Source organism: Enterococcus viikkiensis (assembly GCF_005405345.1).
In the GTDB taxonomy this organism is placed as follows: domain Bacteria; phylum Bacillota; class Bacilli; order Lactobacillales; family Enterococcaceae; genus Enterococcus_A; species Enterococcus_A viikkiensis.
The window spans coordinates 115,343-224,366 of the sequence record NZ_BJDW01000002.1 but is presented as its reverse complement, the minus strand read 5'-3'; the positions used below and the strand labels follow the sequence as shown (position 1 = coordinate 224,366).

Sequence of the window (109,024 nt, the reverse complement as noted above, 5' to 3'; positions counted from 1 at the left end):
TCCGGCATAGCTCAGTTGGTAGTAGCGCATGACTGTTAATCATGATGTCGTAGGTTCGAGTCCTACTGCCGGAGTTTCTCGAAAGAGAAAAAAGAGTATTGGGCCTTTGTGCTCCTATCTTGGAGAGTTGTCCGAGTGGCCGAAGGAGCATGATTGGAAATCATGTAGGCGGGTATTCCTGTCTCAAGGGTTCGAATCCCTTACTCTCCGTTACAATGTTTTTACTGGCCCGTTGGTCAAGCGGTTAAGACACCGCCCTTTCACGGCGGTAACACGGGTTCGAGTCCCGTACGGGTCATTTAATTAAATATATGGGGGTTTAGCTCAGCTGGGAGAGCATCTGCCTTACAAGCAGAGGGTCAGCGGTTCGAACCCGTTAACCCCCATTCGGTTCCGTGGTGTAGGGGTTAACATGCCTGCCTGTCACGCAGGAGATCGCGGGTTCAAATCCCGTCGGGACCGCCATTTGATTAAAAACTTTAAACTATTATATATGGCGCGGTAGCTCAGTTGGTAGAGCAACGGATTGAAGCTCCGTGTGTCGGCAGTTCGATTCTGTCCCGCGCCACCATGGAGGAGTAGCGAAGTGGCTAAACGCGACGGACTGTAAATCCGTTCCTTAGGGTTCAGTGGTTCGAATCCACTCTCCTCCATTTGTTTCAGGGGCATAGTTTAAAGGTAGAACAGCGGTCTCCAAAACCGTTAGTGTGGGTTCAATTCCTGCTGCCCCTGTTTTTTATTGATATGGCGATCGTGGCGAAGTGGTTAACGCACCGGATTGTGGCTCCGGCACTCGTGGGTTCGATTCCCATCGTTCGCCCTTTTTATTATTGGGGTATAGCCAAGCGGTAAGGCAAGGGACTTTGACTCCCTCATGCGTTGGTTCGAATCCAGCTACCCCAGTTTCTCAGAAAATATCAAGAAAACTTCTTGTAAAACTTGTTCTGAGATTAAAACAATAGTATAATGGCGGTATAGCCAAGTGGTAAGGCAGAGGTCTGCAAAACCTTCATCACCGGTTCAAATCCGGTTACCGCCTTAGTACTAAAATTATTATTATTGACATGCCGGCGTGGCGGAATTGGCAGACGCGCTGGACTCAAAATCCAGTGCCCTCACGGGCGTGCCGGTTCGACCCCGGCCGCCGGTATAAAGAGCTAAGATGTTATTTCATCTTAGTTTTTTGTTTGAAATTAAATAGTAACATGGCGATCGTGGCGAAGTGGTTAACGCACCGGATTGTGGCTCCGGCACTCGTGGGTTCGATTCCCATCGTTCGCCCTAACTAAGACTCAACAGAAATGTTGAGTCTTTTTTTGAATATAAATATAGGTTTAGGATAAGTTATCTGAACCCATCATTCAGATGAGGTACATGAACAGCGTACGAGCAGGTGTTATGTCAGATTTGCATTTTATTAATGATTGGGAACAGTACCCACTACCTTTAAAAAATATTCACCAGGTAGATTTTAATAAAGAGTGGTCAGAGAATCAGCCAGCATTTTATCACTATAACTTTGAAGTCGATGTCTTAAAGGATACGTACCTTGATACATCCGGTTTTGGGAAAGGCGTAGTCTTTGTTAATGGTTTCAATGTAGGACGATTTTGGGAGAAGGGGCCTACATTGTCACTTTTCATCCCCCGCGGAGTATTTAATGTAGGGTTAAGTGAAATAATTATTTTCGAAACAGAAGGGACGTATCAATCTAAAATTAGTTTAAGAGAACATCCTGTTCACATGGACATAGAGAGCTTAGAAGAAAAATGAGGTTTAGGGAGGATGTCAGAGAGAAAAGCGCTGGATTAGTTTCATCCTAACTATTTTAAAAAAGCTACTCTGTAATGTTTCTTAGAGGATGAATGGTTGCCTAAAAGCAGTCCCCCATTGAAATTGAAAAAAATGAGAGGTATGGGTTCGAGTACTCATATTCATTTAGAAAGAGAGGCTAAATAAATGTTTAGTCTCTCTTTTTGTGTTTCACGGGAATTAATACTTCAAACACTTGGTCTTCGGGCTGTTCAGAAGTTGCTTCATCTTGCCACAGTAGTTCCCAAATATCGCCATTTAACTCTAAGTCATTTTCCTTTAGATAATTTCTAAACCGGTTATTGAACGTATTAATGTGATGAATTTCGTCTTTCATAAACCCTGAGACATAATAGCCGGCAGGTCGTTGGACAACCCGCTGTTCATCATAAATCTGTAAGCGGTCCGCGGGAATTTTCACTAAGGCTCGGTAAGGTGCGGCATGGAAATTTTCTTCATAAAATGCGGTGCCATCAACTAAAAAGCCGATTGGATAACCACTGAATAAATCATTGCTTTCGACAGATGAGTAAAAGCGTCCATAAATTTGTACAGAGTCGATATCATCAAAATGCTCGATTGTTTCTGAGATGACAAAAGATTCTGCTTCGCGATACGAATAGGTGATGGACTCTAAATCAAAGTCCTTTAGGGTCGAGTATCGTTCAATGTAGCTGTCAAGGGAATGACGAATGGTGTTCAACGTAGCAATCTGCTCGTCTACTTTCTGTTTTTGTCGTATAAAACCAGAAAGTACATAATCCACATTTCGATTCTTCAGAAATATATGGATATCTTCTAAGGCAACATCGAGATTTTTCAATAAAAGAATGACATCCAACTCGAAATATTGATCGATTCCATAATAGCGATAACCATTATCGCCAATTTTTGCAGGTTTAAATAAGTCTATTTGATCGTAGTAAATCAAGGTACGACGACTGATTCCAGCGTATTTTGCCATCTCACTAATGGTTAAATATTTTTTCATAAAAAGTTCTCTCTTTCTGCTTGACTGTGACGTTACGTTACAGTTTATCCTATCATAAGAGAAGGAGGGAAAAAAGATGAAATTATTCAAAATCTTTTTCAAAGAATACCAGAAGATGTTCTTCATCACCTTCATCTTAATGATTGTACAGGCTGTTGGGACGTTGATGATTCCATTCTATGTCGCTGAAATTATTGATGAAGGTATTTTAACGCAGGACCAAGGAGCAATTTGGCGAAACGGGGCATTCATGCTTGGGATTGCTATTTTAACGGGAGTTGTTTCAATTATCGCTAGCTATTTTTCTGCCATTCTAGCCGGACGTTTTGGCTATTTTTTGCGGAAACGATTAGTGAACAAGACCCAGCAATTATCGATTGCCGATATGGATGAGTTTGGCACGCCGACTTTGCTAGCTCGGACAACGAGTGATATTACGAATATTCAGCAAATTATGATGATGGTCTTTCAAATGATTATTCCCGCACCACTGATTTGTCTTGCTTCCATTATTTTGACTGGAGTCATATCCTGGCGCTTTATTTGGATCCCGATCGCATCGATCGTCTTATTTTCAGTGGTCTCGTTCTTAGTAATCAAAAAAGCGATTCCTTTGGCTGACGTGATGCAACAACGGATGGATAAAATGATGCAGATCTTGAGAGAATTTTACACTGGCGTACGGGTGATCCGTGCGTTTAATAAAACGAACTTTGAAAAAGAACGGACGGATCAAACGTTTTCTAGCTATGCGGATGTCATGATTCGGGTAAATAAATTATTTGCTGTCTTAAACCCAACTGTCAATTTAGTAATGGGAATTGGAATGACAGCTGTGTTAGCTTTTGGTGGCGTGTTAGTGCTTCAAGGAAACGTGCCAATTGGTAGTTTAACAGCCATTAGCGAGTATACTATTTTAAGTTTATGGTTTTTGACGATGGCTGCAATGGTGATCGTGATGATCCCCAAAGCGTTGGCTTCACTAGAACGGGTTGGTGAAGTGCTAGCTAAGGAGGAAGAAATTGTTGATGGTCAGAAGGTCTCTTTTGAACCAAAAGCAGATTCACCAATCGCTGTCTTTGATCATGTTGATTTTGCCTATAGTGGTGCTGAAGAGGCTGTATTATCAGATATTACTTTTGAAATTCCGAAAGGGGTGACGGCGATCGTCGGTGGAACAGGTTCGGGTAAAAGTACGATTGCCAAAGCATTGTTGCGTTTGAAGGATACTACAAAAGGTGAAATTCGCTTCTTAGGTGACTCAATCCAAGACGTTACGCAAGAGGCGCTGAGAGCAAGGATCAGCTATGTTCCACAAAAAGCCTTTCTATTTAGTGGAACGGTCAAGGATAATTTTCTTTTTGGCAATCGGCAAGCGACAAAAGAAGAAATGAAACAAGCTGCTAGAATCGCTCAAGCCGAAGACTTTATCAATCATTTAGATGGACAATATGATGCTTTCGTGGCACAAAAAGGAAATAATTTTTCGGGCGGTCAGAAGCAACGACTAAGTATTGCTCGTGCATTAATCAAACCAGCTGATCTGTACTTTTTTGATGACAGTTTTTCGGCTTTAGATTATCAAACAGATGCAAAATTACGGAAAGCCTTAGAACAAGAACTAACGGAGGCCGCAATCGTGATCGTTGCTCAACGGCTCTCTACTATTAAGGATGCGGATCAGATTATTGTTTTAGATGAGGGCAGGATCGCAGGTAAAGGAACACATGAGGAATTACTGAAGACTTGTCAAGTGTATCAGGAGTTTGCGAAGTCTCAAGGAATGGAGGGGAAGAAGCATGAGCATCAAGCAAGTTGAGGAAAAACAACAAGCAACGGAAACGCCAAAAGAATTCAAAAAAACGGGCGTTCGTTTGTTGAAGTTATTATTTGAACAAAAAGGTCGTTTTTTGGTGATTATCACATCGGCTGTGTGTTTTGCGACTTTGATGGCCATCACGCCGTTAATTTTAGGTTGGGGGCTAGATGCGATCATTGCACTAGTTCGTAACAACCAAGTGAATTTAGAAAATTTATTTGCTTCACTTTTTCGCCCCGTTCTCCTTCTATTTCTAACTTGGGGTGGGGTGGCAGTATTCTCACTTTTGCAAGAATACACCATGGCTAGTGTCGCTGAAACGTTGACCTTGCGTTTGAGAAAATTATTGACGGATAAATTGAATCGTTTACCAATGAAATTTTTTGATCAATACAAGACGGGCGATGTTTTAACACGAGCCACACTGGATTTAGATAAAGTGTCCGAAGTATTACAAGTAGGGTTGATGCAACTGATTTCAGCCGTTTTATCAATTGTGATTGGGTTAGGATTGATGTTCTATTTGAGTCCCTTATTAACACTTTCAATCATCGCTATTTTGATTATTAGCCTTACGTTGACGAATTATCTCGCGCACAAGAATCAAGCTTATTTTTCTCAGAATCAAGCGGCTTTAGGGGCTGTTGGAACCAAAGCTGAGGAAAACTATTCTGGGAATCTTTTGATCAAAGCCTACAATCGTCAACAGCAAACAATGGCAGAATTGGATGAATTAAATGAAGCTCAGTTTCAAGCGTTCAAAAAAGCGCAGTTTGTCAGTTTCGCTATCAATCCTTTGATTCGCTTAATCAACCAACTAGGTTTTGTGACTAGCGCGGTTGTGGGAGGAATCATGGTGATTAACGGTCAATTATCGATTGGTCTAGTACAAGCCTATCTCCAATATGTGAATCAAGTCTCTGAACCGATCACTCAGGTTTCATACGTGATCAATAGTCTGCAAAGTGCCTTTGCAGCTTTAGAACGCATCTTTGAAATATTGGATCAAGAAGAAGAAGTAGCAGATGGCTTGAATCTTTCGGTTCCAGAAAAATTACGTGGCGAAGTTCATTTTAAGCAAGTTGCCTTTGGTTATACACCTGAGCGGTTATTGATGGAAGAGGTCAATTTCAAAGTGAAGCCTAAACAAATGGTAGCAATCGTTGGTCCCACCGGTGCTGGAAAAACGACGATGATCAATTTACTGATGCGTTTTTATGAATTAACTAATGGTCAAATCGAAGTGGATGGTAAGAATATTACGCATTTTTCACGAGCAGCGATTCGTCAGAAATTTGGGATGGTTTTGCAAGATACTTGGTTGTTTGAAGGAACGGTGGCAGAAAATATTGCTTATAGCCGACCTGATGCGACACGACAAGAGATCATCCAAGCAGCCAAAGACGCTCAGTGTCATCATTTCATTCGAACCTTGCCAAATGGGTATGACACAGTCATTTCGTCAGATGGTACTCAGATCTCGCAAGGTCAGCAGCAGCTATTAACAATTGCTCGGGCGATTTTAGCTGATCCGCAATTGTTAATCTTAGATGAAGCGACATCAAGCGTCGACACACGGACGGAAGGGATGATCCAACAAGCAATGGATCAATTAACTTCGGAACGGACAAGTTTTGTAATCGCCCACCGGCTGTCTACCATTAAGAATGCAGACTTGATTCTGGTTATGAAAGATGGAGCGATCATTGAACAAGGAAGTCACCGGAGTTTAATGAAGAGAGGCGACTTTTACGCGAATCTTTATAATAGCCAGTTTGCTAGTTAATAGCCTGTGACAGAACTGTTTGGTTTATTTCCGAAGAGAGGCTACTATTGGAACACCGTTTATTCGTAAAAAGGACCTGTGACAAGAATTTTGTCACAGGTTCTTTTTTTCTTTGGAAAAAAAATAGTGAGAAAACATTCTGAAAATTCATTGACTTTTAATCTTATCAACTGTATAGTATAAAAAAATGATTAAGATATTATTAGAAGATTAAGGAGCCGATTTTCATGCGCAAGAGTAAATACACTAATTTTGATGGCATCGTCTTATTAATTATTGAGTTCAGGACTTAGAACGCGGAAACGTACAATCCGTTAGTTTGAGTCCTGTTTGCGTTAGAAATGGGATTCTTGCAAGAGCATCCCATTAATTAATGGGGTGCTCTTTTTTATGAAACACTGAAAAATCTGATACTACTATTTTGGCTTTTTGACAATCAATTGAAAGCCTCTATTACAAGCAGGGAGATGTGACTATGAGAAGTGATCAAATTAAAAAAGGGATTGAAGCGGCACCCGCCAGAAGCCTATTGTATGCGACTGGCCAAGTTAAAAATATTCACGATATGGACAAGCCCTTTATTGCAATCTGCAATTCTTATATCGATATTGTACCAGGGCATGTTCATTTGCGGGAGTTGGCAGATGTAGCGAAGGAAGCGATTCGTGAAGCTGGTGGAATTCCCTTTGAATTTAACACAATCGGGGTAGACGACGGAATCGCGATGGGGCATATCGGCATGCGTTATTCTCTCCCAAGTCGTGAGTTAATTGCAGACGCAGCAGAGACGGTAATTAATGCTCATTGGTTTGACGGCGTTTTTTACATTCCTAATTGTGACAAAATCACACCGGGAATGATCATGGCAGCTGTTCGGACAAATGTTCCTTCAATTTTTTGTTCAGGCGGACCGATGAAGGCTGGGACGGATCCTCACGGCCATCAAACCACACTTTCCTCGATGTTTGAAGCAGTGGGGGCTTTTAAGGAGGGGCAAATGTCGAAAGAAGATTTTCTCTTTATGGAACAAAATGCTTGTCCAACCTGTGGGTCTTGTGCCGGGATGTTTACCGCTAATTCAATGAACTGCTTGCTCGAAATTTTAGGGCTGGCTTTACCTGGTAACGGCACCGTCTTAGCGGTCTCTGATGAACGGCGGGAGCTGGTCCGTGAATCTGCGAAGCATTTAATGAATCTTGTGAAAAAGCAAATTAAGCCGCGAGACATTGTGACTAAAGAAGCGATTGACGATGCTTTTGCTTTAGACATGGCGATGGGGGGCTCAACCAACACTGTGCTTCATACGTTAGCAATCGCTAATGAGGCGGCAATCGATTACGATCAAGCAGACATCAATCAGATCGCCAAACGAGTTCCCTATCTTTCTAAAATCGCTCCTTCTTCTAGTTATTCGATGCACGATGTACATGAAGCGGGTGGTGTACCGGCGATTATTAATGAATTAGTCTCAATCGACGGTGCGATCCATTCTGATCGAATCACCGTCACTGGGAAGACGTTACGTGAAAATGTCGCCTCGGCCAAAATCATGAACGAGGAAGTGATTCATCCGAAAAGCGCGCCTTATAGTCCGGTCGGTGGTCTTTCGATTCTTTATGGCAATATCGCACCAGAAGGCAGTGTTATCAAAGTCGGCGGAGTTGATCCAAGTATCAAAGTCTTTAAGGGCAGAGCCATCTGTTTTGCTTCTCACGATGAGGCAGTTGAAGCAATTGATAATCATACTGTCACGAAAGGCCATGTTGTGGTGATTCGTTATGAAGGACCAAAAGGCGGACCGGGAATGCCGGAGATGCTGGCACCGACCTCTAGTATCGTTGGACGAGGCTTAGGAAAAGATGTGGCGTTGATTACCGATGGGCGTTTTTCTGGGGCAACGCGCGGTATCGCAGTGGGGCACGTTTCTCCGGAAGCCGCTGCAGGCGGACCGATTGCTTTGGTTCAAGACGGCGATGAAATTACGATCGATTTGACCAATCGAACATTAGATGTGGCTGTAACTCCAGAAGAATTAGCGAAGCGACTAGAAACATTGACGAAATTTCAGCCAAAAGTCAAAAAAGGCTGGTTGGCACGTTACTCAGCCTTAGTTACGTCAGCACATACCGGTGGGGTCATGAAATTACCGGAAGAATAAGTGGTATAGTCAGATCGCTATCATGGGAACAACAAGCATTTCTTTAAAAAATACATCATATACGGAGTTAGGGGGAATAGGGGTGAAAGAAATGAAGCAAGAAATCGCAGACGAAGAGCTGCAATCTGGAGCCGATCTATTGATCAAATGTTTAGAAAATCAAGGAGTCGAATTAATTTTCGGCTATCCTGGCGGGTCTGTCCTACCGTTGTATGACGCACTCTATGATGAGCCGATTCCTAACATTTTGACACGCCATGAACAAGGAGCCGTACATGCGGCTGAAGGCTATGCGAAAGCGACTGGCAATCCCGGCGTCGTCATCGTAACAAGCGGACCTGGAGCCACTAATGTTGTAACGGGAATCGCTGATGCGATGATCGATTCTGTACCATTGGTAGTTATTACGGGGCAAGTTACCACACTGGGAATTGGCAAGGATGCCTTTCAAGAAGCGGATATGTTAGGAATCACTGTACCGATCACGAAAAACAATTATCAAGTTCGGGATATTGAGGAATTGCCACGGATTATCAATGAAGCTTTCCACATTGCAACGACTGGCAGAAAAGGTCCGGTGTTGATTGATTTGCCAAAGGATATCACAGTATTGAGGGCCAATCCTAAGATGGATCAAGCCGTTCATTTAGAAAGCTACCAGCCGACCAAAAATCCTTCTGTCTTACAAATCGAACGGTTAATGAACTTATTGAAAAAGGCGAAGAAACCACTAGTTTTAGCAGGTGGCGGTGTCGTGGCCGCAAATGGCGGAAACGAATTACGGCAATTTGTTGAAAAATATCAATTGCCGACGGTGACCACCTTGCTAGGTTTAGGCTTACTGCCGCATGAACATCCGAGTTTTCTTGGCATGGGAGGAATGCACGGAACCTATGCCGCCAATATTGCCATGATGGAAACCGATCTATTGATCAATATCGGTAGTCGCTTCGATGATCGCTTAGCTTGTTCACCGGAAGCCTTCGCCCCCCATGCCAAGGTCGCTCATATCGATGTCGATCCGGTAGAAATCGGTAAGATCATCAAGACGGATATTCCAATCGTAGGCGATGCGAAAATCGCTTTGCAACAAATGCTTGAAATCAAGTTGGATTCACCTGATTACGCAGAATGGCGAATCGAGTGTCAAGCCCGCAAAGAGAAATATCCCTTGAAATACAAACGGGATGAACAAAAAATCAAACCGCAAGAAGTGGTAGAAATCGTTGGTCGGATTACTAAAGGGAAGGCATATGTCGTAACTGATGTTGGGCAGCATCAAATGTGGGCGGCGCAATTTTATCCCTTCCAATTTCCTAGACAGCTGATTACTAGTGGCGGCTTAGGAACGATGGGCTATGGAATACCCGCGGGCATCGGCGTGAAATTTGCCAAGAAAAAGGAAACGGTTGTGGTTTTTGTTGGCGATGGAGGCTTCCAAATGACCAATCAAGAATTGGCGATTTTAAACCAAAATGATTTAGACATCAAATTTATTCTATTGAATAATCGTTCCCTGGGAATGGTTCGCCAATGGCAAGAAACCTTCTTTAATGAACGACGCTCTCAATCGGTTTTCAATGAACAACCGGACTTTATGAAAATGGCGGAAGCTTATGGCATTGCCGGTAGAAAAATCTCGAACCCGACCACTTTGGAAAAAGAGTTGAGAGAAGCCTTTACCACAGACGGGCCGATGCTGATCGAAGTGATGATCTGTAACCGAGAACACGTGCTGCCAATGATTCCTGCAGGGATGCCAAATGATCAGATGTTGGGGGTTGATTAAATGAGACGGATGATTACAGCGATGGTTCACGACCAAGTAGGGGTACTTAGTCGGATCACCAGTGTGTTAAATCGGCGGCAGGTAAATATGGATAGTGTTTCAGTTGGGCGAACGGAGAAAGATGGCGAATCTCGGATGACGATCATTATCCAAGCCGAGACCTTAGCTGATGTAGAACAAGTAACCAAACAACTGAACAAGCAGATCGATGTAGTGAAGGTATCGGATGTGACGGATGAACCACATTTGGAAAGAGAATTGGCTTTGATTAAAGTCAATGCGCCAGCCGTGGCTCGTTCAGAAATTCAAGCGATGATTGAACCTTTTCGTGCAGATGTAGTGGATGTCGGGTTGAAAACAATCGTCGTCCAAGTGGCTGGATCGAGTGAAAAAGTCCATGCCTGTATCGATGTTTTAAGACCTTACGGCATTAAACAGTTAGCACGAACCGGTGTGACCGGATTTAACAGAGGTTAAACGCAAATTCTTTTTTGATTTTGCTCTATTAATATAGTTTAAAAAATTGGAGGAAAAATTATGGTTAAAGTTTATTATGATGATGCAGTAGCGAAGGATGCTTTAGAAGGAAAAACAATCGCGGTTGTGGGTTACGGCTCACAAGGCCACGCCCACGCTCAAAATCTTAGAGACACAGGTCACCAAGTCGTGATCGGGATTCGCGAAGGGAAATCTGCTGCAGCGGCGCGAGAAGATGGATTCGACGTGTTGCCAGTCGCCGAAGCAGCCAAGAAAGCCGAAGTAGTCATGATTTTAGCTCCAGATGAAATCCAAGGAACATTATACGAAAACGAAATCGCACCGAATTTAGATGAAGGCGATGCGTTGGTCTTTGCCCACGGCTTTAATATTCATTTTGATGTTATCACTCCACCTAAAAATGTGGATGTTTTCTTAGTAGCGCCCAAAGGTCCCGGACACTTGGTTCGTCGCACCTTTACAGAAGGCTTTGCGGTACCAGCCTTATTCGCTGTTTATCAAGATGCAACAGGAACGGCTCAAGAGTTGGCGCTGTCTTATGCTAAAGGCATTGGCGCGACACGAGTAGGTGTTTTGGAAACAACTTTTAAGGAAGAAACGGAAACCGATCTATTCGGTGAACAAGCAGTGCTTTGTGGTGGTTTAACAAGTATGATTGAGGCGGGCTTTGAGACCCTAGTCGAAGCAGGCTACCAACCTGAATTGGCTTATTTCGAAGTATGTCATGAAATGAAGTTAATCGTTGATTTGATCTATGAAGGTGGTTTTGCAAAAATGCGTAACTCTATCTCAAATACTGCTGAATACGGTGACTATGTCTCTGGTCCACGAGTAATCACAGAGACGGCCAAAGCGGGGATGAAGGATATTTTAACAGATATCCAAAATGGTCAATTTGCTAAAGGGTTTATCGATGACAATAAGGCCGGTTTCCCTGAATTCAATCAGATGCGTAAAGAAAGTGCCGGTCATCAAATTGAAGAAGTCGGTAGCGAATTAAGAAAAATGATGCCATTTGTGAGTCGCAAAGATTAATAGGGGGTGCAACGATGGAATTGATCAATGATACAGAGGTTCGTAGTGCCTATCAATTATTGAAGAACGCTGTGAATCATACGCCGTTGCAATATGATCGCCATTTATCTGAAAAGTACCAGGCAACTGTTCTGCTGAAACGGGAAGATCTGCAAAAGGTTCGTTCATTTAAATTACGCGGGGCCTATTATGCGATTAAGAAGCTTCCTGAGTCAGAACTAAAAAAAGGGGTCGTTTGCGCCAGTGCGGGCAATCACGCACAAGGGATCGCGTATACTTGCCATGAATTACAAGCAAAAGCCGCCATCTTTATGCCGACCACCACGCCGCAGCAAAAGGTGTCGCAAGTAAAATTTTTTGGTGGCGAGTTTGCGGACATTCATTTGGTAGGTGATACCTTTGATGCTTCTGCTACGGCTGCAAGAGCGTTTTGTAAAGAAAAGAATATGACTTTTATCGATCCCTTTAATGACAAAAATATTATTGCTGGTCAAGGAACGTTAGCATTGGAAATGATGGCAGATGCTGAAAGTGAAGGCTATAAACCTGATTACGTGATCACAGCGATCGGTGGTGGGGGATTGATCAGTGGTGTTTCCGCTTATGTGAAAAGTACTTCGCCCTTCACTAAGGTGATCGGGGTAGAACCAAAAGGCGCGGCTTCCATGCAAGCGGCGCTTGAAGAAGACCAACCCGTCAAGTTAGCTGAAATCGACAAATTCGTTGATGGTGCAGCGGTTCAGCAGGTCGGGGATATTACCTACGCACACAGTAAAAAGTATGTTGATGACTTAAAGTTAGTAGATGAAGGACTGATCTGTTCAACGATTTTAGATTTATATGGTAAACAAGCGATCGTGGTTGAACCGGCCGGGGCGCTGAGTGTGGCGGCTTTAGAATTAATGAAGGATCAGCTTAAAGGAAAAACGGTGGTTTGTGTTATCAGCGGCGGCAACAACGATATCAACCGCATGGCAGAGATCGAAGAACGGTCATTAATCTATGAAGGTTTGAAGCATTATTTTGTAGTGAATTTTCCGCAACGTCCCGGAGCACTGAAAGAATTCGTCTCGGATATTTTAGGGGAGGGCGACGATATTACTCGTTTTGAGTATACAAAAAAGGGCAATCGGGGAACTGGACCAGTGGTTATCGGAGTGTTGTTGGAAAAACCAGAAACGTTGCCGGAGTTACTGAATCGATTGAAAGAATTTGATTCAACGTATATTGAATTAAGTCAGAACAAAACACTCTACAATTTGTTAGTCTAAACACTGGCCCCCAAATATTCTTTTGGGGGCCAGTGTTATTTTACAAGGTTAATTGATGATCGGAGTTGAAATAGTTTTTATATGCAAAATAGCCGGCAATGATCGAACCAAGACTCGTTGCAGATAGTAGCATAAAGGTGACCATAATCTGATATTTTATAGCATGAACAGGATCGAGACCCGCAAAAATCAAGCCCGACATCATGCCAGGCAAACTGACTAATCCAACTGTTTTTGCGGAATCAATCGTTGGCTGCATCGCAGTCTTAATACTTTGTTGAAGAAGTGGCTTCGACGCGAGTTTGATCGATGCTCCCAATGCTAACTTTTCTAACGTTTGTTGGCGGAGATCATGAAACTGTGTATTTAATCCACGATAACATAACCCGATAGCGATCATCGAATTGCTGGCAATCATCCCAGTAATGGGTACGATTTGAGAAGGTACAAATTTGATAGCTCCTGATAAAATCAACACTCCAAGTGTGATCGAGGTGCTAATAAAAATCGCTGCTAATGAGTGGATATATTTTTTGTTGCGAGCAGGGTTTCTTTTATGAGCGTTCCAAGCGGCATTTAGCACAATGAAAAGGCTCATTCCCAACGTCAATAAGTTGTTGTTGACTTGAAAAATGTATTTTAACAGATATCCTACGATAATTAATTGGACAATCGCTCGTAAAATGCTAAAAAAAATATCTTTCGATAAATTTAATTTTTCTTTAGCACTTATAACTACTGCGATTAGAACCAGTGCAAAGGCTAGAAACAAGGAAAGATTATTAACTGTTAATGGATTCATTGATCTAAACTCCCCCCTTTAATAACTAATAATTGTTCAGCCGTTTTTATTTCTGATTCATCATGAGTTACTTGTATTATCGTACAGCCCTTTTGCTGAAGTTGTTTAATCAGACGATGAATAATAGTTTTTGTCTGTTCATCCAAACCAGCGGTTACTTCATCTAATAACAAAACTTGCGGTAAAAATAAAATATTACGGAGTAGAGCTACTCGCTGTCGCTCACCACCAGAAAGTTCGGTTATTTGTTTAGTTAGATACTCTTTTGGCAAGTCAACCAGTTGAAGGTGAGTGAGCATGTTCTCTGTATCAGGTTCTTTGTCGCGAATTACATAAGGAAATGCAAGATTGTCTAACACGGTTTCACCGAATAAAGAAGGTTGCTGAAAACAATAGGATACTTGTTGTCGGTATTCGGTGTAATCATAATTGCTTTGTTCTTTGTCGTGAAAAAGAATAACACCGCTAGTCGGGGTTAGTAATGACGCTATGAGACGGAGTAAGGTGCTTTTCCCTCCTCCAGAGGGTCCGGTTAACGTTAAAATTTCTCCTTTAACAATTGATAGAGTAATTTGATCTAAAATTAGACGTGGTCCCGTTTGGTAACTAACAGCATTTAAATCTAGTAAAGTCATATTAATCATTATCCTCTCTCGGAGTATAGGGAATGACAATAAAAAGATCGGGTTGTTCCTCAATCACGAAATGTTTTAATTTTTGCTCAGGATAGAAAACGAAATGTCCTTCTTGAGCAAAGCGCTCAAAAAAATAATTCTTCACTTGGCTGTCGGTCCATTGCCTAGCAGGAAAGTGCCAGAAATGGCCGTTTTCCAACACAAAAACGAAACCAGGACTAAAAGCTTTTTTTATTTCATTCGGAAACCGAGTTAATTGTTTTTGAAAATCATTCATCTATTATTTTCCTCCATTCTCCATGTTTTCATTCGTGTTGCAATGTCTGATATTCCTAGTATTTACTAAGTATACCTCATTTGACCAGGAGTGCCAGTATTGGAATTTTCATAAGTTATGAAAATGAAAGCAAAATAGTTGGAGTTTGACCAATTCTGATGTATTATACTGTCAGACGGTTACTTACAAAAAGTAAAAGTGTAAATCTTTTTCATTTTGTTAAAAATGTTTTACACTATATCCGTAAGAATTTTTACACTTTCTAGGAGGTTTGTTTATTATGGCAAAAGAACATTATGATAGAAGTAAACCACACGTTAATATCGGTACCATCGGTCACGTCGATCATGGTAAAACGACATTAACGGCAGCAATCACTACGGTATTAGGTAAAAAAGGTCTAGCAAACCCTCAAGACTACGCTAGTATCGATGCTGCACCAGAAGAACGTGAACGTGGTATCACTATCAATACCGCACACGTAGAATACGAAACAGAAAAACGTCACTATGCTCACATCGACGCTCCAGGACACGCGGACTATGTTAAAAACATGATCACCGGTGCTGCTCAAATGGACGGCGCAATCTTAGTTGTATCAGCTACAGATGGCCCAATGCCACAAACACGTGAACATATTTTGTTATCACGTCAAGTAGGTGTTAAATACTTGATCGTCTTCTTAAACAAAGTTGACTTAGTAGATGACGAAGAATTGATCGATTTAGTTGAGATGGAAGTTCGTGAATTGCTTTCTGAATATGGTTTCCCAGGCGATGATATTCCTGTTCTTAAAGGATCTGCTTTGAAAGCTTTAGAAGGCGATCCAGAACAAGAACAAGTTATCCTTGACTTAATGGATACGGTTGATGAATATATCCCAACTCCAGAACGTGACAACGACAAACCATTCTTGTTACCAGTGGAAGATGTCTTCTCAATTACAGGTCGTGGTACCGTTGCATCTGGTCGTATTGATCGTGGTGAAGTCAAAGTCGGCGACGAAATTGAAATCATCGGGATCAAACCTGAAGTTCAAAAAGCGGTCGTTACTGGACTTGAAATGTTCCGTAAAACATTGGATTATGGTGAAGCCGGCGATAACGTTGGGGTTCTATTACGTGGTATCACTCGTGATGAAATCGAACGTGGCCAAGTTCTTGCTAAACCAGGTTCAATCACACCACATACAAAATTCAAAGCTGAAGTTTACGTATTGACCAAAGAAGAAGGCGGACGTCATACACCATTCTTTAACAACTATCGTCCACAATTCTACTTCCGTACAACCGACGTTACCGGTAATATTTTATTGCCAGAAGGTACTGAAATGGTAATGCCTGGCGATAACGTAACCATCGACGTTGATTTGATCCATCCAATCGCAGTAGAACAAGGTACAACCTTCTCTATTCGTGAAGGTGGTCGGACTGTTGGTTCAGGTATCGTAACTGAAATCGAAAAATGATACGATTTATTGAACACGTGGCCTTTTGGTCGCGTGTTTTTTTCGCAGCTCTTTTTGCTAAAGTAAAAGCAATGTGACCTGCTATGATTGTTTCAACAAATTGATTGAAGGATAGAGTGTCGGGTACGGAGCAAGTCTTCGCAAGCCCTACGACCTATCATCAAGGAAAGAATATTGTATGGAGTTTTGGGGAGTTGTCACTTTTTTCATCAGCTGAGGGTTAAAAAGAATGACTGATCTGGCTTTTTCACTTGAGGAGGGAGTCATTCGCTGTCAGTCATCCGTGACGAAGGAAAGGATTTATCGAATCTTATTAGAGTATAGAAAAACCCGAGAAATCTAAAGTTGATTTCTCGGGTTTCTTTTTATACGTTTAAGACTTTATTCAAGAAGTCTTGCGTTCTTGGGTTGTGAGGATTGTTGAAGACTTGTTCTGGTGTACCGTCTTCTAAAATCTTGCCGCCGTCAGTAAAGATTACACGGTCGGCCACTTCTTTGGCGAAGCCCATTTCGTGGGTTACGATAACCATCGTCATTCCTTGTAGCGCCAGATCCTTCATTACTTGAAGGACATCGCCAACCATCTCGGGATCGAGCGCGGAAGTCGGTTCGTCAAACAGCATCACGTCGGGGTTCATCGCTAACGCACGAGCGATCGCCACCCGCTGTTTTTGTCCACCGGAAAGACTACCAGGGTAATCGTCCTTTTTCTCTGCAAGCCCAACTTGAGTCAATAATTCAACAGCTCGCTTCTCCGCTGCATCTTTTGCTTCGCCTTTTAAATCTAATGGGGCTAAGGTGATATTTTGCAGCACAGTTAGGTGAGGGAATAGGTTAAAATGCTGGAACACCATACCAATATGCTGACGAACTAAGTTGATATCCGTATGGGGATCCGTCAAGTCTTGCCCATCAATAATAATTTCACCCGAAGTTGGATCTTCCAGACGGTTCATACAACGTAGGAAGGTACTTTTTCCTGAACCAGATGGGCCGATAATACAAACAACTTCACCTTCGCTGATACTAATATTCAAGTCATTCAATACCGTGTTATCACCGAATTTTTTTACTAAATGATTAACTACTATTTTTTTATCCATCTTATTTCACCTTCTTATCTAAACGGTTCGCTAACTTCGTTAAGATCGTAATTAAAATTAAGTACATAATCGCGATGATTAAATATACATACGAACTTTGTGTGGTCCGTGCCACGATGATTTTCCCAGTTTGCAATAGTTCCACAACACCGATAGCAGAAATAATCGTGGTATCCTTCAGACTAATAACGAATTGATTGATGAAAGAAGGGATCATAATCTTCACGGCTTGCGGTAAAATAATTTTTTGCATTGTTCTGTTGTAGGAAAGCCCTAAGCTTCGTGAGGCTTCCATTTGGCCAACTGGTACAGCGTTGATCCCGCCCCGGACGATCTCAGCGATATAGGCGCTAGCATTCAAGGTTAAGGTAATAATCCCAGCGGCAAAGTCAGGAATTTTTATCCCCGTAATCCCCGGTAGACCGAAGAAAATGAAGAAGGCCAATACCATCATTGGGATTCCGCGGATAATATCAATGTAAATGCCTGCGATGGTCCGCAATGCTCTTGAAGGAGAAACTCGGAACAATCCGAAAATGACACCTAAGATCAAGGCTAAAGCAAAGGAAACTAACGCTAAGACGATGGTTTTCCACAAACCTTCTAAAAGGGATTTGTAGTTATTTTTAATCAGACCAGTAATGGTGGATTCATCGACTGTTTCTTTCTTTTCTTCGCTACTTGAACCGATATACTGATTCACGATCTTGTCATATTCGCCAGTTCGTTTTAATTCTTTCAAGCCTTCAGTGAACATTTCTCTTAGTTCAGGATTTTGACCTTTTTTCACTGCAAAGCCATATTCGCCGCCGACCTCGCGTTTAATTGGTGTTTTTAAGTCTTGCCCTTGTTTGACTGCATAACCGATAACCGGGTAGTCATCCATCATGGCATCGATCGAGCCGATTTTCAAGGCATCATATAATTGATCAGCTGCATCAAAACTTTTAATTGTGTAACCATATTCGTCTTTGTGGGCTTCCAAAAAGTCCGCGCTTTCTGTTCCAACTTTCGCACCAACTGTTTTGCCATTTAAATCTTTGTAAGCTTTAATATCTTTGTTGTCTTTTGCGACCGCTAATTGAATACCACTTTGGAAGTAGGGGTCAGAAAAGTCGTAGTTGGCTTTTCGTTCATCGGTGATTGTCATGCCGGCGATCATGCCGTCTGCTTGGCCGGATTCCAACGCTTGCATCGCAGAGGAGAAGCCGATGAATTTGAAATCGAGCTTGAAGCCTTGCAGCTCGGCAATCCGTTTCATTAAATCAACGTCAATTCCTTTGTATTCACCGTCACTGTCTTGATATTCAAACGGCGCGAAGGCTGAATCGCTAGCAATCGTGTATACGTCTTTCTTTGGTTCGATTTTTTTCATTTCCGAAGAGGCGGCTGCTTGATCACCGGAACCACTGGAAATATATTCACTGACGATCTTGTCATAACCGCCGTTTTTCTTTAAATTTTTTAATCCTTTGTTGAATTTTTCTAACAATTCTTTATTTTCACCTTTTTTTACAGCAAAACCATAAGAACTACCTTCTTCAGGGTCCCCGACCAATTTGAAAGGCTGGCCATTGGTTACCGCGTAACCAATGACGGGATAATCATCAAAAATTGCTTCGACGTTTCCGTTTTTCAACGCGTTGTACATCGCGTCAGCAGCTTCATATTGTTTTACTTCATAGCCATATTTTTCTTTATTATCATTCAAGAAGGTCGCGCTTTCTGTTCCAATTTTAGCAGAGACCGTCTTACCCTTTAGATCATTGTAATCTTTGATATCTGTAGTATCATTTTTGACGGCCATTTGAATCCCACTATCAAAGTAAGGATCAGAAAAGTCAAAAGTCTTTTTCCGCTCATCCGTAATACTCATACCGGCGATCATGCCATCAAGCTGATCCGATTGAACGCCTTGAATCGAACTGTCAAAGCCTAATGGGCGCAGATCAACTTTGAAGTTTTGATCTTTGGCGATTTGGTTTAGTAAATCCACATCGATTCCAACATATTCACCGTCAGAGTTTTGAAATTCAAAAGGGGCGAAGGTTAAGTCGGTCCCGATTTTATATGTTTTTTCCGCGGCGTGTGTTTTGCTGGCAAAACCAATTGTAAAAAGACTTGCCATTAAGCAAACAACGAAAGGAATTAATTTGTTTTTTCTCATAATAATCCTCCTAATTACTTATCATTCATTTATTATATGTTAGTTTAATGTCAAAACACAAGTAGGTTCCTTGTTGGAATGAAAAAAAGCTGAATATTCTTCACACGATGTGTAAGAAAATCTGACATAAGATTTTTTGACATCTTTTTAGTTAAGAACAAAAAATAGCGAAAATATGTTCGGTATGCTATAATTTTAAAATGAGAAAAGCACAGATTATTAATTGAAAAAGGGGGATTTTTGTATGATTGAAAGAGTCACGGACAACACGTTTGACCTTCATTCAAAATATCAGCCTGCTGGCGATCAGCCTGAAGCAATTGCGCAATTATCAGAAGGCATCGTCAATGGAAAGAAAGCACAAATACTTTTAGGAGCAACAGGTACAGGGAAGACATATACCATTTCAAATGTCATCAAGGAAGTCAACAAACCGACCTTGATTATCGCTCACAATAAAACATTAGCAGGTCAGTTATACGGAGAATTCAAAGAGTTTTTTCCTAACAACGCGGTGGAATACTTTGTCAGCTATTATGACTACTACCAGCCTGAGGCATATGTACCTTCCAGTGATACATATATTGAAAAAGATTCTAGTATTAATGATGAAATCGATAAACTACGTCATTCCGCTACCAGCTCATTGCTAGAAAGAAATGATGTAATCGTTGTTGCTTCTGTTTCTTGTATTTTTGGTTTGGGTTCGCCCAAGGAATACATGGAGCAGGTAGTTTCTTTGCGTGTCGGAATGGAAATGGATCGTAATCAATTGTTGCGTAATTTAATCGATATTCAATTTGAGCGCAACGACATTGATTTTCAGCGGGGGCGTTTTCGTGTACGCGGAGATGTTGTCGAAATTTTCCCGGCTTCTCGTGACGAGCGTGCACTGAGAGTTGAATTTTTCGGCGATGAAATCGAACGAATTCGCGAAGTCGATGCCTTGACAGGCGAAATAACCGGAGAGACCGAGCACGTAGCGATTTTCCCAGCCACTCACTTTTTGACAAATGAAGACCATATGGAAGTTGCCATCAGCAACATTCAAGCTGAGTTGGCCGATCGTTTAGAGGTTTTACGCAGTGAGAACAAGCTGTTAGAAGCGCAACGTTTGGAACAGCGGACAAACTATGATATTGAGATGCTGCGAGAGATGGGGTATACCTCAGGAATCGAAAATTATTCCCGTCATATGGATGGCCGTAAAGAAGGCGAACCACCTTACACGTTGATCGACTTTTTCCCAGACGATTTTCTAATGGTGATCGACGAATCTCACGTGACGATGCCACAAGTTCGCGGCATGTATAACGGTGACCGCGCTCGTAAACAAATGTTAGTAGATTATGGTTTCCGTTTGCCCTCTGCTCTAGACAATCGGCCGTTACGGTTGGAAGAATTTGAAGAACGGGTCAATCAGATTACTTATGTTTCTGCCACGCCGGGACCTTATGAACATGAGCAGACCGATACGGTAGTAGAGCAGATCATCCGTCCAACAGGACTATTAGACCCTGTGATTGACGTTCGACCGATTATGGGGCAAATAGATGATCTGGTCGGAGAAATCAACGAACGAGCGGAACGAAACGAACGAGTCTTCGTTACGACCTTGACGAAAAAAATGTCAGAAGACTTGACCGATTACTTCAAAGAACTAGGAATCAAAGTCAAATATCTCCATAGTGACATCAAAACATTGGAACGAACGGAAATTATCCGTGACTTACGTCTAGGAAAATTTGATGTCTTGATCGGGATCAATTTGCTTCGTGAAGGAATCGACGTACCGGAAGTATCGTTAGTAGCGATCCTAGATGCCGATAAAGAAGGGTTCTTGCGGAGCGAACGCTCCCTTGTCCAAACTATTGGACGCGCTGCCCGAAATTCTTCTGGTAAAGTCATCATGTACGCTGATAAAATGACTGATTCGATGCAACGGGCGATTGACGAAACCGCTCGGAGACGTGGAATCCAAAATGAATACAATAAAGAGCACGGTATCGTGCCAACGACGATCATTAAGGAAATTCGGGATCTGATTTCTATCAGCAAAGTGGCTGAAGATAAGGGAACGTATGAAACGACTTCATATGAAGACTTAACGAAAGCGGAACGAAAAGAATTAATCGCGAAAATGGAAGATGAGATGCGTGAGGCCGCGAAGACGTTGGACTTTGAAACAGCCGCAACTTTGCGGGATACGATATTGGAGCTAAAAGCAGCAGAGTAAAATGGATGAATGTCCGTGATAAAAACGAATACAATGAAATTGAGGTTATTAAATGGCAAATGATAAGATTGTAATTCATGGAGCGCGTGCTCATAATTTGAAAAATGTTGATGTTACGATTCCTCGTGACAAGATGGTCGTTGTTACAGGGTTGTCTGGATCTGGGAAAAGCTCGTTGGCGTTTGATACCTTATACGCCGAAGGACAACGGCGTTATGTTGAAAGTTTGTCTGCTTACGCTCGTCAATTTTTAGGTCAAATGGATAAGCCAGATGTAGATAGCATCGATGGGCTGAGTCCAGCGATTTCGATTGACCAAAAGACGACTAGCAAAAACCCGCGTTCAACCGTGGGAACGGTGACCGAGATCAATGATTATTTACGGTTATTATATGCGCGTGTTGGGCATCCAATTTGTCCCAACGACCATATCGAGATTACTTCTCAATCGGTTGAACAAATGGTAGATAAGGTGCTGGAATTACCAGAACGAACCAAGATTCAAATTCTTGCGCCAGTTGTCGCTAAGAAAAAAGGACAACACAAAAAGGTTTTTGAAATGATCCAAAGAGAAGGTTACGTTCGTATGCGTGTGGATGGAGAAATGTATGATGTGACCGAAGCACCAGAGTTAACGAAAAACAAAAAACATGATATTGAAATCATCGTTGACCGAATCGTGGTTAAAGAAGGCATTCGTTCACGTTTGTTTGATTCTTTTGAAGCTGCTTTGCGACTAGCTGATGGGTATGCGATAGTTGACGTAATCGGAGAAAAGGAAATGCTCTTTAGTGAACATTATGCCTGCCCTTATTGCGGCTTCACTGTCGGTGAACTTGAACCGCGACTGTTTTCGTTCAACGCTCCTTTTGGTGCCTGCCCAGATTGTGATGGCTTGGGGATGAAGTTGGAAGTTGACGTAGATTTAGTGATTCCTGATCAAAGTAAGACATTACGTGAAGGAGCCCTGATTCCATGGAACCCGATTAGTTCGCAATATTATCCGCAAATGCTGGAGCAAGCTTCGTTAAGCTTTGGGATTGATATGGATACACCCTTTGAAGACTTGCCAAAAGAACATCAAGAGATTATCTTGAACGGCTCGAATGGTGAAAACTTCCATTTCCATTATGAAAATGATTTTGGTGGCGTTCGAGATGTTGAGGTTCCCTTCGAAGGAATCATTAACAATATTAACCGTCGTTATACAGAAACCAACAGTGACTTCACGCGAGATCAAATGCGTCTGTATATGACGGAGTTAACCTGTCAAACGTGTCACGGCTATCGTTTGAATCCACAAGCGTTATCGGTTCAGATTAATGGACAAAATATTGGGAATATTAGTGAAGATTCAATCAACGAGACGTTGGATTTCTTCGGTACGGTTGTTTTAAGTGAACAAGAAAAAGTTATTGCTAAACCTATTTTAAAAGAAATCAAGGATCGTTTGAGCTTTTTGCAAAATGTCGGATTAGATTATTTAACATTGAGTCGAGCATCAGGCACCTTATCAGGTGGTGAAGCACAACGAATCCGTTTAGCGACCCAGATTGGTTCAAATTTGTCGGGAGTTCTTTATATCTTGGATGAACCATCGATTGGGTTGCATCAGCGAGACAATGATCGATTGATCCAATCATTAAAGAAAATGCGTGATTTAGGCAATACCTTGATTGTCGTGGAGCATGATGAAGATACGATGCGAGCAGCTGATTACTTAATCGATGTCGGTCCTGGCGCTGGAGATCAAGGGGGAGAAATCGTTGCGGCAGGGACACCACAAGAAGTAGAAAACAATCCAGCTTCTTTAACCGGTCAATATTTGTCAGGAAAACGCGAAATCGCCGTGCCGACTGAACGCCGTAAAGGCAATGGAAAGAAACTCAAAGTGACCGGTGCCGCGGAAAACAACTTGAAAAATATCGATGTTGAGTTTCCTTTAGGGAAGTTCGTCGCTGTGACAGGTGTTTCCGGCTCAGGAAAATCTACCTTAGTGAATCAAATTTTGAAAAAAGCCTTGGCTCAAAAATTAAATCGTAATTCTAATAAGCCTGGGAAGTTCAAAAAAATTACCGGCTACAACAATATTGAAAAGTTAGTCGATATTGATCAAAGCCCAATTGGCCGAACCCCACGAAGCAATCCCGCCACTTATACCAGTGTGTTTGATAATATTCGTGATTTGTTTGCGCAAACCAATGAAGCGAAAATTCGCGGGTACAAGAAGGGGCGTTTCAGCTTTAATGTGAAGGGCGGACGTTGTGAAGCTTGTCGTGGAGACGGGATTATTAAGATTGAGATGCACTTCTTACCGGATGTTTATGTGCCTTGCGAAGTTTGTCATGGCAAACGTTATAATTCTGAAACGTTGGAGGTTCATTACAAAGGAAAGAACATCGCGGATATTTTAGAAATGACTGTGGAAGATGCGGTAGAATTCTTCAAACATATTCCTAAGATTCATCGGAAGTTGCAAACAATCGTTGATGTTGGACTCGGCTATGTTACGATGGGGCAACCGGCGACGACGTTATCCGGTGGAGAAGCTCAGCGGATGAAGCTAGCCAGCGAATTGCATAAGAGTTCTAACGGTAAAAATTTCTATATTTTAGATGAACCAACAACGGGACTTCATACGGATGATATCGCTCGTTTGCTAAAAGTTCTTGAACGATTCGTTGATGCTGGAAACACGGTGCTAGTAATCGAACATAATTTAGACGTGATTAAATCGGCTGATTATGTGATTGATCTTGGACCAGAAGGCGGTGAAGGCGGCGGTACGATTCTAGCGACTGGGACGCCTGAAGAAATCGCTGAAGTACCAGAAAGCTACACCGGTCATTATTTGAAACGAGTCCTAAAAAAATAAATTACTACTAAGGCTTGATGCAAGTGAAGGATTCTCCTTTGCTTGCATTTTTCTTTATGGTATGATTATCAAGGATTTAGAATGAGAAGGTGTAAGAAAATATGAATGAAAATCAAAAATTTGTACCGATTCTACTGGGAAGCGATATCAACGTCTACGGCATGGCTCGTTCGTTTCACGAAGCCTACGGAATCGTTTCTGAAGCTTATGCTGGCTTACAGCTAGCACCAACAAAATATAGCAAAATCGTGAATGTTCATGTAGTTCCGGGATTCGATAAAGATCCGGCATTTATGGAGCAAATGCGTGAACTTGGTAAGAATACGTATAACGATCCTGCGACGAAGTATTTATTGATCGCTTGTGGCGATGGGTACGCAGAATTGGTTTCGCAACACAAAGAAGAACTTTCTGAATGGTTTATCTGCCCTTATATTGAGTTTGATTTATTGCAACGTTTAATCAGTAAAGTCAGCTTCTATGAAATTTGTGAAAAATATGAACTGCCTTATCCAAATACCTTCATTATTCGTGAAGAAATGCTGGAAGCCGGCAAATTGAAACAAAATTTACCATTTGATTTTCCAGTGGCCTTGAAACCAGCCAATAGTGTAGAGTGGCTATCCGTTGATTTTGAAGGACGGAAGAAAGCCTTTATCTTGGATACACGAGATGAGTTTGATGTGATCATCGAACGGATTTATCAAGCGGGTTACACCAGTGAAATGATCGCCCAAGATTTTATTCCAGGTGACGACAGCAATATGCGCGTACTAAATGCGTATGTTGATCAAAACCATCAAGTTCGCATGATGTGTCTAGGTCATCCCTTGTTAGAAGATCCTTCCCCAGAAGCGATCGGCAACTATGTAGCAATCATGCCTGAATACAATGAAAAAATCTATCAAACTATCAAAGGCTTTTTAGAAAGAATCAATTACACTGGCTTCGCTAACTTTGATATGAAATATGATCCTCGAGATGGAGAGTATAAATTATTTGAGATTAACTTGCGTCAAGGCCGCAGCAGTTTCTTTGTGACGTTAAATGGCTTCAATCTAGCCCAATACGTAACGGAAGATCGTGTCTTTGAAAAACCATTTGAGGCAACAATCTATGGGAAAGCTGAACCAGCAACCTCAATGTTGTGGATGGGTGTACCTAAGGGCGTTTTCGAAAAATTTGCTCGAAATAACGACGATAAGGAAAAAGCCTTAGCTTTAATCAAAAATAAACAATGGGGGACAACGGTCTTTTATAAAAAAGATATGTCCTTCATGCGTTGGGTCTTAATGAAATACATGTTTAGTAAATACAAAGGACGTTTTGACCTATTCTTTAAAGAGAAAGAAGGGTAATTATGGAAAATTTCTTTAGTATCTTGGGGGGAATGGGGACCATGGCTACGGAAAGTTTCGTTAGAATCCTAAATCAGCGAACTCATGCCCATAACGACCAAGAATATTTAAATTACGTCATGTTTAATCATGCGACTGTCCCAGATCGGACAGCTTATATCTTAGATCATCACGCGGATAGTCCGTTGCCGTTTTTATTAGATGATATTGAAAAGCAAAATTTATTGCAGCCAGATTTTATTGTCTTGACGTGCAATACCGCCCATTACTTTTTTGAGGAATTACAAGCGGCAACGAAGATTCCGATCCTACACATGCCTCGGGAAGCCGTCAGTGAAGTGGTGAAACATCATCAACCAGGAGAAAAAATCGCCGTACTGGCGACCGCTGGAACGATGAGTGCTAAAGTTTATCAAAATGAGCTGGAAGCAAAGGGCTTTGAAGTTTTGGCTCCTGACCAAGAATTACAAGCGAAAGTAAATCATTTGATTTATCACGATGTGAAAGAAAATGATTTCATCAATAGCGAGTTGTATTTAGAAATCCTTTCCGATGTTTTCGAAAAATATGGCTGTCAAAATGCGATTTTAGGCTGTACTGAGCTGTCTTTAGTGCATGAGTTGACTAAAAACGATCCGTACCCTGTAATTGATGCGCAATCTATTTTGGCGGACCGCACCATTGAAATAGCTTTAACCAACAGATCTTCTAAATAGAAGGTCTGTTTTTTTGATTTCAGATTATAGAAATTGCTCTATGGGTAGTTATGATTCTATAAAGAATGATAAAAAAGTGGCCAAGACACGCCAGGAATGTTATAATTATTTAGATAGCGAAAGAAGCTACAGTTAGTTTCTTTGGCGTCTTTTTATTTGAAAAAATATGACTATCCTCGTAATCATGTGGTGAAGGTCAATATATGTAACGAAAACAAACATTTATTTTTTTAAAATAAATTACTTTAAATTTGAGAGAGGAGTGACACGAATGACTGAGAGTTTGCATTTAGTTGTCATTACTGGGATGAGTGGCGCAGGGAAAACTGTCGCGATTCAAAGTTTTGAAGATATGGGCTATTTTTGTGTGGATAATATGCCGCCAGGATTGATTCCGAAGTTTTGGGAGTTGATTCGCGAGTCTGGCAAAGTAACCAAAATTGCATTAGTAGTTGATTTACGTTCGCGTTCATTTTTTGAAGACATTCAGAATATGTTGGTAGAAATCGAGAATACCGGATTTATCGATACAAGCATTTTATTTTTAGACTGTTCTGATGAAGAACTAGTTTCTCGTTATAAAGAAACACGACGGGCCCATCCATTGGCGATGGACGGTATGATTACCGAGGGGATTCGCAAAGAGCGAGCGATCTTGGAGGATTTAAAGGCTCGGGCGACGTTGATGATCGATACGACGGATTTGACTCCTCGCCAACTGCGGGAAAAAATCAATCAATCTTACAAAGGAAATGATGATGCTGGATTTCATATTGAAGTGGTTTCATTTGGTTTCAAATATGGCTTGCCAATTGATGCAGATATCGTCATGGATGTTCGTTTCTTACCAAATCCCCATTATATTCCTGAATTACGACCACAGACAGGGTTAGATAAACCGGTCTACGATTACGTGATGTCTTTTCCTGAAACAGAAAGCTTTTATACGACCTTCGTGAAATTATTGATGGACATTATGCCTGGCTACGTTAAAGAAGGGAAGAGTTCGTTAACGGTGGCGATTGGATGTACCGGGGGCCAACACCGCTCGGTCGCGTTGTCTGAACGAGTGGGCAAAGCGTTGAAGGACGCGGATTACAAAGTCAATATTACTCACCGTGACAAAGATAAACGGAAAGAGACGGTGAATCGATCATGAAAATGAAAACGTATCGTATCCGCAAACCTAAGATCGTCGTGATTGGTGGTGGTACTGGCTTGCCGGTTATTTTAAAAAGTTTACGCAATCAAAGTGCGGATATCACAGCGGTGGTGACAGTGGCTGATGATGGTGGTAGCAGTGGCGAATTGCGGGATTCGATCGATATGGCACCGCCAGGAGATTTGCGAAATGTTTTGGCTTCATTGTCTGACATGCCGAAACTATATGAGGATCTCTTTCAATATCGTTTTCATGAGAACGATAAATTTTTAGCGAATCACACGATTGGTAATTTATTAATTGCAGCTTTGTCTGAGATGCGTAACAGCACCTATGAAGCGATTCAATTACTTTCTTTGATGCTGCATGTGGATGGCCATGTCTATCCTTCTTCTGAGACACCCTTAGTACTGCATGCCGATTTTACGGACGGTACAAGTGCTGTGGGTGAATCAAAGATCGCGCTGGATCGTAAGACGATTGAAAAAGTCTATGTAACAGAAAAAAATGGTGACAAAGCGACTCATGCTGCTCGTAAAGTGGTTCAAGCGATCCAAGAAGCAGATATGGTGGTACTCGGCCCAGGCTCTTTATTTACCAGTATTTTGCCGAATCTAGTAATTGAAGAATTAGGCAATGCGGTGAAAACAACGGAGGCCGAAGTCGTTTACATCTGTAACATTATGACTCAAAAAGGTGAAACAGAACATTTTAGTGACGCTGATCATATCCGTATATTGCATCAACATTTGGATAGTCAATTTATCAATACAGTATTAGTAAATACGGAAAAGGTTCCTGAAGGGTATATGGACCCAGAAATCTACGATGAATACTTAGTCCAAGTGACCCATGATTTTAATGGCTTGCGGGAAGAGGGCTGTCGTGTGGTCTCAACGGACTTTTTAAAATTACGTGATGGCGGTGTCTTTCATGATGGCGAAAAAGTTGTCGATGAATTGTTCCGAATCGTTTTTGGGGCAAAGATTTAAGTGAAATTTGAAATAAAGGAGGGCTCGTCATGTCTTTTGCAGCAGAAGTAAAAAAAGAATTAACGGGTCTGGCAGTCCAAAAAAATCTAGCTCAAGCTGAGCTGGCCGCGCTGATTCGGATGAACGGCTCATTAAGTTTGAGTAATCATCAATTTGTTTTGAATGTCCAAACGGAGAATGCCGCGATCGCTCGACGGATTTTTACCTTATTAAAGGAACACTACGGCGTGCGCAGTGAATTATTAGTTCGTCGTAAAATGAAGCTGAAGAAAAACAATGTGTATATTGTACGATTGAAGCAGGAAACACAAAGTGTACTATTAGATTTAGATATTATGGATGGCATGATGTTTCAAGCCCATATTTCTGATGAAATCAAACGCTCTGATGAAAAAACACGAGCCTATTTGCGTGGCGCTTTTTTAGCCTCAGGGTCAGTTAATAACCCCGAAACGAGTCGCTATCATTTAGAAATTTCGTCGATTTATGAGGAACATAATCAAGATATTTGTGATCTGCTTAATCAATTTGATTTGAATGCACGTACTTTGGAACGAAGAAACGGCTATATTACTTATTTAAAAGGTGCTGAGAAGATTGCTGATTTTCTTACTTTGATTGGTGCGACTAATTCGATGCTGAAGTTTGAAGATGTTCGAATCGTGCGGGATATGCGTAATTCAGTTAATCGTCTAGTTAATTGTGAGACGGCTAATATGAATAAAACGATTGATGCAGCCTCGAAGCAAATCAATAATATTCATTTCATTGAAGCAACGGTAGGCTTACAGGCGCTACCTGAGAAATTACAAGAGATTGCTGAGCTGCGGATTCAAAATCCAGAGATCAGCCTGAAAGAGCTAGGGGAGATGATTCCTTCTGGTGCGATTTCTAAATCAGGCATTAATCATCGCATTCGAAAGATCAATGATTTTGCAGACAATCTAAGAAAAGGAACCGTTTGATTTTCAAACGGTTCCTTTTTAAGTGGCATTATTCATTAAGATAATTCGCTAAAGATGCTTGATCAATTGATTCATCAAAGATGCGTTCCCCTAAAATAATCGTCGGAACAAACTGAATGTTGGCTTGCTGAGCTTCGTTACGAATTTCTTGTTGCAATTCTTGATTGGCTTGTTGCGACAGGTGCAATGTTTTTTCAGCGTAAGTGGCAACAGCTTCTAATTCAAAATCTTTCCAAATGTCTTGGGTCTCGTAGGCTTGCTGAATCTGCAGCAAGGCTTTATTAGGGTCTGCATTGATATACTCATGCATGACGTTGCCTCGTTGTAAGCTGACTTTGTCTTTGTCCAATAATTTAATGATCCGTTGAACTTTGCCTTCAGCAACCGCTTGTGCCAAAGTTGTTTGAGAGTCTTCAAACCATTTTTTACAGTAGGGACAACGAAGATTAATAAATTCAATGATCCGCTTTGGTGCGTTAGCGGAACCAATTTTGATACCGTTGAAGTCATTGACTAGCTTTGCATTGATAACAGTAGTATCCATTATTATTCACATCCTTTGCCTGTTAGTTTACAAAATATTTCTTAGAAATCAAACTCTTTTTAATTAGAAAAGTTAAAAAGAGTAGAGGGTAGGTTTAAAAATAATAAATGTTAGTTTATAATGAAGCCGTTGTTAGAAAGATTATAAGAAGTACGAGTGCAACTGGAACAATTATCTTAAACAGAAAGCTTATTTTTGCTAGAAAATAAGTTGGTTGTACGTTTCATGACAAAATTGCGGGGACAAAAAATCCGCTAAAGATAGAATATGGGGGAGAAACATGCGTAAGAAAAAAACGATGGATGGAAATACAGCTGCGGCGTATATTTCATATGCCTTCACGGAATTAGCCGCCATTTATCCAATTACTCCTAGTTCAACCATGGCTGAACTTGTTGACCAATGGGCGTCACAAGGAAAGAAAAATATATTTGGTCAGCCAGTTTCAATTACAGAAATGCAATCGGAGGCAGGGGCGGCAGGAGTCGTTCACGGAGCTTTAAAAACCGGCGCATTAACGACGACCTATACAGCGTCACAAGGATTACTATTAATGATTCCTAACATGTATAAAATCGCTGGTGAATTATTGCCTGGGGTCTTTCATGTTGCCAGTCGAGCCGTCACCACTAACGCGCTAAATATTTTTGGCGATCATGGGGATGTGATGGCCGCTCGTCAAACGGGATTTGCAATGTTACAAGAAAGTAGTGTTCAAGAAGTTATGGACTTGTCCGCGGTGGCGCATTTAGCTGCAATCGAAGGCAGTGTACCTTTCATGAACTTTTTTGATGGTTTCCGAACGAGTCATGAGATCCAAAAAGTTGAAGTCTTGGAGTATGACGAGTTGGCACCCTTGATCGATCAAGAAAAACTGAAAGCTTTTCGTAAGCGCAGTATGAATCCTAATCATCCGACGATTAGCGGGACCAACCAGAATCCAGATGTCCATTTCCAACAACGAGAAACGGTCAATCGCTATTACGATGAGCTACCATCAATTGTTCAAAAATATATGTTTGAAATCAATCAATTACGTGGCACCAATTATGACCTCGTGACTTATTATGGGGCTGAGGATGCTGAAGAGGTCATTGTGGCCATGGGCTCGGTGGCTCAAACGATTGAACAAACGGTGGACTATTTGAATGCTAACGGTCGTAAAGTCGGCTTTTTGAACATTCATTTGTACCGTCCGTTTCCGACAGAAAACTTTCTAGAGAAATTACCTGATTCAGTCAAATCCATTGCGGTGTTAGATCGTTCGAAGGAACCTGGCGCTGATGGCGAGCCGTTATTGTTAGATATTCAAGGTGTGATGTATGAAGCCGATATTCGTCCGAAAATTATTGGTGGTCGCTTTGGATTAGGGTCAAAAGACGTGACACCAGATCAGATTATCGCCGTTTATGATGAAATGTTGAAGGATAAACAGCAAGCGAAGAAACGTTTCACAATTGGGATTGTGGACGATGTTACGCATATGTCGCTAGAATCGAAAGGGATCGTGGATTTAACGAATCCGAATACCTTCCAAGCAAAATTCTGGGGATTTGGTTCTGATGGAACCGTCGGCGCGAACAAGTCTGCAATCAAGATCATTGGGGATCATACTGATAAATATGCACAAGGCTATTTTAGTTATGATTCGAAGAAATCCGGTGGACTGACGGTTTCCCATCTACGATTTGGCGATACGCCGATCCGTTCAACCTATCTGGTCGAAAGCGCAGATTTTATTGCTTGTCATACACCGGCGTATATTCATACTTATGATTTGTTGAAAGGATTGAAGCCCGGCGGAATCTTTTTAATGAATACAATGTGGAATGACAAGCAGATGGATAAACTATTGCCAGCTAAAATGAAACGCTATATCGCGGAAAATGAGATTCAGTTCTATACGATTAATGCGGCAAATTTGGCGATGGAAGTTGGATTAGGTTCACGAATCAATACAGTAATGGAAACAGCGTTCTTCAGTTTGACTGGAATTATTCCTTTTGATGAGGTATTAGATATTTTGAAAGCCGAAGCGGATAAAAGTTATCGCCGCAAATCGATAGAGATCGTCGAAAAAAATATCGCGGCAATCGATCAAACCGTTGAATTATTGCATCAAGTACAAGTTCCTGAGGCATGGAAGACTGTTGAAGTTCCGAAAAAAATGCGGAAGACGCCAGTTTCTCAATATGTGGAGGAAATTGTTGAACCAATTAATTCACAACGAGGCAATGATTTAACGGTCAATGATTTAGTTGCTAATGGGATGACCGACGGAACAATTCCAACGGGAACGACTCAATTTGAAAAACGCGGAGTTGCGTTGGAAGTTCCCCATTGGCGTAGTGATCGCTGTACGATGTGTAATGAGTGTTCCTTTGTCTGTCCGCATGCGGCGATTCGTCCGTTTTTGGCAGATGATGAAGAGATGACTGAAGCGCCGGAAGGTTACATTGTTCGTGAAATGCGTGGAGCAGACGGATTGAAATACCGGATTCAAGTTTCGGTAGAAGATTGTACCGGCTGTGGACTTTGTGTTGAAGCTTGTCCAGCAAAAGAAAAGGCTTTAGTTATGAAGCCGTATGAAGAAGAAAAAGAACAAGCGATCAATTGGGCATTTTCAATGACGTTGAAACAAAAGGCCAACCCGGCTAAAGTGAATTCTGTTTTAGGTTCCCAATTTAATAAACCTTTGTTAGAATTCTCTGGTGCCTGTGCAGGATGTGGCGAAACACCTTACGTAAAATTAATGACGCAAATGTTTGGTGACCGAATGATGATCGCTAATGCGACTGGCTGTTCTTCTATTTGGGGCGCGGCAGCACCCGTTAGCCCATATACAACGAATGACAAAGGACAAGGCCCTGCTTGGTCTAACTCGTTATTCGAAGACAATGCCGAGTATGGCTATGGAATGTTCTTGGCCAACCAAACCCGTCGAAAAGAATTAGCGGATAAAATCAATGATGTCTTAGACCTGGTTTCTGATGAGTTACGAGAATTGATGGAAGACTGGATGGATCACATGTTTGAATCTGAGGGGACGCAGCAACGGGCAACCAAACTAACTGCGGCTCTTGAAGCAGAAGGTCTAACAGATGCTAAATTGGCGGATATCTACGACAATCGCGATCTATTTGTCAAAACGAGTCAATGGATGTTTGGTGGCGATGGCTGGGCGTATGATATTGGCTTTGGTGGGATTGATCATATCTTGGCTAGTGGTGCAGATGTTAATATTCTAGTTATGGACAATGAAGTCTATTCTAATACTGGGGGACAAACGTCTAAAGCAACACCAGCATCAGCCATTGCAAAATTCTCGGCTGGTGGGAAGTATCAATCGAAGAAGGATTTAGGAATGATGGCTATGACTTATGGGAATGTCTATGTGGCACAAATTGCCTCAGGCGCGAACCAAATGCAAACCATTAAAGCTTTAGAAGAAGCAGAAAAATTCCCTGGACCATCATTAATTATCGCCTACACACCATGTATCAACCACGGCTTACGCGGTGGAATGAGTCAAACCTTGCGAGAAGCAAAAGAAGCAGTTGAATCTGGCTATTGGTCTTTATATCGTTACAATCCGGCTCAACGTGAGAAAGGCAAAAATCCAATGACTTTGGACTATAAGAAACCGAATTTCGAGACGATGATCAGTTTCATGAAACAGCAAGTTCGTTTTTCTGCCTTAGAACGAGTGCAACCAGATGATGCGCAACGGTTATACCAAAAGACAGTCAATGATGCGGAGACACGTTTTTACAACTATGCCCGTTTAGCTGGGCAAGAAGAGAAAATCCGTGCAAAACTTGCAGGGACTCCAGCAGAAGCGAATACAGCAACAGTAGAAAAAAAGCCAAAGCGAGAACGGACAGTGGATCCTGAAGCGGAAGCGCGTCGAGCGGCTAGGAGAGCGGCTCGCGCTGAAAAGCGAAACAAGTAAATTTTTTTAAGAAGAGTCTTAGCTTAGCTAAGGCTCTTCTTAAATTTTATGCTGGAGCTGTACCATTGTGGTATAATTGTAAAGAATTTTGTATAGAAAGAGAGGTTATCTATGCCTAATCGTCTAATTGAATTATTCAAACCAGAATATTGGCTTAGCTTTTTTTCTGAGAATCTTTCAACTTGGGATATTATCGTCAACCTTTTAGATATATTTGTCGTATGGTTTTTGATCTATCGTTTGTTTGAATTGGTTCGCGGTACAAAAGCCGTCCAATTGATCAAGGGCGTGGCGATCTTTATTGGTATTCGAATCTTGGCTGAACTCATCGGTCTGCATACCTTGTCATGGCTCATGAATCAGATCATTACTTACGGGGTGATCGCGGCCATCGTCATCTTCCAGCCGGAAGTTCGACGAGGCTTGGAGCATTTGGGGCGAAGTTCTTTTTTCAAAACATCGAAAAAGGAAGAGCGTGATGATGAACGGATGATTTTAGCTTTCGATAAAGCCATCCAATACATGTCTAAGCGAAAAATCGGTGCCCTGGTCACAATTCAACGTTTCACCGGCTTGGAAGAGTACATTGAAACGGGGATTGCGTTAGATGCGGATATTACAGGGGAATTGCTGATTAACATCTTTATTCCCAACACACCGTTACATGATGGTGCCGTCATTGTGAAAAATGGCAAACTCGCTGTCGCTTCCGCTTATTTGCCATTGTCCGACAGTATGCTGATTCCAAAAGAATTTGGAACTCGCCATCGTGCTGCAGTGGGTATTAGTGAAGTCAGCGACGCGTTGACTTTTATCGTGTCTGAGGAAACTGGTGGGGTGAGTATTACCTTGAACAATGATTTTCTCCATGATTTGTCACAAGAAGAATACTTGGCTGTCATGCGGCGGGAATTATTGCCGGATGAGAAGAACATGAGCAAAAAGAGTCTCTTACAAACTTTTTTAGAAGGGTTTACTAAAGGAGGCCAAAAATGATCATCAAGTTTAAAAAAGGCAATCTACCGTATATTTTAATTTCACTGGTGTTTAGTTTGATCCTTTTTTTCAATGTGAATAGCCAAAACTTCAGTCGGTTGATTTCTTCTGAAACGAATTACGAAGAAGCTATTCAAAATGTACCGATCAACGTTTTATATGATTCTGATGAATATTTTGTTCATGGCTTTTCCTCAAACGTTTCAGTGAAATTAAGTGGAGCGAATCGAATCCAATTAAATAAAGAAATAGACCCTGATACAAGAGATTTTAGTGTCGTAGCTGATTTAACAAAACTTTCTGCTGGGACCCACGAAGTCCGCTTAAAGACCAAGAATTTGGCAAGTTCACTATTCGCGACGATCGAGCCGGAGACCATTTCAGTAACGATCGAGAAAAGAGTGACAAAGCAATTCAATGTGTCACCAGTGTTAAGCAGCACGACCAGCAACAATGGGTTAAAGATTGGCGAGATGTCAGTAGAACCTGCTAAAGTCGAAATTACCACCGGAGAAAACACGATGAAGGAGATTGATCGTGTGGTGGCATCGGTGGATACGAGCAAACTTTCCGCGGATCAAGAGAGTGCTCAGGCGCGGATTCAAGCTTTAAATTCCAGTGGGGAGGCTTTGCCAATCCAATCAGATCCACAAAATGTGACGGTCTCATTTGAAATTCAAACACCTAGCAAAGAGGTGTTGCTTTATCCGATTCAAGAAGGACAACTGCCCGCGGCGGTAGAGAGCGTGAAGATTGATCTGAGCCGAACAAAGGCAACAATAACAGGTTTACAGTCTGCTATTGATCAGATAGACAGTATTGGAGTACCAGTAGACGTTAGCCAAATCCAAGGAACGGTAAAGAAATTAATTGATGTTCCTGTTTCCGATAATTATCAAGTGAATCCAAAAACGGTTAGTGCACAGGTCACGCCAGTATTTAAAAACACACAAGCATCAGAATCAAGTAATGCAAATCATTCTAGTTCATCAGAAAAAGAAGATTCAAGTGAAACAGCTAGCTCTGTCGAAACGACTCGTTCACAATCGAGTACAACAGAATCGTCTGCTGAATCAACAACACAATCAACGAATTAGATGAAGAAGGGAAATAGAATTTAATGGGTAAATATTTTGGAACAGATGGAGTACGTGGAATCGCAAATAAGGAGTTAACACCGGAATTAGCTTTCAAGTTAGGACGCTGCGGAGGTTATGTTTTAAGCCAACACCAAGAAAGTGTGGAACGGCCGCGGGTTTTAGTTGGGCGCGATACGCGGATCTCAGGAGAATTGTTGGAAACAGCATTGATTTCAGGCTTGCTTTCAGTAGGGATTGAAGTCTTTCAATTAGGCGTCATTTCAACGCCGGGAGTTGCCTATCTAACCCGCTTGCAAAAGGCTGCAGCGGGTGTCATGATTTCTGCTTCACACAATCCAGCTGAAGATAACGGCATCAAATTTTTCGGAGCCGATGGTTTTAAATTAGTCGACGAACAGGAAGCGGAAATCGAAGCATTGTTAGATGCGGAAGAAGATAAATTACCGCGTCCTTCTGCTGAAGGCTTAGGAACATTGGATGAATTCCATGAAGGTTTATTAAAATACTCACAATTCTTAGTTCAAACCATCTCAGGAGATTTGTCTGGTTTAACAGTCTGTGTAGACGCTGCTAATGGTGCGACTTCAACGAGTGTTAATCGCTTATTTGCAGATTTGGAAACAGATTTTTATACGATGGGGACTTCACCCAATGGCTTGAATATCAATGACGGTGTTGGTTCGACGCATCCTGAAAAATTAGCTGAAATGGTTGTTGAAAAGGGTGCTGATGTCGGCTTAGCCTTTGATGGTGATGGTGACCGAGTCATTGCAGTGGACGAATTAGGAAATATCATTGACGGCGACCGGATCATGTTTATCTGTGCGAAATATCTAGCTGAACGTAAACGTTTGAAGAAAGACACCGTTGTGACGACAGTTATGAGTAATCTAGGTTTCCATAAAGCAATCGAAGAAATTGGCTTGTCTGACGTCATCACCCAAGTCGGTGACCGTTATGTTGTGGAAGAAATGCGTAAAAATGACTACAATCTTGGCGGTGAACAATCAGGTCACGTCTTGTTCTTAGATTACAATACGACTGGTGATGGTATGCTGACTGGTGTTCAATTATTAAATATCATGAAGCAAACGGGTAAGAAGCTTTCTGAACTAGCTGGGGAAGTAACGATCTACCCACAAAAATTAGTCAATATTCGCGTGAGCGATAAATACGGTGCGATGGATGTTCCGGCAATCAAGCAAGCAATCGATGAAGCTGAGGCTGAAATGAATGGCGATGGACGCATCTTGGTTCGTCCTTCTGGAACAGAACCATTACTACGTGTGATGGCGGAAGCACCGACTGATGAAAAAGTAAACTATTACGTCGAAAAAATTGCGGCAGTTGTCCGTGCGGAAATTGGGCTGGATTAACGAAAAATGCCCAATTTACCATTAAGAAGCAAAAACACCTGGTGGCATTCCTAAATGAGAATGACCACCAGGTGTTTTTCCGTGTTAAAAAGCATCCAACCTGAATAAAAGGCTGGATGCTTTTTTGTTTATCGACTGATTATTCAACAGTGACCGATTTTGCTAAGTTACGTGGCTTATCAACGTCAAACCCTCGTAATAAGGTTGCGTAATAAGCAATCAATTGTCCAGGAATTACAGAGACTAACGGACGTAAAAATTGATGAACAACAGGTAGAATAATTTGGTCCCCGTCTTTGCTTAATTCTTCAGAAACAATCACTAAGGTGTGCGCGCCGCGACTTTCCACTTCTCGCAGATTTCCTCGTGTATGAGGCGCGGTTACGGCTTCGGTGATAATACCAATTACTGGTGTTCCTTCTTCCACTAAGGCGATCGTTCCGTGTTTCAATTCTCCTGCAGCAAAGCCTTCTGCTTGAATGTAAGAAATTTCTTTCAATTTCAAAGCAACTTCCATTGAAACATAGTAGTCTTCGGCACGGCCAATATAAAAGGCGTTACGTGTAGTTGCTAAATATTCTGCAGCAATTTCTTCGATCATGGCTTTTTCAGCAATCATGGCATCCATTGCGTTGGCTGCAATGCCTAATTCTTTCGTTAAATCGAATGCTTTAGCGGCTGCCACGTCTTTCGCTTCACCGACTGCTTTGGCTAAGACTGTCAAAGCGGCAATTTGTGCTGTATAGGCTTTAGTTGAGGCGACAGCGATCTCTGGTCCAGCATGTAGAAGCATTGTATAAGTCGCTTCACGAGATAAAGTTGAACCGGCCACGTTCGTCACTGTAAGAGAGGGATAGCCTAATTCATTTGTCTTCACTAATACCTGGCGGCTATCAGCAGTCTCGCCACTTTGAGTTAAATAAATGAAGAATGGTTTCTCTGAAAGCAACGGCATGTTATAACCAAATTCACTGGATAGGTGGATCTCTACTGGAATGTTGGCTAGACCTTCAATGATTTGTTTGCTAGCCCAGCCAGCATTATTGCTCGTTCCACAAGCAACGATATAAATTCGATCACTGTTTAATAGACTTTGTAATAACTGATCTTCGATAACAACGGTTCCTGTTTCATCGGTGTATTCACTGATGATCCGTCGCATCGTAGCTGGTTGTTCGTCAATTTCTTTTAGCATGTAATAAGGATAGGTTCCTTTTTCCATGTCAGAAAGATCAATTTTCGCTTCATAAGGTGCGCGTTGGACTTCGTTGCCTGTTTGGTCTTCGATTTCGACGTGGTCTTTAGTTACGATTACCATTTCGCCGTCATTGATCTCAACGAATTGATTGGTTTGTTCCAGCATCGCCATGGCGTCGCTACAAACAACGTTGAAGCCGTCGCCTAAGCCAATCAATAAAGGACTTTTGTTTTTCGCAACATAAATGGTTTCGCGATCTTCTTTGTCGATCAAGCCAAAGGCGTAAGAACCGTGGATTTCCGCTAATGCTTTACGGAAGGCTTCCTTAGTCGAAAGCCCTTGTTCAACAAAGTATTCCACTAAATGAACCGCGATTTCTGTATCGGTCTCACCATAAAAAGAATCCTCCGCTAAAAAATTGGCTTTTAAATCGTCATAGTTTTCGATTACACCATTATGAACTAAGACGAACCGTTTACTTTGTGAGGTGTGGGGATGGGCATTTTCTTCACTCGGTTCACCGTGGGTCGCCCAGCGTGTATGACCGATTCCGATTGTGCCATGGACATTGGCACTAATCTTATCTGCTAATTCTTTGATCCGTCCTTGTGACTTGATTAAATAGTCGTCTTGTTGATCGGCTACGAAAACTCCGGCAGAGTCGTACCCGCGATACTCCAATTTTTCTAATCCCTTCACTAAAATACTAGTTGCTTGCTCGTTTCCTACAATTCCTACGATTCCACACATAATGTCTTCCTACTTTCCTGTCATTATATGTTTCCGAGCTGTCTGACCATTTTTTTGTTTTTTTTATAAAAATTTTGTAATGATCTTTAGAGCACAGCTGCCCTGAAGCCACCCGCCGAATATTTCGATAAGCTTCTTCCTCGTCACCTCTATTAAAGGCCTGGCGCTATCTCGTTGGTGTAGCTGAGATTTTTTTATTTTAACATCGGAAACAATGAATAATATAATATAAACTCGTCATGTAGTCAAATATTTTTTTATTTTTAACAAATTGGTATATATGTAATTTGTGAAAAGCCCGTTAATAAAACAAAAAAACTTTCTGCGTTTCATCTAGTGAGAGAATAAGGTAAAATGAGGAGGTACCCTTCTAAGGGAATTTTTTTATCGAAAGCGTTTAGTGAAGAGACGTGGAAGTTGAACGAGTATTTTCTTCACAGATTTGATTAAGGAGGAAGTAGCATGAATCAACCAGAAAACTTAACCGTCGGCCAGCTCCGTCAATTTTTGACACAGCTGAATGGCAACCCAGAAATTGATGATGAAACGAAAATATTTTTAGATACAGGTTGGGATAGTATCCAAGAGATTACACCGGATGCTTTAAGTATCGAGGAGGCGCAATCCTTTAAAATCGAAGATCCCTTAACCCATGAACTTTTCGGTGGCTATTCTTTATTAGAAAAAGCAGAAAAAATGAAGGGTGAGGGACCCATTGAAAAAGTATTGGTCATTCGGAACCTATATTAAGTAAGGAGGAATCAAATGAATAAGAGACGCTGGGTTGCAGTTGGGATCGCGGTCGTACTTATGGCGCTTTCTGTCTTATCTTCGACGCTGAGCCGAAAAGCTGAGGACAAACAAGAGTTGAGCCAAGTTAACGAACTATTGTATGGCACGAATGAGCCGCAGGAAAAAACAGAAGTCGAGGGCTCTAATAAAGAAAAAATCGTTAAATTAATGGTGGAAGGAGCGATTGTCAACGACGGCACCAGTGGTTTGTTTTCAACTGGTGGATACAATCATGAAGCATTCATGAAGCAACTCGCTAAAATCAAAAAAGATAATACGGTAAAAGGGATTTTGTTAGAAATCAATTCACCAGGTGGCGCTGTTTATGAGACGGCAGAGATTACCCGAGCATTGAAGGAGTTGCAAAAGGATAAAAAAATTCCAATCTATGCCTCGATGGAGAGTCAGGCAGCTAGTGGCGGCTACTATATCGCAGCAAATTCGGACCGAATTTTTGCGACCGACGATACTATGACCGGATCAATCGGTGTGATTATGTCTAGTATGAATTATTCTGGCTTGATGGAAAAGCTGGGCATCACAGATACGACAATTAAAAGCGGTGCTTTAAAAGATATTGGCTCAGCCTCCCGTCCTCAAACAAAGGAAGACAAAGAAGTGCTACAAGCGTTTGTTGATAGCATGTATGGCCGTTTTGTTAAGACAGTGGCTGAAGGCCGGAAAATGAATGAAGCAGATGTTCGCAAGCTAGCGGATGGTCGGATTTATGATGGTGCTCAAGCAGTAGAAAACGGCTTAGTTGATGCGATTGGCTATCCTGATCAGGCGTTAAAAGCATTGCAAAAGGATCATGGGTTAAATGGTGCGAAAGTGATTACCTATACTACTGGATCAACCAATTTTATGAATACTTGGCTAGGCAATAGTTTGGCAGAATTCCAAGGAATCAAACCGAAGCAAGAAGATTTAGTAAGAAATATTGTTGAAAGTGTCGGCACTCCGCAAGCCCCTAAAGCGATGTATCTTTATGGAGGTGAGTAACGATGACAAAAGAAATAACTCATCGACCAGCAGTAGGACCTGTTCAACAATTACTAAAAAAATCAAAGCAAGGGCCAGTCTTCAATCATTATCCCGATTATTTTTATAGCGGCTTTTGGATTCGTTTTTTTGCTTATTTGATTGATCTGCTTTGTATCTCGGCTATTACCGGCATTTTGTTAGGGCTGCCGGCAAATCTGTTAGGTTGGAATAAAAGTACAGATTTAATAAGTATCTATGGCATTTCGGCGTTAGTCATTTACTTAGCGTATTTTATTTTATTGACGAAATTAAATCAGGGTCAAACAATCGGCAAGATGATTTTTGGCATCCGAGTAGTTTGCTTTACAGAAGTAGCACTTAGTTGGAAAACGGTTTTGGTGCGAGAAGGCGCTTGTCGGTTTATTCTACGAGGATCATTTTTTATGTTAGGCTATTTAGTCACAATTTTTACACCAAACAAGCAACACCTCGGCGATTATTTCTCCGATACGAGTGTTGTGACGATAAATTTAGTAACAGCTAGAGAGGATTTTTCAGAAGTATGAAGCCAATCGATTTTCCATACAAAGATCACTATTATTTAACCTTAGCCGAGGAAGCTTTTTCTACCGGTGACTACGTAGCGGCATTAGAAAATTATAAATTGGCATACGAAGAAGCACCCTCAATCAAATTGAATCATTTAATTGCTAGTCTGGCATTGGAACAGGGAAATTTTACTGAGGCGCTGGAGTATGCCGAAGATGAACAAGATAGCTATTTAGAAACTCTTGAGAGATTGGATCTATATATACAGATTCAACTTTATACACACCAGTTTTTTGCTGCTCGCGAGTTTTTATGGCGGGCACAAAAAAGAAAAATGCTCACCGAGGAACAACAAAATCTTTGGACCGTGCGAATCGATGATCAAGAAAATTTTTATCAAAAGCAGCAACAAGCGGCGATCAAAAGGTTGGAGACAGAATTAATCAAGTTGCCGGAATTGTCTTCGGTGGAGCAGTTACAACTGGTACGGAAAATCAAGGGCTTATCTGACGAACGGTTGAAAAGCTGGACAGAAAAATGGATGATTGACCCAAACGTTGCGCCGCTAGTTCGCAGCTATTTATTTGAAAATTTAGGTCGTGTTGGCGTAACTGAAAAAGTCCGCTATTTGACCATTCAAGGTGAAATCGTAGAACTTTCACCAGCTGAGACTGCTTTTGATGACCGTTTGCAACAAGCGATTGAAGCTTGCTTGACGAAACGCTTAGAAGACAATGACCCGATTCTTTTGGCGAATTTATTGGAGCAGTTGAAGCTGGAGATGGCCTTTTTGTATCCTTTGCAGTATTCCTTCATGAAGCCAGATGCATGGGCGGAAAGTTATTTAGCGGAATATTCAGGCAGTTTTGCAGTGTTAGATGAACAGGTGGAAGCAATTCGACAAAAAATTAAACAAATGATGTTTGATTATCATTAAAAAATGCCGAGAGTAAAAGCTTTATATTTACAATTAAGAACCAGTAGTGTACTATTTAAAGGTATGCAAAATGCAAGTATATTAGTATTCGGAGGGAACAAACGTGACTGCAAATTTTGAAAAAACAGGCACCAATGATGGTGTGTTAACTTTCTCGATTGAACAAGCAGAAATTCAAAAGGGATTAACAAATGCATTCAACAAAGTAAAGAAAAATCTTAATGTACCTGGCTTCCGTAAAGGAAAAGTATCTCGCCAAGTATTTAACCGGATGTACGGCGAAGAAGCATTGTATGAAGATGCATTAAACGATGTATTGCCAGTTGCTTATGAAGCAGCGGTTAAAGAAGCAGGTATCGATCCAGTTTCTCAACCAAAAATCGATGTAGACAGCATGGAAAAAGGCGAAGCTTGGGTTATTAAAGCTGAAGTAACCGTGAAACCTGAAGTGAAACTAGGCGACTACAAAGAACTTGAAGTTCCTAAACAAGAAGTTGAAGTATCTGAAGAAGACGTGGATGCACGTGTGAAATCAGAACAAGAAGCACAGGCGGAATTAGTCATCAAAGAAGATGAAGCTGCTGAAAATGGCGATACAACTGTAATCGATTTTGAAGGCTTCGTTGGTGAAGAACCATTTGAAGGCGGTAAAGGCGAAAATTACTCACTTGAACTAGGTTCAGGCTCATTTATCCCTGGCTTTGAAGAACAATTAGTTGGACACAAAGCTGGCGAAAACTTAGACGTAACTGTGACTTTCCCAGAAGATTATCAAGCAGAAGATCTTGCGGGTAAAGAAGCGATCTTTAAAGTAACAATTCACGAAGTAAAAGCGAAAGAACTTCCTGAATTAGACGATGATTTTGCCAAAGACGTTGATGAAGAAGTCAATTCTTTAGACGAATTAAAAGCAAAATACCGTGACGAATTAACAAAACAAAAAGCAGAAGCTGCGAAAGAAGCAAAAGACGAAGCGGCTATCAAGCAAGCCGTTGAAAATGCTGAAATCGTTGAATTGCCACATGTAATGGTTCACGATGAAGTACACCGTTCAATGGATGAATTCTTAAATAACATGCAACGTCAAGGAATTTCACCAGAAATGTACTATCAATTAACTGGTTCAACAGAAGAAGACTTGCATACTCAATTCGAAGGCGAAGCGGATAACCGCGTCAAAACAAACTTGGTAATGGAAGCAATCGTTGAAGCAGAAAAAATTGAAGCATCTAAAGAAGATGTAGAAAAAGAAATCAACGAATTAGCTGAAATGTATCAAATGCCTAAAGAACAAATCAGCCGTGTTTTAACGGAAGATATGCTTGAACATGATATTAAAATGAAAAAAGCTGTTGAATTAGTAACAGGAACAGCTGTTGAAAAATAAACTTATGGTAAAAGCACCCTTATAAAAGGGTGCTTTTTTTCTTTAGAAATCCTTTCTATTTGTTCTCGGTTTCTTTGTCTTTTTGGGTCTTTGTGGTATTATAGATAAAGACTGCAATCGTGGAAACACTTGTAGAGAAAGAAACAAGAGGTGACAGCTATGTATGAAAGCACAGGCGCAGGTGAGACAGTTCGCTGTTCATTTTGCGGTAAGACCCAAGAAGAAGTAAAAAAAGTTGTTGCGGGTCCCGGAGTATACATCTGTAATGAATGTATCGACCTTTGTAAAGAGATTATCGACGAAGAGTTCCACGAAGAAGCGATTCGTGAATTTATCGATGTACCGAAACCAAAAGAACTATTAGATGTTTTAAATCAATATGTCATCGGACAAGATCGAGCGAAAAAAGCTTTGTCAGTTGCGGTATATAACCATTACAAACGGGTAAATACTGAAAATGATGGAACCGATGACGTTGAGTTGCAAAAAAGTAATATTTGTTTAATCGGACCAACTGGTTCTGGTAAAACGTTCTTAGCCCAAACGTTAGCTCGGACCTTGAACGTTCCCTTTGCAATTGCCGATGCGACAAGTTTGACGGAAGCTGGTTATGTAGGGGAAGATGTTGAGAATATTCTTTTAAAATTACTACAATCAGCAGATTATAATGTTGAACGTGCTGAAAAGGGAATTATTTATATCGATGAAATTGATAAAATTACTCGTAAAAGCGAGAATGTTTCAATTACACGTGACGTTTCCGGTGAAGGGGTTCAACAAGCGTTATTAAAGATTCTTGAAGGAACGGTTGCGAGTGTTCCGCCTCAGGGTGGACGGAAGCATCCACATCAAGAATTTATCCAAATTGACACAACGAATATCTTGTTCATCGTCGGAGGGGCCTTTGATGGGATTGAAACAATCGTTAAGAACCGTCTAGGTGAAAAGACGATCGGTTTTGGAACGAATAATAAAAAAGTCGATGAGGATGAGAGTATTATGCAACAAATCATCCCTGAAGATTTATTGAAATTTGGATTAATTCCAGAATTCATTGGACGGTTACCTGTTACAACCGCTTTGGAAAAATTAACAACGGAAGATTTAGTCCATATTTTGACTGAACCTAAAAATGCGTTAGTTAAGCAATATCAAAAATTACTTTCTTACGATGAGACGGAGTTATCTTTTGATCCAGATGCCTTGAAGGCTATTGCAGACAAAGCAATTGCACGGAATACGGGGGCACGTGGACTACGTTCCATTATTGAGGATGTCATGATGGATGTTATGTTCGATATTCCTTCTGACGAAACAATTGCTAAAGTCGTTGTTACGAAAGATTCAGTCGACGGTTCTGGTAAACCAGTGATTGAATACCAAACGGACGAAAAAAAAGCCGGTTAATAGGCGAATCCGAAAGTAACAGCCGAAACACCAAAATAGATGTATGAAGGAGCTGCGACAGATTCGTGTCCCAGCTCCTTTTTGAAAGGCGTGAAAGAATGAAAGTTCATAATGCAGAGATCGTGATTAGTGCGGTCTCGCCCAAACAATATCCAGAAACAGATTTACCTGAAATTGCCTTGGCTGGACGTTCCAATGTTGGCAAATCTTCCTTCATCAATACGTTAATTGATCGTAAAAATCTTGCACGGACTTCTGGCAAACCTGGTAAAACCCAAACGTTAAATTTTTATTTGATAGAAAATGCCTTGCATTTTGTAGATGTACCTGGCTATGGGTATGCCAAGGTTTCCAAAACAGAGCGGGCGAAATGGGGCGAGATGATTGAGACGTATATCACTAGCCGAAAACAACTGCGAGCCGTTGTTTCCTTAGTTGATGTTCGTCACGATCCGAGTAAAGAAGATATTCAAATGTATGAATTTTTGAAATATTATCATATTCCAGTGATCGTCGTAGCAACGAAGGCTGATAAGATTCCTCGTGGAAAATGGAACAAGCATACTAGTGCCATCAAGAAAAAATTGGATTTTGATCCAAGCGATACCTTCATTCTTTTTTCTTCTGAAACTAAGCAAGGAAAAGAAGAAGCTTGGCAAGCGATCGAAGCCGCAATCAAATAAAAAACTGCAGGCATGCGTGTAAGCAAAGGCTGCAGTTTCAAGGGATCAGCATTAAGCTTGATCCTTTTTTTTGTTTGTATCGTCGTTCTTTGGTTTTAAAAATTTTTGAATGTCCGCATCCTTCTTGACTTCTTTATCAGGATCCACTGCAAACGATTCAAAAAGCTTGTCCAAATCATCGGCTCTTTCGAATTTTAAACCCATGTGAACACCTCCGCTTTATTTTTACCATAGTTTATTCTAGTATACAATTTTTTGAAAACTTAATGGTCAATTTCTTAGTGATTTTTAAATCTTTAAGATATAATTAAAATAGAGAAAGAAGAAAGGGGAAGGCAATGACAAAACAGCAAAAATTGTATGGCATCAGCCAACTTTGCGATTTAAAGCAAGCCGATATTCAATCACACTTAGCTGACTGGTCGATTATGAGTCGTTTATTGCTGGAACCGGATAAGATGTCAATCAATGGCTCAGAACAAGCATTTGATGCTCAAGAATTACAACAGGTCGTTGAGCATCTTGGCATGGAAGAAGATTTTTGGTTGCAACTAAAAAATACAGACGAGGAAACGACGATTCATTTAGTGGGAGAGACCCTTTTTGAAAAATCAATTATTTTAGAAAAAACGTTCCATTATTGGGAAAATGTTTACCTAGATTACTTAAAGGCACGCTTAATCAAACATGGCTTATTTGCCTACCTACGTTCTTATGACGAGTATTTATATCACAATACGAGTGAACTAGAAAAACGGCGTTCCTTGGAGTCCATGGAAGAAACACAAGCATTGCCAAAAATGAGAGGGCTTAACGGCGATATCATGGTGGATTGTAATAAGTTTCCAGGCTACGATGTTTTTTATAAAGGCGTTTGTTTAACGTCTTGTTGGTGGTTGTTTCTAGGAGAGTCCTATAAAAAATTATTTGCCAAGCCCTTATTGCTGGACCTCCAGCAAGTTGAACAAGTGGGTGAACTTGGTGGCGGCGTCTTTTTTGAATTGTATAAGGATCCATTTCAGTGGCATGAAGAAGCGAACTTGCGGTTTCAGCAGTTATTTCGTGATCAATTAGGGATCTCGCAACTGTCTTATACGAATGGAATTGGATTGTTGAAGCAACCGTATATAGAATTTGCATTTGAAGATACGGTTGTTCAAACGGTTCAGTATCAAAATGAACAGTTTCAACCAACCGAAAAAAATAGGGCCTCTTATTTTGTTACACGGACCTATAATTTTTTAACCAATCAATACCGCGTAAATCGAATGAAGGGCGGACTAAATGCACTCGCCTATTTCCCTTGGATTGATGATGAAAGTGAACGAATGATGAACTATCACATTTTATATCCTGAATTGACGTTAGACAAGGGATTAGCGGCTTTTGAGTATTATATCCGGGATTCAATTGAATTCAAAATTCAGGATGCCCAGTATAAGGATTATACGGCTGTTTTACAATTGTTTATTCCTAAAAAAGCCTTTTTGGATTTTCCTTTAGAAGAATTGAAAGTTGCGTTAAACGACATGACAATCCATCAAATCAGTCGGAAAAATGATTCTTTAACATTTTCCTTAGAAAAAGAAGCGAAGCATTTGGTTGTGTCATTTATTGATCAAAAAAAAGTGTCGGCGAAAAATCAATTGGACATCCTAGAAATTTAAAACTTAATACAAAAAGGGAGAGGGTAGTTATGAATTTAAGATACATTAAGATTATGGGGAGTTGCTTATTAGTCGTTGGAATGATTTTTGGATTGCCGCTTGCATCATTAGAAATTCCTTTGTCAATCGCAGTGTTCTTTATCGGAATGATTCTTTTTTCAATTGAACCGAAACCTCAGCCCGTTCGTGTTCGTAGAAAAGACCGCTGGTTATAAATGATAGTGAAGAAAAAAACCACTTTCGAATGTTTTCGAAAGTGGTTTTTTCTTTGTTACCTAAGATTAGTTAGCAATAGGCTTTTTCACTAAGCCATAAATAACGCCTGAAACAATTGCGCCAATCGCAATAAATACTAGATAAAGTAGTGGATGGCTCAGTAATAAAACTACGAAGATTCCACCATGTGGGGCCAATAATTTGATACCAACCGCTCCGACTAAGCCGCCAGCTAAAGCTGAACCTACAACGAAGCTTGGGATGACCCGAATAGGATCGGCAGCCGCAAATGGGATTGCACCTTCAGTTACGAAAGATAAGCCCATCACGATATTGGTCAAACCTGCGTCCACTTGGTCTTTTTCGAATTTATTTTTGAATAGGCGAGTAGCGACAAAGATTGCTAATGGAGGGACCATCCCGCCGGCCATAACGGCTGCCATAACGATTGATCCGCCTTGAGCGACGCTTGAAGCAAGCGTTGCGGTACCAAAGACATAAGCTGCTTTGTTGATAGGACCACCTAAGTCAACAGCCATCATCCCACCAAGTAATGCACCAAGTAAAATCGCATTTGATCCACTAAGGCCAGTCAAGAAACCATTCAATGCATCGTTGATCGCTTTCATAGGGATATTAACTAACAGCATCAAGAAACCGGTGATTAATAGTCCAAAGAAAGGATAGAACAGAATAGCTTTGATTCCTTCAAGTGATTTAGGCAAGTTCTTAAATAATTTCTTCAAGAAGATAATGACGTATCCAGCGATAAAACCACCAAGCAATGCACCTAAGAAACCAGCGCCGCCAGTATTAGCCAAGGCACCTGCTGCAAAACCAGCGATCAAACCAGGACGGTCAGCGATACTTGAAGCGATGAATCCCGCTAAAACAGGAAGCATGAACCCGAATGCGGCACCACCGATTTGATTGAACCAACTAGCTGCTTGGTTGTAATTTCCCAAATTAGCAAGTTCTGAATGGGGAACGCCAATAAATTGGTCGATCATGAATGACAATGCGATCATGATCCCGCCACCGATCACGAATGGTAGCATATGAGAAACACCGTTCATTAAATCTTTATAAATCCGTTGTCCGACGGTTCCGTTGTCACTTTTTTCTTCATCTGCTGACGAAGCAGCGCCATCGCCATGATAGGTTGGGGCATTGCCGCTTAAGGCCAAATTGATCAATTCTTCTGGCTTGCGAATCCCGTCGCTAACTGGACGATTGACTAATTCTTTTCCATTAAAACGATTCATTTCAACTTTTTTATCCGCCGCAACGATAACACCGTCTGCACGAGCGATATCTTCGGCTGTTAGGCGATGTTTGATTCCTTCAGAGCCATTGGTTTCGACTTTGATATCGACACCCAATTCTTTTGCTTTTTTCTTTAATGCGTCCTCCGCCATGTAGGTGTGAGCGATACCGGTAGGGCAGGCTGTTACAGCTACAAGATAGCGACGATTTTCATCTGTGATGCTTTTTAAAGCGGCGGCTTGTTCTTCCGCTTTTTCTTCTGCTTCTTTGGCCTTTTCGGCGATATCAAAGGTTTCTTGAACTTGTTCAGGGGTTTCTGCTGATTTTAGTTTCGCAACGAAATCAGGATCAATCAATAGTCTTGAAAGAGCAGCTAATGCTTGTAGGTGGGTATCATTCGCGCCTTCTGGAGCAGCGATCATGAAGAAAAGGTAAGTAGGTTGACCGTCTAATGATTCATAATCGACACCTGCTTTACTTTTTGCAAATAAAACCGTTGCTTCCTTAACCGCGCCGTTTTTTGCGTGGGGCATTGCGATGCCGTCGCCTAAGCCAGTTGAAGTCTGTGCTTCACGATTTAAAATTCCTTCTTTATAAACCTCAATGTCAGAAATACGGCCAGCGTCGTACATCTTTTGAACCATTTCATCAATCGCGGCTTTTTTAGTCGTTGCCTGCAAATCCATGATCATGGCTTCTTTGATCAATAAATCTTTAATATCCATGGTAGTTCCTCCATTTTTAACTTTTTTCAGAAGTGGTGAGAATAAACTATTTTACTTTTGTGATCTCAACTTCTGGTAATAATTCTTGGATAAAATCCGCAGTGGCTAAATCATCAGAGAAAGTTGTAGCACTGCCGCAAGCTACGCCCCATTTGAATGCTTCAACTGGGTCTTGCGTTTTCGTATAGTTACCAACGAAACCTGCAATCATTGAATCGCCAGCTCCAACAGAGTTTTTAACGCTTCGCGTAAGGACGTTGGAGCGGTAAATGCCATCCTTTGTAAATAACAACGCACCGTCACCGGCCATCGAAACTAATGCATGTTGCGCACCTTCGTCCAGTAGACGTTGGCCGTAAGGATAGATCGCTTCAACGGAATCAAAAGAAGTTTGATATAAATCGGCTAATTCATGATTATTTGGTTTGACTAGTAGCGGTGCTTGTTCTAAAGCATCCATTAAATCTGCACCGGTGGTATCGATCACAAATGAAGCGCCTTGCGCTTTGACGATTTCGATTAATTCTTGGTAGAAACCAGTCGGAACACTTGCTGGCTTGCTGCCAGAAAGAACAACGATATCATCAGCATTGAGATTGTTTAAAACTTTTTTCAATTCAGTCCTTTCCGCTAAAGAAACAGCAGGGCCTTGACCGTTGATTTCAGTTTCTTGATCGGCTTTTAGTTTGATATTAATCCGGGTGTCGTCAGCAACGGTGGTAAAATTTGTTTTGATGGCTTCTTTAGTCATCCAATTTTCAATAAACGATCCAGTAAATCCGCCAAGAAAACCTAAGGCAGTGGAGTCGTTATTGATGCGCTTCAAAATTCTTGAAACATTGATGCCTTTACCACCGGGTAATTTTAAATCGTTTTTCATTCGATTGACATCGCCGATCGCTAATTGGTCGACATGCACGATATAATCAATCGAAGGATTTAGTGTCACTGTATAGATCATACAGAAACCTCCTTTAAGGTAGTTTGTTCTGTGATTTGATCATGGATAACCAAAGGACAGGTATCGGTGAGGATTGAAGCTGCCGATAATGGAGCGACACTGACAAAACTCGTCTGATTGAACTTGCTATGATCGACTAAAACAAACGCTTTTTCGGATTGCTGGATGGCTGCTCGTTTCAAGATGGCTTCTTCTGCATCAGGGGTTGAGTAGCCGCTATCCAAATGGACACCATTCATACCCATGAAGGCTTTGTTGAAACGATATTGGGTTAGTTGTTGCAGCGCTTGTGATCCTATCACGGCATCAGTAGTCAATTTAATACGACCACCTAAAACAATCGTTGCGATTTGCGCTTCTACCAACCGTGCGGCTAGTCCAACGGAGTTCGTGACAACGGTGACGGTTTTATTTTTCAAGAAAGGAATCATCTCAGAGGTAGTCGTTCCGGCATCCAGATAGATCACATCGCCTTCAGCAATTTGCTCAGCGGCGTATTGGGCAACCAATTGTTTTTGTTGAATGTTTTTGGACGATTTCTCGACCATTCCCAATTCTTGTTCAAGGTGTTGAGGGCGTTTGGCTCCGCCGTGAACACGTTCTAAAACACCTAATTCTTCCAATTCGTGTAAATCGCGTCGTACGGTGGATTCTGAAGAGTCCAACCACTGAATTAACTCTTGTGATTTCACAACTCCGTCACGTTCTAACCATTCGATTATTTTTTTTCGTCGTTCTTCTGTAAGCATTTTCAACCCTCCTTCAATGAAATAGTACCATAGTTAATTTAATAATTCAATCATAAACATCCAAAAACGTTCAAAACCATTTATCGATTCTTTACAGGTCATCTTATTTTGATGGATCGTTCACATTCTGTATGATGGATATAGAGGTGATGGCTATGGAAAAACAAACAATTTTACAAGGATTTGAATGGTATCTTCCTGCTGATGGCACACATTGGAAAACACTCGCCGAAAAAGCAGAAGAATTACGTCGCTTTGGTATTAACGCAATCTGGATGCCTCCTGCTTATAAAGGATCAGAGGGAGCCAATGATGTTGGCTACGGGACTTATGATCTTTATGATTTAGGTGAGTTTGATCAAAAAGGCAGCGTTAAAACAAAATATGGAACAAAAGATGAGTATTTAAGCAGTATAGCTGCATTGAAAAAAGCTGGGCTAAAAATTTATGCGGATATTGTTTTTGATCATTTCATGGGGGCGGATGAGACAGAGATTGTCTCGGCTGTCTCTTATCAATTCGACGATCGAACAAAACCAGCTTCCGGTGAAGAAGAGATTGAAGCGTGGACTAAATTCACTTTTCCTGGACGTCAGGGAAAATACAATGAGTATCAATGGACGTGGGAAAATTTCTCTGGTGTTGATTATGACGCTCGGGAAAAGGACCATGCGATTTTTAATTTTGCCGATAAAGGCTGGGAGCCAAAGGTCGATGACGAAAATGGCAATTTTGATTATTTGATGGGCTGTAACTTAGACATGGAAAATCCAGAAACGGTAAAACAGTTAGACAACTGGGGTAAATGGTATCAGGAATTAACTGGGGTTGATGGGTATCGTTTGGATGCGGTGAAACACATTCGTTTTGATTTGTTTGTTGATTGGCTCTTGCATCGCCGGGAAGAGAAGGGGTCTGATTTGTTTGTGGTCGGCGAATATTGGTCGGATGAATTAGAAAAGCTGCAAGAGTATTTAGGGTCATCTGGCAATTTGATTTCACTTTTTGATGTACCACTACATTTTAATTTATTTCAAGCGGCTTCGACGATGGGAAAGTTTGATATGCGAAAAATTTTTGCCGGGACTTTGATTGAGACACGGCCAGATTGGGCAGTACCCTTTGTCGATAATCATGATACGCAACAAGGGCAAAGTTTGGAATCATGGGTAGAAGGTTGGTTCAAGCTTCAGGCCTACAGTCTGATTCTCCTACGTAATGAAGGAACGCCGGTCATTTTTTGGGGCGATCTTTATGGAACAGAAAATGCTGAGTCCGTTGGCGCCGGTTTGAATGCGTTGATTAAACTACGTGAAGAACTGATTTTTGGTGGCCAAGCTGATTACTTTGATGATCCTGATGTTATTGGTTGGACCTGCACGGGTGATTTTTCTCAAAAGGATTCTGGTATGGCAGTCATTATGACCAATGCTGGTGGTGGTGAGAAAGGGATGACGATCAGTGCGATTCATGAGGGTGAAATCTTTGTTGATCTGTTAGGAAACAATGAAGCAAAAATTACGTTAGATGAGAACGGACAAGGAGTATTTCCTGTTAATGACGGTCAAGTTTCAGTCTATGTAAATGAAAAAATGGCAAAAAAAATAAGAGGTTGAGCATAGCTCAGCCTCTTATTGATTTATCTTGTTTTTTCGCGACGGCTGCATGAGAACGTTCGCGTATCGACTTTTTTATTTTTTGTGTGTATCCTTCATCGGTTAAAATCATCAATAAATCCCCAACCTTCATAACGGTATCGCCATGAGTCAGAATTTCGGAAGAGCCACGACGAATCGAGATCAGTAACATCTCCTTTGGCCAGTTGAAATCACGAACCATCGTACCGTCTAATGTACTTTCTGCGGTGACAGGAAATTCAATGATTGTTTTATTTCCGGTAATGCTAGGTAAATAGCCTTTGACTAAACGCTCAAGCAGCGATTCATAAATTGGATTGCCGCCTAAAAGATCATTGATAACATAGGCAGTTAGTGAACAAACCGCCAAAGGCATCAAGTGAGTGATGTTTCCCACCATTTCGGTCACTAAAATAATGGCTGTCAAAGGCGCTTTCCCAATGGCAGTAAAATATCCGGCCATGGCAAAAATAGCAAAATCACGAATGAAATGACTATCTAACCCAAACCACTGCTGTAAAATGGTTCCGTAGATCGCACCAATCAAGGCGCCAAGGGTAAGGATCGGTAAAAAAATTCCTCCGGGAAGATTCGCCCCATAAGAAACCATTGAAAAAATGAAACGTAAAAGAAATAGACCAAGCAACAAGGTCAACGATAAATTTTGCTGTCCAATCATTAGGACAATCTGATTTCCGCCACCTAAATAATGCGGCAAAAAGAAAGCAATCGGAATAATCAATAGAAAAGGAATGAGTCCGTAAAGATGCTCTGGCAAATGTGTGTGCTTGTACCAACGTGGTAATGACAATAAAACAATTTGATAGACATAACCCAAAACACCTAATATAACGCCTAAGACAACGAGCCAGCCATAGTATTTTAATGGCAGCGAAGGGACGTCTGCAATGAAGAGTACCGGTTTTAAGCCAAAGAAATTCAGCGAAACAAGATTCGCAGTTAGTGCTGCTGTCAGTGAAGTCAGCCAAATCAAGGGTGAAAAATGATGGTGGATTTCTTCGATTACAAATAATAAACCAGCAATAGGTGCGTTGAAAGCCGCTCCTAAACCGGCTGCTGCACCGCTAGAAATAAAGATTTTTTTCTCCGAAGTAGAGGCGTGCGTATACTCGCTAAAGCCTTGCCCCACCATGGCTCCTAATTGAATCGAAGGGCCTTCGCGACCCAGAAACAATCCTGAACCAACGGAAAGGACACCGCCGACAAATTTTTTCCAAAGAATTGAGAACCAATTTAATTTGATCTCACCTTGGAGTGTGCCTTCAACTTGCGGAATTCCACTGCCTTTGATGTTCGGATCAGACTTCATCAAGGCGCCAATTGTAACGGCAAAAGCGATCATCACAAAAGCCCAAGGAATTAGCCAAAGGGGATTGTCGTGAAACCATAAGTAGAGGTTCACCACATGCTCCATCATCTTTTCAATCAGTAAGCGAAACAGACTGACGACAATTCCTGCAAGTGTGCCAATTAGGACCCCTTTTAAAATAAAAATAACTTTTGTACTATCTAAACGTTTGATTTCGTGTTCGTTTTTCATGAATTCCCTCCATACTTCTATTAAATTTAGCGCGAAATTAAAAGAAAAACAAGGATGAATCAATGAATTCTTGTTTTTAAATTGTTGCTAGTGTCGCGAAACTTTCTGAGATGCTATAATAAAAAAGATTGAAAAGAGAAAGGACGTTTTGCATGCCAAACAAACAGGAGTTGTTAGCAGGACTAAACCCTAAACAACAAGAGGCGGTACTTCACACGGAAGGCCCGCTATTAATTATGGCTGGAGCAGGAAGCGGAAAGACCCGGGTCCTGACTCATCGAATTGCTTATTTAATAGAAGAAAAAAATGTAAATCCCTGGAATATCTTAGCGATTACATTTACCAATAAAGCCGCACGAGAAATGAAGGAACGAGTGAATGGCATCTTAGGCCAAGGGGGGCAAGATGTTTGGGTTTCGACCTTTCACTCCATGTGTGTCCGAATTTTGCGCCGGGATGTAGACGCGATTGGTTATGATCGAAATTTTACAATCTTAGATGGTTCTGACCAATTGACCTTAATGAAACGAATTCTAAAAGAATTGAACATTGATCCGAAAAAATATGATCCACGTTCGATTTTAGGTGCCATTAGTAACGCGAAAAACGAATTATTGACACCGGAAACCTATGCCGAACGCCAAGGCTCTTTTTTTGAAGAAATCGTTGCTCGTTGCTATGACGCGTATCAAAAAGCGTTACGGAATAATCAAAGTATGGACTTTGATGATCTGATCATGAATACAATTCGTTTATTCGAAGAGAACGAACAAGTCTTGACCTATTATCAAAATAAATTCCATTATCTTCATGTGGACGAGTATCAAGATACCAATCATGCCCAATATACGTTAGTCAATATGCTGGCAGTGCGTTTCCGCAACCTATGTGTCGTGGGGGATGCGGACCAAAGTATTTATGGTTGGCGTGGAGCGGACATGCAAAATATTTTAGATTTTGAGAAGGATTATCATGACGCGACGGTTATTTTGTTAGAACAAAATTATCGTTCAACTAAAAGTATTTTAGATGCCGCCAATCAAGTCATTAAAAACAATAGCAACCGTCGCGACAAAAATCTTTGGACTGACAACCAAAGCGGCGAGAAAATCACATATTATCGTGCCGATAGTGAACGAGATGAAGCACAATTCATCGTTAGCAAGATCAAAGAAGAAATCCAAACCAACAATCGTAGCTATAATGACTTTGCCGTGTTGTATCGAACCAACGCCCAATCACGGGTGATTGAGGATACGTTAGTAAAATCAAATGTGCCTTATACAATGGTGGGTGGACATAAGTTCTACGATCGGAAAGAAATCAAGGATATTATTGCTTACTTAAATATTATCAATAATCCTCGCGACGGTGTCAGCTTTGAACGAGTAATCAATACACCGAAGCGTGGAATTGGTGCAGCTTCTGTTGAAAAATTACGGAATTTTGCGACGATGCACGATTGGTCAATGGTCGAGGCGGCTCAAAATGTCGACTTAGCCAATATTTCTGGAAAAGCAGGTCGTATGATCGGCGAATTTGCGATGATGATCACGCAATTTCAAGAAATGATCGCGTATTTGCCAGTGACGGAATTAGTCGATCAAGTATTAGAACGAACAGGCTACCTAGATGAATTAAAAAATCAACGAACCTTAGAAGCCGAATCTCGTTTAGAAAACTTGGAGGAATTTCGTTCCGTCACACAAGAATTTGATAAACGTAATGCTGTGGAAGAGGATGACGCAGCCAACGCGCCAGAAGAAAAACTGGCGATTTTCTTGAATGATTTAGCCTTAGTTTCTGACTTAGATGATTATCAAGAAGAAAGCGCCCAAGTTACGCTAATGACTCTCCACGCTGCAAAGGGACTTGAATTTCCGATTGTCTTCTTGATCGGTATGGAGGAAAAAATCTTCCCGTTGTCTCGTTCTTTGATGGAAGAAGCGGAATTAGAGGAAGAACGGCGTTTGGCTTATGTGGGGATCACGCGGGCTGAAGAAAGTTTATTTTTAACCAATGCCTTTTCGCGGACACTATACGGAAAGACTCAATACAATCAGCCTTCACGTTTTGTGGCGGAAATTGATGAAAGTCTCTTAAATCCGGTTGGAATACAGCCGCAACCAAAAGCTGCGACTTTTGGTAGTCCATTTAACATCAATAGGAATCAAATGAAGCCTAAGTATCAACAGGCCACTCGGGAACCGGTCATGAATAAAACGGCATCTGGCGGTGAAAATGAAAGCTGGAATCCCGGCGATAAAGTCCAGCATAAAAAATGGGGCGTCGGCACTGTAGTGAAAGTCAGCGGCAATTCAAAAGACGTGGAATTGGATATCGCCTTTCCACAGCAAGGTGTCAAACGTTTGTTGGCCGCTTTTGCACCGATTGAAAAAATCTAAAGATGACTATTTTTTAAGGGGGGATCTTCTTGGAACCAATGCCTTTTCAAACGGCGGAATCGCGTGTAGCGGAGCTACGAGCGGAATTGAATCAATATGCCCACGAATATTACGTACAAGATCAGCCTTCAGTGGAAGATTTTGTTTATGATAAGAAATATCAAGAATTAGTCGAAATCGAAACAGAATACCCAGACTTGATTACACCGGAATCTCCAACTCAACGTGTTGGAGGAAAGGTCCTAGAAGGATTTGAAAAGGTTGTTCATGACATTCCTTTATACAGCCTGAACGATGTTTTTAGTAAAGAAGAACTGATTGCCTTTGATGAACGGGTTAAAAAGGCGGTGGGACATTCAGTTTCTTATTGTGTTGAGTTGAAAATTGACGGGCTTTCGATTTCATTGAAATATGAGAATGGTATTTTTGTCCAAGGGGCTACTCGTGGCGATGGCTCAGTCGGTGAAAATATCACAGAGAATTTGAAAACCGTCAAATCGATTCCAATAAGACTAAAAGAACCATTATCAATTGAAGTACGAGGTGAATGTTACATGCCTAAGTCTTCATTTGTTAACTTAAATCAACAGCGGGAAGAAGAAGGCAAAGATGTTTTTGCTAATCCCCGCAATGCCGCGGCTGGAAGTTTGCGGCAATTGGATACGCGAATCGCAGCCAAACGGAATTTAAGCACGTTTTTATATACGTTAGCTGATTTCGGACCATTAGAATCAACGACCCAAGATCATGCTTTGAATGAAATGGCTCGTCTAGGGTTTCGCACCAATCCCGAACATCGCGTTTGCGAAACGATTGAAGAAGTTTGGGAATACATTGAGAAATTCCATGAAACACGAAATCAATTGCCGTATGAGATCGACGGAATCGTCATTAAGGTTAATGAGTTCAGCGTACAAGATGACTTAGGTTTTACAGTAAAAGCCCCACGTTGGGCAACGGCCTATAAATTTCCGCCAGAAGAAGCACAAACAACTTTAGTCGCTATTGATTGGACAATTGGGCGAACGGGTGTCTTAACCCCAACTGCGATTATGGAGCCGGTTCGCTTAGCAGGAACAACGGTCGGACGGGCAAGTCTGCATAATAGCGACTATATCGAGAAAAAAGATATTCGCTTAAAAGACACAATTTTAGTTTATAAAGCCGGGGATATTATACCAGAGGTCGCGCAAGTTATTTTGGAAAAGCGTCCGGCAGATAGCGAACCTTATCCAGTACCAACCCGTTGTCCCGTTTGTGAGAGTGAGCTAGTCCATTTAGATGAAGAAGTCGCTCTTCGCTGTATCAACCCCAAATGTCCGGCTCAAATCAAAGAAGGCTTGAGTCACTTCGTTTCACGCAACGCCATGAACATTGACGGTTTAGGACCGAGAGTGCTAGCACAAATGTTTGATAAAGGGTTGGTCTCAGATGTAGCGGACCTTTATGCCTTAGATAAAGAACAGCTATTGACCTTAGATAAGATCAAAGACAAATCAGCAGAAAATATTTTGCAAGCGATCGATGCCAGTCGTGAAAATTCAGTTGAACGATTGATCTTCGGTTTAGGTATTCGTCATGTAGGCGCAAAAGCGGCTGGAATCTTAGCAGAGCACTTTGGCAGTTTAACTGCACTAAGCAAAGCGGAAAAAGAGGAAATCGTGTCATTGAATACAATGGGTGAAACGATCGCGGATAGCGTAGTCACTTATTTTGAAAATGAGGAAGTCCACGAATTGATGCAGGAACTCGAAGATCGTGGAGTGAATTTAGCATACAAGGGCATTCGGGCGAGCCAATTGGAAAACGTCGAATCTCCTTTCAAAGATAAGACGATCGTTTTAACAGGCAAACTAGTGGAGTATACTCGTGAAGATGCCAAAGAAAAAATCCAAAATCTTGGTGGTAAAGTCACCGGCAGTGTTTCTAAGAAAACGGATATCGTGGTGGCCGGCGAAGAAGCGGGAAGTAAATTGACAAAAGCTCAAGGTTTAGGGATCGAAGTCTGGGATGAACAGCAAATGATCCAAGCAATCGAAGAAAGCCATCAGGAATAAGTATCTTCAATCAGAAGATTGTTGACGATTCTATTAATGAACGAGTATTATAAACAAGCGTAAAGTCTGAAGAAATCTGTCTTTTTATACATTTTTTTTGAATTGTACAACTTTTCAAAAAATTTCAAGAAAAAAGACGTGAATTCTAACAGAGTTATGATAAAATGATTGAAAATTGACAAAAGAAAGAGGGATATTATGGCAATCAATGAAGAACAAGTGAAACACGTAGCAAAACTTGCGAAACTTTCTTTTTCAGATGATGAATTGACCGGTTTTACCGATCAATTAGGAAAAATAATCGATATGGTGGAACAACTTGGGGAAGTGGATACAGAAGGTGTAGCCTTTACTTCAAACGTGTTAGAAACAATTAACGTCATGCGAGAAGACGTAGCCACAGAAGGCTGGTCACGTGATGAATTAATGAAAAACGTCCCGGAAAGTGAAGATGGGTTCATTAAAGTTCCGGCAATCATTGACAACGGAGAGGCTGGTGCATAATGGAAAAATTATTCGATAAATCAATTGAAGAACTACACAGTCTGCTCGTTTCCAAAGAAATCACAGCGACTGATCTAACAAGCGAAACCTTTGATCGAATCAAAGAAACTGAAACAGAAATCGATGCTTTTATTACATTGAATGAAGAAAAAGCGATGGAAATAGCAAAAGCTGTCGATGCGAAGGGGATTACTGAGGAAAATCCATTAGCGGGTATTCCAATCGGAATTAAAGACAATATTGTAACTAAAGGGATCTTAACGACTGCCGCATCGAAAATTTTATCAAACTTCAATCCAATCTACGATGCGACCGTCATGGAAAAAGTTTATAGCTCTGACTTGATTCCAGTTGGGAAATTGAATATGGATGAATTCGCGATGGGTAGCTCTAGCGAAACTTCTTATTTTAAGAAGACAAAAAATGCGTGGGATCAAACAAAGGTTCCCGGTGGTTCTTCAGGCGGTTCTGCAGCAGCAGTGGCCGCTGGTGAAGTACCGGTTTCTTTAGGGAGCGATACCGGTGGTAGTATCCGCCAACCCGCTGCCTTTAACGGAGTCGTTGGGTTGAAACCAACCTATGGCCGCGTGTCACGTTTTGGTTTGATTGCCTTCGCTTCATCATTAGACCAAATTGGACCATTCACTCGGACTGTGAAGGACAATGCACTGGCTTTGAATGCAATCAGTGGCTATGATGCCAAAGATGGCACTTCTGCTGGTGTTTCAGTTCCTGACTTTGCGGCAGGGTTGACTGGTGACATTAACGGCATGAAAATTGCGGTTCCAAAAGAATTTATGGCTGAAGGAATCGAACCAGGGGTCAAAGCAGCGATTGTTAAAGCAGTTGAGACCTTTAAAGCTTTAGGTGCGACGGTTGAAGAAGTCAGCTTGCCTCACTCAAAATATGGGGTAGAAGTTTACTATATTATTGCTTCCTCTGAAGCGAGCTCAAACTTGCAACGCTTTGACGGCATTCGTTATGGATTCCGCTCAGAAGACGTGCAAAATCTAGAAGATGTTTACGTGAATACACGGACAGAGGGTTTTGGGGATGAAGTTAAACGTCGGATCATGTTAGGGACATTCTCTCTTTCTGCCGGCTATTACGATGCCTACTTTAAGAAAGCCGGACAAGTTCGGACGTTGATCAAACAAGACTTTGACAAAGTATTTGCAGATTACGATCTAATCATCGGCCCAACCTCACCAACGGTTGCTTTTGGTATTGGTGAGAATATCAATGATCCAATCACGATGTACATGAATGATATTTTGACGATTCCCGTCAACTTAGCCGGTCTGCCAGGGATGTCTGTTCCAGCTGGATTTTCAGAAGGATTACCAGTCGGCTTACAAATCATCGGAAAACACTTTGATGAATCAACCATGTATAAAGCAGCCTATGCATTTGAACAAGCAACTGATTTCCATAAACAAAAACCAGTGATTTTAGGGGGGGACAAATAATGAATTTAGAAACAGTCATTGGACTTGAAGTCCATGTGGAATTAAAAACAAACTCTAAAATCTTTTCACCAGCGCCCGCTCACTTTGGTGCAGAAGCCAACACGAATACAAACATTATCGACTGGGGTTATCCAGGTGTTTTACCAGTTATGAATAAAGCGGCGATCGAGTTTGGGATGAAAGCAGCACTAGCGTTAAATTGTGAAATCTCAAAAAATATGCACTTCGACCGTAAAAACTATTTCTACCCAGATAATCCGAAAGCCTACCAAATTTCTCAATTTGATGAGCCAATCGGGCATGATGGCTGGATCGAGATTGATGTGAACGGTAAAAAGAAAAAAATTCGGATCGAACGGGTACATTTAGAAGAAGATGCCGGAAAAAATATGCACGGGATCGGCGGCTATTCCTATGTCGACCTGAACCGTCAAGGAACACCCTTGATTGAAATCGTCTCTGAAGCAGATATGCGCTCACCAGAAGAAGCGAACGCTTATCTAGAAGCGTTACGCTCAATCATCCAATTTACTGGTGTTAGTGATGTGAAGATGGAAGAAGGCTCCATGCGCTGTGACGCCAATATTTCTTTACGCCCTTACGGACAAGAAGAATTTGGAACGAAAACCGAATTAAAAAACTTGAACTCCATTAGCTTCGTGAAAAAAGGTCTTGTTTTTGAAGTTCAACGTCAAACGAAAGTCTTACTTTCTGGCGGGACGATCCAACAAGAAACACGCCGTTATGATGAAGGTACGAACAAAACTATTTTAATGCGTGTCAAAGAAGGATCAAGTGACTATCGTTACTTCCCAGAACCAGATATTCCACGTTTTGAGATTGATGATGAATGGATTGAAAAAGTTCGGGTATCACTACCGGAAATGCCAGCGTCACGTCGCAAACGTTACGTGAATGAACTTGGGTTGCCTGAATATGATTCAATGGTTTTAACGCTAAGTCGTGAAATGTCGGACTTCTTTGAAGATACATTGAAAGAAGGCGCCGATGCTAAACAAGCTTCGAACTGGTTGATGGGTGAAGTATCCGCTTATTTAAATAGTGAAAAATTAGAATTAGCAGAGACAAAATTAACGCCGAATAATTTAGCCGGCATGATCAAATTAATTGCTGATGGTACGATTAGCTCAAAAATTGCGAAAAAAGTCTTCCGTGAGTTGATCCAAAACGGCGGCGACGCAAAAGAAGTTGTTGAAGCAAAAGGCTTAGTTCAATTGTCCGATCCGGCTCAACTGTTGCCAATGATCAACGAAGTGCTTGATAACAACGAACAATCCGTGGAAGACTTCAAGAACGGGAAAGATCGCGCAGTTGGTTTCTTAGTCGGACAAATTATGAAAGCAACGAAAGGAAAAGCCAATCCTGGTGTCGTAAACAAATTACTTCAAGAAGAATTAGCAAAACGGTAAAGAATTTAGTTTTATTTCAAGAAAATAAATAGCTTAATATGAACAAGGATGTCAGTTCCACTTTGGGCTTTAGCTCATTTAGCGGAATGATATACGGCGTGAAAATATGATTGATTTTTCGTAAGAAAAATGAATACCTTAATATGAACAAGGATGTCAGTTCCACTTTGAGCTTTAGCTCATTTAGCGGAATGATATACGGTGTGAAAATAAGATTGATTTTTCGTGAGAAAAATGAATACCTTAATATGAACAAGGAGCGAATCATGGAAAGAGCACGATTGATTTATAATCCAGTTTCTGGAAAAGAGATCATGCGCAATAATTTGGCGGATATCTTGGATGCCATTGAAAAAGCAGGCTATGAAGCCAGTGCTTTTGCTACGACTCCGGAACCCGATTCAGCAAAAAATGAGGCGACCCGCGCGGCGAAAGCTGGTTTTGAACTAGTAGTAGCCGCAGGCGGAGATGGCACGATCAATGAAGTGGTCAATGGGATCGCAGGCCTAAAAAAACGTCCCAAAATGGCGATTATACCTGCCGGCACGACCAACGACTACGCTCGGGCCTTAAAAGTTCCTCGCAGCAATGTAAAAGCCGCGGCGGAAGTCATCCAGAAACAGCAGACAGTCAAAATGGATATCGGTAAAGCGGCGGACACCTATTTTATTAATATCGCAGCTGGTGGTTCTTTAACCGAGTTAACCTACGAAGTCCCTTCTGAGTTAAAAAGCATTTTTGGCTACTTAGCGTATTTGGCGAAAGGCGCTGAAATGTTGCCTCGAATCAAGCCGACTAAAATGCGGTTAGTTTACGAAGGCGGCGAATACGAAGGCAATGCTTCGATGTTTTTCTTAGGCCTGACGAATTCTATCGGTGGCTTCGAAACGATTGCCCCAGATGCAAAATTAGACGATGGAAAATTTTCATTGATCGTTGTTAAAACAGCAAACCTGTTCGAAATCGTTCGATTGATTACCCTTGTCTTAAATGGTGGTAAGCATGTGAATGATTCGAAGGTTCTTTATGTTAAAACCAGCTTTTTAGATGCTAGTCTGATTGATACAGACAAAAAAATGATGATTAATTTAGACGGCGAGTATGGTGGCGATGCACCAATGCGTTTTGAAAATCTGCATCAGCATATTGAGTTTTACGCGAATACCGATGAGATCGATGACAACGCCATTTTAGGAACCGTTGATCCAGAGGAAAAAGAAGCGGGAATTGAATTCGTTAAGGAATTTGAGAAAATTAAAGACGAAGATCTTAATCAAGATGAATAGATAAGAGGAGAACCTGTGACAAAAGAATTGTCACAGGTTCTCTTTACGAATAAACGGAGTTCCGTTAGTGGCTTCGGCGTATTAATTAAAACCAAAATTTTTGTCACGACTTCACTGATTATTCTTGTATGAAGAATAGAGCCTGAGTGAGGTTTTGCGAGAAAAGAAAACTGTTAGATTCTTACAAAACTCTTAATGAGGAAAAATAGCATGTTACCTTGCTTTTTTTGCTTGAATTCATTATGATAGGTGAATCAGTCTTAAAGGAGAATACAATGACGATAGAAAAAAATCAAACCTACACAGTGACAATCGATGACCTGTCTTACGAAGGGTTAGGTGTTGCACATATCGAAGGATTCCCACTCTTTGTTGAAAATGCGTTACCAGATGAAAAGGTGACGATCAAAGCAGTCAAAGTCGGCAAAAAATTCGGCTATGGAAAAGTTATGGAACGTTTCAATGACAATCCTGAACGGCAAGAAGTAAAAGACTTAGACTTATTAAGAAGCGGAATCGCACCTTTGAGCCATATGACCTATGACTATCAGCTGCGTTTCAAACAAGAACAAATTCAAAATGTGCTGAAATCAATCGCTAAGATGCCAGACCTTCCGGTTGAAACTACTTTAGGGATGAAAGATCCTTTTGGTTACCGTAACAAAGCACAGATCCCAGTCCAAAAAGTTGAAAACAAATTGACGACGGGCTTTTATCGTAAAAATTCTCATACGTTGCTACCGATCGAAAACTATTTGATCCAAGATCCAGCGATCGACCAAGCAATCCTCACTGTGCGAGACATCTTGCAACGTTTTAACGTAAAGGCCTACAACGAACGAGACAATACCGGTTTCATTCGGCATATTGTAATTCGCCGCGGGCATTATAGCCATGAAATGATGGTGATTTTAGTGACGCGCACCGAGCGTTTCTTTAAAGGTGTGGAAATCGCAGAAGTGATCAAAAAAGAATTGCCTGAAGTCGTTTCAGTTATTCAAAATGTCAATCCAGAAAAAACCAATGTCATTATGGGACGTGAAGAAAAAGTCTTGTTGGGCAAGACGACGATCGATGATACATTGCTAGGAAAAACATATCGGATTTCGTCCCAGTCATTTTATCAAGTCAACACCGAGCAAACCGAAGTATTGTACCAAATTGCAATTGATTTGGCTGATTTGAACAAAGAGGACATTGTAGTAGATGCTTATTGTGGAATCGGGACGATTGGGTTGTCATTAGCGGAAAAAGTCAAACATGTTTACGGCGTGGAAATCGTTCCTCAAGCAATCGAGGATGCGAAAGCCAATGCGAAACGCAATGGGATTGAAAATGCCAACTATGAAGTCGGTAAAGCTGAAAAAATTATGCCGCGCTGGGCTCGTGAAGGCATTGAACCCTCTGTTGTGTTTGTGGATCCACCAAGAAAAGGCTTGGATGAAAAATTCATTGAGGCTTCCGTGGCTGCAAATCCAGAAAAAATTGTTTATATCTCTTGTAACCCAGCGACATTGGCGCGGGATCTGAAAAGATATGAAACGTTTGGTTATCAGGCAGTAAACGTTCAACCAGTTGATTTATTCCCTCAAACCCATCATGTGGAATCAGTCACCTTATTAGTAAAGGCGGTGTAAGGAATGAATCAAAAAGAAAAAATGTTAGAAATCATTAAAAATAAACAAGGCGGCGGACGTTCGAAGAAAATGGAAACACCTAAGAACGACCGCAAAAACATGCGCAAAGGGCCGAAAATCTTTAATAAGTAAGCAATTTTGAAGGGAGCATTTTTGTTGGGAAATCGTTGGATGCAGCGCCTAGTCAATGTGTATCAAAAGTACGCGTATTTGATGCGGGGACGCTATGGTAGGCTGGACCAAATCAATAAAGCATTGCTGATCGTTTGGGCAGTCTTTACGATCTTTGATCATTGGATCCCTTATTCTATCGGAAACATCATTGCTTTAGTAGCATTGGTACTCATCTTTTATCGCTTCTGTTCAAAGAAAATTTACCCTCGCAGCAATGAAAACCAAAAATTTATTCTGTGGCTCAATCGAGTGAAGGATTTTTTCAAAGGCAAGAAAAGTCCCTATACGTATTTTAAGTGTCCAGAGTGCAAACAAAAAATGCGGGCACCTAAAGGTCGCGGAAAAATTAAAGTGACGTGTAAAAATTGTCATACGCAATTTGTTAAAAAGGTCTAGTTTCTAAAACTAGGCTTTTTCTGTTATCCTAACAAAGAGAAGGTGAGTAGATGAACTTAATTTTGGTTCGCCACGGCGAAAGTGAAGCAAATTTTGAAAATTATTGGACAGGCTGGTTGGATGTTAATTTAACGGATCGAGGGATTCAGCAAGCTAAAGACGCAGGTAAGAAAATCAAGGAAGCTGGTTTACTAATCGACGTCGCTTATGAGTCCGTTCTGAAGCGCTCTATCAAAACGGCTAAAATGATTTTAGCTGAAGCGGATGCCAGCTTTGTTCCGGAATATAAGACATGGCGCTTAAATGAACGGCATTATGGCGCATTGGTAGGGAAAAATAAAGAGCTGATTGCCCGTGATTTTGGGGCTGTTCAAGTTAAAAAATGGCGACGCGGCTTCGACGAGGTGCCTCCTTTAACACAGGATAATCATTTTGATCGTCGCTATGATCAGCTGGATCCGCGTTTGATTCCTACCGGCGAAAGTTTGCATATGACTTCAAAACGTGTTCGTCCGCTGTGGTAAGATCAGTTGGCGCCGGAGTTATTAGCGAAAAAAACAGTTTTGGTGTGTGGACATGGCAATAGTCTGAGGGCACTCGTTCAGTTTTTAGAGAATATTCCAACTGATCAGGTGGATCAGATCGATATTCCCAATGCTACACCGCTGGTTTACAGATTTGATCGAAACCTACAAATCGAAGAAAAAATAATTTTATAAAAATATTATGTTAATTAGGAAGGCGCAACATGAATTATATTTGGGATTTTGATGGGACGTTGTATGATACATACCCGATGATGATTAAAGCATTAATGAAAACGTTCAAGGAGTTTAATTTACCGCAAGAAGAAGAGAAGGTCTATCGGAAAATCAAGGAAGACTCTATTCATCAAATGATTATCGATTGGAAGCTGCCGGTACCGACTTTTGATGAAACCTATCATTTATACGAGGCGCAAAATATGGATCAATCCCTTCCTTTTAAAGAGACAAAGGAAGTGTTAACAGGGTTAAAAGCGACTGGCGGTCAGCACTTTATTTTGACTCACCGACAAATTTCCGCAACATGGAAATTGTTAGAGCGAGATGGCCTAGATTCATTGATCACTGAGGTGGTAGGCAGTGATTCTGCTTTTCCTCGTAAGCCAAATCCTTCGGCAATTAATTATTTTATTGAAAAGTATCAGCTGGATAGAAAGCAGACCTTTATGATCGGTGATCGGAAGCTAGATATTGAAGCAGGAAATAATGCTAAAACTAACACTGTTTTTTATGATTTAGATCATTTTAAGCAAGAGATTAACGCTACGTATCGGATAAATAATTTGAAAGAAATGCTATAAATTTATGTCGGTGAAAGCTATAATTAAATGAAAGATGGTTGCTCCAATCTAATTTTTAACATAAAAATTAGATGAACAGCTTTCATACTGATAGGAGGTGCGAAATGGAATTAAAACGGGATCAAGAGGTTGTAGAATCCTTTAATTATGGATTGCCTCCAAGGGATCAAAAAGTCGAACAGAAATTATTAATCAATTTTAGCCCATTGGAGGCAACGGATCCGGCCTATCCTGCCGAAAATAGCATCATGGGCGTTCGAATCGAATTTGTTCTTCCGTTTGAAGAATTTATTATTGGCGGTGTCTTGTCGCAAGTGATTCATGTGATTGGTCGTAAAGTCAATCAAAAGAGTGATTTGACTGAAGCGGAAGCCAATGAGATGATTCGACCTATTTTAAATTTGATTGAGCGAATGGTCTATGAGATTACCGAGATTGCTTTAGATAAACCCGGCGTTAAAATTAATTTTTCGTCTAATACAATTTAATTAGTCATTTTTTCCGACTGGAGGGATGTTTAAGTTTCTTAGATATCCTTCCAGCCGGAATTTTTCTTGAAAATTTTCTTGTAATAGTACTTTTTATAAGACAGATTATTTTATCTGAGTTATACTAAAAAAGTCACTAAAATATTGGACTTGCGCAATCATATTTTAGGGTGTTTCATTGAAGAATGGACACCGGGAACCTTTACTTCCTTTGACAGACTTGTCATTATAGAAAGTTATTTTAAGGAGGAATACAATGACAACTCTGTTCACTGTATTAGTGATCTTAGTATTCGTTGCGTTGCTTGTGGCTTTCTACCAAATGCAAAAAAGACATGTGAAATTTTCGAATCGAGTGTTTGCTGGATTAGGCGCCGGAATTATTTTTGGCGGAATTTTACAATTACTTTTAGGTAATGGTAGCAAAATCATTTCTCAAGCGATGGAATGGATCGGGATCGTCGGTAATGGTTATATTTCTTTATTACAAATGTTAGTTATGCCGCTAGTTTTCATTTCTATCGTAGGTGCTTTTACGAAGATGAAATCCAGTAAGAAACTGGGTAAGATTAGTGTGAACGTTCTAGTTACACTATTAGCAACGACGGCAATCGCTGCTTTGATCGGTATCGCAGCGGTGATGCTCTTCAATTTAGACGGAGCAACTTTCACTAAAGGAGCAGCAGAAACTGCTCGGATTAAAGAGTTGGCTGATCGTCAAGAGATGGTTCAAAACTTCTCAATTCCGCAACAAATTTTATCTTTCATTCCAACAAATGTTTTTGCTGACTTCGCAGGAACACGCCCAACAAGTACTATCGGCGTGGTTATTTTCGCGGCTTTTGTAGGGATCGCCTTTTTAGGAGTTCGCCGCAAGGCACCGAAGGAAGCAGAATTTTTTGCAAACTTGATTGAAAGCTTATATAAAATCGTCATGCGTATCGTTACGTTAGTTTTGCGCTTAACTCCTTATGGGGTATTCGCCTTAATGACCAACGTTTTAGCAACAAGTGATTTTGAAGCAATTGTCAACTTAGGGAAATTTATTTTGGCTTCTTATAGCGCTTTGATCGTCGTTTTACTTGTTCACTCACTTATTTTACTAGGTGTTAGAGTCAATCCAATTAATTTCTTTAAAAAGGCTTTTCCAGCTTTGAGTTTTGCCTTTACATCACGTTCAAGTGCCGGAACGTTGCCGATGAATATTGAGACACAAACAAAAGCATTGGGCGTAGATGAAGCAACCGCAAATTTTGCCGGAAGCTTTGGTATTTCGATTGGTCAAAATGGCTGTGCCGGGGTTTATCCAGCGATGTTAGCTACAATCGTGGCACCAACCGTTGGTATCAACGTGTTTGATTTGAAATTCATTATTATGTTAATGGCAATTGTAACGATCAGTTCATTTGGTGTAGCTGGAGTCGGTGGTGGTGCAACCTTTGCATCATTGATCGTACTGGGAGCCATGAACTTGCCGGTTGCTATCGTAGGATTAGTAATTTCAGTTGAACCAATGATTGATATGGCTCGGACAGCAGTCAATGTCAGCGGCAGCATGGTCGCCGGTGTGGTAACCAGCTCGCGGATTCATGACTTAGATCGAGAAATATTAGAAGATAAAGACGCTTCAATCGAAGTGAATCAATAATAAATTATCAAAAGCTTGGTATGCGCGACCAAGCTTTTTTTGTTAGTCCGACTTTTCACCGTTTAGGTTAGTTTGGGATGAATGGCCCACTTTATAAGTAAAACTGTAGTAAAAGCTAGTTAGTTCAAAATGTTCAATGAAGAATTCAATTTTTTCTTACTAAGTATTCGCATCAAAGCGCGCACTTTGTTATATTGAGTGTATTAGAATTTAAGATTAATTTTTGGGAGTGAATCATTTGTTTAACGAACAAGTAAAAGTGATTTTATATGCGGATGATGTGAAAAAGGCGAGTGCTTTTTGGCAAAGCTTAGGTTTCATTGAACTAAGTTTTGAAGAGTTGGATGGTTCGCAAGTAGCGGAAGTGGCAATGAGTGAGACGAGTACGACGCATTTAGTCATTTATGATCGTGCATTTATTCAAAAGAATGACGATGAAGCGACGGAACCTTCGCCAGCATTAATTTTTGGTAGTGATGATATGATTAGTTTGTATAAAAAATTACAAACGGTGGGTGTTCAACTTGGCGATTTGACACAAATTGGCGAGGAATACATTTTCAATTTTGTGGATACAGATGGAAATTATTTTGTGGTCTCTGGTAACTAAAGCGGTCTTCGATTGAGAGGGGCGAATGGGAATGGATCAAGTATTTGTGATTGGTGATGTTCACGGAGAATATGAGTTGTTTCAAGAAATTTTGAAAAAGTTTGAGCCAGCCAAACAGCAGTTGATTTTGATTGGTGATTTAAATGATCGCGGACCGCAAAGTAAAGAGTGCTGGCTTTTAGGGATGGAACTTGTTGAGAAATACCATGCAGTTTATTTACGAGGAAATCATGAAGAATACTTCTTAGATTTTATGGAGAAACCGGAAGATTGGTTTCCAAGTTATCTCTATAATGGCGGAAAAGAAACGATTGAAAGCCTATTACATACGGGGGCGACGCAGGAATATTCTCCGACTGAGATTGCTATGATGATCCGTAGCCGCTACAAAAAGTTACTGACCTTTTTAGCAGAGCGGCCATTTTACTGCGAATGGGGAAAGTATCTGTTTGTGCATGCGGGAGTGAATTTAACTAAAGATTGGCATGAGACTTCCTTGCAGGATTTTTTATGGATTCGCGAGCCTTTTCACGAAGGAAAAAACAAAACTGGTAAAACAATCGTCTTTGGACATACGATCACTCCGATGCTTTACGGGGACATGCAGACGACAGCTTTGTGGCAGTCGGATAATAAGATCGGTATTGACGGTGGAGCGGTTTTCGGTGGGAGTCTTCACGGGGTTATTTTTGATCAAACAGGCTTGGTGGCTGATTATGAATTGCCTAATTTAAAAGGACCGTGGCAGCCTGATTTTTAATAGTGGATTATTAAAGAGGCGAGATTCGTTTTGAATCTCGTTTTTTTCTGGATTTAGACTAATGATGGGTGAGGTGAAGTAACTCCTCAGAGGTGGTTGTAACTCACCCACTTAGATGACATAGTATTTTATTAAAGGAGGAGCGTATGTCAGAAACAGTGAAAGGGCACTTGTCGGCGGGGGTAACGGTAGTTATTTGGGCGCTGACATTTATTTCTACTAAAGTGTTGCTGGTAAATTTCTTGCCGATTGAGATTTTATTTATTCGTTTTCTGATTGGTTTTTTCATCTTGACCATGGCGTCACGGAAGTTCATTCCTTTCAAAGGCTGGAAGCAAGAATTTCTTTTTATGACAGCGGGTTTGTTTGGGGTCTTTTTATATTATTATTTAGAAAATGTGGCGCTGACGTATACCTTAGCGATGAATGTCGGCGTGATTGGTTCCATCAGTCCATTTATGACGGCTTTGATCAGCCGGTTTGTTTTGAAGGAAGGAACGATCCCGCGTGTTTTCTTGTTAGGTTTTGTTTGTTCCATGATTGGTATTTCGTTGATCAGTTTTTCGGGTTCATTAAATGTCAACCCGATTGGAGACGGCTTTGCACTGCTGGGGACTGTTTGTTGGGCGTCATATTCGTTATTGATCAAAAGAATCAGTGGATCGGGCTATTCGACGATTTCGATCACACAGCGGGTCTTTTTTTACGGCTTGTTGTTTATGTTACCAGTCTTTCTTTTGAGTGTGGATCATTTTAAGGTTACGCGGCTGACGGAAGTGACTAATCTTGGCAACCTTCTATTTTTAGGGATTGGGGCATCCGCTTTATGTTTTGTCACGTGGAATTTTTCGGTGAAAAATTTAGGGGCTGTACGAGCAGCAGTGTATATTTATACGATTCCGATGTTAACGACTGTTGCTTCAGTCTTGCTTTTAGGGGAAAAATTAACGATTAAAACGGCTACAGGAATTTTGTTGACCTTAATGGGTCTGGTTTTGTCAGAGTTGCCGAACTATTTGCGACAAAAAAGAAAGGGATGAGTCTTGCCCTAGTGATTCAAGGGACAAAAAGCAAACTTCGACGAAATATGATAAAATAGATAAGATTTTGCATGAAATGAGGAAATGAAATGGCAGAGAATTTAAACCAAGAAATCATTCAACTACTGAATAACGAATTGACGGGCTATCGTCCGCAGCAGATTAAAGTAGTATTAACCCTTTTAAGCGAAGGAAACACAGTTCCTTTTATCGCCCGCTATCGGAAAGAGATGACCGGGACACTTGACGAGGTGCAAATTCGTGAAATTGAAGAACGCTATAATTATTTAGAAAATTTAGAAAAGCGCAAGCAGGAAGTTCTACGGTTAATTGACGAGCAAGGCAAGTTGACGCCGGAGTTGGCACAAAAAATCCAACAAGCGGTAAAAATGCAAAAAGTTGAAGACCTCTATCGTCCCTATAAACAAAAACGACGGACAAAAGCGACGATCGCCAAAGAAAATGGCTTAGAACCGTTAGCCGAATATTTGATGAGTTTCCCTCAAACTGGCGATGTTTATGGCAAAGCGGGTGAATTTATCAATGAAAACGTCGCAAGCGCAGAAGAAGCGTTGCAAGGGGCTCATGAGATCGTTGCTGAGCAAATCAGCGACAATCCTGACTTTCGGACGTGGGTTCGTACCTTTACCAAAAATAAAGGGGTTTATCAAAGCAAAGTCAAAGATGCTGAGAAAGATGAAAAAGGCGTCTACGAAATGTATTATGATTTCAATGAACCAATCAACAAGATGGTTTCTCATCGAGTGCTAGCTTCTAATCGGGGAGAAAAGGAAGACGTTTTAAAAGTAGCGATCGTTGTGGAAGAAGAAAAAATCTTTGATTATTTGGAACGTCAATTGATTCAAAACAGTCGCTCGATTACCTCAGAATTTGTCCGTGAAGCATACAAGGACAGCTATAAACGTTTTATTGGGCCTGCGATCGAACGGGAAATTCGCAATGAGCTGACGGAGGAAGCCGACGAGCAAGCCATCAATATTTTTGGCGAAAACTTGCGAAATTTATTGTTGCAACCACCATTGAAGGGCAAAGTTGTCTTAGGTTTTGACCCGGCGTATCGGACAGGTTGTAAATTAGCGGTAGTAGATGCCACAGGGAAAGTCTTAGCAATCGAAGTGATCTACCCCCACAAGCCGGCAGCACAAGCAAAACGGCAAGCCGCGGGTCCAGCTTTCCAATCCTTAATCAAAAAGCACGGTGTTGAAATGGTCGCTATCGGGAATGGGACAGCTAGTCGTGAATCAGAATTATTCGTAGCAGAACAATTGAAACAAATTCAGCAAGAAGTTTTTTATGTGATTGTTAACGAAGCGGGTGCATCGGTTTATTCTGCCAGCGATATCGCTCGAGGGGAGTTCCCGGATCTGCAGGTTGAAGAACGGAGTGCAGTCAGCATAGCTCGCCGCCTGCAAGACCCATTGTCAGAATTAGTTAAGATCGATCCGAAAGCGGTCGGTGTCGGTCAATACCAACATGATGTTTCCCAAAAACGTCTGTCTGACCAGTTGGATTTCGTCGTCGAAACAGCGGTCAACCAAGTGGGGGTCAACGTTAATACAGCGAGTCCGCAATTATTGGCGTATGCTTCTGGTTTGAACAAGACTACGGCTCAAAATATTTTGAATTACCGCGACGAAAATGGCGCCTTCACCTCACGTCCGCAATTAAAGAAAGTGCCACGCTTAGGGCCTAAAGCATACGAACAGGCAATTGGATTCTTACGGATTCCGGACGCAAAAAATATTTTAGACACGACAGCGATCCATCCGGAAAGCTATGCTAGTGCGAAAGAGATTTTGGCTTTAGCCGAGGTTGACTTAAAATCATTAGGTTCACCAGAAGCCACCGAAAAAATTAGAGCCTTAAATGTTGACGAGTTGCAAAAACAATTAACGATTGGGAAAGAGACGATCAAAGATGTTTTGCAAGCCTTATTACAACCTGGTCGCGATATGCGTGATGAAATGCCCGCTCCATTATTACGACAAGATGTCTTGACGATGGAGGATTTACAGACCGGTATGGAACTGCAAGGAACGGTTCGAAATGTAATTGATTTTGGTGCCTTTGTTGATATTGGCGTAAAACAAGATGGCTTAGTGCATATCTCCAAGCTAAGCAAGAACTATGTCAAGCATCCAACCGACGTCGTTTCTGTCGGTGATGTGGTAACCGTTTGGGTCGAAGGTGTCGACACTAAAAAAGGCCGCATCAGCTTAACGATGATCCAAAGTGAAAAAAATGACTAATCAAGAATTGCAAGTGCTCGTCGAAAAGATTTCGCAAGATTCTTTTCGACAGCCTTTCTGTCATAAGGCCAGCTTCAATCGTCGGTTAAAAACCACGGGTGGCCGGTATCATTTGAATAGCCATGACTTAGATTTCAATCAGCTGGTGTATGAGAAGTATGGAGTAGCCGAGTTGATTAAAGTGATCAAGCATGAGCTGTGCCATTATCATTTACATTTGGCTGGGCGAGGGTTTCAGCATAAAGACTTGGAATTCAAGCAGTTATTGAAACAAACGGGTGGATCACGCTTTGCGCCACCATTGGCTGCGGCCACGTATCACGTCTACCAATGCAAAGGTTGCCAGCAAAAAATCAAACGACGTCGCAAAATTAATACCGCTCGCTATGTTTGTGGAAGTTGTCAAGGGAAGCTAGAATTTTTGACTACAATTGAACAATAATGAGTGAGACGCCGGTATAGAGAATAAAAGATTGCTATTTTCAGCGTTTTATATGATAATGTGAACCGCAAACAATTTTGTACATATAAGGAAGAGGATTAAAATGAATAAAAAAGACACACTTTATCATTTTGTTGGAATCAAAGGCTCCGGTATGAGCTCATTGGCTTTAGTTTTACATGAAAAAGGCTTTGATGTACAAGGTTCTGACGTCGAAAAATATTTTTTCACACAACGTGATTTAGAAAAAGCTGGCATTACGATTCTGCCATTTAGTAAAGACAATATCAAAGAAGGTATGACGATTATTCAAGGAAATGCGTTTCCTGATACGCATGAAGAAATCGCTCGTGCGAAAGAATTAGGTCTTGAAATCATTCGTTATCATGACTTCATTGGACAATTCATCCAACCTTACACCAGTATCGCGGTAACAGGGTCTCACGGGAAAACGAGTACGACTGGTTTGTTGGCTCACGTATTAAACGGCTTGGCACCTACTAGCTATTTAATTGGAGATGGTACAGGACACGGTGTTCCAGATGCGACATTCTTCGCCTTTGAAGCCTGCGAATACCAACGTCACTTTTTAGCCTATGCTCCTGATTATGCAATTATGACAAATATTGACTTTGATCATCCTGATTATTTCAAGAGCATTGCCGATGTATTTGAAGCGTTCCAAACGTTGACTTCACAAGTGAAAAAAGGAATCTTCGCATACGGTGATGATGAATACTTACGTAAATTGAAAGCTGATGTACCGGTTTATTATTATGGTTTATCTGACAATGATGACATTCAAGCTCGCAACATCGTTCGTACGACGAATGGTTCTGCTTTTGATGTATATCACGATGAAAAATTCATCGGCCGCTTCGCTGTTCCATCATTTGGTAAGCACAACATTTTGAACGCGTTGTCTGTCATTGCAGTCGCTTATTTCGAAGAGTTAGACATGGATAAGGTTCGAGAAGAAATGTTGACCTTCAATGGCGTAAAACGTCGCTTTACCGAGAAAAAAGTTGCGGACATGATCATTGTTGATGACTATGCCCATCATCCGGCAGAAATCAAAGCAACGATTGATGCTGCACGTCAAAAATATCCTGAAAAAGAATTGATCGCAGTGTTCCAACCTCATACGTTCACTCGGACGATTGCTTTGATGGACGAATTCGCTGAAGCGTTGGATCGTGCCGACCGTGTCTATCTTTGTGATATTTTCTCTTCAGCCCGCGAAACAGCTGGCGAAGTAAAAATCGAAGACCTTGGTGCGAAGATCCAAAAAGGCGGACAAGTTCTAAAAGAAGAAAACATGTCACCACTATTGGACCATGAAAATGCGGTAGTCGTTTTTATGGGTGCTGGAGATGTTCAAAAATTTGAACGGGCGTACGAAGACTTACTAAGCAATACCACCCGCAACGTTTTATAATCTGACTTAAAAAGCTGAGACAAATTGCTGTCTCAGCTTTTTTACAAGTTTTAGTAGGTTAAAACAATCAAATATAGGCTGATGCTAAACCTTTCAATGGTTTTTGAAAATAGAGGGGACAGTCAGCTTTATTGCTGTTTCCAAAAAGAGTTTACGAAACTATTTAAGCCGAAGTAACCCGCTTGTGTTTTCCTTCTATTCTGCTAAAATATTGATTAGAACATATATCGGAGGGAATGAATTTGTATAATATGAAGGCTCGGAAAGTAGGCAAGACGATCGAAGAAATCGAAGAAGGTGACTCGTTATCGTTAACGGAATCAATCGAGGATAATCAGATTCTTTTATATCTTGGTTTGACAAATGACGCAAATCCTTTGTACATCCAACACGACTATGCGAAAGAAACTGAGTATGAGCAACCGCTTGTACCGTCAATCATGTTGATGGGGATCATTACAAGTGCGATTTCTAAACATTTACCGGGACCGGGTTCTCATGTAGTGAATTTTTCGATCAATTTTATTGATCCGGTATTTCATTATGAAACATTGACGTTTGAGTTTGAAGTCATCAAAGTCGATAAAATGAAAGATGTTGTGACAATCTCTGTTGAAGCTGTCGAATCGACGGACAATGAAGAAAAGCGCATTTTAGACGCGGTAGTGATGGTGAGACCGCCACAACCGCAAATAGGAGATGATCTAGATGATGAATAATCAAGAAACACGTGTAGGTGGGTTGAACCGCTTCTATGGAAAAATTTATGCCTTTCTAGCTTTAGGAATCGGAATTAGCGCAGTCATTTCCTATCTCGCATTAGGACCATGGATGCTACCGGTGGAGAAATTTATTAATAATTTTCCCTTAGGATTTTGGGGGATCTGGATTGCTGAGATCGCGTTAGTGATTTTTCTTGGTGTGAAGGCTCAAAAAAACCCTACATTAGCAATTAGCGGTTTTATCGTATATTCCGCATTGAATGGTTTAACGCTAGCAATTACTTTAGCGATGTATGACATTGGCACAGTGACTCAAGCCTTTGTGACCGCCTCAGCAACGTTCTTAGTGATGTCCCTCATTGGTTCATTTACGAAGCGAGATCTGTCAGGGCTTGGTCGAGCGGCATTAAGTTGTTTGTTTGGAATCATCATTGCGATGTTGTTAAACGTCTTTTTACTTCACAGTGGAGCGGTTGACTTCTTTATTTCAATTTTAATGGTAGTCGTGATGTCAGGAATTACTGCCTATGACAATCAAATGATCCGCAAAATTTATCAAGGAACTAATGGTGAAGCTGGTAATGGTGTGGCAGTCTTCATGGCTTTACAGCTATATTTAGACTTTATCAACCTATTCATTTCATTCCTTCGAATCTTTGGAAGCAGCAAATAGAGACGATTTCTCGTCTCTATTTTTTTCGTTTCATTGAATGACAATTAATTTGAAAAAAACTGGCGCATTCTTTTCTTTTCATAAGAGACTTTGTTAAAATGAAGGGCGAAGGAATTACAGAATAGTAGTCTAAACAATATCTAATTATTTTTTTATGAAAAATAAATCCACTAAAACGAAGTAGAGGTCGAGTATATGAGTGAAAAGAAATTATTACTAGTTGACGGAAACAGTGTAGCTTTCCGAGCTTTTTTTGCCTTGCATAATTCTTTGGAACGTTTCAAAAATAAAAATGGTCTTCACACGAATGCCATCTATGCATTTAACAATATGTTTGAAAATGTGATGGATCGTGAAAAACCAACCCATGTGTTAGTGGCTTTTGATGCGGGCAATACGACATTTCGAACAGCGATGTATTCAGATTATAAAGGTGGACGTTCAAAGACTCCAGGAGAATTTCGTGAGCAGATGCCGTATTTACGTGAGCTGTTAGTTGGGCTCGGCGTGAAACATTACGAATTAGATAATTACGAAGCAGATGATATCATCGGAACATTGGCGCATCGAGGGGAAGAAGCAGGCTTTGAAGTAGTCGTCTTATCTGGAGATCGAGATTTGACGCAATTAGCGACGGACAAAGTTAAAGTTGACATTACCGTCAAAGGCGTTAGTGAGATTGAATCTTACACGCCTGATCATGTGGCCGAAAAATATGATGGTTTAACTCCGAATCAAATCATCGATATGAAAGGTCTAGCCGGCGATACCTCGGATAACTATCCTGGTGTGACCAAAGTCGGAGAGAAGACTGCGATTAAATTATTGAAACAATTTGGCAGTGTCGAAGGGGTATACGAACATATCGATGAGCTGAAAAAAAGTAAAATGAAAGAAAATTTGATTAATGACAAGGATCAAGCGTTTCTTTCTAAAGAATTGGCCACCATCAAAGTGGATGCGCCAGTCGAAATTTCGATTGATGAACTGGTGTATAACGGAAAAGACTTGGATAAATTGATCCCGTTCTTCAAGGAAATGGATTTCAAAGGCTTTTTAAGTAAGCTGAATGTGGAAGAAGAGGACGTGGAGCTAGAAGATATTCATTTTGAAGTTGTTAATAGCTTCAATGAAGAGATGTTTGCGGCTGATTCCGCTTTGTATGTTGAGATGCTGGATGACAATTACCATCTATCTGACATTGTGGGAGTTGCTTGGGGCAATAAAGAGAAAATTTATGTGACGACTGAGTTGGAGCTTTTTGAAAATGCAGCGTTTAAGAATTGGTTAGCAAAAGCGGATGGAAAAAAAGTTTACGATGCGAAACGGACATATGTCGCGTTGAATCGGTATGTTGGCAAAACGGAAGGAATCAATTTTGATGTTCTCTTAGCAGCCTATTTGCTAGATACGAATGACAACAGCAATGACATCGCTGGCGTGGCTCAATATTATGGCTATACCGAGATTCAAACCGATGAGCAAGTTTACGGCAAAGGGGTTAAAAAGGGTTTGCCGGAGGACGAAGAGGTATTCTTCGGACACTTGGCTCGTAAGATCAAAGCGATTCAATTCCTTAGTGGAAAATTAGAAAAAGAATTAGAAGAAAAGCAGCAAGACAAATTGTTTTATCAAATGGAATTGCCCTTATCGCGAATTTTAGCTGAGATGGAGATTGCTGGAATTACCGTGGATGCGCAACGGTTGCAAAATATGCGAGGAGAATTCTCCAAACGACTGCAAGACATCGAAGAAAAAATCTATCAAGATGCCGGGGAAGAATTTAATATTAATTCACCGAAACAGCTGGGTGTGATTTTATTTGAGAAAATGCAACTACCTGTAATCAAGAAAACCAAGACGGGCTATTCGACGGCTGTCGATGTGTTAGAACAACTTCGGGAGCAAGCACCAATCGTGGAGCATATTTTGGATTATCGTCAGCTAGCAAAAATCCAATCGACCTATGTTGAAGGACTTTTGAAGGTGATTCAAAGCGATAATAAAATCCATACCCGCTACATCCAAACTTTGACTCAAACGGGCCGCTTAAGTTCAGTTGATCCGAATTTACAAAATATACCAATTCGCTTAGAAGAAGGTCGTAAAATTCGGCAAGCTTTTGTGCCACGAGCTGAAAACTGGTTAATTTATTCTTCCGATTATTCACAAATCGAATTACGTGTGTTGGCCCATATATCTGGGGATGAGCATCTGAAACAGGCTTTCCGAGATGGGATGGATATTCACACCAGTACCGCGATGCGGGTCTTTAATGTCTCAGAAGCTGAAGTTACGCCCAACATGCGACGCAATGCGAAAGCGGTGAATTTCGGAATTGTTTATGGTATCTCTGACTACGGGTTATCGCAAAACCTTGGCATTACTCGAAAGGCTGCCCAAGAATACATTGACACGTATTTTGAAAATTATCCAGACGTAAAACGTTATATGGAAGAAAGCGTTCGTGAAGCAAAAGATAAAGGGTATGCTGCAACACTGTATAATCGTCGTCGCTATTTACCAGACATCAATGCTCGGAATTTTAATTTGCGTTCTTTTGCGGAGCGGACCGCGATTAACACACCCATTCAAGGCAGTGCGGCAGATATTTTGAAGCTCGCAATGATTGAGATGGCGAAGCGTTTGGAAGCGGAAAAACTGCAAGCAACGATGCTGTTGCAAGTACACGATGAATTGGTCTTTGAAGTGCCAGAAAGTGAATTGGAGCAATTAGATCAATTAGTCAAAGAAGTGATGGAAAATACCGTCCAATTAGATGTGCCGTTGCTAACTGATAGCAATTGGGGCAAAACTTGGTACGAAGCAAAATAAGCGGAGGCTGGGAGAGATTCCAGCTTCTTCTTTTAATGATATCAGGGAGGAAAAGGAATGCCTGAATTACCAGAAGTGGAAACAGTTAGAAAAGGATTAATCTCTTTAGTTAAAGGCAAGACGATTGCAAAAGTCGATGTTTATTGGCCACGAATCATTGAAATGCCGGAAGTGGAAACATTCCAACAACAAATGATCGGTGAAACGATTGAAGACGTGGAGCGCCGTGGAAAATATTTGATTTTTCAATTATCCCATTACGAAATGGTGTCTCATTTGCGAATGGAAGGCAAGTACGAATACTTTTCAGTTGCAAAACCGTTAGATAAGCATAGCCATGTTCGCTTTATTTTTACCGATGGATCAGAATTAGTCTATCATGATGTCCGAAAATTTGGTCGGATCGCCTTATTAAAAAAAGGTGGTGCGAAGCAGTATAAAGGACTGCTACAGTTGGGACCAGAACCAACAGATGAAGAGTTTTCATTAGCGGATTTTAAAGAGCAGTTGAAAAAATCATCGACTATGATTAAGCCGTTATTGTTAAATCAAAAAGTTGTAGCAGGTTTAGGAAATATTTATGTGGATGAAGTATTGTGGTTAGCGAAAATCCATCCGGAACAACCGGCGAATTCTTTGAGCCCCCAAGCCGTAAAAAAATTACGGGAAGCCATCATCGAAGTCATTGCCAAAGCAAAGGAAGCTGGCGGAACAACAATAAGAACCTACTTGAATGCCTTAGGAGAAGCGGGACATTTTCAACAGGAGTTGCATGTCTACGGACAGACGGGAAAACCGTGCCCTCGCTGCGGAACGGCAATTATCAAAATAAAAGTCGCACAACGAGGAACGCATCTATGCCCTCACTGTCAGAAAGTAAAGAAGGTATAAAGATGAGCTATGTATTAGGAATAACCGGTGGTATCGCGAGTGGAAAATCAACCGTGGTAGAGGTCTTTCGTAAGGCGGGCTTTCCGATTGTCGATGGTGACGTTGTGGCGCGAGAGGTCGTTGAACCCAATACTGCTGGCTTAAAGGCGCTGACAACAACTTTTGGCTTGGAAATTTTACAAAAGGATGGTCAACTGGATCGAAAGAAACTAGGTCAAATTATTTTTTCGGATGAAAAGAAACGTCAGCAGCTGAATCAAATCCTAGATCCTTTTATCCGCAGCGCAATCAACCTGCAGGTGGAAGAAGCGAAAGGCCAATCAGCTCTAGTCATCGTCGATCTACCGCTGCTTTTTGAAGGACATTATGAAGGCTTGATGGATGCGATAGCCGTAGTTTATGTGACATCAGATATTCAATTACAGCGTCTCATGAACCGTGACGGCTATGATCAATCGGAAGCTTTAAACCGGATCAATAGTCAACTTTCGTTAGAAGAAAAGAAAAGTCGAGGAGATATTGTATTTGATAATTGCCAGTCAGTAGAAAAAACACAAGAACAAGTCAGAAAGTGGTTGAAAGAAAATAATTTTGTTTCTTAAAGTTTTCGGCGTCGTAGCGTTACGACGCTTTTTTTAGCTGGCTGGTTATGGTAAACTCATGTTATATAAAGGATTTTGCATTATTTATTAACCGCTTAAAGCAGTTTTCAGATAACAGAATAAATGATTCAGCAAATGGCTGATTACAAAGAATAAAATAGAAAAAAGAATGAAAGAGTGGGGTGAAGGGATGCGTTGTCCTAGATGTAATCATAATAATTCTCGAGTGATTGATAGCCGCCAAACTGACGACGGACGAGCGATTCGCCGACGCAGAGAATGTGAAAGCTGTGGCTTTCGTTTTACAACCTTTGAACGGATCGAAGCAGCACCGCTATTAGTAGTTAAACGCAATGGCGACCGGGAAGAATTTAGTCGCGATAAAATTTTACGGGGACTGATCCGTTCCGCTGAAAAAAGACCTGTGGCGATGGAACAAATGGAGCAAATCGTGGATCGAGTAGAAAACCGCGTTCGCAGTATGGGAGAAAATGAAGTCCTAACGAGCCAAATCGGAGAATTCGTCATGGAAGACTTAATGGACGTGGATGAGATTGCGTATATTCGCTTTGCGAGTGTGTACCGCCAGTTCAAGGATATGTCTGTCTTCTTGAAAGAATTACAAGAAATCGTCGATAAAGCGAAGACGCCGGACGAAGAATAGGGAGGCTTTTTTAGTGGCAGATGAACTTAAACCCAATACCTTTTATACGGTTTACGGTGAGCCACAATTGGATCAGAGTAAACAAAATGCGCTACTGTACCTCTATCAACCAATCATTGGTAGCAGTGCTTTAAGCCTATACTTAAATTTAGTCAGCGATTTAATGTTGGAAGGGAAAAGCCCTAGCCTGATGCACACTGATTTATTGGCGGCTCTTGATACAGGTTTAATGAACGTAGTCAAAGCCCGCCACAAACTAGAAGGCATTGGGCTGTTGGAGACGTATCAAAAGGAAGATCAAGAAATCGGTATGAACTTGCTTTATCAGCTGCGGGTACCCTTAGCACCTGATAAATTTTTTCAAGATCCATTGATGTCTTTTCTTTTGATGGATAAGGTAGGCAGCCGGCGGTATGAACGATTAGTCAATCGTTTCAAACCAGTAATCATGGATAAACAAAAGGCTCGAAATATCACAAAACGCTTTCGCGATATTTATCGACTCGATGAATCGGCTTTTGCCAGCCATAGTGATGTGTTAGACCAAACGGCGGAAAATTTTGCAGAAAAGGAAGACTTCGATTGGACACTGTTTACACAGCAATTGAAACGTTTCAATCTGTTTATCACCCTTGAGGAACGAGAGAAACTTCAGACATTTTATACGCTTTATGGTCTGAATGAATTGGATCTGGCTGAATACGTGGCAAAAGCATCGGCTGGTGAAAAAAAAGGCTTGAATTTTAATTATTTGCGTCAACTATTGAATAAAGAAAAGCGTCCAGTTATCACTGCTGTAAAATCAGTGGAACAAGAGCCGGCAGACAGTAGTGCTAATTTTTCTCAGCAAGAACGGGAAATTATTAATCAAAGTAAAAAAATTCCACCGGTGACCTTTTTACGCGCCATTAAACGGGAAAAAGGTGGTTATGAGACCAACACGGAAGTTCGGTTGCTAGAAGAATTGATTGGCCGTAATTTATTACCGAAAAGCGTCATTAATATTATTGTCAATTATATTTTAGTAATTCAAAATCAAGCGGTGATCAATGCGAATTATTTAAATGCAATCGCTAACGATTGGGCTCAAAAAAAGATTACGACTCCGGAAGCGGCAATTGCCCATGTTCGAGACAATAATCAAAAGCTGGTACGGAAAACACAGCCAAGCCGACCGAACTATCAAAAACGCGGAACTGGGCGTAAGGAAGCTTTACCGGAACACATTAAACAACCGCCGAAAGAAACTAAGCTTAGTCCTGAAAAAGAGGCGGAATTGAATCGCAAATTGGCGGAATATCTAAGTAAAGAAGGTGATGACTAGTGGAAGATGTAGGAAAAGAATTAAATCGCATCATTAAAAGTCGTGGTGTCGATGGTCGTTATCGTCAAATGATGGAAGAAGTCTTAGCTGATACGGATGTTCGCGATTTTATAGAAAACCATAAAGAGAAGCTATCGCAGGCAGACATCGAAAAATCTTTCGCCAAGCTCTATGAATTTGTACAAGAAAAGAAAAAATATTTAGCCGGCGATCCAAGCATGATTGCACCAGGCTATGAACCGCAGTTGAGCTTGAATTTCCACTTCATCGATGTGACGTATGTACCAACAGATGAGCTGTTACGACTGAAACGAGAAGAGGAGATTCGTAATCGAGTCAATTCTTTAGACATGCCCAAGGATATTCGCAAAGCCTCTATTCGCACCTTTGAAGTCACTTCCGGTCGCAGTGAGGCGTTAGAAGCGTCATTGGACTTCATTAATCAATACGAGAGCAGCCCCAAAGCCTTTCATAAGGCGCTATTCCTTGTTGGTGATTTTGGTGTAGGCAAAACCTATTTACTGGGTGCGGTGGCTCATGAATTGGCGGTCAAGGGATTTGAAACAACTTTACTGCATTTTCCAACCTTTGCTGGCGAAATGAAACAAGCAATCTCAAATGATAAGGTCGGCCCAAAATTGGATGAAGTCAAACGTTCGCCGATTTTAATGATTGATGATATCGGGGCAGATTCAATGAGCGCCTGGATTCGCGATGAAGTGTTAGGTGTTATTCTGCAGCATCGTATGCAAGAACAATTACCAACATTCTTTTCATCAAACTTCAATATGGATCAGCTGGAAAAACATTTATCCGTCACGCAACGCGGCGATGAAGAACCTTTGAAGGCAAAACGGATCATGGAGCGGATACGCTATCTGAGTCAAGAGATTTGGGTGATTGGCGAAAATCGCCGAAATGGTTAAAAAAAGAAATTTTTCTTAGAAAAAAACAAACGCCCTATTAAAAAGCGCTGTCATTCAGCTCTTTTTTAGGGCGCTTTTTTTAAGGAGTGTTATAATAAAGTTTAGGATGTGAAAAAATGAACGCGAAAGATTTATCAATTCGTCTACAAAAAGCAGCAGAATATGTCCCACAAGGCGCCCGCTTAGCCGACATAGGGTCGGATCACGCGTATTTGCCTGTGGCCTTGATGTTGCAAAATAAAATTTCTTATGGGATCGCCGGCGAAGTCGTGTTGGGACCCTTTAAATCTGCACAAAAGCAAGTCGCAAAAAATGGTTTAGAAAAGAAGATCGATGTTCGCCTAGCCGATGGATTAGAAGCAGTTGAATTGGCGGATGAAATTTCTGCTATAACAATTTGCGGTATGGGGGGCGTATTGATTCGCGATATCTTGCAGCGAGGCAAAGAAAAAAATCGGTTGTCTGGCAAGGAACGCTTAATCCTACAACCAAACGTTGGTGAGCAGCAATTGCGTCATTGGTTAGTCGCTGAGGGTTATAAAATTACCGAGGAAGCAATCGTTGCTGAAAATCATAAAATCTATGAAGTTCTAGCGGCGGAAAAAGCCTCATCCATACCGAAGTATACAGAGAAAGAACTTTTTTTCGGGCCCATTTTGTTACAAGAGCACAGTCCGATTTTTATCGAAAAATGGCAACACAAATTAGCAAAAAGTGAAAGAATCTTAGCTAGCCTGCATCAAAGCGGCCAAGATGTGGTAGATAAGATTCAAGCAGTCAGTCAAGAAATCGAATGGATCAAGGAGGTACTTGCAGATGCAGGGAAATGAATTTATCCAACGCTTCAATAAGTATTGTCCAGAATGGTTAGCAGAAGATGGCGATCCGGTTGGTTTGCATATCGGCACCTTGAATAAAGAAGTCAAACGGATCATGATGAGCTTGGACGTTCGTCCCAATGTTGTAGCCGAAGCCATCGAAAAAAAGATTGACTTATTGATCGTCAAGCATCCGCCGATTTTTCGTCCAGTGTCACGATTGACAACAGAGGATGTACAAACGAAGATGTACGCAGATTTGATCAAGCATGATATCGCAGTTTTTGCAGCGCATACCAATATGGACATTATTCATAATGGGTTGAATGATTGGTTTTGCGAACTGTTGGGGGTTGTTGATACCAATTATCTGATCCATACCCATACGGTTAAAATGAAAAAATTAGCTGTCTACGTCCCTCAAGCTGATGCAAAGAAACTACGAGCGGCTTTGGCTGAAGCCGGTGCTGGCCAGCAGGGCAATTACCAAGGAACTTCTTTTACCGTGAATGGTACAGGACGTTTCACGCCCAATGAGCAAGCAAATCCAACAATCGGCGCTGCTAATACACCGGAACAAGTGCAAGAAAGTAAGATCGAAGTGATTTTCCCAGAGATGAAGCAAGTAACCGTAGTGGCAGCAATGCTTGCGGCTCATCCTTACGAGGAGCCAGCTTATGATATTTATTCACTTGATAATTTGGCTGAAAACTTCGGCATTGGCCGAGTTGGAGAATTAAAAGCGGCTATGCCTACTGAAGCGTTTATCGCGAAAGTGAAGCAAGTTTTTAATTTGGAAGGATTACGAGTCGTTTATCCTCATCAATCAAAAGAAAGTATCAAACGTGTAGCCATCTGCGGCGGTAGCGGTGAGAAATTTTATCGTGATGCGCTAGCAGCGAAGGCGGACGTTTATATTACCGGAGACGTGTATTACCACACTGCCCACGATATGCAAGAAACAGGGATGCTTGTGATTGATCCGGGACATTATATCGAGTCACTCTGTAAAGAAAAAATGGTGGCTCTGTTTAACCAATGGAAAAATGAAGAAGACTGGAACGTCGATTTCTTTGTGTCTGAGACGTCTACCAATCCCTTTTCATTTAAATAAAATAGCATTAAAGGAGAGAGTAAGATGTACGAAAATTTATTACCACGTTTTTTACACTATGTAAAAACAGAAACTCGTTCTGATGCGACAAGCACCACAACACCTTCAACCCAAACTCAGGTAGCTTTTGCTCACGAGCTGATGAAAGAGCTTGAAGAAATCGGTATGAAAGAGATTACCTACAATGAAAAGAACGGCTATGTGATCGCTACTTTGCCAAGCAATACTGACAAAGAGGCACGGACGATCGGTTTTATCTCTCACATGGATACTGCTGACTTTAACGCTGAAGGCGTGAATCCACAAATTGTTGAAAAATATGATGGCGAATCAACGATTAAATTAGACGCTGACGGAAAATATACATTGAATGTCAAAGATTTTCCTAACTTAAAAAATTATAAAGATCAAACATTGATCACAACTGACGGCTCTACATTACTTGGTTCAGATGACAAATCAGGGATCGCTGAGATCATGACAGCGATGGAATATTTGATTAACCATCCAGAAATCAAACATGGAGAAGTTCGTGTCGGCTTCGGTCCCGATGAAGAAATCGGAATCGGCGCAGACAAGTTTGACGTGAAAGAATTCAATACTGATTTTGCCTACACAATGGATGGCGGCCCAATCGGTGAATTACAATATGAAACCTTCAGTGCTGCTCAAGCTGAAATCACGATGCACGGTAAAAATGTTCACCCAGGAACAGCGAAAAATACGATGATTAACGCATTGCAAATGGCGATTGATTTCCATAATCAATTACCAGAAGGCGACCGTCCTGAAAAAACGGATGGCCGTGAAGGATTCTTCCATTTATTAGCGTTAGACGGCAATGTAGAAGAAGCGAAGATGACTTACATTATTCGTGACCATGATCATGATAAATTCGAAGAACGTAAACAAATGATTACTGATCTTCAAAATAAAATGAATAGCCAATTCGATCAAGAACGTGTTGAAATTAATATGTACGACCAATACTACAACATGGGCGAAATTATCAAAAAAGATATGAGCGTAATCGAACTTGCGAAGGGCGCGATGGAAGAAGTAGGTATCACTCCAATCATCGAACCAATTCGTGGTGGGACTGATGGCTCTAAAATCTCATTCATGGGAATTCCTACACCAAATATTTTTGCCGGTGCTGAAAATATGCACGGACGCTTTGAGTTTGTGTCATTACAAACAATGGAAAAAGCCGTTGACGTGATTGTTAAGATCGTTGAGAACAACGGAAAATAATCTTTTTGATATTGAGAGAAAAAGCTTTGAGCTTATGCTTAAAGCTTTTTCTTTTTTTGCGTGTTTCTTTATGGTAGGCTAGAACAATAAATAGAAATTGAGGCTGAGAAATGAAATCTTCCATAAATCGAAAGCTGATTCTAAATATTTTGTTGTTTGTCGTGATGATTGGGATCATTGTTTTCGTAATTCGCGATTCTTTAGGTGAAATATTTACAGAATTAGGAAAAACATCTTTACCGGTGCTATTAGGTGTGACTGCTTTTGGACTGATTAGTCAAATTATTGAAGGCTATACAATCAAGACGATCGCCGGTGAGTTTCAACCGAAATTCACGATTCTGGATGGTTTTTTTGCTTCAGCGTATTCGACTTTTTATCGCGTGGTTACCTTTGGCACCGGATCAATCTTTTCCGAGGTGATCTATTACCACAAAAAAGGGCTAAAATATTCCGAAGGTACGGGAACTAGCGCCCTGCGGATGATTACTTATAAAATCGCCTTGATGGTTTGGGCGTTAGTTTTTTTAATGGTGAAGAGCGATGCGATCCAAGCGCATATTTCCAACGGTATTTTTTTAGTGTTTGCAGGAATTGGCGTGACTTTATTAATTATTTCCACCTTGCTGATCTTAAGTTTGAATATCAATGCACAAGTATTTTTTGTAATTATTTGTAATCGTTTCTTAAAGCGGCAAAAATTACGAGATGGTGTTGATCGACTAAACGCACAAATTTATTCTCTGCGAGGAGCGATTAAAACGTTTATTCGTGATCGAAGGGCAGTGCTGCGAGTTATTTGTTCTAATATGGGGAAATTAGTCGTTTGGTATTTGCTACCGTATTTTATCTTAGTCCAAGATTATCCTGAGATCGATTTTTTCCTGACCGTCGCTTTGATCAGTTTCACAGTTATTCTTGGTGGCGTTTTACCGGCTCCTGGGGGCATAGGGGGCTTTGAATTTGTTTATGTATTATTATTTAGAAATGTCGTTGGTAGAGTTGATGCCGTGTCCTCCTTGCTATTATATCGATACGCGACCTATCTACTGCCGTTTCTAATCGGAATGATCTACGTCCTATTTAACAAGCAAAAGCAAATCAATCATGAAATCAAAGAAGCAAAAAAGGAAGCCGATAACTGATTCTCGGCTTCCTTTTTTTATGATTAAAAACGGTGGCTTTGTAAACAAACTAAAATTTTCTCGAAGGGAGTAGTCGTTTTAATAATGAACAACTAATTTGCCGATCATGTTATTTTCTTCCACTAATTGATGGGCTTGGTAGAAAACCTCCGGTGAAAATCCGGGGATGATCTTCGTCAGTGTGCTGTGGATTTTTTTTTCTTGTAGTAAGCGAACCAACAATTCCAAAATAGCTCCTTGTGAAGCAATCTTATAGTTATAATCGGTCTTAGCAAACATATATTCCCAATCAAAACTACCGGATTTATTTTTCAAAACAGTCAAATCCAAATCTTTATCCGCTGCAACGATGGATCCAAGGTGACCGAACGGCTCTAGCAGTTCACTCATTTCAGTGAAATAGCGATCGGTAGAATGAAGAATTAGTATGTAAGGAAGTTGTGTAACCCCGATTTTTTTTAATTGGGTCGTTAAATCTTTATGATGATCGATCACATGATCAGCGCCCATCTTCTCGGACCAATCTTTACTCTCTTTGCGAGAAGCAGTCGTAATAACTTTCAAGCCTGCCCATTTGGCTAATTGAGTCGCTACTGATCCGACGCCACCAGCACCGTTAATAATTAAAATTGTTCCTTGATTTTGATCTTCTTCAGGAAGCAATCCCATTTTTTCAAACAACATTTCGTAGGCAGTGATAAAAGTCAAAGGCATCGCGGCGGCTTCATCGGTAGCGAGTTCATTTGGCAAACTTGCGACTAGACGGGAATCAATCACTTGGTATTCGCTATAGCTACCAAAACGCTGTGTAGTACCGGCGAAAAGAACACGATCACCGACTTGTAAATGTGTTACCTTATCACCAAGTTGCGTGATGATACCGACGCTATCGTAGCCTAAAACATGGGGTTGCTGCGTTCCTTTGCCACTTTGTCTCAGTTTCGTATCAACAGGATTAATTGAAACTGCTAAATTTTTCACAACGATATCAAATTTATTTAATTTTGGAAGCATTACTTCGTATGTTTCAAAATGGTTTCCTTCAGAAAGCGGGAATCCTTTTTCGAATCCAATCACACGAGAAATCATTGAATCACTCTCTTTCTATTTTGAAAGAAATTGTAGCATTAATTCTTTTTTCTTCATAATAATTAATTTTGTCTTTTGGCTGCTTAATTATTTGACCTTTACTGACCAACAGAATATACTATTCTTGTATAAGATTATAATTGTCGGAGGTATGAATATGAATATCGAAAAAATGACGACGACTTTACAAGAAGCAATCGCTGAAGCACAGCAAATCGCGGTGACGCGGCATCATCAAGAGATCGATATTGCTCACGTATGGAAAGTATTTTTGCAGCCGAATCATTTTGGCCGTAATTTTTATACGGATGCAGGCATCGACGTGGATCAATTTGAACAACAGGTGGACCAAGCGCTGGATGCTTATCCCACGGTAAATGGCGGCAATGTCCAATATGGTCAAAACCTTAGTCAAAATTTGTTTAACTTATTAAATGAAGCAGATAAATTGAGAGAAAAATTTCAAGATGACTTCTTATCAACAGAAATCGTCCTTTTAGCGTTAATGAAACTAAAAAATTATTCCTTGACGAAATATTTGAATCAACAAGGTTTAAATGAAAAAGAGGTTCAAAAAACTATTGAAGAGATGCGAGGGGGGGATCGAGTGACCTCACAAAACCAAGAAGAAACGTATAAAGCCTTAGAAAAATATGGCGTAGATTTAGTTCAACAAGTTAAAAATGGCAAGCAAGATCCAATTATTGGACGAGACGAAGAGATCCGTGACGTGATTCGGATTCTATCAAGAAAAACCAAAAATAATCCTGTACTGATTGGTGAACCAGGTGTCGGTAAAACCGCGATTGTTGAAGGTTTGGCCCAACGGATCGTTCGAAAAGACGTACCGGAAAATTTGAAAGACAAAACTGTCTTTTCATTAGACATGGGTTCATTGATCGCTGGTGCGAAATTCCGCGGTGAATTTGAGGAACGTTTGAAAGCTGTGCTAAAAGAAGTCAAAAAATCCGATGGTCGAATCTTACTTTTCATTGATGAGATTCATAACATTGTGGGCGCAGGGAAAACCGAAGGTAGTATGGATGCAGGGAATTTGTTGAAACCTATGCTAGCTCGCGGGGAATTACATTTGATCGGTGCCACTACCTTAGACGAATATCGTCAGTATATGGAAAAGGACAAAGCCTTAGAGCGTCGTTTCCAAAAGGTCCTAGTTAAGGAACCGACCGTTGAGGATACGATCAGTATTTTGCGGGGATTGAAGGAACGTTTTGAAATCCATCATGGGGTTAATATTCATGACAATGCGCTAGTCGCAGCGGCGACCTTATCAGACCGCTATATTACCGATCGTTTTTTACCAGACAAAGCGATTGATTTGGTGGATGAAGCCAGCGCTAGCATTCGTGTGGAAATGAATTCAATGCCAACAGAGCTAGATCAAGTGACACGGCGTTTGATGCAGTTAGAGATTGAAGAAGCGGCATTGAAGAAGGAGAGCGACGATGCCAGCAAGAAACGGCTAGAAAGCTTACAGGCAGAGTTAGCTGATCTACGTGAAGAAACCAATGCGATGAAACTGCAATGGGAAACGGAAAAAGAAGAAGTCAATGTCGTTTCCAATAAACGTGCAGAGATTGACCAAGCCAAGCATGAGTTGGAAGATGCGGAAAATAATTACGATTTAGAGCGGGCGGCTGTACTTCGTCACGGTACGATTCCAAACTTGGAAAAAGAGTTGGCCGACTTGGAAGAAAAGAATCAACAAAATGATATTCGGATGGTGCAAGAGTCCGTCACCGAAAATGAGATCGCACAAGTCGTCGGTCGTTTGACAGGAATTCCAGTCACAAAATTGGTAGAAGGTGAGCGGGAAAAATTACTAAGCTTAAACAGCACACTACACAAACGGGTTATTGGTCAAGATGAAGCAGTGGACGCTGTCAGCGATGCGGTACTACGCTCACGGGCAGGTTTGCAAGATCCTAATCGTCCATTAGGCTCCTTCTTATTCTTAGGACCTACGGGGGTTGGTAAGACGGAGCTGGCTAAAGCTTTGGCAGAAAATCTTTTCGACTCTGAGGATCATATGGTACGGATCGATATGAGTGAATATATGGAAAAACATTCAGTGTCTCGGCTGGTTGGAGCACCTCCAGGTTATGTCGGTTATGAGGAAGGTGGACAATTAACGGAAGCTGTTCGTCGCAATCCGTATACGATTATTTTGTTAGATGAAATCGAAAAGGCGCATCCAGACGTCTTCAACATTTTGTTACAAGTTTTGGATGATGGACGTCTGACCGATTCGAAAGGCCGATTGGTTGACTTTAAGAATACGGTCTTAATTATGACAAGCAATATCGGTTCACAAGTACTGTTGGACGGGGTAACTGCTGATGGAAAAATTCCAGAAACTACGAAGGATCAAGTGTTAAGTTTGTTACGGGGTCATTTCAAACCAGAATTTTTGAATCGAATTGATGATACAATTTTGTTCACGCCGTTAAGCTTAGAAGACGTGAAGGGAATCGTAGAAAAAATCATTCAACATTTATCACATCGCTTAGAGGAACAAGAAATTCAATTAGACATCACAGAAGATGCGAAAAGCTGGATCGCCGAAAAAGCGTATGAACCGCAATACGGCGCACGTCCATTGAAACGGTTCATTACAAGGGAAGTAGAGACGCCGTTAGCAAAAGAAATTATTGCTGGCCGAGTGCTGCCTAAGACGAAAGTTTCTATCGAATTATTTGATGACCAGTTGGCTTTTCAAAACCAATCTTTCGAAGCATAAATTTATTATGTAAACAAAACGATTGTGATTTAAAATGAATCGGCTCCCAAGCTGATTCATTTTTTTGTGGATTCAAATAAGGTATTTCGAAAAAGCAATAGAATTTAAACTGAAATATAACTACTTTTTCATTACACATGTTACGAAGTAATGACAATTTGTCAAAATGCCGTTGTTTGAATTGTTTGTTAATTATTATTGGATTATACTTTCAAAGTAACGTAAAAAGAAGAGTGTAGGTAGGGTTTCATGGAGGTAAAAAATGAGCCAATTTAAAACACGTATCGAGAGAAACAATTATATAAGAGAACAGAAAAAAGAAAAGCAGATAAGAATGGCGAAAAAGAGTGCACCTTTACTAGGGACGGCAATGATTCTTGCGCCAGCCGCGATTTCTATCAATAGTGTAAAAGCGAATGCGGCTGAAGTCGGCCAAACACAAAATCAATCGGCATTTATTGAACAGCTAGGTGCTTCTGCGATGCAAGTGTCTGCATCCAATGATTTATACGCATCGATCATGGTTGCTCAAGCATTAGTTGAAACAGGCTTTGGATCTTCGTCATTATCAAGTGCTCCATATTACAATTTATTTGGCGTTAAAGAGTATAGCGGCGGCCCATCTGTTACCATGAGCACGCAAGAATACTTAAATGGTCAATGGGTCACGATGAATGAGCCGTTTGCTGTTTACGGGAGCTACAGTGAATCGTTTCAGGCCCATGCGAGCCTATTGAGAAGTTCTTATTATGCAGGTGCATGGAAAAGTCATACAAACAGTTATCAAGATGCAGCAGTCTATTTAACCGGTCGCTATGCGACAGACCCTGGCTATGCCGGAAAATTAATTTCATTGATTCAAACGTATGGCTTGACTCGTTTTGATACGCCGGGGGCCGGTACAGCTATTGAATCAACAAATCAAGGGCAAACACAGCAAACGGCTTCTACTGGAAATGATGCAACACAAACAACTGCGACCGCTCAAGCAAGTGGTCAATCATACACAGTCCAATCAGGGGATTCTTTTTGGGGAATCGCTGAAAAATTTGGAATTAGTGTAGACCAATTAATGGCAGATAATGGTTGGACTTCCGCTACCACCATCATGCCAGGAGAAACGATTACTATTTAATTGATTTCAAAGATGAAGCAATAAGCTTCATCTTTTTTTCTTGAATAAAACTCTGAGGGATAATTTTATTTAGAAAAAAGCTGTAAAGTTACTCTAGATTGAAACGCTCTAAAAGTCGAAATTCTCGCATCTTTGCTCTTTTTTCGATAATATGACTTACATAAGGTAAGGAATGGAGCGAACTAAAATGACAAAAATTTATCAATCTATTTTAGAAACGATTGGCGACACACCAATCGTAAAACTTAACCACATGACAACAGGTGAGATGGCGGAAATATACGTTAAAGTTGAATCCTTTAATCCAGGTGGAAGTGTGAAGGATCGGATTGCTCTACGAATGATTGAAGACGCCGAACATTCTGGAAAATTGACAGCAGGGATGACAATTATTGAACCGACTTCTGGAAATACCGGAATTGGTCTAGCTATGGTCGGAGCTGCTAAAGGATATCCAGTAACGTTAGTAATGCCAGAAACGATGAGCGTTGAACGTCGGAAATTAATGCAGGCTTATGGTGCAGATTTGGTTTTAACGCCTGGAGCGGATGGGATGAAAGGTGCGATTGCGAAGGCGAATGAACTAGCTGAAAAAAATGGTTGGTTTGTCCCAGCTCAATTTGACAATCCAGCAAATCCAAAAGTTCATGAAGAAACAACGGCTAAAGAAATTGTCAATACCTTTGAAAAGAATGGGTTAGACGCATTTGTTGCTGGTGTTGGTACAGGTGGTACGATCACAGGTGTTGGGAACGAATTAAAGCGGATGTATTCAGATATTAAAATTTATGCGGTAGAACCGGAAGAATCCCCTGTCTTAGAGGGCGGTCAATCTGGTCCGCATAAAATCCAAGGAATTGGCGCTGGATTTGTTCCAAGTATTTTGAATACGAATATTTATGATGAAGTTTTACCGGTGAAAAGTAGTGATGCAATGGAGACTGCCAGAGAAATTGCTAAAAAAGAAGGGATCCTAGTCGGTATTTCTTCGGGAGCGGCACTATTTGCAGCTTTAGAAATAGCTAAAAAATTGGACTCTAATCAGAAAGTGTTGGTCTTGCTGCCTGATAATGGGGAACGTTATTTGTCCACTGAATTATTCCAATAAATTCAACAAGTTCACAAAAAATATTAATTTTTGAATCTAACTAGTATTTCTCCTCAGATAATAGTATCATTTTACAGAGAAACCAAAGAGGAGGGGCTTATATGGTTAATGAGGCAGTTGATCAAGCGGTCAAAGAATTGAAGGCTGGCGGAGTAAGAATCACGCCACAACGTTATGCCATCTTAGAATATCTGATTCAGTACCGTAGTCATCCAACAGCTGATGAGATTTTTCGCTCGTTAGAAGGCCGCTTCCCCAATATGAGTGTGGCTACTGTGTACAATAACTTGAGAAAGTTTGTCGAAATAGGGATTGTGCAAGAGATGAACTATGGAGATGCGGCTAGTCGTTTTGATTTTACGAATAAGCAGCATTATCATGCGATTTGTACAGATTGTGGAAAGATCGTGGATTTTTTCTATCCAGGATTGGAAGATGTTGAAATGGCATCTAGCAAGTTAACAGGCTATAAAATCAACAAGCACCGTTTAGAAGTTTATGGGCTATGCCCAGATTGCCAAGCGAAAGTCGAAGAATAATCTTCGGCTTTTTTTTTTCGGACTTTGTAAACCTTAAGGAGTTGAGTTCTTTTTTGAAAGTAAAAGTCATTAGTAAGCGCTGTTACTTCCTAAAATAATAAAAAATCAATAAATTCGAAAAATCACATAAAAGAACGATAACGGTTTCATTATATTTGCTTGAATACTTAGTTTAAGGAGAGCGTATTTCGAATAAATGAAAAAATTCTTATTTAAAAAGACTGTTTTTACGGCTTTTTTGCTTGTCTGATCAACTAATAATGAATATTACTTTGGAATAAATGAGATATCAATAACACTTAGAAGCTTATTATTGTTAAAAAAAGGCATTGTGATATATTAAACATGTTCCAAGGTTAAATAACTTTGGTAAATAATCTTTGGGAGTGAATGGCTATGAAAATAGGCGTAATTAAAGATCCAAAACAAGGTGAAGCACGTGTAGGTATGACACCTGAAAATGTAAAAATTTTAGTTGAAGCAGGAAATGAAGTACTTGTTGATGATAACGCAGGTGCAGGCTCTGGCTTTACAAATGAACAATATATTGAAGCAGGCGGTAAAATCGTTGATACAGATACTGCTTGGACCGCTGAACTGATCGTAAAAGTCAAAGAACCAATGGAAAGTGAATACCACTACTTCAAGAAAGGTCAAATCATCTGGGGCTTCTTGCATTTAGCAGCCAACAAAGCTTGCGTTGAAAAAATGATGGAAGTTGGCGTGACAGCTTTGTCAGGTGAAAACATCTCAATCAATGGTGTATTAGAGTTGTTGAAACCGATGAGTGCGATCGCTGGACGTCGTGCAGTAAATCTAGGTCAATATTATTTAGAAAAACAACACGGCGGCGAAGGAATCTTACTTCCAGGAATCGACGGCGTTGAAGCAGGCACCGTTGTTATCTTAGGTGGTGGGAACGCGGCAGAAAATTCGGCTGATATGGCTGTAGGAATTGGTTGCCACGTCATCATTCTTGAAGTGAACGAAAACCGGATCAAACAATTACAAGAACGTTATAAAGATCACAATGTTGATGTGCTGGTTTCAAACACTGAAAACTTAGCAGAAAAAATCAAAGAAGCGGATGTGTTTATCTCAACCGTCTTGATTCCAGGAGCGAAGCCACCAAAATTAGTTAAAGAATACATGGTTGAATCAATGAAACCAGGTTCAGTAATCGTTGATATCGCAATTGACCAAGGTGGTACAGTTGAAACAATCGACAAACCAACCAACCATGCGGACCCAGTCTTCACTAAACATGGCGTGATTCACTATGCTGTACCAAATATGCCTGGTGCAACACCAAGAACAGCAACGATCGCATTAGCAAAAGGCAATATCTCATTCCTTAAAGATGTTAGTGTCAAAGGTCTTGAAGCTGCGTTGAAATCTGACGAATCATTAGTTTCAGGTCTAAGTGTATACAATGGTAAAGTAGTTTCTAAAGCATTAGCAGATTCAATCGATGTGACTTATACCGAAGTGGGAGATGTACTGTAATGACTCAAACAATGACAAAATTACCAGTATCAATCGAAGATATCCATGAAGCAAAAAATGTTGTGAAACAATATGGACGGGTAACACCGTTGATTCAATCAATGTTCTTAACAGCTAAAACGGGTGGTCAAGTTTTCTTGAAATTAGAAAACATGCAATTAACCGGTTCATTTAAATTCCGTGGAGCGTTCAACAAGATTGCTCATTTAACTCAAGCGGAAAAAGATAAGGGAGTTATCGCAGTTTCTGCTGGGAACCATGCACAAGGTGTCGCATTGACTTCTAGATTATTAGGAATTGAAAGTACGATCGTAATGCCTGAAACAGCTCCTAAAGCAAAAGTAGAAGCAACGGAAGGTTACGGCTCAAAAGTAATCCTTCATGGTGCAGGTTTTGATGATGCAAAAGCATATTGTGAAAAAATCGTTGAAGAAACCGGCGTGACGTATATCCCACCTTACGATGATGAATGCGTGATGGCTGGACAAGGAACCATCGGTCTTGAAATCCTTGATTCAATTTGGGACGTGGATACTGTCATTGTTCCTGTCGGCGGCGGTGGCTTAATCGCTGGGATTGCAGTAGCAATGAAGACGTTTAACCCTAATATCAATATTATTGGGGTACAAGCAGACAACATTCATGGGATGACAGCTTCATTCCGTGAAGGCAAAAAAGTTGGTTACAAAAAAGGTGCAACAATCGCAGACGGTTGTGCGGTAGAATTCCCTGGAAACTTAACCTTTGAAGTTGTGGAGGAATTGGTTGACGATATGGTAACCGTATCTGAACAAGAGATTGAAGTTGCAATGAAAGATTTGATCCAACGGACGAAGATCGTCGTTGAAGGAGCGGGTGCTTTAGCAACTGCGGCCATTCTTTCAGGTAAAGTGGACAAATATGTGAATGGTAAAAAAGTTGTTGCCGTCGTTTCTGGTGGTAATGTTGACTTGAACCGAATCACGGATGTTATTGGACACTTCTCAGTAGCAAACGAATTAAAATAGTAATCAGTCAAAAACAGGCAGCGAGCATTTGATCGCTGCCTGTTTTTTTGAATTACGCGTCATAATCCTTTTTAAATAGATAGACACCGCTAACGATGGAAACAATTAATGCTAAGAGTACCACCATGATGGAGCCAATCTCTGAATCACGCCAGAGCAACCCACCGGTATTGATCCCCCATAAACTGAAAATTAATGTTGGTAATGCTAAGAGCAAAGAAGCAGTATTAAGAAATTTCATCAGCTGGTTCAGTCGATTATCCATCATACTGTTGATTAAACCGCTGATTGAACCTAGCATCTCGCGATAAATTTGAACAGAAGTCGTGGCTTGTTTAGACTGTAACTCGATTTCAATTGCTAAATCACGATCTGAGGCAACTAGACTCGAATTTAACAGTCGATCAATTGTTTTTAATTGTTCCTTTAGAAGATTGTCGATGTACACGAGATTCTTCTCGGTATGGGTCGTTTGTTCAAGAATATTTTTATTAGAGCCGTGAGCAGTTCCTTTACTGATTTCTTCGATGGTTTTTCGTTGTTCTCGTAAAAAAATCAGATAATGTTCATTAATTGTCTGTAACATATGGAGAATCAAGCCGGCTTTAGTAAAGATTTCTGACTCGAAATTTTGCAGCACTTCTTGAATGAGTGAATTATCACTCACGGTTATCAGCACTTCAGGAGTTAAGAAGACCGAAACTGTTGAAGATAAAGACTCTGGTTCATCCACTGATTGGATATCGACAAAGAGCATCAAGCAGAGTGGGTTCTTTTCCGTGGTTTGATATTTTTTGAAAAAGGAAACATTGGAATATTTTTGACCTAAGGCAAAAAAATTTTTTGGTAAATCATAGGCTTCGTGTAACTGTTCCTTTTCGGCATCGCTGGGATTGTCAACCGCGAGCCAATTACTGGCGTGGACGCTTTTTTTAACGCCAGTATCGGATATTGTGAAATAATCAATCATTGAAAGAACCTCCTAATATGTTCTTTAATAAGGCTCCTGGCTATGTAGTAAAGGAGTCAGAAAAAAATTTCTTGTCTTTATTATATTCTCAAATACTAGTTGAATTGCCAATTTTTTTGAATTGCTCCCGTTCTTTTCTTACTTATAAAGTGAGATATTCATTTAATTCAGCTATAATTCTTCTCATTTGAAATAATTCTAGTTTACAGTGAGGATCTTTCTGCTATAATAATTTTCATATTTCATAAACTTCAGTGAAAATTTTCACTGGCAGTGAACTTATATATCGTCATAATATGGATGACAGTTTCTACCTTGTGCCGTAAACGCAAGACTATAAGTAAAAATCGTACGGTTGCGTACCTTTTTTGCTTTGCAGATGGGGTGCGTTTTTTGTATTAATCAAAAAACGACAAGAACGAATGCAATTCTAATTTTATGACTAACTAGGCAGATGATATGCGACCAACAAAATATCTTGCTATAGTAAAAGAGATAAAATGGAACGGTATTCGATTTGAAATAGGAAAAGGAGAATGAATAATGAAAGAATTGACAGATCGCATTAAAGAAAATGGCAGAGTTTTAGGCGAAGGTGTTCTGAAAGTCGATGAATTCATCACGCACCAAGTAGATCCTGAATTGATGGATGCGATGGGGAAACGTCTGGCAGAAGTATTCGCGGAAAAGAAGATCACTAAAGTAGTGACAATCGAAGCGTCAGGGATTGCTCCGGCCGTTTATGCCGCACAAGCTTTAAAGGTACCAATGATCTTTGCCCGTAAATCAAAAAGCCTAACAATGAACGAAGAGCTGTTGACTGCATCCGTTTATTCTTTTACAAAACAATTAACCAGCACCATTTCAATCTCTCGTAAATTCCTTTCTGCAGAGGACAATGTGTTATTAGTCGATGATTTTCTAGCGAACGGCCAAGCGGCTAAAGGATTGATTGAATTGTGTCAACAAGCGGGAGCGAACGTGGCTGGAATTGGGATTTTAATTGAAAAATCCTTCCAGGATGGACGCCAACTGATTGAAGACATGGATATTCCAGTCGTCTCTTTAGCAAGAATCTCTTCCCTACATGACGGTAAAGTGACATTTATCGAGGAGGACGCATAGAGTGACAAACGAAACAAGTAATGGAAAATCAGCAGTTTTAGGGTTGCAGCATCTTTTAGCCATGTATGCGGGAGCTGTGGCTGTGCCACTGTTGATCGGTACGGGGCTAGGTTTTAATGAAGCACAAATGACGTATTTGATTTCCATTGATATTTTCATGTGTGGGGTAGCGACACTTTTACAATTAACAGTCAATAGATTTTTCGGGATTGGGCTGCCAGTTGTTCTAGGCTGTGCCATCCAAGCAGTCGCACCACTTATCTTGATTGGACAAACACAAGGTGTCGGAACAGTCTATGGGTCGATCATCGCGGCTGGTATATTTGTAGTTTTAATTGCGGGCTTTTTTTCAAAGATTGAAAAATTGTTTCCGCCGATCGTTACTGGAACAGTTATCACAACGATTGGTTTGACCTTGATTCCAGTTGCTACAACGAAATTAGGTGGTGGCGATGCAGCGGCTAAAACTTTCGGCAACCCAACCAATTTATTACTGGGCTTTATTACGATCGCCTTGATTTTAGCTGTTCAAGTGTTTGGACGCGGCTTTGTTCGTTCAATCGCTGTATTGGTAGGATTGGTTGGTTGTACGGTTTTAGCGGCATTATTAGGTCAAGTCGATTTAGCTGCAATTGGACATGCACCAATGTTCCATGTTCCACAGCCTTTTTACTTTGGGACACCGAGATTTGAACCATTTTCAATTCTGTTAATGATTATTATTTCTATCGTCAGCATGGTAGAGTCAACAGGTGTTTACTTTGCTTTAGGCGATATTACTGGCAAAAAAGTATCTCAAGATGATTTGAAACGTGGATATCGTGCAGAAGGTCTGGCGGTTATTCTAGGCGGGTTATTCAATACATTCCCTTATACCGGCTTTTCACAAAATGTTGGGCTGGTTCAATTATCCGGGATCAAAACCCGTCGTCCAATTTATTTTTCAGCTATCTTCTTGATTATTCTTGGCCTGTTCCCTAAAGTAGGGGCTTTGGCCCAAATTATTCCTGAGCCGGTTTTAGGCGGGGGAATGCTCGTAATGTTCGGAATGGTTGCGGTCCAAGGAATGAAGATGCTTTCGAAAGTTGATTTTAATGATGAGAAAAACTTATTAATCATCGCAATTTCAATTGGTTTTGGTTTAGGGTTTAACGCTATGCCAGCACTTTTCGCGAAGCTACCTGAAACGGTTCAAATGTTTACTGGAAATGGTATTGTGATGAGTAGTTTGTCAGCGATTGTATTGAATCTATTATTCCATGGTTATAATCGTAAAAATAGTTAAAAAGAACGCGGCATTTGTCGCGCTTTCTTTTTATACGGAATAAACACGAACGTTAGATTAGAAATATCGAATAATATTCGAATTCTATTTTGACTTCCCTATGGTTGCTTGCTAAAATAAGCATGAATAATGAAAGGAGCAAATCATGAATCCAGAAGTTGCAGTTATCATGGGGAGTACCTCTGATTGGGAAACAATGAAACATGCGTGTGAAAGTCTCGAGGAGTTGGAAATTTCTTATGAGAAAAAAGTTGTTTCAGCACATCGTACGCCTGATCTAATGTTTGAGTTTGCGGAAAAAGCCAGAGAACGCGGTATTAAAGTTATTATTGCAGGAGCCGGAGGAGCAGCTCATTTGCCAGGCATGGTGGCTGCGAAAACAACCTTACCTGTAATTGGTGTGCCCGTGCAATCAAAGGCTTTAAATGGCTTTGACTCCTTATTATCGATCGTTCAGATGCCAGGCGGGATTCCGGTGGCAACGACAGCGATTGGAAAAGCTGGTGCAACAAATGCAGGACTACTTGCGGCTCAGATGCTTTCAATGTATGATAAAAAAGTAGCTGAACGTTTGGCAAAGAAACGTCAGCAATTGACACAAACTGTAGTGGAAAGTAGTGAACAACTTGGTTAAACCTTTACAACCAGGCTCTACGATAGGAATCGTAGGCGGAGGGCAATTAGGCCGGATGATGGCTATCAGCGCGAAGGAAATGGGTTTTCGAACGGGGATCATTGACCCGACAGAGGATTGTCCAGCTGCGCAAGTTTCAGATTGGCATATCGTGGCGGATTATGATGATCAAATGGCTTTAGAAGAAATGGCTAGACGATCGCAAGCCATTACTTATGAATTTGAAAATGTGGATGTTGATACGATCAACCAAATCCAGCATTTTGCAAATGTTCCTCAAGGGACGGACTTATTAGCGATCAGTCAAGATCGTCTGATGGAAAAATCGTTCTTGGAAAATAATAATATTGTCATTGCGCCGTACGCGACGATCATCAGTCCAACGGATATTCAAGATGCGATTGAAGGTATTGGCTATCCGTGCGTTTTAAAAACAACTCGCGGTGGTTATGACGGTCATGGGCAATATGTCTTAAAAAGTACAGCTGACCTAGCACCTTCGATGAATTTGCTGCGTCAAGGGACTTGTGTTTTAGAATCCTGGATCCCCTTTGAAAAAGAATTATCTGTTCAAGTAGCGGGAAATAACATCGGCGACTATGTAACTTTTCCAGTCGTTGAAAATGTCCATCGCAATAATATTTTACATGAAACAATCGCACCAGCGGGAATTGATACGGCAGTAGCTAAAGAAGCCAGTCGAATCGCTAAAGTGATCGCTGAAGGGGTAGAATTAGTCGGTACCCTGTGTGTAGAATTCTTCTTAACAAAGGCGGGGGCTTTATATGTGAACGAGATTGCACCACGTCCACATAATTCTGGCCATTACACGATTGAGGCTTGTACGTTGAGTCAATTCGAGGCTCATATTCGCGGAATCTGTGGTTGGCCTTTAAGTGAACCAAAATTATTATCGAATGCAGTGATGGTGAATGTTTTAGGCGAGAATCTGTTAAAGACCTATGAATTAATTGATTTGTGGCCGGACTGGCACTTCCATTACTATGGCAAAGCAATGCCGAAAAAGGGGCGCAAGATGGGTCATATCACTATTTTAACGGATAGTATCCAACGAACCTTGGATGATATCAAGAAGACCGACACTTGGGATTAAAACGCAGCTAGTTTTAAAAATTTTTTCATTAATTAAGAAAAAGGAGCATAACATGATACCTCGATATAGTAGAGCTGAAATGGGAAATATTTGGAGCGATGAGAATCGTTATAACGCGTGGCTGGAGGTAGAAATTTTAGCCGATGAAGCTTGGGCAGAACTAGGAGAGATTCCCAAAGCGGACGTTGAGAAAATTCGTGCGAATGCTGGTTTTGATATGGATCGCATTTTAGAAATTGAACAATCAACCAAGCACGATGTCGTTGCCTTCACCCGCGCGGTTTCTGAAACATTAGGTGAAGAACGGAAATGGGTTCATTATGGCTTAACAAGTACCGACGTGGTAGATACAGCCTACGGATACTTATACAAACAAGCCAACGATATCTTGCGTCAAGATCTGCAAGATTTTTTAGCAATCATTGGAGAAAAAGCCTTAGAACACAAAAATACAGTTATGATGGGGCGGACCCACGGGGTTCACGCGGAACCGACGACTTTTGGTTTGAAGCTGGCGACTTGGTATTCTGAAATGAAACGCAATATCGAACGTTTCGAACACGCGGCTAAAGGGGTTGAAGCAGGAAAAATTTCTGGTGCAGTGGGGACTTTCGCGAATATTCCACCATTTGTAGAAGAATTTGTGTGTGAAAAATTAGGAATCCGCCCACAAGAAATTTCTACCCAAGTCTTGCCAAGAGATTTACATGCCGAGTATTTTTCTAGCCTGGCATTGATTGCGACCTCGATTGAACGTTTTGCAACAGAAATCCGCGGTTTACAAAAATCGGAAACCCGAGAGGTAGAAGAATTTTTCGCTAAAGGACAAAAAGGTTCATCGGCGATGCCTCATAAACGGAATCCAATTGGTTCAGAAAACATGACCGGTTTGGCGCGGGTCGTTCGTGGTCATTTGATTACCGCCTTTGAGGATGTGGCTTTGTGGCATGAACGTGATATTTCCCATTCTTCAGCTGAACGAATCATTACACCTGATACGACAATTTTAGTAGATTATATGCTGCATCGGTTTGGTAATATCGTTAAAAATTTGACGGTCTTTCCAGAGAACATGAAGCGTAATATGGATGCGACTTTTGGCTTGATTTATAGCCAACGAGTGATGTTGAAACTGATTGATAAAGGAATGACGCGAGAAGAAGCGTATGATTTGGTTCAACCAAAGACCGCTTATGCTTGGGATAATCAAACCCAGTTCAGACCATTGCTTGATGCCGACGAAAAAATCACTAGCATTCTATCTGCTGCTGATTTGGACGACGCCTTCGATTATAATTATCATTTAAAAAATGTGGATAAAGTTTTTGAACGTGTTGGCATTAAATAAAAAAAGACCTTCTTGCCGTTTTCGGTAAGAAGGTCTTTGATTTTACGCATAAGAAAATAAATCCGTGCAGCAGCTTTCGTTCAATTGCTGCAGTAGGTAATCAACCAATTGATAGTCATATAAGACAGAATTCAATCGAATCTCGATTCGATAAGAATTTTTTAAAAAAGAATGTTGCTTCATTTGTCGAATGACTAATTGATCGTTTGCGGTATTGGAAAAGTGTAACGTTTGCATTGGTTGCGCATTATTTGGTTTAAAGATTTTTTTTAAGTTGCGGTAAGAATAGAAGCTGGTATTGCAATTTAAGGCATGGGTACTATCTAATCCTAACAGTGCATTCAGTAGTCGTTGCTTGTCGATTTCAGTCATTGAATCTAGAAATTTTTGAGCTGCTGAGGGCGTCTCTGTCATAAGCAATTCCTCCATTAATATCATTCGCATTTAATATACCACCCATTCAAAAAAATGTAAACGTTATCTTAAGGGAGACTTGTGAAAAGAAATGGATGCCACTGGTTAAACACGAACAATAAATATGTTTTTAAGCAATAACATACGATAAAACGTTGAATTATTTTTTTCTGCTTGTTACACTAAGGATGAAATTAAAAAAGCGAATGATTTTATACTATTTGTAGTTAATGTTCATGAAAAGGGAGCGTAACAAGGTGGAAAAGCGGACTTTATTGTATGAGGGAAAAGCAAAACAGTTATTTCAAACGGATGATCCAGCGATCATTTGGGTCGAGTATTTAAATCAAGCGACTGCTTTGAATGGTGCAAAAAAGGATCAAATAAATGGTAAAGGCGAACTAAACAATCAAATCACTAGCTTGATCTTTGAATTTTTAGAGAGCAAAGGAATCACGAATCATTTTATCAAACGGCTTTCAGCCACTGAACAATTGATTCAATCAGTGGACATTATTCCTTTAGAAGTGGTTGTTCGAAACGTGGCAGCGGGTAGTTTTTCAAAACGTTTGGCTATTCCAGAAGGGGCTGCTTTGAAAAAGCCAATCGTCGATTTTTACTACAAAAATGATGCCTTAGACGATCCAATGATTACGGATGATCATATCCGATTTTTAGAAATTGCCACGGATGAAGAGCTAGCAACACTACGTCGAATGGCGTTAGAAGTCGATCAAGCATTGATTGAATTGTTTGATTCAATGGCGATTCAACTTATTGACTTCAAATTAGAATTTGGGCGACAAAAGGATGGCACGATTCTTTTAGCAGATGAGATTTCTCCTGATACGTGTCGTTTGTGGGACAAGAAAACACAAGAGCATTTAGACAAAGATCTTTATCGTCGCGACTTAGGCGACATTATTCCTGTGTATCAAGAAGTATTAAATCGATTAGAAAAGCGAGGAGAATAAGCATGTATTTTGTGAAAGTTTACGTGACGTATAAGGATTCTGTGTTGGATCCGCAAGGAGAAGCGGTTAAAGGCGCAGTTCATCGTTTAGGTTATGACGAGATCGAAGAGGTACGGATCGGTAAATATTTTGAGATCAAAGTCGCGAAAAGCGATCGTCCAGTAGAAGGCATGATCGAGGAAATTTGTGACCAATTATTAGCCAACGTGAATATGGAAACGTATCGTTACGAAATCCAAACAATGGAGGAAGTCTAAGATGAAATTTGCAGTCATTGTTTTTCCTGGCTCAAATTGTGATATGGATATGTATTGGGCGATGAAGGAAATCATGGGCGCGGATTGCGAATATGTCCGTCACGATGCAACAAGCTTGGCTGGATTTGATGGTGTGCTACTGCCCGGCGGTTTTTCGTATGGGGATTATTTACGCTGTGGCGCGATCTCTCGCTTTTCTATTGTCATGTCAGAGGTCGTTCGGTTTGCTGAAGAAGGCAAACCAGTTTTTGGGACGTGCAATGGATTTCAAATTTTAACCGAAGCAGGCTTGTTACCCGGAGCTTTACGCCGCAATGAGTCCTTAAAATTTATCAGCAAAATCACGCCATTACGTGTTGTGAATAACCAAACAAAATTCACTTCTGAATATGAAATGGATGAAATCATTCAAATTCCTGTTGCTCACGGTGAAGGAAATTTTTATTGTGATGAAGCGACCTTGGCTGAGTTACAGGCGAATAAGCAAATCGTCTTTACTTATGAAGGGGAAAATATTAATGGCAGCGTTGAAAATATTGCTGGAATTACCAATAAAGCAGGGAATGTTTTAGGGATGATGCCGCATCCAGAACGTGCAATGGAAACACTTTTAGGTTCTGAGGACGGCAAAAAATTCTTCGCTTCTATTTTAAAAAATTTCGGAAAGGTGACTGCAAACTAATGATGAAATTAGAACCGACAGCCCAAGAAATCAAAGAACAACGAATCTATGCTGAATGGGGCTTGACCGATGAAGAATATCGTTTGATTTCTGAAGATATCTTGGGTCGCATGCCGAATTATACTGAAACAGGGCTTTTCTCTGTCATGTGGAGTGAACATTGTTCGTATAAAAATTCAAAGCCCGTTCTACGTAAATTTCCGACTGAGGGTCCGCAGGTTCTTCAAGGGCCAGGCGAGGGTGCTGGAATCGTGGATATTGGTGATGGACAAGCGGTTGTTTTTAAAGCCGAAAGCCACAATCATCCTTCAGCAGTAGAGCCTTATGAAGGCGCGGCAACAGGTGTCGGCGGGATCATCCGTGATATTTTCAGCATGGGCGCTCGTCCCATCGCAATTTTAGATTCTTTACGCTTTGGCGAATTAAACACACCTCGGACAAAATATTTAGTAGAAGAAGTCGTCGCTGGGATCAGCGGTTATGGAAATTGTATCGGAATCCCAACAGTCGGCGGCGAAGTAGCCTTTGATCCTTGCTACGAAGGCAATCCTTTAGTGAATGCGATGTGTGTCGGATTAATGGAGCACAAGGACATCCAAAAAGGTCAAGCTAAAGGTGTCGGCAACTCTATCATGTACGTCGGTGCTAAAACTGGGCGTGACGGCATTCACGGAGCGACTTTCGCTTCTGAAGAATTCGTTGAAGGAGAAGAACAACAACGTTCAGCGGTCCAAGTTGGCGATCCATTTATGGAAAAATTATTATTAGAAGCTTGTTTAGAATTAATTTTGGATCATGCGGATATTTTAGTCGGCATCCAAGATATGGGGGCAGCCGGTCTGGTTTCATCTAGTTCAGAAATGGCCTCGAAAGCCGGTTCGGGCTTGAAGCTCTATTTAGATGATGTCCCGCAGCGGGAAACCCATATGACGCCCTACGAAATGATGTTATCGGAATCGCAAGAGCGGATGCTGATCTGTGTTGAGCAAGGACATGAAGCGGAAGTCGTGGAATTATTCAAACGTTATGAGTTAGATGCGGTAACGATTGGTGAAGTAACGGATGATGGGCTGTATCGCTTATATCATCACGATGTTGAAGTCGCCAATTTACCAGTGGATGCTTTGGCAGAAGACGCGCCGGTTTATCAAAATGAAAAACGTGAACCAGCTCGTATCAAAAAATTCGCTGCAATGGACGAGTATCAACCAGAGGTGAAGGATGCTTCGGAAGTATTGCTGCAATTATTGCAACAGCCGACCATCGCTTCGAAGCGAATGATTTATGAAACCTACGACTCGCAAGTACGTACTAATACAGTGGTTCGCCCCGGCAGTGACGCGGCCGTTTTAAGAGT

The 109,024-nt window shown here is 40.9% G+C and carries 91 protein-coding genes, 13 tRNA genes, 1 pseudogene and 1 riboswitch (1 of these 106 only partly in view); of the genes and pseudogenes, 89 read left to right on the top strand and 16 right to left on the bottom strand.

Annotated features, from left to right (window positions below):
- The 14 genes from FFM67_RS02405 (at position 1) to FFM67_RS02340 (ending at position 1,773) form a co-directional block, all read left to right on the top strand.
- Positions 1 to 74: transfer RNA gene (locus tag FFM67_RS02405), tRNA-Asn, on the top strand.
- Between the two features lie 47 nt (positions 75 to 121).
- Positions 122 to 210: transfer RNA gene (locus FFM67_RS02400), tRNA-Ser, on the top strand.
- Between the two features lie 16 nt (positions 211 to 226).
- A tRNA-Glu gene (locus FFM67_RS02395) sits at positions 227 to 298 on the top strand.
- Positions 299 to 313: 15 nt separating this feature from the next.
- Positions 314 to 386 (top strand) — tRNA-Val (locus tag FFM67_RS02390).
- Between the two features lie 3 nt (positions 387 to 389).
- Positions 390 to 465 (top strand) — tRNA-Asp (locus FFM67_RS02385).
- A 30-nt stretch (positions 466 to 495) separates the two neighbouring features.
- A tRNA-Phe gene (locus tag FFM67_RS02380) sits at positions 496 to 571 on the top strand.
- Position 572: 1 nt separating this feature from the next.
- Positions 573 to 653 (top strand) — tRNA-Tyr (locus tag FFM67_RS02375).
- Positions 654 to 661: 8 nt separating this feature from the next.
- Positions 662 to 732, top strand: a tRNA-Trp gene (locus FFM67_RS02370).
- 15 nt (positions 733 to 747) lie between these two features.
- A tRNA-His gene (locus FFM67_RS02365) sits at positions 748 to 820 on the top strand.
- Between the two features lie 11 nt (positions 821 to 831).
- Positions 832 to 903: transfer RNA gene (locus FFM67_RS02360), tRNA-Gln, on the top strand.
- 65 nt (positions 904 to 968) lie between these two features.
- A tRNA-Cys gene (locus tag FFM67_RS02355) sits at positions 969 to 1,039 on the top strand.
- A 27-nt stretch (positions 1,040 to 1,066) separates the two neighbouring features.
- Positions 1,067 to 1,150 (top strand) — tRNA-Leu (locus FFM67_RS02350).
- Positions 1,151 to 1,208: 58 nt separating this feature from the next.
- A tRNA-His gene (locus tag FFM67_RS02345) sits at positions 1,209 to 1,281 on the top strand.
- Positions 1,282 to 1,398: 117 nt separating this feature from the next.
- Complete coding sequence (locus tag FFM67_RS02340; RefSeq protein ID WP_137613061.1) at positions 1,399 to 1,773, top strand: hypothetical protein; 375 nt, start codon at positions 1,399 to 1,401, stop codon at positions 1,771 to 1,773.
- A 190-nt stretch (positions 1,774 to 1,963) separates the two neighbouring features.
- Here the strand turns inward: FFM67_RS02340 and FFM67_RS02335 are convergent, their stop codons facing one another.
- The gene (locus tag FFM67_RS02335) at positions 1,964 to 2,803 is read right to left on the bottom strand and encodes a MerR family DNA-binding transcriptional regulator (RefSeq protein ID WP_137613060.1); all 840 of its coding nucleotides are present in this window, start codon (positions 2,801 to 2,803) and stop codon (positions 1,964 to 1,966) included.
- A gap of 76 nt (positions 2,804 to 2,879) precedes the next feature.
- Between FFM67_RS02335 and FFM67_RS02330 the strand changes: the two genes are divergently transcribed.
- The 7 genes from FFM67_RS02330 (at position 2,880) to ilvA (ending at position 13,159) form a co-directional block, all read left to right on the top strand.
- Complete coding sequence (locus FFM67_RS02330) at positions 2,880 to 4,622, top strand: ABC transporter ATP-binding protein (protein ID WP_137613059.1); 1,743 nt, start codon at positions 2,880 to 2,882, stop codon at positions 4,620 to 4,622.
- Positions 4,603 to 6,408: an ABC transporter ATP-binding protein gene (locus tag FFM67_RS02325; RefSeq protein ID WP_137613058.1), complete on the top strand. Its 1,806-nt coding sequence runs from the start codon at positions 4,603 to 4,605 to the stop codon at positions 6,406 to 6,408. The genes FFM67_RS02330 and FFM67_RS02325 overlap by 20 nt, the downstream gene beginning before the upstream one ends.
- A gap of 475 nt (positions 6,409 to 6,883) precedes the next feature.
- On the top strand, positions 6,884 to 8,566 hold the full coding sequence (ilvD, locus tag FFM67_RS02320) for a dihydroxy-acid dehydratase (RefSeq protein WP_137613057.1): 1,683 nt from the start codon (positions 6,884 to 6,886) through the stop codon (positions 8,564 to 8,566).
- A gap of 91 nt (positions 8,567 to 8,657) precedes the next feature.
- Positions 8,658 to 10,355 carry a biosynthetic-type acetolactate synthase large subunit gene (gene ilvB / locus FFM67_RS02315; protein ID WP_170177978.1) on the top strand — a complete coding sequence of 566 codons (1,698 nt, stop codon included), beginning with the start codon at positions 8,658 to 8,660 and terminating at the stop codon, positions 10,353 to 10,355.
- Positions 10,356 to 10,832, top strand: coding sequence for an acetolactate synthase small subunit (gene ilvN / locus FFM67_RS02310; protein ID WP_137613055.1), 477 nt, complete (start codon positions 10,356 to 10,358; stop codon positions 10,830 to 10,832).
- A 60-nt stretch (positions 10,833 to 10,892) separates the two neighbouring features.
- Positions 10,893 to 11,888: a ketol-acid reductoisomerase gene (gene ilvC, locus FFM67_RS02305; RefSeq protein ID WP_137613054.1), complete on the top strand. Its 996-nt coding sequence runs from the start codon at positions 10,893 to 10,895 to the stop codon at positions 11,886 to 11,888.
- Positions 11,889 to 11,902: 14 nt separating this feature from the next.
- The gene (gene ilvA / locus FFM67_RS02300) at positions 11,903 to 13,159 is read left to right on the top strand and encodes a threonine ammonia-lyase IlvA (RefSeq protein WP_137613053.1); all 1,257 of its coding nucleotides are present in this window, start codon (positions 11,903 to 11,905) and stop codon (positions 13,157 to 13,159) included.
- A gap of 40 nt (positions 13,160 to 13,199) precedes the next feature.
- Here ilvA and FFM67_RS02295 read toward each other — a convergent pair whose 3' ends face one another.
- Genes FFM67_RS02295 through FFM67_RS02285 form a run of 3 tightly spaced genes read right to left on the bottom strand, consistent with a single transcriptional unit; the run spans position 13,200 to position 14,873 of the window.
- The gene (locus FFM67_RS02295) at positions 13,200 to 13,961 is read right to left on the bottom strand and encodes an ABC transporter permease (protein ID WP_137613052.1); all 762 of its coding nucleotides are present in this window, start codon (positions 13,959 to 13,961) and stop codon (positions 13,200 to 13,202) included.
- Positions 13,958 to 14,596 carry an ABC transporter ATP-binding protein gene (locus FFM67_RS02290; protein ID WP_137613070.1) on the bottom strand — a complete coding sequence of 213 codons (639 nt, stop codon included), beginning with the start codon at positions 14,594 to 14,596 and terminating at the stop codon, positions 13,958 to 13,960. Before FFM67_RS02290 ends, FFM67_RS02295 begins: the two co-directional genes overlap by 4 nt.
- A 1-nt stretch (position 14,597) precedes the next feature.
- A complete protein-coding gene (locus FFM67_RS02285; RefSeq protein ID WP_137613051.1) occupies positions 14,598 to 14,873 on the bottom strand; it encodes a hypothetical protein in 276 nt (91 codons plus the stop codon).
- A 280-nt stretch (positions 14,874 to 15,153) separates the two neighbouring features.
- On the opposite strand from FFM67_RS02285, the gene tuf reads away from it, so the two are divergent.
- The gene (tuf, locus tag FFM67_RS02280) at positions 15,154 to 16,341 is read left to right on the top strand and encodes an elongation factor Tu (protein WP_071862801.1); all 1,188 of its coding nucleotides are present in this window, start codon (positions 15,154 to 15,156) and stop codon (positions 16,339 to 16,341) included.
- 365 nt (positions 16,342 to 16,706) lie between these two features.
- Here the strand turns inward: tuf and FFM67_RS02275 are convergent, their stop codons facing one another.
- A complete protein-coding gene (locus tag FFM67_RS02275; protein ID WP_137613050.1) occupies positions 16,707 to 17,444 on the bottom strand; it encodes an amino acid ABC transporter ATP-binding protein in 738 nt (245 codons plus the stop codon).
- 1 nt (position 17,445) lies between these two features.
- On the bottom strand, positions 17,446 to 19,611 hold the full coding sequence (locus tag FFM67_RS02270; RefSeq protein ID WP_137613049.1) for an amino acid ABC transporter substrate-binding protein/permease: 2,166 nt from the start codon (positions 19,609 to 19,611) through the stop codon (positions 17,446 to 17,448).
- A gap of 244 nt (positions 19,612 to 19,855) precedes the next feature.
- Here FFM67_RS02270 and uvrB point away from each other — a divergent pair, with 244 nt between their 5' ends.
- The 7 genes from uvrB to whiA all read left to right on the top strand — a co-directional run bounded on the left by uvrB (position 19,856) and on the right by whiA (position 29,915).
- The gene (gene uvrB, locus FFM67_RS02265) at positions 19,856 to 21,847 is read left to right on the top strand and encodes an excinuclease ABC subunit UvrB (RefSeq protein WP_137613048.1); all 1,992 of its coding nucleotides are present in this window, start codon (positions 19,856 to 19,858) and stop codon (positions 21,845 to 21,847) included.
- Positions 21,848 to 21,899: 52 nt separating this feature from the next.
- On the top strand, positions 21,900 to 24,722 hold the full coding sequence (uvrA, locus tag FFM67_RS02260; RefSeq protein ID WP_137613047.1) for an excinuclease ABC subunit UvrA: 2,823 nt from the start codon (positions 21,900 to 21,902) through the stop codon (positions 24,720 to 24,722).
- 101 nt (positions 24,723 to 24,823) lie between these two features.
- A complete protein-coding gene (locus tag FFM67_RS02255; RefSeq protein WP_137613046.1) occupies positions 24,824 to 26,080 on the top strand; it encodes a carboxylate--amine ligase in 1,257 nt (418 codons plus the stop codon).
- A 2-nt stretch (positions 26,081 to 26,082) separates the two neighbouring features.
- The gene (locus tag FFM67_RS02250; RefSeq protein ID WP_137613045.1) at positions 26,083 to 26,796 is read left to right on the top strand and encodes an amino acid racemase; all 714 of its coding nucleotides are present in this window, start codon (positions 26,083 to 26,085) and stop codon (positions 26,794 to 26,796) included.
- 271 nt (positions 26,797 to 27,067) lie between these two features.
- Positions 27,068 to 27,955 carry an RNase adapter RapZ gene (rapZ, locus tag FFM67_RS02245; protein ID WP_071862793.1) on the top strand — a complete coding sequence of 296 codons (888 nt, stop codon included), beginning with the start codon at positions 27,068 to 27,070 and terminating at the stop codon, positions 27,953 to 27,955.
- The gene (locus FFM67_RS02240; protein ID WP_170177976.1) at positions 27,952 to 28,950 is read left to right on the top strand and encodes a gluconeogenesis factor YvcK family protein; all 999 of its coding nucleotides are present in this window, start codon (positions 27,952 to 27,954) and stop codon (positions 28,948 to 28,950) included. Before rapZ ends, FFM67_RS02240 begins: the two co-directional genes overlap by 4 nt.
- Before the next feature lie 29 nt (positions 28,951 to 28,979).
- Positions 28,980 to 29,915 carry a DNA-binding protein WhiA gene (gene whiA / locus FFM67_RS02235; protein WP_137613044.1) on the top strand — a complete coding sequence of 312 codons (936 nt, stop codon included), beginning with the start codon at positions 28,980 to 28,982 and terminating at the stop codon, positions 29,913 to 29,915.
- 28 nt (positions 29,916 to 29,943) lie between these two features.
- On the opposite strand, the gene FFM67_RS02230 is transcribed toward whiA, so the two are convergent.
- Positions 29,944 to 30,459, bottom strand: a complete 516-nt coding sequence (locus FFM67_RS02230; protein WP_137613043.1) for a thioredoxin domain-containing protein — start codon at positions 30,457 to 30,459, stop codon at positions 29,944 to 29,946.
- A gap of 280 nt (positions 30,460 to 30,739) precedes the next feature.
- On the opposite strand from FFM67_RS02230, the gene nifJ reads away from it, so the two are divergent.
- The 4 genes from nifJ to glmM all read left to right on the top strand — a co-directional run bounded on the left by nifJ (position 30,740) and on the right by glmM (position 37,883).
- Positions 30,740 to 34,411 (top strand): pyruvate:ferredoxin (flavodoxin) oxidoreductase, encoded by a 3,672-nt coding sequence (nifJ, locus tag FFM67_RS02225; protein WP_137613042.1) that lies wholly within the window; start codon positions 30,740 to 30,742, stop codon positions 34,409 to 34,411.
- A gap of 111 nt (positions 34,412 to 34,522) precedes the next feature.
- On the top strand, positions 34,523 to 35,407 hold the full coding sequence (gene cdaA / locus FFM67_RS02220; protein WP_137613041.1) for a diadenylate cyclase CdaA: 885 nt from the start codon (positions 34,523 to 34,525) through the stop codon (positions 35,405 to 35,407).
- On the top strand, positions 35,404 to 36,504 hold the full coding sequence (locus tag FFM67_RS02215) for a CdaR family protein (RefSeq protein WP_137613040.1): 1,101 nt from the start codon (positions 35,404 to 35,406) through the stop codon (positions 36,502 to 36,504). The genes cdaA and FFM67_RS02215 overlap by 4 nt, the downstream gene beginning before the upstream one ends.
- 23 nt (positions 36,505 to 36,527) lie before the next feature.
- The gene (gene glmM, locus FFM67_RS02210; RefSeq protein ID WP_137613039.1) at positions 36,528 to 37,883 is read left to right on the top strand and encodes a phosphoglucosamine mutase; all 1,356 of its coding nucleotides are present in this window, start codon (positions 36,528 to 36,530) and stop codon (positions 37,881 to 37,883) included.
- A gap of 139 nt (positions 37,884 to 38,022) precedes the next feature.
- Here glmM and glmS read toward each other — a convergent pair whose 3' ends face one another.
- Positions 38,023 to 39,831: a glutamine--fructose-6-phosphate transaminase (isomerizing) gene (gene glmS, locus FFM67_RS02205; RefSeq protein ID WP_137613038.1), complete on the bottom strand. Its 1,809-nt coding sequence runs from the start codon at positions 39,829 to 39,831 to the stop codon at positions 38,023 to 38,025.
- Positions 39,832 to 40,293: 462 nt separating this feature from the next.
- On the opposite strand from glmS, the gene FFM67_RS02200 reads away from it, so the two are divergent.
- The 7 genes from FFM67_RS02200 (at position 40,294) to yihA (ending at position 46,570) form a co-directional block, all read left to right on the top strand.
- Positions 40,294 to 40,581, top strand: coding sequence for a hypothetical protein (locus tag FFM67_RS02200; protein ID WP_137613037.1), 288 nt, complete (start codon positions 40,294 to 40,296; stop codon positions 40,579 to 40,581).
- 15 nt (positions 40,582 to 40,596) lie between these two features.
- The gene (sppA, locus tag FFM67_RS02195; RefSeq protein WP_137613036.1) at positions 40,597 to 41,625 is read left to right on the top strand and encodes a signal peptide peptidase SppA; all 1,029 of its coding nucleotides are present in this window, start codon (positions 40,597 to 40,599) and stop codon (positions 41,623 to 41,625) included.
- 2 nt (positions 41,626 to 41,627) lie between these two features.
- On the top strand, positions 41,628 to 42,173 hold the full coding sequence (locus tag FFM67_RS02190; RefSeq protein WP_137613035.1) for an RDD family protein: 546 nt from the start codon (positions 41,628 to 41,630) through the stop codon (positions 42,171 to 42,173).
- Positions 42,170 to 43,093 (top strand): tetratricopeptide repeat protein, encoded by a 924-nt coding sequence (locus FFM67_RS02185; protein WP_137613034.1) that lies wholly within the window; start codon positions 42,170 to 42,172, stop codon positions 43,091 to 43,093. Before FFM67_RS02190 ends, FFM67_RS02185 begins: the two co-directional genes overlap by 4 nt.
- A 103-nt stretch (positions 43,094 to 43,196) precedes the next feature.
- Complete coding sequence (gene tig / locus FFM67_RS02180) at positions 43,197 to 44,480, top strand: trigger factor (RefSeq protein WP_137613033.1); 1,284 nt, start codon at positions 43,197 to 43,199, stop codon at positions 44,478 to 44,480.
- A gap of 159 nt (positions 44,481 to 44,639) precedes the next feature.
- Entirely contained in the window at positions 44,640 to 45,887 is a 1,248-nt protein-coding gene (gene clpX / locus FFM67_RS02175) for an ATP-dependent Clp protease ATP-binding subunit ClpX (RefSeq protein WP_137613032.1), read from the top strand.
- Between the two features lie 98 nt (positions 45,888 to 45,985).
- Positions 45,986 to 46,570 (top strand): ribosome biogenesis GTP-binding protein YihA/YsxC, encoded by a 585-nt coding sequence (gene yihA / locus FFM67_RS02170; protein ID WP_137613031.1) that lies wholly within the window; start codon positions 45,986 to 45,988, stop codon positions 46,568 to 46,570.
- 51 nt (positions 46,571 to 46,621) lie between these two features.
- On the opposite strand, the gene FFM67_RS12235 is transcribed toward yihA, so the two are convergent.
- Positions 46,622 to 46,774 (bottom strand): SPJ_0845 family protein, encoded by a 153-nt coding sequence (locus FFM67_RS12235; protein WP_170177975.1) that lies wholly within the window; start codon positions 46,772 to 46,774, stop codon positions 46,622 to 46,624.
- 134 nt (positions 46,775 to 46,908) lie between these two features.
- On the opposite strand from FFM67_RS12235, the gene FFM67_RS02165 reads away from it, so the two are divergent.
- Both FFM67_RS02165 and FFM67_RS02160 read left to right on the top strand, forming a co-directional pair.
- Positions 46,909 to 48,237 carry a hypothetical protein gene (locus FFM67_RS02165; protein WP_137613030.1) on the top strand — a complete coding sequence of 443 codons (1,329 nt, stop codon included), beginning with the start codon at positions 46,909 to 46,911 and terminating at the stop codon, positions 48,235 to 48,237.
- A 29-nt stretch (positions 48,238 to 48,266) separates the two neighbouring features.
- Positions 48,267 to 48,452: a hypothetical protein gene (locus tag FFM67_RS02160; RefSeq protein WP_071862775.1), complete on the top strand. Its 186-nt coding sequence runs from the start codon at positions 48,267 to 48,269 to the stop codon at positions 48,450 to 48,452.
- A gap of 66 nt (positions 48,453 to 48,518) precedes the next feature.
- Here FFM67_RS02160 and FFM67_RS02155 read toward each other — a convergent pair whose 3' ends face one another.
- Genes FFM67_RS02155 through FFM67_RS02145 form a run of 3 tightly spaced genes read right to left on the bottom strand, consistent with a single transcriptional unit; the run spans position 48,519 to position 52,154 of the window.
- The gene (locus FFM67_RS02155; RefSeq protein WP_137613029.1) at positions 48,519 to 50,444 is read right to left on the bottom strand and encodes a PTS fructose transporter subunit IIABC; all 1,926 of its coding nucleotides are present in this window, start codon (positions 50,442 to 50,444) and stop codon (positions 48,519 to 48,521) included.
- Positions 50,445 to 50,490: 46 nt separating this feature from the next.
- On the bottom strand, positions 50,491 to 51,405 hold the full coding sequence (pfkB, locus tag FFM67_RS02150) for a 1-phosphofructokinase (RefSeq protein ID WP_137613028.1): 915 nt from the start codon (positions 51,403 to 51,405) through the stop codon (positions 50,491 to 50,493).
- Positions 51,402 to 52,154 carry a DeoR/GlpR family DNA-binding transcription regulator gene (locus FFM67_RS02145; protein ID WP_137613027.1) on the bottom strand — a complete coding sequence of 251 codons (753 nt, stop codon included), beginning with the start codon at positions 52,152 to 52,154 and terminating at the stop codon, positions 51,402 to 51,404. The genes pfkB and FFM67_RS02145 overlap by 4 nt, the downstream gene beginning before the upstream one ends.
- A gap of 155 nt (positions 52,155 to 52,309) precedes the next feature.
- Between FFM67_RS02145 and FFM67_RS02140 the strand changes: the two genes are divergently transcribed.
- Positions 52,310 to 53,770 (top strand): alpha-amylase, encoded by a 1,461-nt coding sequence (locus FFM67_RS02140; protein WP_137613026.1) that lies wholly within the window; start codon positions 52,310 to 52,312, stop codon positions 53,768 to 53,770.
- A 7-nt stretch (positions 53,771 to 53,777) separates the two neighbouring features.
- Here the strand turns inward: FFM67_RS02140 and FFM67_RS02135 are convergent, their stop codons facing one another.
- Positions 53,778 to 55,352, bottom strand: coding sequence for a ClC family H(+)/Cl(-) exchange transporter (locus tag FFM67_RS02135; protein WP_137613025.1), 1,575 nt, complete (start codon positions 55,350 to 55,352; stop codon positions 53,778 to 53,780).
- Between the two features lie 152 nt (positions 55,353 to 55,504).
- Here FFM67_RS02135 and pcrA point away from each other — a divergent pair, with 152 nt between their 5' ends.
- The 31 genes and pseudogenes from pcrA (at position 55,505) to FFM67_RS01985 (ending at position 89,719) form a co-directional block, all read left to right on the top strand.
- Positions 55,505 to 57,757 (top strand): DNA helicase PcrA, encoded by a 2,253-nt coding sequence (gene pcrA, locus FFM67_RS02130; protein ID WP_137613024.1) that lies wholly within the window; start codon positions 55,505 to 55,507, stop codon positions 57,755 to 57,757.
- 38 nt (positions 57,758 to 57,795) lie between these two features.
- A complete protein-coding gene (ligA, locus tag FFM67_RS02125) occupies positions 57,796 to 59,814 on the top strand; it encodes an NAD-dependent DNA ligase LigA (protein WP_137613068.1) in 2,019 nt (672 codons plus the stop codon).
- Between the two features lie 198 nt (positions 59,815 to 60,012).
- Positions 60,013 to 60,318: an Asp-tRNA(Asn)/Glu-tRNA(Gln) amidotransferase subunit GatC gene (gene gatC, locus FFM67_RS02120; protein WP_137613023.1), complete on the top strand. Its 306-nt coding sequence runs from the start codon at positions 60,013 to 60,015 to the stop codon at positions 60,316 to 60,318.
- Positions 60,318 to 61,787: an Asp-tRNA(Asn)/Glu-tRNA(Gln) amidotransferase subunit GatA gene (gatA, locus tag FFM67_RS02115; RefSeq protein ID WP_137613022.1), complete on the top strand. Its 1,470-nt coding sequence runs from the start codon at positions 60,318 to 60,320 to the stop codon at positions 61,785 to 61,787. The genes gatC and gatA overlap by 1 nt, the downstream gene beginning before the upstream one ends.
- Positions 61,787 to 63,217, top strand: coding sequence for an Asp-tRNA(Asn)/Glu-tRNA(Gln) amidotransferase subunit GatB (gene gatB / locus FFM67_RS02110; protein ID WP_137613021.1), 1,431 nt, complete (start codon positions 61,787 to 61,789; stop codon positions 63,215 to 63,217). Before gatA ends, gatB begins: the two co-directional genes overlap by 1 nt.
- A gap of 266 nt (positions 63,218 to 63,483) precedes the next feature.
- Positions 63,484 to 64,503, top strand: coding sequence for a diacylglycerol kinase (locus FFM67_RS02105; protein ID WP_137613020.1), 1,020 nt, complete (start codon positions 63,484 to 63,486; stop codon positions 64,501 to 64,503).
- Between the two features lie 275 nt (positions 64,504 to 64,778).
- Entirely contained in the window at positions 64,779 to 66,140 is a 1,362-nt protein-coding gene (gene rlmD, locus FFM67_RS02100; protein WP_174784453.1) for a 23S rRNA (uracil(1939)-C(5))-methyltransferase RlmD, read from the top strand.
- 3 nt (positions 66,141 to 66,143) lie between these two features.
- Positions 66,144 to 66,272 (top strand): hypothetical protein, encoded by a 129-nt coding sequence (locus FFM67_RS12495; protein WP_071862763.1) that lies wholly within the window; start codon positions 66,144 to 66,146, stop codon positions 66,270 to 66,272.
- Between the two features lie 39 nt (positions 66,273 to 66,311).
- On the top strand, positions 66,312 to 66,710 hold the full coding sequence (locus FFM67_RS02095) for a hypothetical protein (protein WP_137613067.1): 399 nt from the start codon (positions 66,312 to 66,314) through the stop codon (positions 66,708 to 66,710).
- 50 nt (positions 66,711 to 66,760) lie between these two features.
- Positions 66,761 to 67,429, top strand: a pseudogene (locus FFM67_RS02090) (2,3-bisphosphoglycerate-dependent phosphoglycerate mutase).
- Positions 67,430 to 67,458: 29 nt separating this feature from the next.
- A complete protein-coding gene (locus tag FFM67_RS02085; RefSeq protein WP_137613018.1) occupies positions 67,459 to 68,055 on the top strand; it encodes an HAD-IA family hydrolase in 597 nt (198 codons plus the stop codon).
- A gap of 104 nt (positions 68,056 to 68,159) precedes the next feature.
- Positions 68,160 to 68,543, top strand: a complete 384-nt coding sequence (locus FFM67_RS02080) for a DUF1149 family protein (protein WP_137613017.1) — start codon at positions 68,160 to 68,162, stop codon at positions 68,541 to 68,543.
- Positions 68,544 to 68,799: 256 nt separating this feature from the next.
- Entirely contained in the window at positions 68,800 to 70,191 is a 1,392-nt protein-coding gene (locus FFM67_RS02075; RefSeq protein WP_137613016.1) for an L-cystine transporter, read from the top strand.
- Between the two features lie 238 nt (positions 70,192 to 70,429).
- Positions 70,430 to 70,801: a VOC family protein gene (locus FFM67_RS02070; protein ID WP_137613015.1), complete on the top strand. Its 372-nt coding sequence runs from the start codon at positions 70,430 to 70,432 to the stop codon at positions 70,799 to 70,801.
- Positions 70,802 to 70,832: 31 nt separating this feature from the next.
- Positions 70,833 to 71,561 carry a metallophosphoesterase family protein gene (locus tag FFM67_RS02065; RefSeq protein WP_137613014.1) on the top strand — a complete coding sequence of 243 codons (729 nt, stop codon included), beginning with the start codon at positions 70,833 to 70,835 and terminating at the stop codon, positions 71,559 to 71,561.
- A 146-nt stretch (positions 71,562 to 71,707) separates the two neighbouring features.
- Positions 71,708 to 72,601, top strand: coding sequence for a DMT family transporter (locus FFM67_RS02060; protein ID WP_137613013.1), 894 nt, complete (start codon positions 71,708 to 71,710; stop codon positions 72,599 to 72,601).
- A gap of 89 nt (positions 72,602 to 72,690) precedes the next feature.
- The gene (locus FFM67_RS02055) at positions 72,691 to 74,871 is read left to right on the top strand and encodes a Tex family protein (RefSeq protein WP_137613012.1); all 2,181 of its coding nucleotides are present in this window, start codon (positions 72,691 to 72,693) and stop codon (positions 74,869 to 74,871) included.
- Positions 74,864 to 75,313, top strand: coding sequence for a SprT family protein (locus FFM67_RS02050; RefSeq protein ID WP_137613066.1), 450 nt, complete (start codon positions 74,864 to 74,866; stop codon positions 75,311 to 75,313). The genes FFM67_RS02055 and FFM67_RS02050 overlap by 8 nt, the downstream gene beginning before the upstream one ends.
- A gap of 103 nt (positions 75,314 to 75,416) precedes the next feature.
- Positions 75,417 to 76,751 (top strand): UDP-N-acetylmuramate--L-alanine ligase, encoded by a 1,335-nt coding sequence (gene murC / locus FFM67_RS02045; RefSeq protein ID WP_137613011.1) that lies wholly within the window; start codon positions 75,417 to 75,419, stop codon positions 76,749 to 76,751.
- A gap of 236 nt (positions 76,752 to 76,987) precedes the next feature.
- Complete coding sequence (locus FFM67_RS02040; RefSeq protein ID WP_137613010.1) at positions 76,988 to 77,470, top strand: MaoC family dehydratase; 483 nt, start codon at positions 76,988 to 76,990, stop codon at positions 77,468 to 77,470.
- Positions 77,463 to 78,146 (top strand): Bax inhibitor-1/YccA family protein, encoded by a 684-nt coding sequence (locus FFM67_RS02035; RefSeq protein ID WP_137613065.1) that lies wholly within the window; start codon positions 77,463 to 77,465, stop codon positions 78,144 to 78,146. The genes FFM67_RS02040 and FFM67_RS02035 overlap by 8 nt, the downstream gene beginning before the upstream one ends.
- Positions 78,147 to 78,341: 195 nt before the next feature.
- Entirely contained in the window at positions 78,342 to 80,981 is a 2,640-nt protein-coding gene (polA, locus tag FFM67_RS02030) for a DNA polymerase I (RefSeq protein WP_137613009.1), read from the top strand.
- A gap of 57 nt (positions 80,982 to 81,038) precedes the next feature.
- Positions 81,039 to 81,872, top strand: coding sequence for a DNA-formamidopyrimidine glycosylase (gene mutM, locus FFM67_RS02025; protein WP_137613008.1), 834 nt, complete (start codon positions 81,039 to 81,041; stop codon positions 81,870 to 81,872).
- On the top strand, positions 81,839 to 82,474 hold the full coding sequence (gene coaE, locus FFM67_RS02020) for a dephospho-CoA kinase (protein WP_174784452.1): 636 nt from the start codon (positions 81,839 to 81,841) through the stop codon (positions 82,472 to 82,474). Before mutM ends, coaE begins: the two co-directional genes overlap by 34 nt.
- Positions 82,475 to 82,664: 190 nt before the next feature.
- On the top strand, positions 82,665 to 83,138 hold the full coding sequence (gene nrdR, locus FFM67_RS02015) for a transcriptional regulator NrdR (protein WP_137613064.1): 474 nt from the start codon (positions 82,665 to 82,667) through the stop codon (positions 83,136 to 83,138).
- A 13-nt stretch (positions 83,139 to 83,151) separates the two neighbouring features.
- A complete protein-coding gene (locus FFM67_RS02010) occupies positions 83,152 to 84,462 on the top strand; it encodes a DnaD domain protein (protein ID WP_137613006.1) in 1,311 nt (436 codons plus the stop codon).
- Entirely contained in the window at positions 84,462 to 85,388 is a 927-nt protein-coding gene (gene dnaI / locus FFM67_RS02005) for a primosomal protein DnaI (protein ID WP_137613005.1), read from the top strand. The genes FFM67_RS02010 and dnaI overlap by 1 nt, the downstream gene beginning before the upstream one ends.
- A 116-nt stretch (positions 85,389 to 85,504) precedes the next feature.
- The gene (locus FFM67_RS02000; RefSeq protein ID WP_137613004.1) at positions 85,505 to 86,218 is read left to right on the top strand and encodes a tRNA (adenine(22)-N(1))-methyltransferase; all 714 of its coding nucleotides are present in this window, start codon (positions 85,505 to 85,507) and stop codon (positions 86,216 to 86,218) included.
- Entirely contained in the window at positions 86,199 to 87,320 is a 1,122-nt protein-coding gene (locus FFM67_RS01995) for a Nif3-like dinuclear metal center hexameric protein (RefSeq protein WP_371851557.1), read from the top strand. Before FFM67_RS02000 ends, FFM67_RS01995 begins: the two co-directional genes overlap by 20 nt.
- 24 nt (positions 87,321 to 87,344) lie before the next feature.
- Positions 87,345 to 88,574: a peptidase T gene (gene pepT / locus FFM67_RS01990; protein ID WP_137613002.1), complete on the top strand. Its 1,230-nt coding sequence runs from the start codon at positions 87,345 to 87,347 to the stop codon at positions 88,572 to 88,574.
- Between the two features lie 110 nt (positions 88,575 to 88,684).
- The gene (locus FFM67_RS01985) at positions 88,685 to 89,719 is read left to right on the top strand and encodes a lysylphosphatidylglycerol synthase transmembrane domain-containing protein (protein ID WP_137613001.1); all 1,035 of its coding nucleotides are present in this window, start codon (positions 88,685 to 88,687) and stop codon (positions 89,717 to 89,719) included.
- A 78-nt stretch (positions 89,720 to 89,797) separates the two neighbouring features.
- Here FFM67_RS01985 and FFM67_RS01980 read toward each other — a convergent pair whose 3' ends face one another.
- Positions 89,798 to 90,808: a zinc-binding alcohol dehydrogenase family protein gene (locus tag FFM67_RS01980; protein WP_137613000.1), complete on the bottom strand. Its 1,011-nt coding sequence runs from the start codon at positions 90,806 to 90,808 to the stop codon at positions 89,798 to 89,800.
- Positions 90,809 to 90,965: 157 nt separating this feature from the next.
- Between FFM67_RS01980 and clpB the strand changes: the two genes are divergently transcribed.
- The 6 genes from clpB to tdcB all read left to right on the top strand — a co-directional run bounded on the left by clpB (position 90,966) and on the right by tdcB (position 98,864).
- Positions 90,966 to 93,569, top strand: coding sequence for an ATP-dependent chaperone ClpB (clpB, locus tag FFM67_RS01975; protein ID WP_137612999.1), 2,604 nt, complete (start codon positions 90,966 to 90,968; stop codon positions 93,567 to 93,569).
- Between the two features lie 262 nt (positions 93,570 to 93,831).
- Positions 93,832 to 94,704 (top strand): glucosaminidase domain-containing protein, encoded by an 873-nt coding sequence (locus FFM67_RS01970; protein WP_137612998.1) that lies wholly within the window; start codon positions 93,832 to 93,834, stop codon positions 94,702 to 94,704.
- 187 nt (positions 94,705 to 94,891) lie between these two features.
- Positions 94,892 to 95,812 (top strand): cysteine synthase A, encoded by a 921-nt coding sequence (gene cysK / locus FFM67_RS01965; protein WP_137612997.1) that lies wholly within the window; start codon positions 94,892 to 94,894, stop codon positions 95,810 to 95,812.
- Between the two features lie 101 nt (positions 95,813 to 95,913).
- The gene (locus FFM67_RS01960; protein ID WP_071862739.1) at positions 95,914 to 96,351 is read left to right on the top strand and encodes a Fur family transcriptional regulator; all 438 of its coding nucleotides are present in this window, start codon (positions 95,914 to 95,916) and stop codon (positions 96,349 to 96,351) included.
- A 396-nt stretch (positions 96,352 to 96,747) separates the two neighbouring features.
- Positions 96,748 to 97,857, top strand: coding sequence for an alanine dehydrogenase (gene ald / locus FFM67_RS01955; RefSeq protein WP_137612996.1), 1,110 nt, complete (start codon positions 96,748 to 96,750; stop codon positions 97,855 to 97,857).
- Positions 97,857 to 98,864 (top strand): bifunctional threonine ammonia-lyase/L-serine ammonia-lyase TdcB, encoded by a 1,008-nt coding sequence (tdcB, locus tag FFM67_RS01950; protein ID WP_137612995.1) that lies wholly within the window; start codon positions 97,857 to 97,859, stop codon positions 98,862 to 98,864. The genes ald and tdcB overlap by 1 nt, the downstream gene beginning before the upstream one ends.
- A gap of 52 nt (positions 98,865 to 98,916) precedes the next feature.
- Here the strand turns inward: tdcB and FFM67_RS01945 are convergent, their stop codons facing one another.
- A complete protein-coding gene (locus FFM67_RS01945; RefSeq protein ID WP_137612994.1) occupies positions 98,917 to 99,834 on the bottom strand; it encodes a magnesium transporter CorA family protein in 918 nt (305 codons plus the stop codon).
- Between the two features lie 259 nt (positions 99,835 to 100,093).
- Positions 100,094 to 100,191: riboswitch (purine riboswitch) on the top strand.
- A gap of 186 nt (positions 100,192 to 100,377) precedes the next feature.
- Between FFM67_RS01945 and FFM67_RS01940 the strand changes: the two genes are divergently transcribed.
- From FFM67_RS01940 to purB, 5 genes are all read left to right on the top strand, one after another.
- On the top strand, positions 100,378 to 100,959 hold the full coding sequence (locus FFM67_RS01940; protein ID WP_137612993.1) for a xanthine phosphoribosyltransferase: 582 nt from the start codon (positions 100,378 to 100,380) through the stop codon (positions 100,957 to 100,959).
- Between the two features lies 1 nt (position 100,960).
- Complete coding sequence (locus FFM67_RS01935; RefSeq protein ID WP_137612992.1) at positions 100,961 to 102,244, top strand: nucleobase:cation symporter-2 family protein; 1,284 nt, start codon at positions 100,961 to 100,963, stop codon at positions 102,242 to 102,244.
- 145 nt (positions 102,245 to 102,389) lie between these two features.
- A complete protein-coding gene (gene purE / locus FFM67_RS01930; protein WP_137612991.1) occupies positions 102,390 to 102,878 on the top strand; it encodes a 5-(carboxyamino)imidazole ribonucleotide mutase in 489 nt (162 codons plus the stop codon).
- Positions 102,871 to 103,992 carry a 5-(carboxyamino)imidazole ribonucleotide synthase gene (purK, locus tag FFM67_RS01925; RefSeq protein WP_174784451.1) on the top strand — a complete coding sequence of 374 codons (1,122 nt, stop codon included), beginning with the start codon at positions 102,871 to 102,873 and terminating at the stop codon, positions 103,990 to 103,992. The genes purE and purK overlap by 8 nt, the downstream gene beginning before the upstream one ends.
- A gap of 52 nt (positions 103,993 to 104,044) precedes the next feature.
- Positions 104,045 to 105,340 carry an adenylosuccinate lyase gene (gene purB, locus FFM67_RS01920; protein WP_137612989.1) on the top strand — a complete coding sequence of 432 codons (1,296 nt, stop codon included), beginning with the start codon at positions 104,045 to 104,047 and terminating at the stop codon, positions 105,338 to 105,340.
- Between the two features lie 42 nt (positions 105,341 to 105,382).
- Here the strand turns inward: purB and FFM67_RS01915 are convergent, their stop codons facing one another.
- A complete protein-coding gene (locus FFM67_RS01915) occupies positions 105,383 to 105,754 on the bottom strand; it encodes a hypothetical protein (RefSeq protein WP_170177973.1) in 372 nt (123 codons plus the stop codon).
- A gap of 257 nt (positions 105,755 to 106,011) precedes the next feature.
- Here FFM67_RS01915 and purC point away from each other — a divergent pair, with 257 nt between their 5' ends.
- The 4 genes in view from purC to purL are tightly spaced (at most 2 nt apart) and all read left to right on the top strand, a layout consistent with a single transcriptional unit that may run on beyond the window.
- A complete protein-coding gene (gene purC / locus FFM67_RS01910) occupies positions 106,012 to 106,728 on the top strand; it encodes a phosphoribosylaminoimidazolesuccinocarboxamide synthase (protein ID WP_137612988.1) in 717 nt (238 codons plus the stop codon).
- A 2-nt stretch (positions 106,729 to 106,730) separates the two neighbouring features.
- On the top strand, positions 106,731 to 106,985 hold the full coding sequence (purS, locus tag FFM67_RS01905; RefSeq protein WP_137612987.1) for a phosphoribosylformylglycinamidine synthase subunit PurS: 255 nt from the start codon (positions 106,731 to 106,733) through the stop codon (positions 106,983 to 106,985).
- Between the two features lies 1 nt (position 106,986).
- Positions 106,987 to 107,667, top strand: a complete 681-nt coding sequence (gene purQ / locus FFM67_RS01900) for a phosphoribosylformylglycinamidine synthase subunit PurQ (protein WP_137612986.1) — start codon at positions 106,987 to 106,989, stop codon at positions 107,665 to 107,667.
- Positions 107,667 to 109,024, top strand: partial view of a phosphoribosylformylglycinamidine synthase subunit PurL gene (gene purL / locus FFM67_RS01895; protein ID WP_137612985.1) — the 5' portion only. Its footprint extends 862 nt past the window's final position; the window shows 1,358 of its 2,220 coding nt (coding positions 1-1,358); the start codon lies at positions 107,667 to 107,669; its stop codon lies off the right edge, out of view. Before purQ ends, purL begins: the two co-directional genes overlap by 1 nt.

Coding starts and splice junctions, on each gene's coding strand:
- FFM67_RS02340 (WP_137613061.1), top strand. CDS start 1,399: ATGTCAGATTTGCATTTTATTAATGATTGGGAACAGTACCCACTACCT.
- FFM67_RS02335 (WP_137613060.1), bottom strand. CDS start 2,803: ATGAAAAAATATTTAACCATTAGTGAGATGGCAAAATACGCTGGAATC.
- FFM67_RS02330 (WP_137613059.1), top strand. CDS start 2,880: ATGAAATTATTCAAAATCTTTTTCAAAGAATACCAGAAGATGTTCTTC.
- FFM67_RS02325 (WP_137613058.1), top strand. CDS start 4,603: ATGAGCATCAAGCAAGTTGAGGAAAAACAACAAGCAACGGAAACGCCA.
- ilvD (WP_137613057.1), top strand. CDS start 6,884: ATGAGAAGTGATCAAATTAAAAAAGGGATTGAAGCGGCACCCGCCAGA.
- ilvB (WP_170177978.1), top strand. CDS start 8,658: ATGAAGCAAGAAATCGCAGACGAAGAGCTGCAATCTGGAGCCGATCTA.
- ilvN (WP_137613055.1), top strand. CDS start 10,356: ATGAGACGGATGATTACAGCGATGGTTCACGACCAAGTAGGGGTACTT.
- ilvC (WP_137613054.1), top strand. CDS start 10,893: ATGGTTAAAGTTTATTATGATGATGCAGTAGCGAAGGATGCTTTAGAA.
- ilvA (WP_137613053.1), top strand. CDS start 11,903: ATGGAATTGATCAATGATACAGAGGTTCGTAGTGCCTATCAATTATTG.
- FFM67_RS02295 (WP_137613052.1), bottom strand. CDS start 13,961: ATGAATCCATTAACAGTTAATAATCTTTCCTTGTTTCTAGCCTTTGCA.
- FFM67_RS02290 (WP_137613070.1), bottom strand. CDS start 14,596: ATGACTTTACTAGATTTAAATGCTGTTAGTTACCAAACGGGACCACGT.
- FFM67_RS02285 (WP_137613051.1), bottom strand. CDS start 14,873: ATGAATGATTTTCAAAAACAATTAACTCGGTTTCCGAATGAAATAAAA.
- tuf (WP_071862801.1), top strand. CDS start 15,154: ATGGCAAAAGAACATTATGATAGAAGTAAACCACACGTTAATATCGGT.
- FFM67_RS02275 (WP_137613050.1), bottom strand. CDS start 17,444: ATGGATAAAAAAATAGTAGTTAATCATTTAGTAAAAAAATTCGGTGAT.
- FFM67_RS02270 (WP_137613049.1), bottom strand. CDS start 19,611: ATGAGAAAAAACAAATTAATTCCTTTCGTTGTTTGCTTAATGGCAAGT.
- uvrB (WP_137613048.1), top strand. CDS start 19,856: ATGATTGAAAGAGTCACGGACAACACGTTTGACCTTCATTCAAAATAT.
- uvrA (WP_137613047.1), top strand. CDS start 21,900: ATGGCAAATGATAAGATTGTAATTCATGGAGCGCGTGCTCATAATTTG.
- FFM67_RS02255 (WP_137613046.1), top strand. CDS start 24,824: ATGAATGAAAATCAAAAATTTGTACCGATTCTACTGGGAAGCGATATC.
- FFM67_RS02250 (WP_137613045.1), top strand. CDS start 26,083: ATGGAAAATTTCTTTAGTATCTTGGGGGGAATGGGGACCATGGCTACG.
- rapZ (WP_071862793.1), top strand. CDS start 27,068: ATGACTGAGAGTTTGCATTTAGTTGTCATTACTGGGATGAGTGGCGCA.
- FFM67_RS02240 (WP_170177976.1), top strand. CDS start 27,952: ATGAAAATGAAAACGTATCGTATCCGCAAACCTAAGATCGTCGTGATT.
- whiA (WP_137613044.1), top strand. CDS start 28,980: ATGTCTTTTGCAGCAGAAGTAAAAAAAGAATTAACGGGTCTGGCAGTC.
- FFM67_RS02230 (WP_137613043.1), bottom strand. CDS start 30,459: ATGGATACTACTGTTATCAATGCAAAGCTAGTCAATGACTTCAACGGT.
- nifJ (WP_137613042.1), top strand. CDS start 30,740: ATGCGTAAGAAAAAAACGATGGATGGAAATACAGCTGCGGCGTATATT.
- cdaA (WP_137613041.1), top strand. CDS start 34,523: ATGCCTAATCGTCTAATTGAATTATTCAAACCAGAATATTGGCTTAGC.
- FFM67_RS02215 (WP_137613040.1), top strand. CDS start 35,404: ATGATCATCAAGTTTAAAAAAGGCAATCTACCGTATATTTTAATTTCA.
- glmM (WP_137613039.1), top strand. CDS start 36,528: ATGGGTAAATATTTTGGAACAGATGGAGTACGTGGAATCGCAAATAAG.
- glmS (WP_137613038.1), bottom strand. CDS start 39,831: ATGTGTGGAATCGTAGGAATTGTAGGAAACGAGCAAGCAACTAGTATT.
- FFM67_RS02200 (WP_137613037.1), top strand. CDS start 40,294: ATGAATCAACCAGAAAACTTAACCGTCGGCCAGCTCCGTCAATTTTTG.
- sppA (WP_137613036.1), top strand. CDS start 40,597: ATGAATAAGAGACGCTGGGTTGCAGTTGGGATCGCGGTCGTACTTATG.
- FFM67_RS02190 (WP_137613035.1), top strand. CDS start 41,628: ATGACAAAAGAAATAACTCATCGACCAGCAGTAGGACCTGTTCAACAA.
- FFM67_RS02185 (WP_137613034.1), top strand. CDS start 42,170: ATGAAGCCAATCGATTTTCCATACAAAGATCACTATTATTTAACCTTA.
- clpX (WP_137613032.1), top strand. CDS start 44,640: ATGTATGAAAGCACAGGCGCAGGTGAGACAGTTCGCTGTTCATTTTGC.
- yihA (WP_137613031.1), top strand. CDS start 45,986: ATGAAAGTTCATAATGCAGAGATCGTGATTAGTGCGGTCTCGCCCAAA.
- FFM67_RS12235 (WP_170177975.1), bottom strand. CDS start 46,774: ATGGGTTTAAAATTCGAAAGAGCCGATGATTTGGACAAGCTTTTTGAA.
- FFM67_RS02165 (WP_137613030.1), top strand. CDS start 46,909: ATGACAAAACAGCAAAAATTGTATGGCATCAGCCAACTTTGCGATTTA.
- FFM67_RS02160 (WP_071862775.1), top strand. CDS start 48,267: ATGAATTTAAGATACATTAAGATTATGGGGAGTTGCTTATTAGTCGTT.
- FFM67_RS02155 (WP_137613029.1), bottom strand. CDS start 50,444: ATGGATATTAAAGATTTATTGATCAAAGAAGCCATGATCATGGATTTG.
- pfkB (WP_137613028.1), bottom strand. CDS start 51,405: ATGATCTATACAGTGACACTAAATCCTTCGATTGATTATATCGTGCAT.
- FFM67_RS02145 (WP_137613027.1), bottom strand. CDS start 52,154: ATGCTTACAGAAGAACGACGAAAAAAAATAATCGAATGGTTAGAACGT.
- FFM67_RS02140 (WP_137613026.1), top strand. CDS start 52,310: ATGGAAAAACAAACAATTTTACAAGGATTTGAATGGTATCTTCCTGCT.
- FFM67_RS02135 (WP_137613025.1), bottom strand. CDS start 55,352: ATGAAAAACGAACACGAAATCAAACGTTTAGATAGTACAAAAGTTATT.
- pcrA (WP_137613024.1), top strand. CDS start 55,505: ATGCCAAACAAACAGGAGTTGTTAGCAGGACTAAACCCTAAACAACAA.
- ligA (WP_137613068.1), top strand. CDS start 57,796: ATGCCTTTTCAAACGGCGGAATCGCGTGTAGCGGAGCTACGAGCGGAA.
- gatC (WP_137613023.1), top strand. CDS start 60,013: ATGGCAATCAATGAAGAACAAGTGAAACACGTAGCAAAACTTGCGAAA.
- gatA (WP_137613022.1), top strand. CDS start 60,318: ATGGAAAAATTATTCGATAAATCAATTGAAGAACTACACAGTCTGCTC.
- gatB (WP_137613021.1), top strand. CDS start 61,787: ATGAATTTAGAAACAGTCATTGGACTTGAAGTCCATGTGGAATTAAAA.
- FFM67_RS02105 (WP_137613020.1), top strand. CDS start 63,484: ATGGAAAGAGCACGATTGATTTATAATCCAGTTTCTGGAAAAGAGATC.
- rlmD (WP_174784453.1), top strand. CDS start 64,779: ATGACGATAGAAAAAAATCAAACCTACACAGTGACAATCGATGACCTG.
- FFM67_RS12495 (WP_071862763.1), top strand. CDS start 66,144: ATGAATCAAAAAGAAAAAATGTTAGAAATCATTAAAAATAAACAAGGC.
- FFM67_RS02095 (WP_137613067.1), top strand. CDS start 66,312: ATGCAGCGCCTAGTCAATGTGTATCAAAAGTACGCGTATTTGATGCGG.
- FFM67_RS02085 (WP_137613018.1), top strand. CDS start 67,459: ATGAATTATATTTGGGATTTTGATGGGACGTTGTATGATACATACCCG.
- FFM67_RS02080 (WP_137613017.1), top strand. CDS start 68,160: ATGGAATTAAAACGGGATCAAGAGGTTGTAGAATCCTTTAATTATGGA.
- FFM67_RS02075 (WP_137613016.1), top strand. CDS start 68,800: ATGACAACTCTGTTCACTGTATTAGTGATCTTAGTATTCGTTGCGTTG.
- FFM67_RS02065 (WP_137613014.1), top strand. CDS start 70,833: ATGGATCAAGTATTTGTGATTGGTGATGTTCACGGAGAATATGAGTTG.
- FFM67_RS02060 (WP_137613013.1), top strand. CDS start 71,708: ATGTCAGAAACAGTGAAAGGGCACTTGTCGGCGGGGGTAACGGTAGTT.
- FFM67_RS02055 (WP_137613012.1), top strand. CDS start 72,691: ATGGCAGAGAATTTAAACCAAGAAATCATTCAACTACTGAATAACGAA.
- FFM67_RS02050 (WP_137613066.1), top strand. CDS start 74,864: ATGACTAATCAAGAATTGCAAGTGCTCGTCGAAAAGATTTCGCAAGAT.
- murC (WP_137613011.1), top strand. CDS start 75,417: ATGAATAAAAAAGACACACTTTATCATTTTGTTGGAATCAAAGGCTCC.
- FFM67_RS02040 (WP_137613010.1), top strand. CDS start 76,988: ATGAATTTGTATAATATGAAGGCTCGGAAAGTAGGCAAGACGATCGAA.
- FFM67_RS02035 (WP_137613065.1), top strand. CDS start 77,463: ATGAATAATCAAGAAACACGTGTAGGTGGGTTGAACCGCTTCTATGGA.
- polA (WP_137613009.1), top strand. CDS start 78,342: ATGAGTGAAAAGAAATTATTACTAGTTGACGGAAACAGTGTAGCTTTC.
- mutM (WP_137613008.1), top strand. CDS start 81,039: ATGCCTGAATTACCAGAAGTGGAAACAGTTAGAAAAGGATTAATCTCT.
- coaE (WP_174784452.1), top strand. CDS start 81,839: ATGCCCTCACTGTCAGAAAGTAAAGAAGGTATAAAGATGAGCTATGTA.
- nrdR (WP_137613064.1), top strand. CDS start 82,665: ATGCGTTGTCCTAGATGTAATCATAATAATTCTCGAGTGATTGATAGC.
- FFM67_RS02000 (WP_137613004.1), top strand. CDS start 85,505: ATGAACGCGAAAGATTTATCAATTCGTCTACAAAAAGCAGCAGAATAT.
- pepT (WP_137613002.1), top strand. CDS start 87,345: ATGTACGAAAATTTATTACCACGTTTTTTACACTATGTAAAAACAGAA.
- FFM67_RS01985 (WP_137613001.1), top strand. CDS start 88,685: ATGAAATCTTCCATAAATCGAAAGCTGATTCTAAATATTTTGTTGTTT.
- FFM67_RS01980 (WP_137613000.1), bottom strand. CDS start 90,808: ATGATTTCTCGTGTGATTGGATTCGAAAAAGGATTCCCGCTTTCTGAA.
- clpB (WP_137612999.1), top strand. CDS start 90,966: ATGAATATCGAAAAAATGACGACGACTTTACAAGAAGCAATCGCTGAA.
- FFM67_RS01970 (WP_137612998.1), top strand. CDS start 93,832: ATGAGCCAATTTAAAACACGTATCGAGAGAAACAATTATATAAGAGAA.
- cysK (WP_137612997.1), top strand. CDS start 94,892: ATGACAAAAATTTATCAATCTATTTTAGAAACGATTGGCGACACACCA.
- FFM67_RS01960 (WP_071862739.1), top strand. CDS start 95,914: ATGGTTAATGAGGCAGTTGATCAAGCGGTCAAAGAATTGAAGGCTGGC.
- ald (WP_137612996.1), top strand. CDS start 96,748: ATGAAAATAGGCGTAATTAAAGATCCAAAACAAGGTGAAGCACGTGTA.
- tdcB (WP_137612995.1), top strand. CDS start 97,857: ATGACTCAAACAATGACAAAATTACCAGTATCAATCGAAGATATCCAT.
- FFM67_RS01945 (WP_137612994.1), bottom strand. CDS start 99,834: ATGATTGATTATTTCACAATATCCGATACTGGCGTTAAAAAAAGCGTC.
- FFM67_RS01940 (WP_137612993.1), top strand. CDS start 100,378: ATGAAAGAATTGACAGATCGCATTAAAGAAAATGGCAGAGTTTTAGGC.
- purE (WP_137612991.1), top strand. CDS start 102,390: ATGAATCCAGAAGTTGCAGTTATCATGGGGAGTACCTCTGATTGGGAA.
- purB (WP_137612989.1), top strand. CDS start 104,045: ATGATACCTCGATATAGTAGAGCTGAAATGGGAAATATTTGGAGCGAT.
- FFM67_RS01915 (WP_170177973.1), bottom strand. CDS start 105,754: ATGACAGAGACGCCCTCAGCAGCTCAAAAATTTCTAGATTCAATGACT.
- purS (WP_137612987.1), top strand. CDS start 106,731: ATGTATTTTGTGAAAGTTTACGTGACGTATAAGGATTCTGTGTTGGAT.
- purQ (WP_137612986.1), top strand. CDS start 106,987: ATGAAATTTGCAGTCATTGTTTTTCCTGGCTCAAATTGTGATATGGAT.